The organism is Streptomyces sp. NPDC043680 (assembly GCF_056436685.1).
In genome coordinates this window covers 374455-485309 of the sequence record NZ_JBWKCE010000004.1, presented here as the reverse complement: position 1 = coordinate 485309, position 110855 = coordinate 374455, and the positions used below count along the sequence as shown (strand labels likewise).

Genomic DNA, 110855 nt, shown 5'->3' with positions numbered 1-110855 from the left:
CGCCGAGCTGGCCGACGCTCCGATCGGATCCGCCGCGGCTCCGCTGGACATCGGCGGGATCGTCCTCTCCTTCACCGCCCCCGCCCCCCAGTACGGCGATGCGAAGAAGCCGCCGCCCGTCGACGCCGAGCTGGCGGTGCGCGGCATCGCGGTCGCGGAGGCTCCTGACGGCCGGGCCACTGCACTGCCCGCGCCCGTGCCCGCCTGGCACCTGGCGGGGGCGGAGAACGCCAAGAGCGGCGGGGAAGCCCGGCCGCCGGGCGAACTCCGGCCGCCGGAGGGAGCGTTGCTGCGGCTGCACTACCGGTCCTCCGACTACGGCGACCTCCAGGTCCCGGTGACCACGGGCGTCCTGCCCGCCGCCGAGACCCCGGCGCTCGCCACCCGCGCGTACCTCGCCGGCACCGGCTCGGCCGTCGGCGACGTGGTCTCCGTACCGCTGGGCTCCGACACCGTGCGGGTGCGGATCACCGGAGCCGTGGAATCCCTGCCCGTGGCCGGCGGGACCGCCCTGGCGGTCGACCTGCGGACCCTCGGGCACCGGCTGGCGGCCGACGGCGCGAAGGCGCTGCCCGCGCCCGCCGAGTGGTGGCTCCCGGCTGCCTCCGCCGGCGATCCGGCCCCCTCCCTGGCCGCCGCCGAGCTGCGCTCCGGGGCCGGAGGGACGCAGCAGGTCCGGTTGCGCGAGCAGGTGCTCGCCGGGCTGCTGGACGACCCGCTGAGCGCCGGACCGCAGGCCGCCCTGGCGGCCCTGGCGCTCGCCTGTGCGGTGCTGGCGGGGATCGGCTTCGCGGCTTCCGCCGCGGCCGACACCCGGGAGCGGGCCGGGGAGTTCGCCGTCCTGCTGGCCCTGGGTGCCCCGCGCCGGACCCTGGCCCGGACGGCCGCTGCCGGGAGCGGTGTGCTGGTGGTCCTCGCCACCGCCGTGGGGATCGGGCTGGGTGCGGCCATCGTGCACCTGACCGTGCCGCTGATGGTGCTGACGTCGGCCGGCCAACGCCCCGTACCCGGGGTCGTCGTGGATCTGCCGACCGGGGAAACGATGCTGCTGGCGGCGTACATTGCCGTGCTGCCCCTGCTGTCGGCCCTGTGGGGCGGCCGCCGCAACCGGAACGCCTCAAGCGCAGCCGCCCGGCTGCGGTCCGTGGAGGAGATGTGAGCAGCCCGTCCGCCGCGCCCCGGCGGTCGTCGCCACCGCGGCCACCGCGCACCCGCCCCGCCCCCTGGGTGCGGACGCGGCTGCGCACCGCGCCGCTGACCGCCCTGCTCGGGGCCGCGCTCGCCTTCGTGGCCGTCCTGCTGGGCGCGGGACTGCCCCGCGCCGCGGACCGGGGGGCGGATCAGGCCCTGCGCTCCTTCCTGGAGCACGAGGGGACGAGCGGTACGAGTCTGTTCGCCACCTCCAAGTCCCGCGAGACGGGCGGGAATGCGCAGGACCTGGACCGCATCCTGTCCGTCCTGCGGGCGTCCGCCGGCCACGGGTTCGCCCTGTCGGCGGACGGCGAGGTGCACGGCGCCCGGGCCGTGGGCGGCCGCTCCCTGGCCAACCCGGAACTGGCCCGGCCCGAGGGCGTGGACCCCGTGCTGAACTTGTTCCACCTGCGCGAGAGCGGCGCCCACACGCGGCTCGTCGCCGGACGGTGGCCCGGCGGTGGCCCTCCCGGCGGGCCGGTCCAGGTCGCCCTGTCGCAGAGCGTCGCCGACACCCTCGGGGCGAAGGTCGGCACGGTCCTGGAGGGCCGCTCCCCGGGCAACGACGACCCGGCCGGCGCCGAGGTCGTCGGCCTGTATGCCGTCAACGACCCGGGCGAGGCCTTCTGGACCGATCTGGGCTGCCTCGTCCGCGCCTGCCGGATCAGCACCAGGGGGTCCCTGCCGAAGGTGTTCTGGCAGGCCTACGCGCTCGTCGGCCCGCAGGCCCTCGACCGGCCGGCCTCCTGGGGCGAGCGCTCCGAGGACTTCTGGCGCCTTCCGGTGGACACCGGCACGCTGCGCGCCGACCGGCTGGCCGCCACCGAGAAGGAAATCTCCGCTTTCCTGGCCGGTCCGACCGCGACCGCGCTGGCCGTGCGGTCCGGGCGGCCGGACCTGCGCGTCGCCTCGGGCCTGCCCGAGCTGTTCACCGAGGCCCGGGCCCGCCGGCAGGCCGCGGCCCCGCTCGCGGCGATCGGGCCCGCCGGACTCGCCGGGGTGGCCCTGGTGGTGCTGTGCCTGGCCGCCGGGCTGACCGCTGACCGGCGGGAGGACGAGCTGCGGCTGCTGGCGGCCAGGGGCGGCTCCCGCGCCGGCATCGCAGGACGCCTCCTGGGGGAGGCGGCGGTCACCGTGCTGCCGGCCGCCGCGCTCGCCGCCTGGCTCGCCGCGCTGTTGCTGCCGACTCCCCGGTGGGCCCCCTCCCTGGTCTCGGCCGCATGCGTCGCGCTCGTGCTGCTGTCGGCCTTCCCCGTACGGGCCCTCCTCCTGCTGTCGCCTCCGCGTGCGCCCGCTCCGCGCCGGCGTCTGGTGGGCGAGCTGCTGGTCCTGGCGGCCACGGCCGCCGCCGTGTTCGAGGTGCGCAGCCGCGGCATCTCCCCCGCCGGACAGGATCCGGACCCGCTGCTGGTGGCGGCCCCGCTGCTGCTCGCGCTGTCCGGAGGCCTGCTGCTGGCGCGGCTCCTGCCGGTGCTCGTCGGGGCGCCGGCCCGCGCTGCGGGACGCAGGTCCGGCCTGGTCCTCTTCCTCGGCCTGGCCCGCGCGGCCCGGGGGTCGGCAGGGCGGGCGAGGCCTTCGGTGCTCCCGCTGATCGCGCTGCTGCTCGCCGTCACCACGGGCGGGTTCGGGGCCACCGTGCTGGCGGCCGTGGACACCGTACGGCTGCAGGCGGCGCGGGAGGGCGTGGGCGGCGACGCGCAGATCGCACCGCCCTCGGGGGTCCCCGTGGCGCAGTCGCTGGCCGAGGCGGCGGCGCGGCTGCCGGGGGTGCGGGCCTCGCTCACCGCATGGGTGGACGCCGACGGGTACGTCTTCGACACCGACCGGGGTTCCGTCAAGGCCACCGTCGTCGTCGCCGATCCGGTGGAGTACGCGGAGATCGCCCGCACCCTCGGGCGCGGGCGGTTCGATCCCGCGCTGCTCGACGGCGGTTCGCCCGAGTCCGTACCGGCCCTGTTCAGCAGGGACCTGCTCAAGCGGGCCACCGGCGGCGTGCACCGGGTGCGGTTCGCCGACGGCGAGGAACTGCGGGCGAAGGCCGTTGCCGTGGTCGACGGCACCCCGGCGCTGCCGGAGGGCAGGGCCTTCGTCGTCCTGCCCGCCGCGGCGGCCACCGCCCAGTACCCGAAGGCCTCCCGGCCCACGCACTGGTTCGCGGTCGGTGCGGTCGACGACGACCGGCTGCACGAGGTGGTACGCGCCCACGTCCCGGCGGCGGTCCTCGACACGTACCGCGTCCGCACCAGCGCGGGGGTGAACGCGGAGCTCGCGGGCGACCCCTTGCAGCGCTCGGCAGCCCGGCTGTTCGAGGCGTCCCTGGCGGGCGCCGCGGGCCTCGCGGTGTTGTCCGTGCTCCTCACCCTGGTCCGGGCGGCGCCCGACCGTGCGGCGCTGCTGGCCCGGCTCCGCACGATGGGCCTGCGCCGCCGGCAGGGCGTGGCGCTGATCCTGGCGGAGGCGCTGCCCCAGGGGGTCGCCGCCGCCCTCGGCGGCGGGCTGCTCGCAGCCGCTGCCGTCGCCCTGCTGGCTCCGGCGGTGGACCTGAGCACCCTGGTGGGCGCAGCGGTGCCCACCGGTCTGCGGGTGGCGGTGCGGCCGGTGCTCGGGCAGGCGCTGGGCCTGGCCGCGCTCGTGGCCCTGGCCGTGTGCGCCGAGGCCGTGACGTCCGGCCGCCGTCAGATCACCACCGAGTTGAGAGCGGGAGACCAGCGTTGAACAGCGAAGCGCCCACGTACGAGGAGCTGCGCCGCACGGCGTCGGCCGCAGCCGGGCCGCCGGGCCGCGACGAGGGCCGGGCCATCGTCTGCGACCGCCTGGTCCGGATCTTCACCACGGCCGGGGTCGAGGTGCAGGCTCTGCAGGGGCTCGAACTGACCGTCGCGCAGGGGGACCTGATCGCGCTGGTCGGTGCGTCGGGCAGCGGCAAGTCGACGCTGTTGAACATCCTGGCCGGCCTGGACGTGCCGACCGCCGGAAAGGCCGTGGTGGGCGGCTACGACCTGCTGGAGATGTCGGGGCGGGACCGGCTGCGCTATCGGCGCGAGACCGTGGGCTTCGTCTGGCAGCAGACGGCACGCAATCTGCTGCCGTTCCTGACGACTGCTCAGAACATCGCTCTGCCGCTGCAGTTGCGCGGCGGCGGGCGCAAGGCCGCTGCACGGAGGGCCGTGCGGGTGGCCGAGCTCCTCGATTCCCTGGACATCGGCGGGCTGGCTGACCGCCGCCCCGCCGAGCTGTCCGGCGGCCAGCAGCAGCGCGTGGCCATCGCGGTGGCCATGGCGAACAACCCCGCGGTGCTGCTGGCGGACGAGCCGACCGGCGAACTGGACTCCGAGACCGGAGCCGCCGTCTTCGAGGCCTTCCGGACCGTGAACCGGGAACTCGGCACGACCGTGGTGATCGTCACCCACGACCCGCTCGTGGCGGGCGAGGTCCGGCGTACGGTGGCGATCCGCGACGGCCGCACCAGCAGCGAGGTGCTGCGGCGGACGGTCACGGACGAACACGGGACGGAGTCGGTGAGCGAGCGCGAGTACGTCATGCTCGACCGCACCGGCCGCGTGCAGCTCCCGTACAAGTTCCTGCAGGCCCTGGGCATGGAGGACCGGGTGGCGGTCGATCTGGCCTCCGACCGCATCGAGGTCCGCCGCGACGACATGGAGGCGCCGTGAACGGGTGACCGGGGCGGATCGGAGGGAGAATGGGGCGCGGGGGCGCCGGTCGATTCCCGGGGGAACGGAGGGCATCCACCATGCTGGGAGACAGCAGGGCATTCAGCGGGTACTCGGTCGACAGCGTCGAGGGCGCGAAGCAGTTCTACGGTGACACGTTGGGGCTGCGGGTCACCGAGGAGAACGGCATGCTGTTCCTGCATCTGGCCGGGGACACCTCCGTGCTGCTCTACCCGAAGGACAACCACACGCCCGCGACGTTCACGGTGCTGAACTTTCCGGTGGACGACATCGACCGGGCCGTCGACGACCTGGCCGCACGGGGTGTGACGTTCGAGCGGTACGACGGGTTCGGGCAGGACGCGAAGGGCATCGCCCGGGAGAACCCGCCGGGACCCTCCATCGCGTGGTTCAAGGACCCTGCGGGCAACATCCTCTCGGTCATCCAGCAGGGCGACGCTTCCTAGGCCGCGGACCGGAACCGGGACGGCGGGCATGGGATCGATCGTCGTGCTGTTCGAGCTGGCGGCGGACCGGGCCCTCGGCCCGGACGGCGTCGAGCCCGTGGTGGTCGCGGTGCACGCCGCCGGAGCCGACCCCGACGTACCGCAGGACCCCCTCCCCCGCACGCTCTGCGGCCTGGACACCGACCCCATGGAACACGCCCACTACAGCCCCGGCGCCCCGGGCGAGCCCTGGTACCCGCCGGCCTCCGAGGACCGCCGCTGCCACGCGTGCGAGGCGGCGCTCCACGCGCTGTGAGCCGGTGTTCGCGTACGCCGGGGGCGCGTCCGGCGGCCGCCCCGGCTCACCGCGCGCCCGGCTCCTCGGGCGGATGGTCGCCGTGGCGGTGGACGATGCGCCAGCGGCCGTTCTCGCGGCGGTACACACGGGTGGTCCGCGGCGTGTACGTGGTCGGCTTGCCGTTGACGGGGACGGTGTTGTGCTCGAACCCGACGGTATAGGCGAGATCCCCGCTCGCACCGGCGGCGATCACCTCGAACCGGTACTCCCGCGAGAGCGTCGACTTCGGACGCCATGACGGCCTCCTCCCTCGGTACGGCTGTTGCTCCACAGCCGGCATGCGGCACGGGCGGCATGCGGCGCCGTCGGCCGACTGGGCCGAGCGGACCGACTCGGGCCGGTGCTGTTTTCGCCGGCTCCGGTATGGGCACGCGGAAGGGGACGAACCGGAATGAATTACAGGAATCGGCACGGGATGACCTACGACAGTCCGCGGGTGCAGGTCCTGCTCGACGAGGACGGGGTACGCGCCGTCGTGTTGTCCGGCGAGTTCGACGTCGACAGCGTCGCCCCGCTCCAGGAGGTCCTCGCGGCCGCGGCGCGCGAGGGGGCGCGGCGGGTGGTCGACATCACCCAGGTGGCGTTCGCCGACTCCTCGCTGCTCAACGTGCTGCTGACCGCACACGGGGAGGAGAGCCTGGTGGTGGCCGGCCCGGTACCGAAGCAGTTCGCCGAGCTGCTGCAGATGTCCGGCTCGGAGGACGCACTGGACATCGCGCCCACCCTCACCGAAGCGCGCACCCGGGCCCGGGCCCGGTCCGCCTGAACCGCCCGCGCGAGGCTCCGCACTCATCGGCCCCCATGCATCGCCCCCTGGGGCTTGACAGTGGACACGCGGCGGAATGAACATTCATTCCGTGACCCCGCGCAAGCCCGACCTCGCCCAGTTGCTCCTCGACACGGCCATCACCCTCTTCGCCGAGCGGACCTACGAAGGCACCCAGATGCCCGCCGTCGCCCAGCGCGCCGGGGTCGGGGTCGGCAGCATCTACCGCTACTTCCCGAGCAAGGAGGCGCTGGGGAACGCCGCGTTCCAGTACGCCAAGAGGGCCCTGCTCAACGAGATGGCCCGAGCTCTCGCGGAGGGCGGTCCGGCCGCATCCACCCGCGAGGAGTTCGACCGCTTCTGGGCCGGCCTCACCCGCTACGCCTCCGCCCACCTGGACGCGTTCGTCTTCCTGGAGCACCAGCAGCACGACACCTTCCTCGCCCCGGAGAGCCGGGAACTCGCCGCCGAGATCGACCGGGTCGGCAGCGACTTCATCGAGCGCGGCCAACGGGCCGGCGCCATCCGGGACGGAGACGCACAGCACCTGATCGCACTCGCCGTCGGGGCGTTCACCGGGCTGCTGAGGCAGCAGCGCCCCGACGGGCTGTCCCGGCTCTCCCCCCAGGCACTCACCCGGGCGCAGGACGCCGTCTGGGACCTCCTGAGTCGAAAGGCCCCCGCATGACCTCCCCGAAGTCCGTTCTGATCACCGGCTGCTCCTCGGGCATGGGCAGGAGCAGTGCGCTCGCCCTGCACCGGCTCGGCCACCGCGTGTACGCCACCGCCCGGCGGCCCGAGGCACTGACCGAACTGGCCGCCGAGGGCATCACGACCCTCGCCCTGGACGTGACCGACGAGGCCTCGATGGCCGCTGCCGTACGGCACGTCGAGGAGGCGCACGGCAGCGTGGACGTCCTGGTCAACAACGCCGCGTACGGACTGCACGTACCGGTCGAGGCCGCCACGGCGCAGGAGATCCGCGACCAGTTCGAGACGAACGTCTTCGGGCTGGTCCGGATGACCCAGCTGGTGCTGCCGGGCATGCGGCGGGCGGGGCGCGGCCGGATCGTCAACATCTCCTCGATGGCGGGCCGGTTCTCCCCGCCCGGCGGGGCCTTCTACCACGCGAGCAAGCACGCGGTCGAGGCGATCAGCGACTCGCTGCGCCTGGAGGCGGCCCCGTTCGGCATCGAGGTCACCGTCGTCCAGCCCGGGCCGACGATCACGGAGTTCGGCTCGACGGCGGTCGCCACCATGGGCGCGGAAGCGGACCCCGCCGACCCGTACGGCCGCTTCCGTGCCGAGCTGGCGGACATGTACGCCCGGCGCACCTTCCGCCGCCGCAACGGTGCCGTTCCGGCCGAGACGGCCACGAAGGTGATCGTCCGGGCGGCGACCGCGCGCCGGCCGCGGGCGCGGTACGCGATCGGGGCGCTGGCCCGCACCGTCATGCTGGCCAAGCGGGCCCTGCCGGATTCCGCCTTCGACGCCGTGATGCGGCGGAACTTCCCGCTGCCGGCCCCTCGGTCGACGGCTGCCGCGGCGGCCCGCTGAGGCACTCGGTTCAGGGCCTGCGCACGGTGTGCTTCGGGATGGGAGCCAGGGGGGTCGGGGAGAGGGACGTCGTCTCCTCCCCGGCCTCCAGGAGGGTGTCGGCGGCGCCCACGATCAGGGGGTCCGGCTCCCCCACCGCCGCCGGGTCCTTCCTGGCGTAGTCGAGCCGCCACAGGAGGCTGCGCATGGCCTCCAGCCGGGCCCTGCGCTTGTCGTTGCTCTTGACCACCGTCCACGGGGCGTGGGCGGTGTCGGTGGCGCGGAACATGTCCACCTTGGCAGCCGTGTAGTCGTCCCACCGGTCGAGGGAGGCCAGGTCGGTGCTGGAGAGCTTCCACTGCCGTACGGGGTCCACCTGGCGGATGGCGAAGCGGGTGCGCTGCTCGGAGCGGGAGACGGAGAACCAGAACTTGATCAGGTGGATCCCGTCTTCGACGAGCATGCGTTCGAAGAGGGGGCACTGGCGCAGGAAGAGCTGGTACTGCTCCTCGCTGCAGAAACCCATCACCCGCTCCACCCCGGCCCGGTTGTACCAGGACCGGTCGAAGAAGACGATTTCCCCGGGCGAGGGGAGATGGGCGGTGTAGCGCTGGAAATACCACTGCCCCGCTTCGCGTTCCGTGGGCTTGTCGAGGGCGACGATGCGCGCCCCGCGGGGGTTGAGGCGCTCGGTGAACCGCTGGATGGTGCCGCCCTTTCCGGCCGCGTCCCGGCCCTCGCACAGAACGGCCACCCGGGCTCCGGACTCCTTCACCCACCGCTGGAGCTTGAGCATCTCGATCTGCAGGATGCGCTTGGCCCGCTCGTACTCCGCGCGGCGCACCTTGCGGTCGTACGGATAGTTCTCCCGCCACGTCTGGATCGCCGCGCCCTCGGCGTCCAGCAGCACGGGTTGCTCGGGGCGGCTCGCGTCCACGCTGAGCCCCTGGAGCAGCTGCTGCTGCGCATCGCCGGGCATGCCGTCGTTCACCGAGAGACCTTCCACGCCGTGCGTATACCCCACCGCGGCCCGTCATGCCGCGCACAGGTGAGGTACCGCCATCGCACGTACGCTGGAGCAGAGGCAGGCCCCACCCCGGGCCGGAGCACTCCGGCAGACACCGCGGTGTGCGGAAGGACGGCCCGGAGGGCATCGCCGACTTCGCACAATTCACGAGCCCGTGAACGAGTGACCAGGTGAATCGAGTGACCATGTGAATCGCGCGGATGCGTGCATTCCATGGAGCCCCACCTCGCGAAGTCCACAAGGAAATACTTCTCCGCCCATATCGCGGCTTGACAGCCGGCTTTGGCCGGCGGAAAGCGGGGCCCCCATGGCTGAGCGGCTCAAAAGGTCCGGCCTGATCGGAGAACTTTCGGCCGAATTCGCAGGCACGATGATCCTCATCCTGTTCGGCGTGGGCGTGGTGGCACAGGTGGTCGCCGGCGGGGCGCTCACCACCCCGCCAGGCGGCCTCGGTAACCACGACAGCATCGCCTGGGCCTGGGGCCTCGGCGTCACCCTCGGCGTCTACGTCGCCGCACGGCTCAGTGGCGCCCACCTCAACCCGGCCGTGACCCTGGCACTCGCGGCGTTCAAGGGATTCCCGTGGAGCCGTGTGGCTCCCTACGCCCTCGCCCAGACGGCCGGCGCCTTCGTCGCGGCCCTGCTGGTGCGCTGGAACTACAGTGAGGCGCTGGCCAAGGCGGATCCCGGCCACACCATCAAGACGCAGGGCGTGTTCTCCACCCTGCCGGCCAACGGCAATCCGAATCTTCCGGTCCACGAGTGGGGAGCGTTCCGCGACCAGATCATCGGGACGGCGATCCTGATGCTGCTGATCCTGGCCGTAACGGACCTGTTCAACACACCTCCCGGCGCCAACCTGGCCCCGTTCATCATCGGCCTGATCGTCGTGGCAATCGGCATGGCCTGGGGCACCGACGCGGGCTACGCGATCAACCCGGCCCGTGACTTCGGGCCCCGTCTGGCCAGCTTCATCACGGGGTACGGCAGTGCATGGCGAGATCAGTACGGCAACTTCTACTTCTGGGTGCCGATCATCGGTCCCCTGATCGGAGCCCTGGTCGGCGCGGCCCTGTACAAGTTCTTCATCGGCAGGTACCTCCCGACGGCAGAGGCGGAACCGCCCGGACGCATGCCAGGACCGGACGAATCCGAGACCTGATCGGGCACTGGCCCACAGCATCCCCGGCGCTGCGTGACGCAGCCCGTCCCAGCAGCCCATCCCACAGGAGAGGCGGGAACCGCCATGGCGGACTTCATCGGCGCGGTGGACCAGGGAACCACCAGCACCCGTTTCATGATCTTCGACCACTCCGGCAACGAGGTGGCCAAGCACCAGCTGGAGCACGAGCAGATACTCCCGCGCTCCGGATGGGTGGAGCACGACCCGGTGGAGATCTGGGAACGCACCAACTCGGTGATCCAGAACGCCCTCCGGCACGGGAACCTGGAAGCCGAGGACCTGGCGGCGATCGGCATCACCAACCAGCGCGAGACGACCGTCGTGTGGGACCCGCGCAACGGGCGCCCGTACTACAACGCGATCGTCTGGCAGGACACCCGTACCGACTCCATCGCCGCGGCGCTGGACCGCTCGGGGCAGGGCGACGTCATCCGCCGCAAGGCGGGCCTGCCGCCCGCCACGTACTTCTCCGGCGGCAAGATCCAATGGATCCTGGAGAACGTCGACGGGGTCCGCGAGGCGGCGGAGGCCGGGCACGCCTTGTTCGGCAACACGGACTGCTGGGTGCTGTGGAACCTGACCGGCGGCCCGGACGGCGGAGTCCACGCCACGGACGTCACCAACGCCAGCCGCACGATGCTGATGAACCTGGAGACCCTGGACTGGGACGACGAGCTGCTGGGCTTCTTCGGCGTCCCGCGGGCCATGCTGCCCGCCATCCGCCCGTCCTCGCACCCCGAGGCCTTCGGGGCGACCCGTACGTCCCGGCCGCTGCGCAGCGCGATCCCGGTCACCGGGGTCCTCGGCGACCAGCAGGCGGCGACCGTCGGCCAGGTCTGCTACGCGCCCGGCGAGGCGAAGAACACGTACGGCACCGGCAACTTCCTGGTGCTGAACACCGGGACCGAACTGGTCCGTTCGCAGCACGGCCTGCTGACCACCGTCGCCTACCAGTTCGGTGACAGCCCGGCGATCTACGCGCTGGAGGGCTCCATCGCGGTCACCGGCTCCGCCGTCCAGTGGCTGCGCGACCAGATGAAGGTCATCGGCGATGCGGCGGAGAGCGAGCGGCTGGCCCGTACCGTCGAGGACAACGGCGGGATGTACTTCGTCCCCGCCTTCTCGGGCCTGTTCGCCCCGTACTGGCGCTCCGACGCCCGCGGTGCGATCGTCGGCCTCGCCCGCTACAACACCAACGGGCATCTGGCGCGCGCCACTTTGGAGGCCATCTGCTACCAGAGCCGCGACGTCGTGGAGGCCATGGAACAGGACTCCGGTGTCCACCTCGACGTGCTCAAGGTCGACGGCGGCGTGACGGCGAACGACCTGTGCATGCAGATCCAGGCCGATGTCCTCGGGGTGCCGGTCAGCCGCCCGGTGGTGGCCGAGACCACCGCTCTGGGCGCCGCGTACGCGGCCGGGCTGGCCACCGGCTTCTGGCGGGACAGCGACGAACTGCGCACGCACTGGCAGGAATCCAAGCGCTGGGAGCCCCAGTGGACCGAGGAGCAGCGCGCGGAGGGCTACGCGGGCTGGAAGAAGGCCGTGGAACGGACGCTGAACTGGGCCGAGGTCGCCTGAGCCCACGGGCCCGGACAGGGCCCCGGCACGGCAGAACCCGAACGGAGCGAGCCCGAACGGAGCGAGCCCGAACGCAACGAGCCCGAATTTAACGAGGAAGGGCAGGCATGACGAAGAGGGAAGCACCGAAGGACAAGGCCGAGAAGCTCAAGGAGCGGGCCAAGCAGATAATCCAGGAGCTCAAGGAGGAGACGACGGAGCTCGACACCCGCCCGTACGGCAGCGCCCCCGCGACCCGTACTCCCCGGGCCCGAACTCAGGGCACGGGCGGGGCCGGTCGGCCCGCCGGCGAAGCACGGTGAGCGAGCCGCAAGCGAGCCCGGCGCCGACGGCCTCGTCGGCGCCGGGCGGCGCACACGCACGGGTGAAGGCGGTGCGTCGTCGCGGTCTCGGGATGCGGCGCGGCGGGTCTGGCCCAAGGATGAACTCCGGGAATGTACCCCGTACCCCTGGCCTCACCGAGGAGTTGTCCATGCCCGACGGCACGCCGCCCACCCTCCGTACCGAACTCGTCGCCGCCCTGGCCGACGCCGTGCCCCAGGACGGGAGGCGGACGGAACCGGGCCGCTACGTCGCGGCCGGCGACTACTGGTTCCACCAGACGGGGAGCATGCGCGCCGAGGGCCCGGGCCGCGGGTCGCCCGCAGCCGTGTGCCGCCCCTGACCGACGGGAGTGCGCGGGCAGCAGGCGGCCTACGCGCGGCGTGCGGTCGGGCCCGGGGCTCCGCGCCGGACCGGGCCCGCCCGGCCCGGCGACGGCCTGCCGGACAGCACGCCCGGGCGGCCCGTCCCGGGGTGCGCAGGTTTGGCCGGTCGGCGGCCGGGCAGCCGCCAGCCGACAGGATCAGGGGGCAGGTGGGGGAGATCCGAGAGGAGTCCGCGATGGAGGACCAGGGCGGCGCCGGTGGAGCGCCACTGCACGACGAGGGAGACCGCGAGCGCCGCAGGCCCCATGTGAAGCCGTCCATCATGGACCGGCGCCGCAGGGAGCGCGAGTCTTCGTCGGACACGGCGGCCGACAAGCAGTCCGACGAAGCGCGGCAGCAGGACGGGCCCGGGAAGCGCGGCACGTCGACCGGCGATTGATGCGTCGGCCGGCTCCGTGCCCGGCCGGCCGCCCGGTCCGTACGGCGGACCCGGGCGGCCGCGTCCGGACCGTTCACCGCGTGGCGCTGCGCCGCCTCACCCCGGCAGTGGTGACGGCGGTCGGCGTGTGGTGCACCGCCGCACTGTCCTGTGCGGGGCCGGCCCCGGCCGGGCCGCCGCCCCGCATGCCGCGGCCGGAACTGGCGGCGGAGGTGACGGTCGCCTCGGCGTCCGCACTCGCGGCCACGTACCGGCCCGGCTGCCCGGTCGCACCCGACCGGCTGCGGCTGATCCGGATGAACCACTGGGGCTTCGACGGCGCGCTCCACCGGGGCGAGATCCTCGTGCACGAGGACGCGGTCCGGCCCCTCCTCCACGTGTTCGGCGAGGCCTTCGAGGCCGGGTTCCCGATCCGCCGCATGCGGCCGGCGGCGGCGTACGGCGGCGACGACCGGAGGTCGATGGCCGATGACAACACCTCCGCCTTCAACTGCCGCCAGGTGACCGGCGACCCCGGGCGCCTCTCGCGGCATGCGTACGGCATGGCCGTCGACATCAACCCGGTGGAGAACCCGTACGTGGACCGCCACGGCACCGCGCACCCCTCCGCGGGCCGGTCCCATCTGCGCCGCGACCCTGCCGGGCCCGGCATGATCCGCCCGGGGGACGCCGTCACCCGGGCCTTCGAGGACGTGGGATGGGAGTGGGGAGGCCGCTGGCATCCCCCCGACTACCAGCACTTTTCCACCGACGGCACCTAGTGCTCCCCGGTCGGGCGGGGCGGGGGTGCAGGATGGGCGGATGGAGAGGGCAGAGCTGGAGGGACGGGCCCGCCGCCTGGCGGCGGCGGGTGGCCGGCGGATCCTGGGGATCGCGGGAGCGCCGGGTGCGGGCAAGTCCACGCTGGCCGTGCGGCTGGCGGAAGCGCTGGGCCCGGAGCTGGCCGTGGTGGTGCCCATGGACGGATTCCACCTCGCCCAGGCCGAGTTGGTGCGCCTGGGCCGGGCCGACCGGAAGGGTGCGCCGGACACCTTCGACGCCGCCGGGTACAAGGCGCTGCTGGGCCGGCTGCGCGCATCAGGCGTCGCGGACGCCGCCGAGGCCGTCTACGCACCCGCCTTCGAGCGCTCGCTGGAGGAGCCGGTCGCCGGGAGCATCCGGGTCGATCCGGCCGTCCCCCTGGTGATCACCGAGGGGAACTACCTGCTGCTCGACGCAGGGCCGTGGGCGCAGGTCAGGGCGCTGCTCGACGAGGTGTGGTTCCTGGCCCCGCAGGACGGGCTGCGGGTGCGGCGGCTGGTCGAGCGCCATGTGCGCCACGGCAAGGAGGAGGCGTACGCGCGGCAGTGGGTGGCGCGCTCCGACGAGGCGAACGCCCGCCTGGTCGCGCCGGGGCGCATGCGCGCGGACCTCGTCGTGGAGTGAGTGCGTGCGGGTCACCGCATCGCCGCCGCGATCGAGGGCAGACGCCCGGCATGAACCACACCACCGACTTCGCTCCCTCCCACTGGATGCAGACCGTGGAGGTGCCCGCGCATCCGCCGCTCACCAACCCCGCATCCGCGGACGTCGTCGTGATCGGCGGGGGGATCGCCGGGCTGAGCGCAGCCTGGGAGCTGGCACGGTCGGGCAGGCACGTGACGGTGCTGGAGGCGGGACGGCTCGCCGCGGGGGTCACCGGTCACACCACCGGGAAACTGACCGCGCTGCACACGACCGTCTACGCTGAGCTGCGGCGCACCGCCGGGCCGGAAGCGGCGCGCGACTACGCCCACTCCCAGAGCGCGGCTCTGCGGCGGGTCCGCGAGGTGGCCGACACTCTCGGCGTGGACTGCGAGCTGGAGAGCCGTTCCGCGTACACCTACTGCGAGGAACCCGAGGGGGTCGAGGCGCTGCGCGCCGAGGCGGAGGCCGCCCGGGCCGCCGGGCTGGAGGCCGATTTCGTCACCGACACGGGCCTGCCCTTCCGGGTGGCGGGCGCCGTACGGGTGCTCGGCCAGGCCCAGTTCCACCCCCGCAAGTACCTGCGGGCGCTGGCCGAGGACGTGATCGCGCAGGGCGGCGAGGTCTACGAGCACACCCGCGTCGTCGATCTGGCGGAGGGCGAGCCCTGCCGGGTCACCACCGACGCGGGGGTGACGATGGTGGCCCGGGACGTCATCGTCGCCACGCACTATCCGGTGTTCGACCGGGCCCTGATGTTCACGAGGCTGACCCCGCACCGGGACCTGGTGGTGGCCGGGCCGCTGCCGGCCGACCGCGACCCGGACGGCATGTACATCACCCGGGAGGACGGCAAACGCTCCGTGCGCACCGCCCCGTACGGCGACGGCCGCCGGCTCCTCATCGTGACCGGCGAGGAGTTCACTCCCGGTGACGGCGGGGTCGAGGCCCGCTACCAGCGCCTGTCGGGCTGGGTGCGGGAGCGCTTCCCCGGCGTCACCGTCACGCACCGCTGGGCGGCCCAGGACAACGCCCCCGTGGACACCGTGCCGCTCATCGGCCTCTTCCACCCCGGCAGTACCCACGTGTACGTGGCGACCGGCTTCGGCGGCTGGGGCATGAGCGGCGGCGTCCTGGCCGGCCAACTGCTGCGCGCCCTCGTCGACGGTCAGCCGCCCGCCTGGGCGGAACTGTACGACCCGCGCCGGATGGCGTCCGTGGCGCGGGCGGCGCCCTCCTTCGCGAAGACCCAGTGGCAGGTCGGAAAGCACTTCGTCGGGGACCGTCTCGCGGCGCTGGCCGCGGGCGCCCTGTCGGAGGCGGACGGGCTGCCGCCGGGCGGGGCGGCGGTCGTCGACGTGCGGGGGCGTCCGTGCGCGGTCCACCGCGACGACGAAGGCCGGCTGCACGCCGTGTCCGCCACCTGCACCCACCTGGGGTGCCTCGTCGCCTTCAACGATGCGGAACGCACCTGGGAGTGCCCCTGCCACGGCTCGCGGTTCGGGATCGACGGCGAGGTGCTGCAAGGTCCCGCGCTGCGGCCCCTGGACCGGCCCGACATCAACGGGGCGGAGTGGCAGTGGCCCGACAGGCCCTGACGGCGACCCTCACTCCTCGCGCAGCACCCGCACGCTCTTGACCTCGGTGTCCACCGCATCGGGGACGACCATGCCCGCGTCCACGCCGGTGCGCAGGTACGTCAGCACGTCCATGGTGAGGCGCTCGCCCGGCAGGGCCGCCGGAATGCCCGGCGGATACGGGGTCAGCATCTCGGCGGCGATCCGGCCGTCCGCCTTCTCCCACGGGACCTGTTCGGTACGCCCGAAGAACGCGTCCCGTGGCAGTCGCGCCTGCTCCAGCCGCAGCCGCGACGGTGGCGGGACGCTCACCCGCTGCTGCGTGCGGAGCTCGTCGCGGTGTGCCACGAGGTCGCGGAGGGCGGTGAGCAGGGTCTCTGCGGTGTCCTTGTCGTCGGCGTGGGTCAGCTGCGCGCTGATGCGGCGGTGGTCGGAGACGTGGAGGTTGATCCGGTGCTGCTCGCGCAGCCAGTCGGCGGCGCGGTAGCCGGTGGTGCCGAGGCCGGTGATGTCGACGATCACCTGGAGGCGGTCCATGTCACTGGCGCGGCCGGGTCCGCAGAAGTCATCCCGCCCGTGGACGTGCAGCCCGTCGAGCGCCTCGATGCGTTCGCGGACGGTGAGGGCGAGGGCCAGGGCGTCGTCGTACAGCTTCCGGCCGTGCTGGGCCATCTGCCGCCGCCAGCCGTCGAGGCCGGCGTAGATCAGTACGGAGGGGCTGGTGGTGCCGAGCAGGTCCTCGCGGCTCCTGAGCACCTCGGGCTTCACGAGGTCGCCCTGGAGGTGGAACACCGAGCCCTGTTCGAGCCCGGATCCCATTTTGTGCACCGAAGTGACGCACACGTCGGCGCCCGCGTCCATCGCCCAGGTCGGCAGCCCCGGGTGGAAGGGCAGGTGCGCACCCCAGGCCTCGTCCACGATCAGCGGCGCCCCGCGGCGGTGGCACACCTCGGCGATGGCGGCGAGGTCCGAGCAGGTTCCGTACGGGGTGGGGCTGGTCACCAGCGCCCCACGGGCTTCCGGCTCGGCTTCGAAGGCGGCCTCGAACGCCTCGGGGGACGGCGGGTGGGCGAGGTGGAGCTGCGGGTCCCACTGCGGGTCGACCCAGACGGGCTCGATGCCCGACAGGATGAGCCCGGCGACCACGCTCTTGTGGGCGTCGCGGCCGACGATCAGCTTCTCGTGGGGCCCGGCCACCGAAAGCATCGCCGACTTCACGGACAGGGAGCTGCCGCAGGTGGAGAAGAAGGCGTGCTCCGCGCCGACGGCGTCGGCCATCAGTTCCTCGGCTTCCCGCAGGATGCCGTCGGAGGAGGTCCGGTCGTCCAGGCCGCTGGTGGCGAGGACGTCCGAGTGGTAGACGGCGTCACCGAGGACGGCCCGTACGCGGGGGTCGGCTCCGCGGGCCTGTTTGTGTCCGGGCGGGGTGAACGGGGTCTGGCCCTGCGCGTGGTAGTCGGCCAGGGCTTCGAGTACGGGGGCCTTCGACTGGTCCATGCGCAGCCGCCTGCCCGGTTCCCCGGGGCGGAAACCGCGGGCCGGTCCTCGTCACCTGGCCGGGGGGACGGCGGGTGGGCGGCCGAAGGCGGGGTAGACGAGCCGGTGGTCAACGGCACGACGGCAGAAGCGAGGTGAGGACGTTGGCGGTCAAGGCAGTGGGATGGGCACGTTCGTTCCCGGTTTCCGAGGGCGTGAGAGCGGCACGGCAGTGGACCGCCGAACACCTGGCCTCCCTGCAGTGGAACGGCGAGGCCTCGGATACCGCCCATGCGGTCCTGCTCAGCGTCTCGGAGCTGGTCACCAACGCCCATCTGCACGCGGCCACCACCGCCCATCTGGTGCTGACCTGGGACGGCACCTGCCTGCACGTGAGCGTCGCCGACGCCGACCCCCGCCTGCCGCGGCCGCGCAAGGCCGACGCCGACCCGAGCGCCGGGTCCGGCAGGGGGCTGGGCATCGTCGACGTCCTGGCGGATTCCATGGACGTGCACGCGTGCCACGGCGGCAAGGCGGTGACCGCCTGCTTCCGCCCCGAGGGCCGACCCTGCCCGCACGCCGGCTGACGGCCGTGCTCGTGCGGGGACGGGGACATCAGGCGCGGAGGGCGTCCTGGACGCTCGGGTACAGGGAGAGGACGGTGTCGGCGCCCGTGAGCGCGAACAGCCGGCACAGCTGCTCCCCGGGGGCGGCGATGCGCAGGGCGGTGAGACGGTGCAGCCGTAGGAGCAGGTTGAGGAACGAGGAGTCGCCGAACGTGATGGACGCGGCGTCCAGCACCACGAGCCGGGACCGGTCGGCGGCCGCGGCGAGGGCCTCCTCCAGAGGGGCCAGCGTGTCCTGGTCCAGTTCTCCGCGGGCTGCGACCACCCAGCCGGACCCCGCCGGATAGCTGTCGCCCACCACGCCTTCCCGGTGTGCGTCCTTTGCCCCGGTCATTCTGCCTCCCCTGATCGTCACATGTGCGGCCTCCACTGGGGAGTATGCACGTTCCCCCCGTGGACCACGACGTGTGAGATGTGGACCACGACGTGTGAGAGCCGCAGCTCTGGGCACAAGCGGGTCCGGCAGCCATCAGTCAATGGGAGGGAACGGCCACCATGCTTCGTACGGCCGCAGTTGCAAGCCCCGTTCGCGCGACCGATGTGCAGGTACCGGTATCGGCCCGGCCCGTGGGAGGGGAGCCCGCGCAGGACGTGGAGCTGCCGCAGTTGGCGAACGCGCGGGAGATCGCGCCCGCCGACGCCCGGGAGTTGTCGCGGGTGTTCTTCGGCCGGCTTCGTGTGCTGGAGGAGGGCACGCGTGAGTACCAGTACGCCCGCAACACCCTGATCGAGATGAACCTCTCGCTCGTGCAGTTCGCCGCACGCCGTTTCCGGGCCCGGGCCGCGGGCGGCGGGCTCGACATGGACGACATCATCCAGGTGGGCACCATAGGCCTGATCAAGGCCATCGACCGGTACGACCCCGAGCGCGAGGTGGAGTTCTCCACGCTCGCGCTTCCCTACATCACCGGTGAGATCAAGCGGTTCTTCCGGGACACCACCTGGGCCGTCCACGTCCCGCGCCGCCTCCAGGAGCTGCGCTCGGAACTCGCCAAGGCGCAGGAATCGCTCAGCGACACGCTGGGCCGGGCCCCGACGGTCAAGGAGGTCGCGCGGTACCTCGAACTGTCCGAGGAGGAGGTCATTGACGGCCTCGTCGCCGCCAACGGCTACACCAGCGGCTCCCTGGACACCGCCACGGAGGCCGAGGAGACCGCGGGATCCGGTCGTCCGACGCGCCCGCTCAGCGACAAGCTGGGCGAGCCGGACCCCGCCATGGAGCTCTTCGAGGACTTCCACACCCTCGCTCCCCTGCTGGAGCAATTGGACGCCCGGGACCGGTTGATCCTGAGCATGCGGTTCGGCCAGGAGATGACCCAGGCCGAGATCGGTGCCGAACTCGGCATCTCCCAGATGCAGGTCTCCCGGCTGCTGTCCCGCATCCTGGGCCGGCTGCGGGCCGGAATGCTCACGGCGTAACGGCGAAGCCCGGCACGACAACCGTATGAGACCCCCGGTCGCCTACACTGTCACGGGCGTGCGCAGGTCACTCGAAGACGCAGAGACGCCGGGGGTGAGAGACCACTGTGAAGACCAGCGGGCCGGATACCGGCGATCCACTGCGTGCGGGACCTCCCGTGCCGGGCCAGCGCCGTCGCCTGGCGTTGGCCGGTGTACGGGGCCAGGTGGGCAAAGGCCGTGATTTCACCCGTCAGGCGCTGCGGGACTGGGGCTGGTACGGGACGGAGACCGCCGAGGACACCCTGCTCGTCGTCTCCGAGCTGCTGACCAACGCCGGTCTGCACGCGGACGGCTGCATCGAACTCGTCCTGACCGCCGGTGAATCGCTGCGGATCGACGTGCTCGACGGCACGGCAGACCTGCCGCGCCGTCATCCCGCGCCCCAGCGGGGCCTGCCCGGCGGACACGGTCTCTACATCATCGAGCGGCTCTCCGACCGCTGGGGCACCGACCCCCGGCCGCCGGGCAAGGTGGTCTGGGCGGAGTTCGAGTCCTCCCGTCTGGTCACGGGCAGGCCTGCCCGGCCCTGAGGCGCCGCCGCACGCCGCGCCGCCCCCGCCCGCGGAGCTTCATTTCCGCGGAAGGGGGCAGGCGCGCGGCATGACTTCTCATCTGCTCGCGTCCCTGGCCCTGGCCCCCGCCCCCGGCCCTGCCTGGCTGCACCTGCTGGTGATGGCGTTCGCCCTGCTGGTCCTGCTCCACAGCCTGGCCCGGCACCGGTAGGCGGGGTGGGCCCCGGATCCTAAGCGGCGACCTGGTGGTGGCGGACGAGTTCCGCCTGCCCGAACAGGAGGGCCCAGCCGTCGGGGAGCCGGCCCAGGATGCGGGCCAGGAGCTCCGGGCCCGCCAGACGGGCCACCACGGTGAGCACGGCCCCCGTCTCCCAGCGGGTGGTCGCCGGGGAGGCGCCGGTCCGCGTGGCGAGGTCCTTGACGAAGCCCCAGCCGGTGAGCTGCCGGGTGTCGGGGATCTGGGCGGTGAAGGGGAGGGCGGCCTCCCTCGGGAGCCGGGCCGCGAGGTCGACGCGTTCGTCCCCGGTGATCTGACGCCCGAGGGCCGTCATGACGTTCCTGACGGCTTCCGCGGCACGTTCACGCGTGGGATAGGCGCCCTCGTAGCGCACGGTCTCCAGCATCTGTTCGTACGTCATGTCCGGGGCCTGCTGGAGCGTTGCCGGCGGGGGGAACATGGGTGCTGCATGCCTTTCTCCTCGAAGGGACTGCCGGACTGGGGGGCCGTCGGCCCGGCCGCGCCGCGCGCGGTGTGCTGTCATGCGGGGTCCGGATGCGACCGCCGCTCAGCCGCTGATCTCCTTGCGTCCGCCGCCCGCGCCGATGGCGATCTTCCGGGGCTTGGCGCGCTCGGAGATCGGGATGCGCAGGGTCAGGACACCTGCGTCGTAGTCGGCCTGGATGTTCTCGGTGTCGAGGGTGTCGGCGAGGGTGATCTGCCGGGAGAAGACACCGAGCGGGCGCTCGGAGAACTCCATCTGGACGTCGTCGGCCTTGGTCGCCGGGCGGCGCTCCGCCTTCACGGTCAGCATGTTCCGTTCGACGTTGATGTCGATGGCGTCCGTCGACACCCCCGGCAGGTCGAAGGCGATCACATACGCCTCACCCTCGCGGTAGGCGTCCATCGGCATCGCCGACGGCTTGGACCAGGTGCCGGGTGACCCCAGCAGCTGCTGGGTGAGCCGGTCGAGCTCGCGGAACGGGTCGGTGCGCATCAGCATTCGCGAAACACCTCCGGTTGGTTCAGGCAGTACCTGCCCATGCGCTTCAACGTGCCTCCGTTGTAACATGTCATCCAGTCGATGACAAGAAGGTCGTCATCTGGAGGATGACATCTGCGAACGGAGATCGAGATGCCCCCGGCGCACCGCCCCGCAGCGCAATCCGAACCCGCCCCCGAGCCCGCCGCAGGACCCGGCCCGGCCTCGTTCCTGGCGGCTGCGGCCGCATTGGAGGCCATTGACCAGGCCGTACGTTCCGCCCAGGAAGCCGAGCCGGCGACCGGGCCGGCCGACGGCGGCCCGCACCCGGCGCTCGCCTCCCTGCTCCTGCTCCGCGAGGTGCGCGAGCAGCTCGCCGGCTGGGAGGCGGGTTTGATCGAGACCGCCCGGGACGCGGGGGCCAGCTGGGCCGATCTCGCCGCGCCGCTCGGGGTGGCCAGCCGGCAGGCCGCCGAACGCCGCTACCTGCGGCTGCGCCCCGGCCCGGCCGACTCGACCGGTGAGCAGCGGGTCCAGGCCGTACGCGACCGGCGGGCCGCCGACCGTACGGTCGCCGCCTGGGCCCGGGACAACGCCGCAGCCCTGCGCCGGCTGGCCGGGCAGATCACCGCGCTGACCGACCTGCCCGCGGGCGCCGAGCAGCGGCTCGGCGAGCTCAACGAGGCGCTCGGCCACCACGACCCGGCCCGCCTCGTCGCCCCCCTGACCGCCACCCGGGACGATCTGCACCCAGCCCACACCGAGCTGGCGGAACGCGTCGCGGCGATCAGCCGGCACACCCGCCTGCTCCGCGACCGCAGCAACCAGCGCCGCGGCCCCCTCGCCTGAACAGTCACCGGGTGCGCGTGGTACGGAAGAGGCCGGCGGATCGTCGGACGATCCGCCGGCCTGTGCACACCGCCTTCGGGGACGTGCCCCGTCCTAGTGCTTGAGCGTGTCCTTGGCCTTCTGGGCGGTCTGCTTGGCGTCGCCGGCAGCCTGTTCCGCCCGGCCCTTCATCTCAAGACTCTCGTTCCCGAGGGCCTTGCCCGTGGTCTCCTTGATCTTGCCCTTCGTGGTCTTGCCGACGTTCTTGGCTTTCTTGCCTCCGGCCATCCCCAGCCACCTCCTGAGAAGAAGCTCACTTCCTGCACATTCCCCGCATGAGGGGCAATATGCCCTCCGGCCCTCCGCGGAGCCATGGGGACGTGACGGGAGGCGGCCCCGGACGACCCGCACGACAATGAGGAAGGGGATTCGGCGCTCGGCGGCGAGGTACGCGGATGGATGATGCGGATTTCGGCCGGCTGCTGGCCCGGCTGCTCGGCGACGCCCACCGCTGCGGCCCCGACGACCTGCCCGCCCTGCTGCGGGGGGCCGCGCGTTCCATGGGGTTGCACGACGCGGTGATCTACCTGGCCGACGTGCAGCAGGCACAGCTGATCCCGCTCCGTGCCGCCGTGGGAGCCCCCGGGGACCCGGCCGGCGAGCCGTCCGCGGGTGAACGCCTCGCCGTGGACGGCACCCTCGCCGGCCGGGCGTACCGCACCGAGTGCCTGCGCCTCTCCTCGTCCGGCGACCCGGTGGTGTGGCTGCCCCTCGTCGACGGTGTCGAGCGGATGGGTGTCCTGCGCGTCACCGCGTCTTCGCTCGACACCGCCGCCCTCGAACAGTGCAAGACACTGGCGGCATTGACGGGACAGTTCCTGTTCTCGAAGCTGCCGACGAGCGACACCGTCCTACGGGCCCTGCGGACCCGCCCGATGACACTGCAGGCCGAGCTCGGCTGGGCCTTCATGCCTCCACGGACGATCGGCACCCGTTTCGCCACGTCCAGCGCGGTCCTGGAGCCGGCGTACGCGATCGGCGGTGACGCGTTCGACCACTCGATCACCGCCACCACGCTGCACATGGCCGTGATCGATGCCATGGGGCACGATCTGGCCTCCGGGCTCTGCGCCGCCGTGGCGATGGCCGGCTGCCGTTCCATGCGGCGCGCCGGCGGCGATCTGGTCGACATCACCTCCGCGGTCGACGAGGCGCTCAGCACCTGGCTCCCCGACCGTCTGCTCACTGCCGTGTTCGCCGACGTCGGCCTGAGGACCGGCACCCTGACCTGGGTGAACTGCGGCCACCCGGCGCCGCTGATCATCCGCAACCACCGGGTGGTGCCCGGAGCCCTGCAGCGCCCCGCGCAGCTGCCCCTCGGCCTCGGCCCGCGCACCCGGCGGGCCCCCAGCGTGATCCACCACGCGCAGCTGGAGCCCGGCGACCGGGTCCTGGTGTACACGGACGGTGTCACCGAGGCGCGCTCCAGCACCGGAGAGCAGTTCGGCGAGGAACGGCTCGTGGACACCATCGTCCGCGCGACCGCCGCCGGCGAGGCCGCCCCGGAGGCCCTGCGCCGGCTGGTGCGGACCATCCTCGACCACCACCACGACCGCCTCACCGACGACGCCACGATCCTCCTCGCCGAATGGCACCCCCACGGCGTCACACCGCCGCCGGAGCCTTCGCGGACGCCGCACTCCGCGGAGCGGCCGGATGCCCGGCGCGAGGGGCCCGCTGCCGGGGGCGGGCCGGGGGGTGAGGGGACACCGTCCGGTGTCTGACCGGGAGGTCCTCCGGGACGCTCCGCTCGGGGGTTCGTCGCGTACCGGAAGACCTGGTGGCCCATGATGGGCCACCGACCCTGCGGATCGCCGCCGCACACGAGAGGCGTGGCGCGTCAACACCCGGGCACAGTAGGCCTCCGATCGTGGGACAAACGCCGTGGCGACCCGTAAATGCGCCCCTTCCGCTCGGGCCGGTGGTACACAACTGGCCTACACAGATACCCCCAAGTGGGGCACCGGCCAGAGGAGTGGCGGATGACCAGCACGCCAGCACGACACCGTCCCCCCACCGGCCTCATCGCGGACGACGACACCCCCGCCACCGGTGTCTCGCCCGAGCCGGCCGGGCGCGCGGCGCTGGGACGGGCCACCGGCATCCTGATGGCCCTCGTGCCGTGCAGCACCGCGACCGCCCGCCGCATCCTCGCCGAGACCGCCCGGGTCGCCGGAGTGGGCCTGCCCGAGGCGGTGAGCGCCGCTCTCGCCCTTCGGGACGGCGAGGACGGGCCGCCGTCCCCCGTCGAAACCATCCTGCAGACGGTGATCGAACACACCCTCCACACCCCCGACCCGGCGCCGGCCGCCCTCCAGCCCAACCCGAGCGTGCTCCGCGGACACCTGCGCCATTTCCGCGCCCTGCGGCGCCGGACCTTCGCCACCCCCGAGGACCCCGGCCTGCGCTGCGAACTGGAGGACGCCTCCTACACGCTGTGCGTCCTCACCGGCCGGCGCAGTCCCCACCACGCCGTCCACGCGGCGGAGGAGCTCGTCGCCCTCCACCGCCTCGACACACCCCACGCCCACTAGAGCCGGCCCATGACCACCACACCTCAGCAGCCGGGCCCGCTGCCGACCCTGACGGCAGGGCCCGCCCCGGCCGCCACCGCCCGTGCCACCGGGACCTTCACGGCCCTCCTCCCGGGCAGTGGCGCCGTCCGGCCCGGCCCGGGGGACGGCGCCGCCCGGCCCGGTCCGGGAATCCCGCGGCAGTCGTGGCACTCGGCCTGCAGCCGGACACCGCTGTTCGACACGCTCGCACGGGACTGGGCCGCCCGGGGGGCCACGGTTCCGGGGACGCCCGACCCGGTATGGGAGCGGCTGACCTCGTGGGAGCACCTGCGGTGGGAGACCGAGTGCACCCTGCGGAGCCTGCACCTCCAGGGCAGCGGATTCGCTTCCGACGCCCCGGCATGGGCATCGGGAATCTGGTAAGACGCCCGGGTAGCAGCCCCGGGAGGAAGCATGGGTGAGGGATTCGACGCGCCCGTCGCACAGGAACCCGCGATCCACGCCGCGCCCACCGAGCCGCCGACGCATCCGTTCCCGGCCGGCCCGAACCCGCACCCGGCGCCCCCCACCCACCCCTTCCCGGCCGACCCGCACGCGCCGGAACCGAAGCCGCCCGCGCCTCCGGAACCGGGCCGCGAGCCGGGACCGGAACCCGCGCCGAGGCCCCCACCGCACTGAGGGCCGCGATCCGGCCCGACGGGAGGAAGCCGTGAAACCGAGGCAGCCGTGAAACTGCAGTTCCTGAGCGCCCTGTACGAGCGTCACGGCCCGGTGGCGTCGGTGTACCTCGACACCTCCCGCGACGTCGACGACCCGGACCGCGCCGTCGAGCTGCGCTGGCGGAGCCTGCGCGAGAGCCTGCTCGCCCACGGCGCCGACCCGGCCACCGTCGAGGCCGCGGGACGGGCCCTCGGTACGGACGCCTCGGTCTCCGGCCCGCACGGCCAGGCGGTCTTCGCCGCGGAGGGCGAGCTCCTGCTGGCCGCGTGCCTGCCCGAACCGCCCGTCCACGCGACGGCCCGGTACGGGGTCGTCCCCGACGCCCTCCCCTTCGCCCTCCAGCACGCCCCGGACATCGCGTACACGGCGCTGGTCATCCACCGGACGCACACCATGGACACGGGCAACGCCGAAGACGAGCTGGAGGTCGAGCGCGAGAGCGGGCGATGGCCGATGAGCCGGGTCGCGGCCGGGCGGACCCCCTCGCGGCGCATCCCCGTGGACGGCTGGGCCCAGGAGGCCGAGCAGCTCCTGGCCGACTTCGCGGAGCACGTCGAGGCCCGGGGCACCGAGGTGATCGTGCTGGCCGGAGACCCCTGGGCGGCGAACACCCTCACCCGGGAGGCGCCGCGCCACCTCCACGACCGCTTCGTCCGGCTCCGCGACGGTCACCCCCGCCGACCGCAGCCCGGGCGGGCGCTGCTGGAGGCGGAGCTCCGCTCGCTGCTCGCGGGCAAGGTGCCCGAACACGACCGGCAGCGGCTGGACGCCTTCCACGCGCAGCGAGCCCGCCGCCAGGAGGAGGTCGAAGGCCTCGCGGCGACGGTCACCGCCCTTCAGCGCGGGCAGGCCCGGGCGCTGCTGGTCAACCGGCGGGCCCGGTTGCCGGACCGGCTCTGGGCCGGAGCGGAGCCGACGCACCTCGCGCTCTCCGGTGCGGAGCTGACCGCGTTCGGGGTGGGCTACTACTGGGAGGAGGAACCCGGCGCGGCGCTGATCCGGGCGGCGTACGGCACGCAGGCCGAGCTGCTGGTGGTGGAGCCGGAGGAGCTGTCCCTGGAGGACGGACTCGGGGTGCTGCTGCGCTACGTCGACACGGACGCATGAGCGGGCGGGGCGGGACGGAAGGAGGAGCCATGGCCCGGGTGACGGTCGAAGGCAGGGAAGTGGTCGTCCGGCTCTCCCTGCGGGAGAGGCTGGCCGCGCGGCGGCGCGAGGTCCGCGTCCCCGTGTCCTCGCTGCGCCGGGTCGAGGTCGAGTCCAGCTGGTGGCGGGTGCTGCGCGGGGTGCCCGGCCCCGGCAGTTGGCGCCCCGGGCGGTGCCTGGGCGTCCGGCACGCGCAGGGCGGCGACGACTTCGTCGCCGTGAAGGCACAGGGGCAGGTGCTCTGCATGGAACTGGCCGGGGACGGGGCGCTGCGCCGGGTGGCGGTGTCCGTCCCCGATGCCCGGCGGCTGTGCCGTGAGCTGAGCGCCTTCCTCCCCGAGGAAGCGGGAGAGGAAGAGGAGGGCGGTGAGGGGCAGGCGCCTCCCCCGCCTCCCCCGCCGCACCGGCCGCTGCTCCAGCACGAGGGCGGGACGGTGGACGATCACGGCCGCAGACCCGGCGTGGCCTCGCGCACGGGGACCGGAGCCCAGCCTCCGGCCGATGACGAGCGGGTACGGGAGGCCAACGAGGGCGCGGTCCGAGCGGAGGACCGGGACCGGGCCGAAGACCGGGGCCGGGCCGAGGGCGGCGGGGTGCGGCCCCCGTCGCAGCCCTGATGGCCGAGGCCGCACCCCAGGTCCGGGGTCTACCCGGGGCGCGCGCGGTCATGCCGGAGGCATCTTGACAGTGCCGGTCACAGGTTCTATCCCAGTCATTGAAAGGCGTTGTTTTCGCAGGTGGGAGCCGCGGGGGAGGTGGAGCAAGGCAGCGGGGGCGTCCGGCTCCGCAGTGGGGCGCTCTCCGGCCCGAAGCTCCGGCAGCGGCTCCTGCGGCGGATGCGAGCAGAGAGGAGCGGGCCATGGCGCGCTCGGTGGGTATCGATCTCGGAACCACGAATTCCGTCGTCAGCGTCCTGGAAGGCGGCGAACCCACTGTCATCCCGAACGCCGAGGGTGCCCGGACGACCCCCTCCGTGGTGGCCTTCGCCAAGGGCGGGGAGGTGCTGGTCGGGGAGGTCGCGAAACGGCAGGCCGTCACCAATGTGGACCGTACGGCCCGTTCGGTGAAACGCCACGTCGGGGATCCCCAGTGGCGGTTCCCGGACACCGGGGACGTGGACGGCAAGCGCTACACCGCGCAGGAGATCTCCGCGCGCGTGCTGCAGAAGCTGAAGCGCGACGCGGAGGCCTACCTCGGGGAGGACGTGACCGACGCCGTCGTCACGGTGCCCGCCTACTTCAACGACGCGCAGCGCACCGCCACCAAGGAAGCCGGCGAGATCGCGGGGCTGAGGGTGCTGCGGATCGTGAACGAGCCGACCGCCGCGGCGCTCGCGTACGGGCTGGACAAGGGGCACGACCAGACGATCCTCGTCTTCGACCTGGGCGGCGGCACCTTCGACGTGTCACTGCTGGAGATCGGCGAGGGCATCGTCGAGGTCAAGGCCACCAACGGCGACACCCACCTGGGCGGCGACGACTGGGACCAGCGCATCGTCGACCACCTGGTCCAGCAGTTCAAGAACGGCTACGGCATCGACCTGTCCAAGGACAAGATGGCGGCCCAGCGGCTGCGCGAGGCCGCCGAGAAGGCGAAGATCGAGCTGTCCTCCGCAACCGAGACCAACATCAACCTCCCCTACATCAGCGCCTCGGCCGACGGTCCGCTGCACCTGGAGGAGAAGCTCACGCGGACGCAGTTCCAGGAGCTCACCGCCGATCTGCTGGAGCGCTGCAAGACGCCCTTCCACGAGGCGGTCAAGGACGCCCGCATCAAGGTCTCGGACGTGGACGACGTGATCCTGGTGGGCGGCTCCACCCGGATGCCGGCGGTGACCGAGCTGGTGCGCGAGCTCACCGGAAAGGACCCGCACAAGGGCGTCAACCCGGACGAGGTCGTCGCGATCGGCGCGGCGCTGCAGGCCGGTGTCCTCAAGGGCGAGGTCAAGGACGTCCTGCTCCTCGACGTGACCCCGCTGTCCCTCGGCATCGAGACCAAGGGCGGCATCATGACCAAGCTGATCGAGCGCAACACCACGATCCCGACCAAGCGGTCCGAGATCTTCACGACGGCCGACGACAACCAGCCGTCGGTGCAGATCCAGGTCTACCAGGGCGAGCGTGAGATCGCGGCGTACAACAAGAAGCTCGGCATGTTCGAGCTGACCGGCCTGCCCCCGGCCCCGCGCGGCGTCCCGCAGATCGAGGTCACCTTCGACATCGACGCGAACGGCATCATGCACGTCACGGCCAAGGACCTCGGCACGGGCAAGGAGCAGAAGATGACCGTCACCGGCGGTTCGGCGCTGCCGAAGGACGACATCCAGCGCATGATGCACGACGCCGAACAGCACGCCGAGGAGGACCGCCGCCGCAAGGAGGCCGCCGAGACCCGCAACCAGGCCGAGCAGCTCGTCTACCAGACGGAGAAGTTCCTCAAGGACAACGAGGACAAGGTCCCGGCCGAGGTCAAGACCGAGGTCGACACCGCCGTCACCGAGCTGAAGGAGAAGCTCAAGGGCGAGGACACCACAGGCATCCGAACCGCCACGGAGAAGCTGGCCGCGGTCAGCCAGAAGCTCGGCCAGGCGATGTACGCGCAGTCCGCCGGGCAGGAGGCGCCGGGTACGGCGGCGGGCGGGGCCGGTGACGCGGGCCGGGCCGGAGCGGCGGATGCCGCTGACGACGTGGTCGACGCCGAGATCGTCGACGACGAGACGCCGAAGGGGGGAACGGCATGAACGGGCCGGGCGAGCCCCGGGATCCCGACCGCGAGGACCGCGCCGACCGGCTGGAGTCCGCCCTCGCCGAGCGCACGGCCGATCTGCAGCTGGTCAAGGCGGAGTACGACAACTACCGCAAGCGGATCCGGCGCGACCGCCTCGCCGTGCGGGAGGCGGCCGTCGCCAACGTGCTCACCAGGATGCTGCCGGTGCTCGACGCCATCGACGAGGCGCGGGCCCAAGGAGAGCTCACCGGCGGCTTCCGGTCGGTGACGCGGCTCCTGGAGGCCCAGCTCGCCTCCCTGGGTCTGGAGAGCGTCGGCGAGCCGGGAGAGCCCTTCGATCCGCGCGTCCACGAGGCGACCGCCTGCACCACCGGTCCGGGCGCCACCGCGCCGGTGTGTACCGAGGTGCTGCGTGCGGGCTACCGCGTGGGCACGCACCTGCTGCGGCCCGCACAGGTCACCGTGACCGAGCCGCCGGACCGGCCGGTCGCCCCGCCGTCCGCCTGACCCCCGCGCTCCGCCTGACCCCCGCGCCGGGCGCGCGGGCCACCCGGCAGCCGGAGTGTCGGGGTGTCGGGGCGGTCAGGGGGATTCGTCGGCGAGTTCGAGGGCCAGCTCCTGGAGGATCTCCTGCGCCGATCGGGGCGGGTCCGGTTCGTCGTACGCATCCGCCACCGCTTCGAAGGCCAGCACGAAGCCGGTCACCAGGGAGCTCCAGGGGCCGGAGAGCTGCTCCAGCATCGCGCGCCCGATCTCTGCCGCGTCCGCTCCTGCGGGGACCAGGAACGTCGACGGCGTGACCTCGCCGAGCAGCGCGGACACGTAATCCGAATCGACCCCGCTGCGCAGGCCCGTCAGTACTGCGATGGCCTTGAGCTTGATCTCGTTGTCGCTGGCTAGCACCGGTCCTCCTGCGGGGATGCTCCGTGGCCCCGGGTCCCTGGGCGGGCCCCTCTGCCGGGCTGAGCGCCTGCCCCGGCCGGCGCCCGCCAAACGACGGTCAGGACATGCTCGCCAGCACCTGGGGCGAGAGGTTCTTGAGCAAGGTGTTGCACCAGCGCATCTGGCGCAGCGTCTGGGGATGGCAGTCCGAGGCGAGGGCGGCCAGCCGGTCGTCCCGGGTCGCCTGCGCGACCTGGGCGAGCATCTCCCAGTGCAGGGAGTTCCGGCCGGCGGCCAGGTGGAGGGCGGTCAGGTCGCGCAGCAGGAGCAGCCCCGGATGGGTGGGGGCGGCGTCCTGCCCGTCTGCGGCCTCGGGGGCGGCCGCGGCGGTCTCGTCGAAGACGAGGCCGTGGTGCCGGGAGGCCTCCGCCAGCCGGTCGCCGTGCTCCCGCGACCAGCGGGCCAGGTCGGTGGCCACGTGGTGCACCTCGTGGTCGGCGCGGTGCCGTTCGGCCGCGGCCAGCAGGGCGGCCTCCAGATGGCGTTCGCCGCCGTACAGGTCCTGCAGGACGAGGGTGATGCCGCTCATGCCCCCTCCGGTTCCGTCCGGTCCTCGTGATCAGCGGTGGTCTGCGCCGACCGCGCGGAAGGACCGCCGACGGTGGCCGGCACGGCGCCGGGGTCCGCGGGTGCGGACGCGGTGGTGGTGGGGGCCGGGGCGGGGCTGCCGTCACCGCGTGCCACGCGGGTGATCCGGGCCGCGGCCACCTTGTACAGGGGCTGCTTGGAGGCGGGGTCCCAGTCCGTGACCGTCGTCTCGTTGGCGGCGCGGCCCGGCCGGCCGTCCTCGGGCGGCCGGTGGCCGGCCTCGGTGTCCCAGTAGCCGTAGTGGAAGGGTACGAAGATCAGGCCGTCGCGGATCGCGGTGACCCGCAGCCGGCCGCGCAGCGCTCCGCGCGCCGTGGTGACGTCGACCAGGTCACCCTCCGCGAGCCCCTGCCGGGCGGCCTGCGCCGGGGAGAGCTCCACCCACACCTCGGGGGCGGCGGCGTTCAACTGGGGGACGCGGCCGGTCTTGGTGCGGGTGTGGAAGTGGTAGAGCGTACGGCCGGTGCTCAGCTGGAGCGGGTACTCCGGCGAGGGCTCCTCGTGGGGCGGCAGGTACTCGGCCGCCTTGAGGACCGCCTTGCCGTCCGGGTTCAGGGAGCGGTACTCGACCACGTCCACGGACGCGCCCGTCACCAGGTCCTTCCCGTAGCTCTCGCAGGTCCCGGGTGCCGCCCAGGTGATCCCGTCGGCGTAGAGGCGCTCCGTCCCCTGCGGCGCGCCGTCGGTGCAGGGCCAGGGGATGCCGCTGCCGCCCCGCAGCAGGTCGTACGTGAGCCCGGTGTAGTCACAGGGACACCCCGCGCTGCACCGCTTCCATGCCTCGAACGCCTCCTCGGGGCCGTGCCAGTGGACGAGGGGGCCGCCGTCCTTGTCGCGGAAGTCCATCCGGCGGGCGTAGTCCAGGAAGACGTCGAGGTCGGGCCGGGCCTGCCCGGGCGGGTCGACGGCCTTCTCGGCGAGGTGGACGGTCCGATCGGCGTTGGTGAAGGTGCCGGTCTTCTCGCCCCAGGTGGCCGCGGGCAGGACGACGTCGGCGAGCTGGGCGGTCTCCGTGGGGAAGAGGTCCTGGACGACCGTGAACAGCCCGTCCTGCCCGAGGATCGAGCGGATGCGGGCCAGTTCGGGCAGGGATACGGCGGGGTTGGTGCCGCTGATCCACAGCAGCTTGACCGAGCCCTGTTCCGCGTAGCGGAAGATCTGCAGGGCGGGGGTGGGCGGGGCGTAGTGCGGGATGTCCTTCGGCTCGACGTTCCACACCCGGGCGAGGTCGGCGACGTGCTCGTCGTTCTGCCAGTTGCGGAAGCCGGGCAGGTCTCCGTCGGCTCCGCATTCGCGGGTGTTCTCCGCGGTGGGCTGGCCGTTCATCTGGAGCAGTCCGGCACCGGGCCGGCCGAGCATGCCGCGGATCAGGTGCAGGTTGTTGACCTGGACGGCCGCGGCCGTTGCCTGGTGGGACTGGTAGACACCCTGCAGGACGGTGGACAGCAGCCGCTGCGCCCCGCCGAGGATCTCCGCGGCCTCCCGGACGGCGGCCTCCGGCACGTCGCAGATGTCGGCGGCCCAGGCGGGTGTGCAGGGCGCGACCTGCCGTTCGAGCTCGTCGAAGCCGACGGTGTGGGCCTGGACGTAGGCCTGGTCGACGTGGCCGGTACGGATGATCTCGTGCAGGAGGGCGTTGAGCAGGGCCACGTTGGTGCCGGGCCGCGGGGCGAGGTGGACCGAGGCGCGGCGTGCGGAGGGCGTGGGACGCGGGTCGACGCAGACCAGGCGGGGCGGGGCGGGCCCGTCGAGGCGGTCCAGTACCCGCATCCAGAGCACGGGCTGGGTCTCTGCCATGTTGTGCCCGAAGAGCGCGAGCGTGTCGGCGTGGTCGATGTCGGCGTAGGAACCGGGCTGGCCGTCGCAGCCGAAGGTCTCCTTGAGGGCTTCCGCGGCGGTGGCGGTGCACAGGCGGGTGTTGCCGTCGAGGTGGTTGGTGCCGATGCCCGCCCGGGCCAGTACGGCCAGGGTGTAGTACTCCTCCAGGTACAGCTGCCCGGAGGTGTAGAAGGCGATCGAGCCGGGGCCGTGCTCATCGAGCAGTGCCCTCGTACGGGTCACGATGCGGTCCATCGCCGTGTCCCAGTCGCACGGCGTGAGCCGGCCGCCCTCCCGGATCAGCGGGCTGGTCAACCGGTCCGGGGAGGCATTGGCCTGCCATCCGAACAGGTCCTTGGGGCCGAGGCGGCCGCGGTTGACGCGGTCCGCCGCCCGGCCGCGGACGCCGACGATCCGGCCGTGGCGCACGGCGATGTCCATCGCGTCGCCGTTCGAGTGCAGGAGGGAGGCGGCCTGCACCCACTGCTCCACGTCCTCGGGGCCTACGCCTTCCGCCAGGTGCGTGTCGGTCCGTACCGGCCAGGCCTCGCCGGGGGCGTAGGGCGTCCGCGCACCCCAGGGATCCGCGATCCGGTCCACCATGCGTTCCACGTGTGCCTCCGCGTTGCCGGCTTGGACCTCATCAGGCGGCTACCCGGTCCGGACCCGGTCAAGCCAAGCTCCTCCCCACGGCCTCACCAGGCGTTTTGAGGCCGGCATGTCGGTTGCGGGGCACTGGGCCGACGGCAGGTCAGGCGGGCCGGCGTGCCCGGGTCACACCTCGCGCCACCGGTCGTCGGCCAGGTGGGAGCCGGCCATCGGGCCCATACGCAGCATGCCGCCGTCGACCGCCCACGAGGCGCCGGTGACGTAGGAGGCGTCCTCGCCGGCCAGGAAGGCGATCACTGCCGCGACCTCCCGGGCATCGCCCGGCCTGCGCAGGGGGACTCCGGGCCGGGTCTCCTCCCGTACGTCCCGGTCCTCCTGGCCCGTCATGGGGGTGGCGATCTCCCCGGGGGCGACGGAGTTCACGGTGATGCCGTACTCGGCCAGCTCCAGGGCCATGACCTGGGTGAGCAGTCCGAGGCCGCCCTTCGCGGCGCAGTACGGGGCCGCGCCGACGCGGGGCTGGTGCTCGTGCACCGAGGTGACGTTGACGATCCTGCCCCCGTCGCCCTGGTCGATCATGCGGCGGGCCGCACGCTGCGCGCACAGGAACGGACCGACCAGGTCGACGTCCAGAACCTCGCGGAGAGTTTCGAGGCGGATGTCGAGGAACGGGGTGGCGGTTCCGGTGCCCGCGTTGTTCACCAGCACGTCGATCCGACCGAGGTCCTCGGCGAGCCGGTCGATGACGTCGGCGGCCTCGGGCAGCCCGGTCAGGTCCAGCCGGCGGACGGCCGCCTTGCGGCCGTACCCGTGGACCTCGGCGGCCGTGGCCCGCGCCCCCGCCTCGTCGCTGTGCCAGGTGATCCCGACGTCCAGGCCGGCGGCCGCGAGCCGGACGGCCGTGGCCCGGCCGATGCCGGAATCCGCGCCCGTCACCACGGCTGCCGTGGGCCTGCGCCCTCCGGTTCCGAGCGGATGAGTCATGGAGCTGCCTTTCGGTCGGCTGTCTCCGGCGGCCGTCGCCCGGTCGGGCGGGCCCGGACCCGGGCGCGGACGCTCCGGCCGGGTACGGTGCACCTACCCGCGCGCGGCCCGGGCGAGGCAGGCCCATCCGGGTGCCGCCCGGCCGCCGGTCACCTGCCGCGGCCGGTGACGATGTCGCGCACCCGGTCGGCCAGGCCGGCGCCGGGGGCGGACAGTCCGTCGGCGGGCGGTGTACGGGGGATCTCCGGCAGGGCCCCGGGCGGCACGAGGTCCTTGGCCCGCCGCGCCTCGTCGCCCAGTGCGTCCAGGACGCCTTGCGGACAGGCCCGGCGCAGCCTGGGGAAGAGGTTCTCCTCCTCGTCCCGGACGTGGGCCCTGACCTCCGACTTCAGCGCGGCGAGAAGACGGTCGAATTCGGGCCCCTCGGCGTCCAGCCCTTCGAGGTCCTTCAGCAGCTTCTCCACCAGGGAGTGGTCCGCGATCTCCTTGTCGGCGACGACGTCCCCGTCCGGAAGGTGCTCCCGGATCGCCGGGCAGAGGTGCTCCTCCTCCACGACCGTGTGCCGGACGAGTTCGATCGTCAGCCGCTCGACCGCCGTCTGCCGGTCGGCCGCCGCCGCGGTGCGCTCGATCCGGTCGAACATCTCCGCGGCCTCGCGGTGGTCCGCCACCAGCTCGGCGATGACGTCTCCGCCGTGTCCCATGGCACCGCTCCCTTCGACGAGGGGTGTCGGCCGGCGCGCGTACCGGCCTGCGGTGCGCCTACCCGGCAACGGCCCGCTCTCACGGACCGCAGCCGGCTCCCCCGGCCCGGAGGGGAGCCGGCCCGCATCCCGCCGGGTGGCGGCACCGGGCTTCGCGCCGGACGGTGGGGGCGGGCTCGGGCTGCCCGCGGGGCAGCCGGTCACCGGAGACGGCCGGGGCACCGCGCCGGCCGACGGGGCGGGGCAGGGGCGCGGGCCTCGGGACCGGTTGGCGCGCCAAACTGCCTGCCGACCGGGGAAGTTGGCGGCGGGAGCATTCGGGTCCGCCCCGGGGCAGGGAGGGCTACGTACGGGACTTGGCGGCCTCGGCCGGCCGGTCGGCGTCGAGCAGGACCCACAGGCGGCGTCCGTCCGCGGCGGCGTCGGTGCCGCAGCCGACCACGCTGCGCAGGGAGGCGAGTTCGGTGAGGACGCCGTCGTCGGGGGCGGTTCCGGTGACGTGGCTGAGAGCGACGGCGAGGATGCGGTGATCCTGGTCGGCGAGGTGGACGCTGATCCTCCGCCCGCCGTCGGCGACCGCGGCACGGACCAGGAGCCGTACGGCGGTGTCCAGTTCGTGCTCGTCGAGGTGGGGGTAGCCCCAGGCGCGGACGCGGGCGGTGGCCTGCGCTCCGGCCTTCTGCGCCGCCCACTCGTCCGCGCGGAAGGTCAGCCCCGCGGTCTGCCGGTTGCGGATCTGCATGCGTGGTGCGGAGCGGCCCCGGGACGGGGGGTTCGGCCCGCCCGCCTCGGTCGGCATCATCGTCATGTCACCACGCTACGCGGCTGCGCGCGGTCGCCGAAAGAGCGTCAGCGTACGCTCCCCGCGGGGAGTCGGGTCGGCCACCCAGCGGCGCCGGGGTCCCCGGAACCCCGGACTTCACCGCCCTCGGGTGCGGGGCCGGTCGTCCTCGGTTTCAACCGGGTGCCACCCCCGCAGCGGAACGCCCAACGCGCGCTCCCGTACTGCCCGGCTGCGGTCGGCTCGGTCGAACTCGTCCGGCGGCTTCCCCGGTTGACCTGAAGAGGACACTACGCTTCGTGTTTATGACCCGCCATTCCGGTTACATGACGTAGTGACAGGCAGTCAGTACTCGACGGAAGGCAGGATCATGACCCTCGTCACCGTGCTCATCCTGGTCGCTGTCCTCGCCCTCATCGCCCTGCTCGCACTGGCCCCGTCGGTGCCGGCCCGGCTCAATGCCTTTCCCGGGCGCCGTCGCCGCCCGAGCCACCGGCGCGGCCGTCAGGTCCGGTTGAGCAAGATCCCCGGCCAGCGCAATGTCCACCACCACGCGGGCTGACCCAGGCCGGCGCCGCGGGGGCCGGCTCATCGCGGGCGGCCAGCGCTGCGGGGTGGTTCAGTCGCCGCCCCGCGGCGTGGGCCGCACCTCGAAGCCGCTGAGCTGCTCCGGCGCCTCTTCCCGGGCCTCCACGCCCCGCACCTCGGCGGCCGGCGGCCCCGTGTGCGCCCAGCCCACCATCTGCGCGACGGCTCCTTCCTCCCCCTCGAACACCGCCTCGACCTCGCCGCCCGGCAGATTGCGCACCCACCCGGACACTCCGTGCTCCAGGGCCTGATTGCGACAGGTGTCCCGGAAGAAGACCCCCTGGACCCGTCCGGACACGATCACGTGCTTGCGTACCATGCCCCGACCATAAGGCCCGGCAGACCGCTCACGGAGCGCGACAAGACGATGACGCTCGACGACCCGGGCGCGCCCGGTGCGGCCCCGCAGGGCACCCTGGAGGTATGGCCAGGGCCAACGAGGACGTCGAGGCGCTGCTCCAGGAGTACGCCGACCTCATCGCGATCACGGGCGGGGACGCCTTCAAGGCCCGCGCGTACGAGAAGGCCGCCCGGGCCATCGGCGGCCACCCCGCCGATATCGCCCAGCTCGACGCCAAGGGCCTGCGCGAGATCCCGAACGTGGGCAGGTCGATCGCCGACAAGATCATGGAATACCTGCACACCGGCCATGTGCCCGACATCGAAACGACCAGGGCCGCGATCCCGCCCGGCGTGCGCGAGCTCATCAGGATCCCGGGGCTGGGGCCCCGCAAGGCGATGGTCCTCTACCAGGAGCTCGGCATCTCCTCCGTGGAAGCGCTGCAGACCGCCATCGAGGATGAGCAGCTGCGCGATCTGAAGGGCTTCGGGGAGCGCACCGAGGAGAACATCCTGCACGGCATCTCCCTGCTCCAGAAGGCCGGAAGCCGCATCCTGCTCGGCGCCGCGATGGACATCGCCGAGCAGATCGTCGCCGACATGTCGCGGATCCCGGGCTGCGTTCGGTGCACGTACGCGGGCTCGCTGCGCCGGATGCGGGAGACGATCGGCGACATCGACATCCTGGTGGCCGCCGACCGGTCCGCGCCGTTCATGACGGCCCTGGCCGAGTTCCCTTACACGGGCGAGGTCATCGCGCACGGCGCGAAGAAGACCTCCGTCCGGACCTCCACGGGCCTCCAGGTCGACCTGCGCGTCCTGCCACCGGCCTCGTGGGGCGCGGGGCTCCAGTACTTCACCGGCTCCAAGGGGCACAACATCCGCACCCGGGCGCTCGCGGTACGCCAGGGGCTCAAGCTGTCCGAGTACGGGCTTTTCGACGCCGCGAGCGGCGAGAACCTCGCCTCCGAGACGGAGGAGGAGATCTACGCCCGGCTCGGCCTGCCCTGGATCCCGCCGCCGCTGCGCGAGGACCGCGGGGAGATCGCGGCCGCCCTCCAGGACGGACTTCCCGCGTTGTTGACGGAACGGGACCTCCGGGGCGACCTGCACACGCACACGGACCTCACGGACGGTCTCGCCTCCCTGGAGGACATGATCACCGCCGCTGCGGCGCGGGGCTACGCCTACTACGCGGTCACCGACCACGCTCCCGACCTCGCGATGCAGCGGATGACGCGGGAGAAGATCCTCGCGCAGCGTGAGCAGGTGCGCGCACTGGACCGCACCACGCACGGGATGCGGCTGCTGCACGGCACGGAACTCAACATCGGCCCCGAGGGCGGCCTGGACTGGCCCGACGACTTCCTCGCCGGGTTCGACCTCTGCGTCGCCTCCGTGCACTCCCACTTCAACCAGAGCAGACAGGAGATGACCCGGCGCATCATCCGGGCATGCGAGAACCCGTACGTCGCGGTCCTCGGCCATCCCACCACCCGGCGCATCGGCAAACGCCCGGGCGTGGACGCCGACTTCGACGCGGTGTTCGAAGCCTGCGCGCGCACGGGCACGGCGCTGGAGATCAACGCCCACCCGGAGCGGCTCGACCTGTGCGACGAGGACATCCTGCGGGCGCGACAGTACGGCGTGAAGTTCGCCGTGAACTCGGACGCGCACGCCGCGACGCATCTGCCGTACGTCCGCTACGGGGTGGGCACGGCGCAGCGCGGATGGCTGACGAAGGAGGACGTGGTCAACACCTGGCCGTGGACCCGGCTCCGCCGTTTCCTCGGGGCCCACAGGCCGTAGGCCGGCCTGTCGTCCCTCCCGTGCTGTGCCGTCCCGTCCCTCCCGTGCTGTGCCGTCCCGTCCGTCCGTGCCGTGCCGTGCCGTGTCGTAGCCGCCGTCCGGAGCGGTCGGGGGCCGATAGTGGGTGCCGTGAGCAGCGAGTCGGAGGAAGGCGGTCCGGTGCACGGCACCGACTGGACCGGGCGGGACGGGACGCAGGCCTTCGCGGCGGTGGAGGCGGCCACCGACTGGCTCGTGGACGGCCGGGTGGCCGACCTGCCGGGCGGGTACGCGGACACGGTGATGTGCAATCACGTGCTCGCCTCGCTGCCGGACGAGGAGGCGGTGCTCGCGGCGTCCGGCGAGATCCGCCGGCTGCTGCGGGCCGGGGAGCCGCTCGTGCTGCTGACCACGGACCCCGCATGCACCGGCGTGGAGTACGCCTCCTTGCGGGTGGACACCGTGGACGCCCCGTACGGGCCGGGCGAGGAGATGACCGTACGGCTGCGGCGTACCGACGGATCCTGGCAGGAGGTCCGCAACCACGCCTGGCCCGTCCACGTACTGCCTGCCCTGCTGGAGCGCGCCGGCTTCGGGGAGGTCGTCCAGCACCGGCCGACCGTGGAGGAGGCGCTCGCCCTCACCGGCCCGGCCCTCGTGCAGAGCCGCGCGTGGGCCGGGGAGCGGGCGCGGCCTCCGCTGGTGGTCACCTCGGCCGTTGCGGTGGAGCCCGGGCAGGAGGTGCCGGGGTGAGGGACGTCGAACGCTTCACCCGTACGTGGGAGGTCTCGGCCGGCAGGGGGTACGACACCGCGTGGGGGGAGTTCCACGGGGACCGGCTGCGCGCCCGTGGACGGGCCTTCGCGCTGGAGGGCGGCCCGTACTGGGTCGGCTACACGCTCGACACCGGACCCGGCTGGGTCACGCGCTCGCTCCGCGTCAGCGTCGAAGGGCCGGGCCACGCGGCCCGCGAGCTCGACCTCGTGCGCGGTGACGACGGGCGGTGGACGGTCGACGGGCAGGTGCGGAGTGAGTTCGACGGGGCCCTCGACTGCGATCTCGGGTTGTGCCCGCTGACCAACACCATGCCCGTCCGGCGCCACGGACTGCACCTGCGCGAAGAGGAAGGTGCGGCCCGGGAGTTCCTCATGGCGTGGGTGTCGGTGCCCGAGCTCACCGTGCTCCCCTCCACGCAGACCTACACCGCCCTGGGCGGCCGCCGGGTCCGCTACGCCTCCGGCACGTTCCGCAGCGACATCGCCTTCGACGCCGCCGGACTCGTCCGCGACTACCCCGGCCTCGCCACCGGACTGTCGGGCTCCGACGGCTGACCCCGCCACAGGACGCGGACGCCTTCCAGATCGAGGGATCGCCCACCGCCGACGGCCGGGGGCCCTCCTCGTGGGACGCCTTCACCAGGGAGCCCGGAAGGATCAAGGACGGCTCGCACGCGGGGGGGCCACCGACCACTACCGCCGCTTCCGCGAGGACGTGGCGCTGATGGCCGGGCTGGGCGTCGGCGCCTACCGGTTCTCGGTCTCGTGGTCACGCGTCCTGCCGGAGGGCCACGGCCGGGTCAACCGCGCGGGCCTGGACTTCTACGACCGGCTCGTCGACGAGCTGTGCGCCCGCGGTATCGCCCCGGTGCCCACGCTCTTCCACTGGGACACCCCGCTCGCCCCCGAAGAGCAGGGCGGCTGGCTCCGGCGCGACACGGCCGAGCGGTTCGCGGCGTACGCCTCGGTGGTCGCGGACCGGCTCGCCGACCGGGTGCCGATGTGGATCACCATCAACGAGCCCGCCGAGGTGACCCTCCTCGGCTACGGCCCCGGCGAGCACGCCCCCGGGAAGCAGCTCGTCTTCGACGCCCTGCCCGCGGCCCACCACCAGCTGCTGGCCCACGGCCTGGGCGTACAGGCCCTGCGCGCCGCGGGAGCCCGCGAGATCGGCATCGCGGCCTCGCACAGTTCCGGTCTGGGCCGCCGCCGACACCGAAGCGGACCGCGAAACAGCCGAGTTGTACGACATGCTGGTGTACGTCGTCGCGTCGGGGCTGGTCATCACGGCGGGGACCCTGCTGCTGGCGGTCTGGCAGACCTGGACGGGGGCGGTCACCGCCTCGCTCGTCCTCGGCGCCGGCTTCGGCGTCTACACGTCCGTGGACTTCGCCCTGCTCACCGATGTGCTGCCGACCGCCGAGGACCGGGGCCGGGACCTGGGGGTCGTCAACATCGCCAACGCGCTGCCCCAGGTGCCGGCTCCGGTGATCGCCGCGCCGGTGGTCACCCACCTTGGCGGATACACCGCCCTGTACGCGCTGGCCGGGGCCCTCGCCCTGGCCGGGTCGCTTCTGGTCCGCCGCATCCGCGGCGTGCCCTGACCGGCGGGGCGGCCTGCCGGAGGGGGCGCCGTAGGCCGGACGACGACCGGCCGGGTGCCACCGGAGGGATCAGGTGGCACCCGGCCGGTGCGGATGTGTCAGTCGTTGACGCAGATGGTGCCCCCGGCCGGGTTCAGCGCCCCGATGATGTTGACGCTGTTGCCGCAGATGTTGATCGGGATGTGGATCGGGACCTGGACCACGTTGCCCGAGAGCACGCCCGGCGAACCGACGGCGACACCGTGCGCCTCGCTGTCGGCGACAGCGGCCCCGGCCCCGCCCAGCGTCGCGGCGACGACCAGACACGCTGCAGCGGCGACGGTACGGATCTTCATGAAGGTCTCCCATCGAGTGAGGGTGTTCGGCCTCATTCCACAACAGACCTGGCCAGGCCTGGACGATTCACCCGGTCGTGGGCGGTGTGCGCGTCCACCTGGCGGGACCGGATGCACACAGAACCCGACTTTTCCGGAAAACAGCAATCCCTTGAGCGTCCTGTCCCGTATTGCATGTGGAAGTCTCTCCAGGAGGGAAATCTCATGGCGATCTTCAGTCATCTGACCCCGGCAAAGCACCGCCGCCGCAACAGGAGGAACACGAACGACCGGCACGACAACACTGGCACCAACCACCGTCGCCGCCGTCGTCACACCACCAGCACCGGTCACGGCCGCCACGGCCACGGCTGCTAACTGCATGGGACGGCCGAGCGGCCCCCACTGGGGGTCCGCTCGGCCGGCATGCGGTGAAGGGATGCGTCCATGAGGCGGGTGTCATGGCAGGTCCTGCGACGGCTGCTGTCGGTGGCGGACGACCCCGACGCGGTCGTGGCCGCTGCGCCCCAAGTCTCTCCGCGCGCAGCTTTCCGACGTTTTTGGCCCTATACGCGTGGTGGTCGGCGCTGGCTGGCGCCGATCCTCTTGTTCAGCCTGATCGGCCCCGTCCTGGACGCGGCTGAGATCTGGCTGTTCAAGGTCGTGGTGGACGAGGTCCTCGTTCCGCGCGATCTGGGCCCCTTCCTCTGGATCGCACTCGCCTACCTGGGGTTCGTCCTGTGCTCCGGAATTCTGGGGTTCGCCGACGACGTGTTGTCCACCTGGGTCAGCGAGCGCTTCGTGCTGTCGCTCCGCTCGGACGTGTTCCGCCACGTGCAGAGACTCTCGCTCGGCTTCTTCGAGCGCCGGCGGCTGGGCGACGTACTGTCCCGCATCACGGGCGATGTCGACGCGGTCGAGACCTTTCTGCTCTCGGGCGTGGCCAACGCCCTGTACGACGTGGTGCGGTTGGGCGTCTTCCTGGGCCTGCTGTTCTACCTCCGGTGGGACCTGACCCTCCTCGCGCTCGTCATCGTGCCGCTCTTCTGGTGGGCGGCCCGCCACTTCTCCCGGCTGATCAAGGCCGCCTCCCGGGAACGACGCCGGCGCAGCGGCTCGATCAGCGCCATCGCCGAGGAGTCGCTCGGCAACATCGCGCTGGTGCAGGCGTACAACCGCCAGGAGTGGGAGGGACGCCGCTTCGACCGGGAGAGCACCGGCAAGTTCCGCGCGTCGATGACCTCGGCGCGGATCCGCGCGGTCTACGGCCCGATCGTCGAGGTCGTCGAAGTCACCGGCGCCCTGGCGGTGATGGGGCTGGGCACGTGGAAACTCGCCCAAGGACAGCTGACCCTGGGCGGCCTGCTGGTCTTCCTCGCCCTGCTGAGCAAGCTCTACAGCCCCGTCCGCAGCCTGTCGCAGCTGGCCGCCACCTTCTACGCGGCGTCCGCCTCCGCCGAGCGGATCATCGAACTCCTCGATCAGCAGCCGCAGGTCGCCGAGGCGCCCGATGCCCGGCCCATCGGGCGTGCCCGCGGCGAGGTCGAGTTCCGCGGCGTGAGCTTCCGCTACCCGGGGACATCCCGGTGGGCGCTGAGCGACGTGTCCTTCCATGTCGCAGCCGGCACGACGGTCGCCCTGGTCGGGGCGAGCGGCGCCGGGAAGTCCACGCTCGGAAAGCTGCAACTGCGCTTCTACGACCCGGATCAGGGCGCCGTCCTCCTCGACGGCACGGACCTGAGGGAGCTGCGCCTGGCGGAGCTGCGCGAGAACGTCGCGGTGGTGCTCCAGGAAACCCTCGTCTTCCACGGAACGGTACGGGAGAACATCGCCTACGGCCGTCCCGGTGCGAGCGAGGCGGAGATCGTCGCCGCAGCCCGCGCCGCCGACGCGCACGAGTTCGTCCAGCTGCTGCCCGACGGCTACGACACCGTCGTGGGCCAGCGCGGCCGCACGCTCTCCGGCGGGCAGGCCCAGCGCCTCGCCATCGCCCGCGCGATGATCAGGGACGCGCCCGTCCTGCTCCTGGACGAACCGACGACGGGGCTGGACACCCAGTCGGCCCGCCGGATCATGGAACCGCTGCGCCGGCTGATGGCCGGACGGACCACCCTGGTCATCTCGCACAACCTGCTCACCGTCCGCGACGCCACGTCCACCGTGGTGCTGGAGCACGGGCGGGTCGTCGAGCAGGGCACGCACGAGGAGCTGCTGCGGCTCGACGGGACGTACGCACGGCTCCACCGGGTGAACGGGTCCGCCCCCGCCGGCCCCACGGAGCGCAAGGTCCTCTCATGAACACTGCCACCAAGGCCCCGCCGGCCCCGCCCCTCGCACCCGGAACCCGTCCCGCCCCGGGTTACGAGGTGCTGGCGCACCTGGACCGGACCGGCTGGCTCGACCTCTACGACGTCTGGAGCGAGGAGCGGGCCTGCCGCTGCGTGCTGAAGGTGCTGCGGCCCGACCGCAGGCACGAGGAACCGCTGCGCGACCGGCTGCTGCGCGAGGGCCGTTGGCTCCAGGACTTCACCCATCCGCACGTGGTCCGCGCGTACGAGACCTTCGAGTCGCCCGAGCCGCTCGTGGTGCTGGAGACGCTCACGGGGGAAACGCTGTCCCATCTCGTCGACCGGCTGTCCCGGCGGCCGTCCGCACAGGACGTGGCCCTTCTGGGTCTCCAGCTGTGCTCGGCGGTGCACTACCTGCACGGCCGCGGGCTGCTGCACCTGGACCTGAAGCCGTCCAACGTGGTCGTCGACTGCGGGCACGCGAAGGTCCTCGACCTCAGCGTCGCCCGGGCGCCCGGCACCGCCCCGGCCGGCATCGGCACCTTCTGCTACCTGGCCCCCGAGCAGGCGCGCGGCGGCCCGTTGTCCGCCGCTGCCGACGTGTGGGGCATGGGGGTCACGCTGTACGAGGTCGCCACCGGCGGGCTGCCGTTCGACTGCGACCCCTTCATCGGCAGCGAGACGACGTCGGCGACGGCGAGCGGTGGCAGCGCGGGCACGGACGGCCTGGAGGATCTGGCGGACCTGGAGGACTATCCGCAGCTGGCAGGGGCTCCTGCGCCGGTCGGCTCGCGGCGCCGGGGGCTTCCCGCCGGGCTCGCCGCGGCCATCGACAGCTGTCTGCGCCCCGAGCCGGCCGCCCGGCCGACGACGACGGAGCTGGCCGCCGCCCTCGACGCCGTCCTCCCCCCGGACCGTCGTCGCACCGCCGTGGCCATGGCCGACTGACGTGCTGCGTACCCCGCCAGTCCCAGTACGGCTCCCGGGCCGGGTACGGCACACGGGAGCCGGCTCGCGCAGGTCGGCACAGAACACGCAAGGGGCCCGACGGCGTCAGTCGGGCGACAGCTCCCCCAGCCTGGCCGAAGCGGCCTCGGCTGCCCGGCGGGCCTGTTTCACCGCCCGTTCCAGGTCCCGTACGCGGGCCGCGGACTGCGCCGCCGCCTCGCGCGCGCCGCGTTGGGCGGCCCGGGCCTCGCGCAGTCGGCGTTCCGCTTCGGCGAAATGTTCGTCGGCCCGGGCCGCGGCCTCCTCGTGCCGCTGCTGCTCCTCCACGGCCGCCCGCAGTTCCCCGTCCCGGGCGGCGGCCTCGCTCCGGGTCTCCTCGGCCGCCTGCCGGGCCCGTTCGAGTCGGGCCCGGCGCCGGGTGTCCGCGCGTCCGGGAGCGGATGTCCCGGGCGGCGGTGACGGTGTGGGCGGGGCGGCGGCCTGCTCCGTCCGCGACCCGCCGTCCACCGGCGGGAGGCCGGTGAAACCGACCGGCGGCTCCAGTGCCTTGGCGAGGCGGCCCGAGGCCCACTGCTCGGCTGCCTCGGGATCGGCGAGCACGGCGTGCAGCGTCTGCTCCACCTCCCGCAGGACGCCGTCGCTGACCGTGTGCCCTGCCTCGCCGGCCAGCTGCCGGGCGGTCCGGGCCAGCTCGGAGACCACCACGTGCTGCTGGTGCGACAGCTCGCGCAGCTGCGGGCCGTGCAGCGTCCGGTGGGCCTCGCGCAGGGCCCGGCCGAGCTCCAGCAGCGCAGCCGCCTCCTGGGGCCGCTCCCGGACGAGGAGGTTCGAGGCGTACGCGGCGAGCGTGGGCCGCCGCAGGCCCGCGATCCTCTTCGCGGCCTGCTTGTCACCGGCCTTCCGGGCCCGGGCGGCCTGCTCGTCCCGGGCCTCGGTGAACCGTTCCGGGGGCAGCCCGTACACCTGCGCGCTGACCGCTTCCACATCCACGTCCGCATCCACAGCACCCACCATCGGGCACCGCCCGGCGTCCGGGGCGGAACACGCCGGGCCGCCCGGCCCCCGGAACCGGATGCACTGCGGGAGCGCGGTCCTGCTCCGGCATACGGGATCCTGGGCGAGGTGGATCTGACCTCCGAGTCCCCCGTGTCCATGAGGCTGCGCGAGCTCCGGGTACGCATCGCGGCCCGCGTCGGCACCCCGGAGGGCCATGAGGGCCTGATCCGCAGGACGGGGCCCGGGGTGTCCGCCGCCGATCTGCTGAACCCTGGGGCCCGCAGGCGTCGCCGGCCCGCCGGGCGGGCACTGAGCACGGGTGAGACCTGACGTCCTGCACGCCCCGGCGGGAAACCGCGCCGCCTCCCGCCGGGCGCTGCTCGCCGGCTCGGTCGGCAACCTCGTCGAGTGGTACGAGTTCGGCGTCTACGGCTGCTTCGCCACGGTCATCGCCGCGAACTTCTTCACCCCTGCCGGTTCCGGCGCGGCGCCCGGGGCCGAGGCGCTCGTGGCGACGTACGCCTCGTTCGCGCTCGCGTTCTTCTTCCGGCCGCTGGGCGCCGTGTTGTTCGGGCGGCTCGGCGACCGGCTCGGGCGACGGGCCACCCTCGTCCTGGTGGTCGGCCTGATGACCTTCGCCACGACGATGATCGGGCTCCTGCCCACCCGCGCGGCCATCGGCGCGGCCGCCCCCTGGCTGCTGACCCTCCTGCGGATCCTGCAAGGGCTCTCGGCGGGCGGTGAATTCGGCGGCGCCGTCTCCCTGATGACGGAGTACGCGCCGGTGGGACGGCGGGGCCTCTACGGTGCGTGGCAGTCATTCACCGTCGCTCTCGGGCTGCTCACCGGGGCCGGCACGGCTGCCGGCCTGGCCTCGGTGCTGCCCGCCGGGGCGCTGCACGCTTGGGGGTGGCGGATCCCCTTCCTGCTGGCCCTGCCACTCGGCGCGGTGGCGCTGTGGCTGCGTACGGCGCTGGAGGAGCCGCCCGCGGCTGCTGCCGGTGGTGCCTCCCCGGCCGCCCCCCGGGCCGCTCCCCCACCGCCGGATCCTGCCGAGCCGAACCGGCCCGGCGAGCTCGGATGGGCCGTCGTGCTCGGGATCGGGCGGATCACGGGCTGGTGTGCGGCCGGGTACACCTTCCTCGTGGTCCTGCCGTCGTACCTGCAGGCCACGCTGGGCACCTCCGTGCGGGAGGCCCTGCTGGTCACGGCCGTCGCCCAGCTGGGGTTCGCGGCTTCGATCCTGCCCGCCGGGATGCTGAGCGACCGGATCGGGCGGCGCCCGGTGATGCTGGGCGGGGCTCTCTGCGTGGTCGTGCTTGCCTTCCCGCTGCTCCAGCTGATCCGGTCCCCCGGCGGCTCCCCCTGGCTGCGGGCCGGGGCGCTCCTGCTCGCGGGCGCGGTGGTCGGCCTGATGGCCGGGCCGGGCCCTGCGATGCTGGCGGAGATGTTCCCCCGGCGGGTCCGCTGCACCGGGCTCGGAGTGGCCTACGCCCTGGCCAACGCGGTGTTCTCCGGCTGCGCCGGACTTGTCATCACCGCGTTGACCGCCCGGACGGGAAACACCGGCATTCCGGCGTACTACGCCGCCGGCGCCTGCGCCGTCAGCTGTCTCGCGCTGCTCACCCTGGGCGGCCACGACCACCGGGAGCCGTTGCGATGAGAGTGATCGGTCTGATGTCCGGGACCTCGTACGACGCCGTCGACGCCGCGGCCGCCGATCTCGACCTGTCCGCCGAGGACGGCACGCTCCACCTGACCCCGCTGGGCATGGTCAGCGAGCCCTACCCGCAGGACGTACGGGCGGCTCTCGCCGCGGCCCTGCCGCCCGCGGCCACCACCCTGGCCGACGTGTGCCGCCTCGACACCCGGATCGGACAGGCCTTCGCGGCCGTGGCCGCCCGCGCGGACCGGGAACTGTGCGCGGGGCGGGCCGAGTTGGTGGCCTCGCACGGGCAGACGGTGTACCACTGGGCCGAGGACGGCCGGGTGCACGGCACGCTCCAACTCGGCGAGCCGGCATGGATCGCCGAGCGCACCGGCTGCCCGGTGGTGTCCGGCTTCCGGCCGCGCGACGTCACCGCGGGCGGGCAGGGCGCACCGCTGGTCAGCCTGGTCGACCTGATGCTGCTGCGGGGGCGCCCCGGCGTTCCGGCCGCCCTGAACATCGGGGGGATCGCCAACGTCACCGTGGCGGGCGGCGGTGCTCCGGTCGCCTTCGACACCGGGCCGGGCAACGCGCTGATCGATGCCGCGGTGCGGGAACTGACCGGCGGGCGCCGCGCGTACGACGAGGACGGCGCCCTGGCCGCCGCCGGGCAGGTCCAGGAGGCGCTGCTGGAGCGGCTGCTGGCGGATCCGTACTACCGGATGCCCGTTCCCCGGACGACGGGCAAGGAACTGTTCCACGCGGGCTATCTGCACGAGCGGCTGGCGGGGTTCCGCGAGCTGCGGCCCCAGGACCTGATCGCCACGCTGACCCGGCTGACCGCGCGGACCGTGGCCGCGGCGGTGCTCCCGTACGGGGTGACGGAGGTCTTCGCCTCGGGCGGCGGCGTCCGCAACCCGGCACTGATGGCGATGCTGGGCGAGGAGGTGGCGGGCACCGCGGTGGTGCGGGGGTCGCACGAGCTGGGGCTGCCCGCCGAGGCGAAGGAGGCTTACGCCTTCGCCGTGCTGGGCCACCTCACCCTGCACGGCCTCCCGGGGAACGTCCCGGCGTGCACCGGCGCGGCGGGACCGCGGATCCTCGGCTCCCTCACGCCCGGCAGCCGCCCGCTCCGCCTGCCGGAGCGTCCTGTCCGCGTTCCGCACAGGCTGGCCGTACGGGCGGCCCCGGCCTGACGTGCGGCGGGACCCTCCGGAAGCCCTCCGGACGCCCTGCGCTCAGTGGCCCGGCGTCCAGAGGTCCGCGAGCTGTGCGGCCTCCCAGGCGAGGTCCCGCCAGGCCCCGGTCACCGTCAGCACGGCGACGGAGGAGGTGGGGAAGGACGTGCGCAGGACGCGCACCCGCTCCTTGGGGCCGCCGCCGCACAGGCCGTCCGCCAGCTGGTGGATGGCGGGGTTGTGGCCCACCAGCAGCAGGCCGGTCAGGTCGTCGGTGCTCTCCCGTACGACGTCCAGCAGGCCGTCGGCGTCGGCGTCGTAGAGCCTGTCCTCGTAGCGCGTCGGCGGCGGCGTGGGCCAGTGCGCCAGCATCAACTGCCAGGTCTGGCGGGTGCGGCGGGCCGAGGAGCACAGGGCCAGGTCGACGGCGAAGCCCGCCTGCGCGAGCCATGCGCCGGCCTTGGGCGCGTCGTGGCGGCCCCGGTCCGCGAGACCGCGGTCGAAGTCCTCGGCGACGTCCTTGGGCACGGCCTTCGCGTGCCGGACCAGGACGATCCGGCGCTCGGCTTCGGGCATGATCCACCCCTCTCACGGCTCTTCCCACGGTGGCACGCCTGCCCGCCGTCCGCACGGCCAACCCGGCATTGGACAGAGTACGAGCAAGGTCGGCGCTTCCTTCAGGCCCTGGCTCTGCCGCGAGCGGCGTCAGGCGCCCTTGACGGCGAACGGCCCGCCGTCGTCGAAGACCTGTTCCAGGAAGCGCTCGCCGATCAGGCGGTGGCCGGCCGAGTCCGGGTGCAGGCCGTCCGGCAGCGGCACCTCGGCGAAGTCCCGCTCCCCGTAGAGCGAACGGCCGTCCAGGTAGTACAGGTGGGGGTCCTCGGCCGCCCGTTGCTCCGTGATGCGCGCCAGCTCGTCCCGGATGACGGTGAGAGTGAGCCGGGTGGGGTCCGACGCGTCCCCGAGGGCCCGGAACCGCAGCCCCCCGTCCGAGAAGTCCGGCGCGAGGGGCCCCGGGGTCTCCTCGTGCAGGGGGCACAGGACGGGGGAGACGACCAGCAGCGGTGCGGTCGGATGTCCGTCGCGGAGGGTGTCGAGGAAGCCGTGCACCGCCGGGGCGAAGGCACGCCGTCGCATCAGGTCGGTGTTGACCAGGTTGATGCCGATCTTGACGCTGAGCACGTCCGCGGCGGTGTCCCGCATCGCGCGCGCCGTGAACGGGTCGAGCAGGGCGTTGCCGCCCAGGCCCAGGTTGATCAGCTCCACCCCGGCCCGGATCGCGGCCAGCGCCGGCCAGGTCGCCGTCGGACTCTCGGCCGCGGAGCCATGGCTGATCGAACTGCCGTGGTGCAGCCACACCCGGCGGCCCGCGGTCGGGACGGCCTCGACCGGGGCGTCGGTGCGCAGGGCGATGAGCTCCGTGGTCTCCCCGTGCGGCAGCCAGATCTGGAACTCCTTCAGCTCCCCGGACAGGCCGGTGAAGCGGACGGTTCCGGCCGGGCCGGGCCGTACCTCCGCCGCCCCGGTGGCCAGGTCGAGCGTACGGGTGTTGCCGCCGGACACCCGGGCCTGTCCGGCCGGCAGGCCGTCGACCAGGAGGTCGTAGACCCCGTCCACGGGGGCCGCCATCCCCTGGTAGAGCGTCTTCGTCGGCAGCACGTCCAGCTCGACTGCGGTGGCCCGGCTCCGGAAGGACAGCCGCACACCGGAGGGTTGGGACTCGACCACGGCCAGCTGGGCGTCGGGGAACTGGCGTCGGGCCCGGGCGGGCAGCCGGTGCGGCAGCAGTCCGTGCTCCGTGCGCTCCAGGTCGAGCGCACCGTGCAGGATGCGGGTGTCGATGGGGGTGGTGATCCAGTCAGTCACGTGACGACCTTACGTGCGGCCTCGGTGCGTCATGGACTGGCCGCCGATGTCCGCCGCGTCCGCGAGTTGGTCCTGCCACCACGCCTGTGCCTGCCGCGCGTTCATCGCGGCCCAGGCGGGTGTCCGCTCCACCTGGGCCCGGCCGAGCCGGCGGGCCAGGGCGACGAGCTCCCCTCCCGCGGTGGCCCGTGCCGTCCGGTAGGCGTTCAGCAGCTCGTCCCAGGAGGCCGCTGCCCGCCAGGCGGCCTCGAAGGCACTGGCGTCCTGGAGGGCCTTGGCCGCCCCGCTGGTGGTGTGCGGGCGCGCAACGACGGCCGCGTCACCCGCCAGCAGGAAGCGTCCGGCCGTGGTGTGCGCGCTCTCCAGGTCGTAGATGGGCTGGACGTAGGTGTGATCCGCATCCGTCGACGCGATGACGCGGGCCCAGTACGGCGGGAACCGGCGGTCCAGCAACTCGGCCAGGGCGCCGGCGAGTTCGGCCGTCACCTGGCCGGGCGGGAAGCTGGTGGGATCGTCCAGCCGCAGCCCCCCGGTCTGCGGGGGCATCGCGTACAGGACCCAGTTGACCCGGGGGCCGTCCGGTCCGGGGATCCGGTAGATGACGCAACTGCCGCCCTGGAAGCAGACGGTGGTCACCGCGTCGCCGGGGAAACTTGTCTCGCCGGTCTCCGCCAGCCGCCGGGCGTCGAAGTTCCCGCGCCAGCAGACGTACCCGGCGTACTGGGGGCGCGAGGTGCGGCAGACCGTCTCCCGTACGACCGAGCGGTACCCGTCGGCGCCGACGGCCAGGTCGTACTGCTCGGCGACCCCGTCCGCGAGGCGCAGCTCGGCACGGTCGCCGACGGCGGCCGCCCCGGTCACCGTCACGCCCTGGCGGTAGACGACCGACGCGGGCGTGGCCTCCCGTAACCCGCGCCAGAGCAGCCCCCAGTGGTACGAGTGGAAGGGGAACGGCTGCTCCCAGAACATCCGCCCGTCCGGCCCGGCGGCGTCGTCGCGGACCACCCACCGGCGCCGGGTCAGCCGGTGGGCGGCGATACCCGCGGGCAGGGCGCCGGTCGCGGCGAGTTCGGCGGCCCGCTCGTCGTGGACGCACAGTCCCAGTCCCCGGTCGGCGAGCCGCCCGCGGGTGCGCTCCAGCACCACCACCTCGTCCGCGCCCGCGCGCGCCGCCGCCGAGGCGAACGCACATCCGGCGATGCTCCCGCCGACCACCGCGACCGTACCGCCCTGCATGGCTGCTCCCTCGACTCGCCGGTCCCCCGCCCCGGTCCCCCGCCGCGATCGGCGGGGGCCGCTTACGGGGACTCTCCGGCAGGCAGGGGGGATTCGGCAAGGGAGCAGGGCCCGACCGGCTGCCCGTCAGGCCGTCAACGCGTCGGCCCGTCAGCCCGTCAGCCCGTCAGCGCGGCCGATACGACGCCCTGGGCCTCCTCCTGGACCCGGCTCAGGTGCTCGGGGCCGAGGAAGGACTCGGCGTAGATCTTGTAGACGTCCTCCGTGCCCGAGGGGCGCGCGGCGAACCAGGCGTTCTCGGTGGCCACTTTGATGCCCCCGATGGCGGCCCCGTTCCCGGGGGCCTCCGTCAGCACCGCGGTGACCGCCTCGCCCGCCAGGGTGTCGGCGGTGACCTGCTCGGGCGAGAGGCGGGCGAGGACGGCCTTCTCCTCCCGGGTGGCCGGGGCGTCGACGCGGGCGTACGCCGGTTCGCCGAAGCGGGCCGTGAGGCCGGCGTACCGTTCGCTCGGGGTCTGCCCGGTCACGGCCGTCATCTCCGAGGCCAGGAGGGCGAGGAGGATGCCGTCCTTGTCGGTGGTCCAGACCGAGCCGTCGCGGCGCAGGAACGAGGCCCCGGCGGACTCCTCGCCGCCGAAGCCGAGGGTGCCGGTGGCCAGCCCGTCCACGAACCACTTGAAACCGACCGGAACCTCCACCAGTTCGCGGCCTAGGTCGGCGGCCACCCGGTCGATCATCCCCGAGGACACCAGCGTCTTGCCGACCCCCGCACCGGCCGGCCAGCGGTCGCGGTGCCGGTAGAGGTAGTCGATGGCGGTGGCCAGGTAGTGGTTCGGGTTCATCAGGCCGCCGTCCGGGGTCACGATGCCGTGCCGGTCGGCGTCCGCGTCGTTGCCGGTGGCGATCCGGAAGCGGTCGCGGCCCTCGATCAGCGAGGCCATCGCGTACGGGGAGGAGCAGTCCATCCGGATCTTGCCGTCCCAGTCCAGGGTCATGAACCGCCAGGTGGGGTCGGTGTGCGGGTTGACCACGGTCAGGTCGAGACGGTGCTCCTCGGCGATGCGCCCCCAGTAGGCCACGGAGGCCCCGCCGAGCGGATCGGCCCCGATGCGCACACCTGCGGCGCGTACGGCGTCCAGGTCGAGCACGGACGGCAGGTCGCGCACGTAGCTGCCGAGGAAGTCGTACGTCCCCGTGGTCGGCGCCGCCATCGCCCGCATGTACGGCAGCCGCCGTACGTCCTTCAGCCCGCCCGTGATGATCTCGTTGGCGCGCTCCTGGATCCAGCCGGTCGCCTCGGAGCCCGCGGGGCCGCCGTGGGGCGGGTTGTACTTGAAACCGCCGTCCGCCGGCGGGTTGTGCGAGGGGGTGACCACCACACCGTCCGCGCGTGCCGAGGTGCGGCCGCGGTTGTGCGTGAGGATGGCGTGCGAGACCGCGGGCGTGGGGGTGTAGCCCTGGGCCGAGTCCACCAGCACGGTGACCCCGTTGGCCGCGAAGACCTCCAGGGCGGTCACCCGGGCGGGTTCGGAGAGCGCGTGGGTGTCCACGCCCAGGAACAGCGGGCCGTCGGTCCCCTGCTGGGCCCGGTACTCGCAGATCGCCTGGCTGGTCGCCGCGATGTGGTCCTCGTTGAAGGCGGTGGCCAGGGAGGACCCGCGGTGCCCCGAGGTGCCGAAGGCGACGCGCTGGGCGGGTTCCGCCGGGTCGGGGTGCAAGGCGTAGTACGCGGTCACGAGCCGGGCGACATCGATCAGATCGTCCGGGCGCGCCTGCTGTCCCGCTCGTTCGTTCGGCATCCGCCGGCTCCTCCGTGAGGTCGAAGAGATCAACCAGGTCATTGTGTCGTCCCGCCGTCCGCGCCGCACCGGCACCCCACCCGTCGGTGCGTGAGAAGATCCTTTGCGGCCCGCCGGGACGCCGACGTCCGCGGGCCTCAGCGCAGGAGCCACCCGCGGGTCAGTTCCAGGACCTCGGCGCGGCTGCGGCTTCCGTGGTCCGCGGCCACCAAGTGGTTGCCGATGCGCAGGGAGACGGCGATCAGGCAGCGCACTTCCACGTCGTCCTCGTCCGCGCAGAAGGTGCGGAACAGCGAGCGCAGGTACTCCATGCGCCGGTTGTCCACGCGCCGGAGCCGCTCCGCGACGCCCTCGTCGCGCCGGGCCCAGTCGCGGACGGCCAGGTCGGCGGTGATGCCGGTGATCGGCCCGCCGCCGGACGAGGCGATCCGGATGAGTCGCTCCAATTTGGCCCTGGCGTCTCCCCCGCCGCTCTCGACCCGCTCGATCACGGCCTCGGTGACCTCGTGTTCCCAGGCGTCGAGCATCTCGGTGAGCAGGGCACCCCGGTTGCCGAAGTACCCGTAGAAGCCGCCCTTGCTGACGCCCAGTGCCTGCGCGAGGACCTCGATCCGGACGGCCTCGGGGCCGCCCTCGGCGAGCGCGCGCAGGCCCTCCTCGATCCACTTCGCACGCGGCGTACGGGCCACGGCCATGGTGCGTCTCCCCTCGCAGCTCACATCCGTACGGAATCGTACAGATTCAGCCGCCCCGATCCGTACGGCACCGTACAGACAGGGTGCCTCGTCCTCCGGAGAGGCGCTGCCCGCTCCGCGTGCGGTGGGCCGTCGCGCGCCGTGGCGGCGACGGCCCCGCGCGCAGCCGAGGTCGCGCTACGCCGTCGGGGTCAGGACGCTGCCCCCGGTGACGATGAGCGCGAGCAGGACGGCGGCCGCTTCGCTCTGCAGGATGCGGGCGGCCTGCTTCAGGCGGTGCGGGTCCGGGGCGGGCATCGACAGGGCGACGCACTCCGCGTTCGGGCCCGCCGTGATGGGCACCGCCGCGCACACCGTGCCGATGGCGTACTCCTGGAGGTCGAGGAGCGGAGCGTTGGGCAGACGCACGTCGAGCTGGTGGAACAGGGCCCGTTCGCTGGTGAGGGTGTGGGGGGTGAAGCGCTCCATCCGGTGCCGCGCCAGGTGGTCCCTGCGGTCCTCCTCCTCCAGCTGTGTCAGCAGGGCCTTGCCGACCGCGGAGGCGTGCGCGGCCGCGCGGAAGTCCACCCATTCCTCGACGAGCGGCGCGGTGGGGGAATCCGCGTACTGGGTGATGGCGACCTCGCCGTCCGTGTAGCGGGCGACGTACACGGCGGCGCCGACCGCGTCCCGCACCCAGGCCAGGGTCTGCCGCAGCCGGCCCGGGCCGTCGTCACCGGCGCCCGCGGTCAGCGCCAGGGCCGTGCCCGCGATGTAGGCGCCGGGACCGGCCGGGCTGGCCAGGTTCGCCCGTACCAGCCGCTCCATCACCCGTGCCAGGACGAGTTGGGGCAGCCCGGTGCGGCGGGCGATCTGCGTGAGGCTGACGCCGCCGGAGTACCGGTTGACGAGCTCCAGGACCCGCAGGGCCTGGTGTACGGACTCCAGGGCGCCCGAGGCCGGCCGGGTCCGGGGGGCGCGGCGGTCGGTGGGACGGGGGTGCGGCGGCCCGGGGGCCGGGGAGGTGCGGCCGTTCGCCTCGTCAGCCAGGTGCGCGCCGCTGAGCTGCGCGTGGCGGGCGATGGCGGCAGCTAACTGGGGGCCGGGGGCGAAGACCTCGCCCAGGTCCGGGTCCTCCCGCGGGACGAGCGCAGCGACGGCCCTGCGCAGCCGGGGGGCGAGCCGGTAGCGGGCGCCGCCCAGGCAGCCCGGCGCGGTGAGGGCGGTGAGGTCCTGGGTGGTGATGGGCGGGGAGGTCCAGATGACCGAAGCCGCCAGGGCCCCTTCGAGGTTGTCCGGGATCGCCGGCAGGGCGGCCAGGCCTTCGTCCGCGGGCAGGCTCTGCACCTGGCGCTTCCAGTGGCGGGCCGTGGTGACCTCGGCGCGGGCCAGGTGGTGGAGGTAGAGGCACTGGGCGGCTGCGCGGGACCCGGCGCCGGCCGCGTACTGGAACCAGAACTGCGCGCCGTCCATGCGCCCGGCCAGGTGCAGCAGGCACCCGAACATCAGGGCCGACCGCGGGCTGTGGGGCCAGGCCTGCCGCTCCAGGGCGAGTTCGGCGAAGGCCCTGCTCTCCACCAGGTGGCCGGTCAGGGCGTCCAGCGCGCAGGCGGCCCGTACGTGGCAGGAGGCGTCCATGACGAGGTGGTCGGCCATCTCCTGCGCCCCGCCGCGGCCCGCGGCCCGGGAGCGGTCGGCGGCGACGCGGCGGGCGATCCGGCGCCGGGCAGCGTACTCGTCGTACCCGGCGAACTCCTCCGACAGCACCTGTGCCTCCTTCAGCGCGGTGTCCACATCGAACGGCACGGCGTCGCGATCGCGTGTCATGTCGCTCACTCGTCCTTCTCCTCTCCGGGAGCCCAGGCCACCCCGAGTTTTCGGGAGAGGATTCGGCGCGCGCCGCGGATGTGCGAGCGGACCGTGGCGGGGGAGATGCCCATCATCCGGGCGACGGTGTCGTAGTCGTTGCCCAGCAGGAAGGTCAGCAGCACCACGTCGTAGTGGCGCTCGGACAGTTCCGAGATCGCCGCGTACAGGCCGAGCTTGGACTCCAGCAGTTCCAGCCGTTCCCGCGAGGAGCGGCGCAGTGCCGCGAACCAGGCCGTCTCCACCATGGCCACGGGCCGGCCGAGGGCGGTCAGGCGCCGTTCGACGTGCTCGCGCAGGACCGCCCAGGCGAAGCCGTTCAGGCTGGCCTGGCTGAGGGCGTGCGACCACACCTTCAGGAGGAAGGTGAAGGCGTCGTCGACGACGTCCTCGGCGTCCCTGGCGGCACCGAGCTGGAGGTGGGCGTAGCGCAGGTAGGCGCGGTGGTGCTGGGAGTGGAACGCCGTGAAGTCCACCGGCAGGACTCCCGCCAGTTCGCTGGAGACCGCCCGGTCCCCCGATGGGTCGAAATCGCCCTCGTTCATGCCTTCCCCCGGGGCTGGGCGCCGCCGGCCCGGGGCGCGGCATGGACCGTGGCGTGCGCCCGGACCTGGACCCCGGCCTGGACCTGGGCCTGGACCCGGACCTGGGTCTGGACCCGGACCTGGACCGCGGTGGCGGCTAACAGCACAGGGGCGACTCTCTCGACAGCGTTCACGTGGGTGCGGGGCCTTCCGGTGAGATGTGCAGGTGAGGGCTGGGCCTGCCCCCGGTCCGGCAGCCGCGCATCACCGAGGGTTCCCCTGCTTCTCACCCCATCGGAGAAAGCGCCCGTTTGTGCACGCCGCTCCCGCAAAATTTCCGGGCAGCTGGCGCATGGGCCTCCCCGCGCGCCCTCTCACGCCCGCATACGCCCTCTGCCGTCCCGGCACACCGCGCCCGCGTACGCCCTCTTGCCGGCCCGCTCGGCGCAGGCCCGGCCGCCACCCGGGCATGCGCGTGCCGACCGGGCGGGCCGCCCGGTCGGCACGGCTGCTGCTACAGCGGGCGCCGCTGCGCGGACAGGGTGAGGGAGAGCACCCAGGGCTGGTCGGCGAGGATTTCGACGTCCCGGCGGGAGAGCGTGGCGGTCAGAACGGTACGGCCGCCGTCGTCGCCGTCGACGCCGCATCCCCGGAGCTGCTCCCGCTGCGCCTCCGAGAGCGGTCCGGTCAGGCGTACGGACACCGGGAGTTCGCGCAGCTGCGCATCCCGGCCCTCGGCGTCGACGGCCATCGCGAGTGAGGCGTCGAGTTTCCCGTAGTCCATGGCGGTCCGCCGATCGTCACAGGTGGGTGGCCTTGAGGAGGCCGTGGCCCCACTTGGGGTGGAAGGCTCCGGGCGTGCCGCCGGGAATGGTGGCGTTCGACCGCAGCAGGTCCAGGAACTTCCGGGGATCGCAGCCCGGGTCGCGTTGCAGCAGGAGTGCGGCCACACCCGCGATGAAGGGCGTGGCCATGCTGGTGCCCTGGAGGGCCACATGGCCGGGGCCGGTGATGAAGGCGCGGGGGAGGTCGCGGGCGTCCCTCGACAGGGCCGAGATGATCATCGCGCCGGGGGCGGTGATGTCCGGCTTCGGCGCGCCGCTGCGCAGGGGTCCCTCGCTGCTGAAGCTCGCGATGTCGTCGAGGACCAGCCCCGGGATCTCCACGTCGTCGCCGTCGACGTTGCGCCACTCCTTGCGCGTGGTGAAGGCGGCGACGGTGATCGCCGCGGCGGCGCAGCCGGGCGAACCGATCTTGATGGCGTCGTGCACGGCGGGCCCGCTGAACTGCGGCTGCGTGCGGGCCTCGGGGCGGCCGAGGATCCATGCGTCCACCTCGACCGGCCCGCCGGTACCGGACGCCGTCCGCAGCAGCAGCCGCCAGGGACCCGCTGCGGGGCCCGTCGGCTCGACGACGGCGACGAAGTTGTGGTCGTGGTTGGCCGGGTCGGGACCCGGCGTGACGATCTGGACCCTGCCTTCCGGCAGGTCGAAGGTGTGCACGGGCGAGCCGGAGGTCTTCACGGGCTGGAACCCGGTCGTGGCTCCCGAGGGCGAGGCCATGGCGATGTCGAGCCGGTCGCCGCCCGGGTACCAGCCGTTGATCCAGAACACGTCGGGGGCGCCCGCCAGGCTGCCCGGGTGGCAGGGGATCGAGCGGACCGCGCCTTCCTTGACCTGGAACCGTGCGTGGAGGTCGTCGTCGCCCTCGTTGCCCGCCGCGCAGCACACGATCCGGCCCGGACCCGATTGCTCCTCGATGGCGAGGGACATCGGGTCGGTGCCGTCGTGGGCGTCGAAGTGCCCGCCGAGGCTGAGATTGACCACCGCCGGCAGGCCGAGGTCGCGCGCCACCCGGAAGACGTACTGGATGCCGTCGATGATGTGGGCGTCCTGGAAGTCGGTCTTGACCATGACGATGCGCGCCTTCGGGGCCACCCCCTCGCTGCCCGCGGCGATGCCGGTGACGTGGGTGCCGTGGCCGTCCGTGTCCCGGGACAGCGTGGCCATCGTCATCCCGGCGTTCGTGAACTCCGCGCCGTACCGGCCTTCCGGCACGCCCGTGCCGCCCAGCATCGTCTGGTCCCAGATCCGCTCGATCCGTCCGGTGAAGGCCGGGTGGAGCGGGTCGATACCGCTGTCGACGACACCGATGACCACGTCCTCGCCACTGAGGTGGTGTTCCGTCCGGAACTGGGGTACCTCGACCTTGTCCTGTGCGAGGTTCAGGTACGGGCGCAGCCGGGTGGCGGGGACGATGCGCCGGATGCCCGGATGCATGGAGAGCCGCTGCAGTTCGTCCAGCGGGACGATGGCGGTACGCACCCTGCGTCCGCCCTGGTTGAGCTCGATCCCGTCGCCCAGGCTGCCGTCCAGCACGGCGTCGGGTTCGCACTCAAGCGAAACGATCACCCGAACCGGCTTGGCCTCCTCGTGTACCGAGACCAGGCCGAGGAGGTCGGCGTGTGGCTGCAGGGGCGCTCTCGTGCGGTTCGCCTGCTGATAGCGGTCGTAGGTCGCCGCCAGGGCGGGGGCCAGCTTGGTGTAGTCCATGTGTCTTCCCCTCGGAGCGCATCGGGGGCCTGGTGCGGCCCACAGCTCTCCACCCTCGGCCGGGGGCCGCCGGCCCGCACGGCGGGGTCGGCCAGACGGACCCCGGCTTCCCCGTCCGGGCCCGGGACCGTCAGGACGTGGTGGAGGCCTCGGCGTCCAGGAGGTGGGGGCCGTTGTTGCGGACGCTGTTGACCGCGGTGGAGACCGCCCGTACCTCCAGGCGGCCCTCGGCCGGGGTGTGGAGGAGGGCGCGCAGGGCGTGGACGTCCTCGTGGGCGGGGTCGAGCCAGGCCTCGTAGTCGGCGGGGTCGAGTGCGAGCGGCATCCGGGGGTGGATGCGGCCCGCGGCGTCGGCGGCCTCCGTGGTGATGACGGTGGCCGTGGTCAGCCAGGCGGCCGGATCGTCCTCGTCGGGCACGTTCCGGTCGCGCCAGAACTCGTACAGCCCGGCCATCGCCATCACCGTGCCGTCCTCGGGGCGGATGAAGTACGGCTGCTTGTACGCCTTCGCCGTGGCGGTCGCGGGGACGGGCTGCCATTCGTAGAACCCGTCCGCGGGCAGCAGGCACCGGCGCTTGGTGAGCGCCTTGCGGAAGGCCGGTTTCTCGTGCACCGTCTCGACCCGGGCGTTGATCATGCGGGCGCCGACTCCCGGATCCTTCGCCCAGGACGGGACCAGGCCCCAGCGCACCGTGCGCAGCCGGCGCCGCACCGCGCGGGTGTCGCGGTCCGGACGTTCGAGGACGGCCCAGACGGGGTCGGTCGGGGCCACGTTCCAGCTCGGCGCGAGCGCCTCGCGCGGATCCCAGCGGGCCTCGAACAGGCCGGCCAGGTCCTCGGGGGCTCGGCTGGAGGCGTAACGGCCGCACATACCCCCACCATGCCACCCCGGCGCCTCCCCCGGCAGCGGGGCGCGCGCAGGGCGTCGCCCGCGGCGGCCGTCCGCCGCCCACGGTGACCGCGGCCGGCGGACGGCTTACGCTGTCGTTCATGGTCAGACTGGAGCGGCTCGGGGCGGACCATGCCGATGCGCTGCTGGCGTTCGAAACCGAGAACCGCGAGTACTTCGCGCGGTCCGTGCCGGATCGCGGGGACGCGTACTTCGCGGGGTTCGCGGCCCGTCACCGGGCCCTGCTCGCGGAGCAGGACGCCGGTGCGTGCCGGTTCCACGTGATCGTGGACGACCACGGCGACCTGGTCGGCCGCGTCAACCTCGTGGACATCGCGGACGGGGCTGCCGGGTTGGGCTACCGGGTGGCCCGGCGCGCCGCGGGCCGCGGCACGGCGACAGCGGCGGTGCGGGAGGTGTGCCGGCTGGCTGCCGAGGCGTACGGCCTCGACGTGCTCACCGCGGTCACCACCCGCGACAACGGGGCGTCACGGGCGGTGCTCGCACGCACCGGGTTCAGCGTGGTCGAGGACGTCCTCCTCGACGGGCGGCCCGGTACGCGTTACCGTCGCCGGCTTCCCGCGCCCCTCTGACTTCTCCTTCCTCCTTCCCGTCGAGAGCGAGGGCACTGTGAGTCACCGTCACGAGCACGGCCGGCCGCACGCCCACCCGCCCGCGGACGCGCCTGCGGCACGGGCCCGGCGCCGGATCCCGCACCTGATCCGGCACCGGCTCGCGCACCTGCTCGTTCCGCACCGCCACGAGGTGACGGACAAGGTCGACGCGGCGCTGGAGTCCTCCCGGGAGGGCATGCGGACCCTGTGGCTCTCCCTGGCCGTCCTGGGTCTGACCACCTGTGTCCAGGCCGCCGTCGTCGCCGTGTCCGGGTCGGTGGCGCTCATGGGCGACACCCTCCACAACGCCGCCGACGCGCTGACCGCCGTGCCGCTGGGCATCGCCTTCGTCCTCGGCCGGCGGGCGGCGAACCGCCGGTACACCTACGGTTACGGCCGCGCCGAGGACCTGGCAGGGGTCGCCGTCGTCCTCACCATCGCCGTGTCCTGCGCGCTGACGGCCTGGCAGGCCGTGGACCGGCTCCTGCACCCCCGCGAACCCAGCCACCTGTGGGCCGTCGCGGCGGCCGCGGCGGTCGGCTTCGCCGGCAACGAGTGGGTGGCGCGCCACCGGATCCGCACGGGCCGCAGGATCGGTTCCGCCGCCCTCGTCGCAGACGGCCTCCACGCCCGCACCGACGGATTCACCTCCCTGGCCGTGCTGCTCGGCGCGGGCGGGACCGCGCTCGGCTGGAAGGCGGCCGACCCGGTCGTCGGCCTCCTCATCACCGCGGCCATCGTCCTGGTCCTGCGGGACGCCGCACGGGAGGTCTGCCGGCGTCTGATGGACTCCGTCGACCCCGCCCTGGTCGACACCGCCGAACGGGCGCTGCGCGCGGTGGGCGGAGTGCTCGGCACCGGGCAGGTCCGGATGCGGTGGATCGGCCATACGCTGCGCGCCGAAGCGGACATCTTCGTCGATCCGCAGCTCACCGTCGTCCAGGCGCACGCGCTGGCCGTCGAGGCCGAGCATGCGCTGATCCACGCCGTTCCGCGGCTGACGGGCGCCACCGTCCACATCGACCACCCCGCCGAGGACGGCGACCCGCACGCGACCCTGGCCCACCACGCTTCCTGACCACCGTCCCGGGAGGCGCGATGGCCGGTCGGCGGCCTCCGGGCCACCATGGGAGGGACCCGTTCCGGGGGGACCCACCGGGAGGCGTTCATGGTGCACGGCGAGGGAGCGGCTGCGGACGTACTCGTGGCGGGCGCCGGACCGGTCGGTCTGACGGCCGCCGCCGAGCTGCGGCGGCGTGGTGTCGGCTGCCGGATCATCGACCGGCTTCCGGCCCGGCTGCCGTTCGCCAAGGCCGTGGGGATCCAGCCCCGCACGCTGGAGATCTGGGACCGGATGGGCTTCGTCCGGGCCGCGCTGGACCTGGCGGTCCCGATGCGCGGGCAACTGATGTACGTGAACGGCGCCGAGCAGCCCCCCGTCAGGCTTCAGCTGCCGCCGGAGGTGCCGTACGGCTTCGCCGCGCTGCCCCAGTACGAGACCGAGCGCCTCATCGAGGAGTGCCTGGGGCGGTTCGGCACGGGGATCGAACGGGGCACCGAGCTGCTGTCGTTCGCCCAGGACGCCGACGGGGTGACCTGCCGGCTGCGCACCCCGGCCGGGGAGGAGGAGCTGCGGACCCGGTACCTGGTGGGCTGCGACGGTGCGCACAGCACCGTCCGCAAGGGGCTCGGGCTGGGCTTCGAAGGCGGCGCGTTCCCGGAGGAGTACATGCTCGCCGATGTGGAGGTCGACTGGGACCTGCCGTACGGGTACGGGGTGCGGGCCGTGCACCGGACCGCGGAGGGCGCCGTCGACGACGTGCTGGTGTGCATTCCGCTGCCGGGCACGGGCCGCTACCGGATGTCGATGAGGGTGCCGCCGGAGCTCTCCGCCGCGGCGCCGGCGGCCGGCGACAGGGTGGCCCACGGTCTGGAGAGCGGCGGCCGGGCCCCCGAACTGGTCCACGTCCAGGCCGTCCTGGACCGGCTCTCGCCCCGGCCGACGACCGCGTCCGCGATGCGGTGGTCCTCGGTGTTCCGGATCAGCCACCGGCTGGTGGACCGCTACGGCGACGGGCGGGTCTTCGTCGCCGGGGACGCCGCGCACATCCACCCGCCGACCGGCGCGCAGGGCATGAACACCGGGATCCAGGACGCCTGGAACCTGGCCTGGAAGCTGGCCGCGGCCCTGGAGGGCGCTGCCGGCCCCGGCCTGCTCGCGAGTTACGACGCCGAGCGCCGGCCGGTCGGTGAGGAGGTCGTCGGCCGCACCGTGCGGCACGCCGCCGAGGGCATCCTGGCCGATCCGTCGGACCCGGTGACGCCGGCGCTGCGCGAGGCGCAGCTGCTGGTCGGATACCGGGGCAGCCCGATCGTGCAGCGGCCGTCTCGGGCGGGCGCCGGCCGGGGCCCGCAGGCCGGCGACCGCGCCCCGGACTGCGGCGGGCTCGCCGGGCGGATCACCTCCTACCCGCTGCGCCTGTACGACCTGCTGCGCGGCCGCGAGCACCTGCTGGTGCTGTACGGGACCGGGCCGCTCGCGGACGGCACCCTGACCGAACTCGCCGAGGTCGTACGGACCTTCGCGCCCGGCCTGGTGGAGGCCTGCGCGGTCCTCGCGGAGGCGGACACGGACGGGCCGGCCCCGCTGCCGGTGTACCGGGACGCGCGGGGCGAGTTCGCCCGGATGTACGAGGTCGGGGAGCCGACGGTGTTCGTGGTCCGGCCCGACGGCTACCTGGGGGCCCGGCTGTGTCCCCCGACGGTCCAGGACCTCACCGCCCACCTCGCACAGGTCTTCCGGGCTTCCGGGACGCCGGCGTAGGGACGGCCAGGACTTGTCCGGCCGATCATGTTCGGAGCCAGATGGTGAGGGCTGCGACGGTTGCAGTGCCGAGGTAGACGTAGCGGCGTTTGTCGTAGCGGGTGGCGACTGCCCGGTGCTGTTTGAGGCGGTTGACAGCCCGTTCGATGGTGTTGCGCTTCTTATAGCGCTCTTTGTCGAAGTCCGGTGGCCGTCCGCCGCGTGAACCTTTTGCGCAGGCGGGTAGCCTGGCTGTCGGTCTTCTCCGGGATCGTGTGTCGGATGCCGCGGCGCCGCAGGTACTCGCGGCAGGGTCCGTTGCCATGGGTCTTGTCGGCGGCCACGCTGTCGGGCTTCTTACGCGGCCTGCCCGGTCCGAGTCTGGGGATGCGGATCTTCTCCAGGACCGGCTTGAACTGGGTGCAGTCCGCCCGCTGACCTGGTGTGACGATCAGGGACAGCGGGCGGCAGCGGCCGTCCGCGCTCAGGTGGAGCTTGGTGGTAACCCGCCGCGCGAGCGGCCCAGGCCCTCACCTCCAGCACCACCTCCACCAGCCGGGCGACGAGACTCTGCCACGGCGTTTCGTCCTGGCGTCCTGACATTTCGCCCCCTTTGGTGCTGGAGGCGGGTCGGTGCGGGCGCCGGCCGCGTGCCGATGCGCCCGCACGATGGTGGAGTCGACCGAGATGTCCTATTCGATCTCACCCGCCGCATCGGCGGCGGCCTGGACTTGCTGGAGCAGACGCTCCCAGGTCCCGTCGCCCGACCACAGCCGGTGGCGTTCGTAGACGGTCTTCCATGGGCCGAACCGTTCGGGCAGGTCACGCCACTGCACGCCGGTCCGCACCCGGTGCAGAATCCCGTCGATCACCTGCCGGTGATCCCGCCACCGGCCACAACGCCCATTGCTGACCGGCAGGAACGGCCGCAGCCGTTCCCACTCGGCATCCGTCAGATCACCCCGCCCCATGTCCACATCTACGACCCGCCCGCGGAGTAGTCACATGATCGGCAGATCGACTTCGTCAGCCAGGCTGCGGACGTACCAGTCGCATTGGTTGCCATCCGCTTCCGGAACCCGCTTGTCGTAGGTGAAACCTGACCGTCGCGCGACCGCTGCCGACCGCGAGTTCTCCGGATCCACCCGGATCACTGCTTGGGCCGCCCCTTCAGCTGCGGCGTACTGGCAGATCAGGCGGACAGCGCGGGTCACCAGTCCCTGACCCCGCCAGGCAGGGTAGAGCCCGTAGGAGATGTTGACCTGTCCAGGCACCAAGCCCGCCATCTCGAACCGCAGGTCTATATAACCCGCCAGCGTTGACTCGGCGGCCACACGGATCCCGAACGCACGCAACGGTCCACGGGCGGCCCACTGCTCGATGCAGTGGCGGAAGTACACCTCGGTGCCTTCCCGCGTGCCTGGCCCCCCACTGAGCCACCGCACCAGCAGCTCGTCCTCGCCTGCCAGGTGCTCGTCCGCGTCGTCCAGGCGCGGAGGAGACAGAGTGACAACGCCATCCGAAAGCTTTACGTCGTGCATGCAGCCACCATCGGCCTTGCGGCACCGCACCTTCAAGCAGGTATTTGAGGAGTAGTGCACCGGCGGCGTAGGCCCGGGCGGCAGAAACCACCAACCCATCGCCTCTCAAGGAAGCCGAACACCTCGCAGAGCCAGGGCACCCAAAGATCGTCGGGACAAGTCCTAGTCTCCGAGTTCCAGGATCCGGCCCGTCTCCGGGCCCTCGATGGCGCGTACGTAGGCCTGCGCCACCGCGGCCAGGCCGACCGGCGGGAAGCCGGGGAAGGATGCGCCGTAGACGTCCAACGCCTCGGTGAAGACCGTCGGGCTGACCGCGTTGATGCGCTGCGGGGCGATTTCGACGGAGGCCGCGCGGACGAACGCCTCCACCGCGCCGTTCGCCATCGAGGCGGCCGTGCCCGTGACGATCGGGCTGCGGGCCAGGACGCCGGTGATGAGGGTGAAGGAGCCGCGGGGGGCGATCCGGCCGAGGCCCTGGCGTACCAGCTCCAGCTGGCTGAGGACCTTGCCGTCGAAGGCCGCCGTCCAGTCCTGCGGTGTCATGTCCGCGACTGGCTTGTAGGGCACGGAGCCCGCGGCGTTCGCCACCGCGTCCAGCTGCCCGCCCCGCCCGGCCTCGTCGTACAGGGCGGCGATCTGCGCCGGGTCGGTGATGTCGTGGCGCAGGTCGCCGCTCGACCGTCCGGCGGTGAGGACCGTGTGGTTGCGGGCGGTGAGGGCGTGGTGGACGGCCGTGCCGAGCCTGCCGGCCGCGCCGATGAGAAGGATTCGCATGCCCCCGACGCTAGGGCCACCGGGCCGGGCCGGGGAAATGCCGCCCGTGCAGCATTTATGCTCGGCGGTTATGAACGTGGAGCTACGGCACCTGCGTGCCCTCGCCGCGATCGGCGACGAGGGCACCATCACGGGCGCGGCTGATGTCCTGCGGCTCAGCCAGCCCGCCCTGTCCCGCACCCTGGACCAGCTGGAGCGCCGCCTGGGCACCACGCTGGTCGAGCGTACGACCCGGCGGCTGGCTCTGACCCCGGAGGGCCGGCGCCTGTGGGAGCACGCGCACCGCATCCTCTCCCAGGTCGACCAGGCCCTCGCGGAGGCCGCCACCGGGCCGCGGCCCCTGCGCATCGGCTTCGCCTGGGCGGCCCTCGGCCCGTACACGGTGGGGCTGCTGCGCGAGTGGCGCCGCGAACGCCCCGACGTCCCGGTCGAGGTGCACCGGCTCGACGACCCGGCAGCGGCGCTGCGCCGCGGGAAGGTCGACGCCGCGTTCCTGCGGACGCTGCCCGAGAGCGGTGACCTCCCGCTCTCCGTGCTGCCGTTGTACCGCGAACCGCGGATCGCGGCCCTGTGCGAGGACGATCCGCTGGCCGCCCGCGAGGAGGTCGCGCCGGCCGACCTGGTGGACCGTACGGTCGTCCTGTGCGCGTCGGCCGCCACGACCAGCACGGCCCTGTGGCCGCAGGAGCGCCGCCCGGCCTCCCTGACCGTGGCGAACGTCGACGAGTGGCTCACGGTCATCGCGACGGGTGAGGCCGTGGGCGTCACCGCGGAGGCCACCCGGTACAGCCACCCGTACCCGGGCGTCCGCTACCTCCCGCTCACCGGCGTCCCCCCGGTGACGGTCCACTTCCTGTCCCCCAGGGCCCCGACCCATCCGCAGACCGAGGCCTTCCGCGCCCATGCCCGGCGCGTCCTCCCGGCCACCGGCATCTAGTGCTGTGACCGGAAAGGTCCACCGGGTCGCGCCGCCCGGCACGGCACCTTGCTGCGTTGGCGGACCGCGCAAGTACGTCCAGTACGAGCCGCGGGCCTCCGCCTTGCGATGCACCGCACCGGACAACGCGACCCGGCAAACCTTCCCGGCCACAGCACTAGGGAGTCTCGTCCGCCACGCCGCGCGGCCGCACGGCGTGCAGGCGCTCAACTCGCCAGGTGGCGGGTGAAGAACGACCGGACGAGGTCGCGGACAGCCGGCACCGTGACCCGGGGGTCGGCCGGGCCCACCATGGCGGCGCGGCCCGCAGCGGTCATCAGGCCGGCCTCTTCGAGCTGGGGGACGAGGGCCGCGTAGTCGGTGAAGGCCCAGTGGTGGGTGTGGTCGAGCTGCCGCCGGACGACCGGGCCCCCGTGGGCGAGGACGGCCGCCCAGGACCGGTCCAGCCGGGCGTCGCGGAAGCCGTCGGTGCCGGCCAGGAGCAGCGGCCGGTCCGTTCCCCGCCGGGCCACGGGCAGGAGTTCGCCGTCCAGTTGGTCGAGGTACCCCTCCAGGTTGGCGGCGGCTGCGATCCGCCGGTCCTCATGGAGCGCCTGTGCGGCCGCGGTGCCGCCCGCGGAGTGCCCGTAGACCCCGACCCGGTCCAGGCCGAGGACGTCGAGGACGAAGCGGAGATCGGCCACCCTGGTGTCGATCATGGTGCGGAAGGTCGCCGCGTCGAGGTCCGGACGCAGGACGGTCGTCCGGATCCGGTCGCGTTCCGGCCGCGCGTCGGGGAACTCCACCTCGCTCGCGTCCCCGGGGTGGTCGACGGTGATGACGGTCCAGCCGTGCGAGGCGAGGTCGATCGCGAGTGAGCTGCCCATCGTGCGGGCGTCGCCGCCGCCCGGGCTGTAGAGCAGTGCGGGGCGCCGGCCGGTCAGGGGCGGGGCGCCGGCCCGGGCGTGGGTGAGGGTGGCCGCCCAGTCGACCCCGGTCGCCGGCAGGTGCGGACGGACCAGGTGGGCGAGGGAGGCGAACACCGCAGCGGCGCCGGGCGTGAGCTGCGGGACGCGCGGGAAGCCCCGGGCGGGCACGGCCGGCCGCAGGACGGTGGCCATGAGCTCCCGTACGCCGATCCCGGTGTCCCACGGGTCGTTGCGGGAGCGGTCGACGAGGTGGAGGACGCGGGCGCCGACGGGGTACGGGCCGGTGGGCGCGGGCAGCCGCAGGAGGGACGCACCCCCGTGCCCGGAGGCCGTGGCGGAGCCGGTGGCGGCGGTCGTGAGGAACAGGGCGGCGGCGCCGGCGAGAGCGCCCTTGGCGAAGGAACGGCGGCCCGGTGCGGAGGAATATGTCATGGACGGCATCCTGGAGGCGGCCGCGGTACCAGGGCGAAGCTTGCGGCCAGGCCCGAAAGCCTGGCGCGGAGCAGGGAGATGTGCGTGATCCGGATCCATTTCACGTCGGACGACTTCGCCCGGGTGCGGTTCGCACCGCGGCCCTCCCCCGTACCCGAGCTGCACGCGGCCCTGATGATGCTGGGCGCCCCGCAGGAGGAGCTGCTGTTCGGGCGCTGGCGCAGCAGGCTGCTGCGGACCCTGCCGCACGCGGTCCGGCCGCTCGCCGACCTGGTGCCGGACGGGAGGCCCCCCGCCTTCCTCGACGTCCTCGGTGACACACCGGACGAGGGGTTCGCGCTGATCAGGGCGGCCCGCCCGGAGTTCGTGCGAGCCGGCATCGAGCAGGTCTACGCACAGCGGCCGGCGCCGCCGTGGATCCGCTCCCTGCACGGCGGGGACGCGGGCGCCTGGCGGATACTCGTCCGGGCGCAGCGGGCGGCGTACGAGTCGGTGCTCGCGCCGGTGTGGCCGCTGGTCCAGGACCTGCACCGGTCGGAGTTCACCCACCATGCCCTGACCGCCGCAGAACAGGGCATCGGCGCCGCCCTGACCGCCCTGGCACCGGGGTCGCGGCTGCGCGGCGGGGTCTGGGAATGGCCCCGGCCGGACGTCCCGGGGGTGCGTGAAGTCCGGCTCGGCGGGCGCGGGCTGGTCCTGCGACCGACCTTCCACTGGCGGCAGGGCCCCCTCGTCCAGGACCTGCCGGACCGTCCGGTGGCGCTCGCCTACCCCGCGGGCCGGGGCCTGCCGCCGGTCCCGGTCCCGGACCGGGGCGGCCCACCGGACGAGCCCCTCGCCGGGGTCCTCGGGCGCACCCGGCTCGCCCTGCTGCGCTGCCTGGACCAACCCCGTACGACGACGGGACTGGCGCGCCGCCTCGGCGTCAGCAACGCCACCGCCTCCGCCCATGCCTCCGCGCTCCGCGCCGCCGGCCTCCTCACCACCACCCGCACGGGCCGCTCGGTCCACCACGCACGTACGCCCCTGGCCGAGCTGTGGCTCGCCGACGGTTAGGGGCTGTCGGGCCGATCATGTGCGAATCCGCCAGATGACCAGGGCGGCGGCGGTAACTGTGCCGCACGGACCAGTCCCAGTTCAGGGGCCGACGTACTCGTACACACCCCCGTGGGGGTGTCGCAGCACCGCTCGGTGACCGTTGGGGGTGGGCTGCGCAGGCATGACCACCGTGGCGCCGGCGGCGACCGCTTCGTCGACCGCTGCGGCCAGATCTTCGACCGTCAGGGTGGCGCTCACCCCGGCGACCCTCTGCACCGCCTCGTCCGGACCGCAGAACAGCAGGAAGGGCCCGACAGTCGCCAGCTGCACACCGGCGAAGGCGAAGCGGTCGGCCGTGCGGCCCGTCAGTCGCTCGTAGAAGGGGACGGCCGCGTCCAGGTCGTCAACGCGCTGTCGTGCGATCACCGAGTCGATCTTCATCGGCATGCTGGAACTCCTCGTCTTCATTGGGGCTTCGTTCCATACGGTCAGGCTTGTCGCCATCATCGTTTCGACCCGGTGTGGCAGGCCCGGCCCGGGGCCGCGCCTGCCACACCGGGTCTACGAACGGTCAGCCGTCGTCACGGCCTGCGCGGCTGCGCTCGCGCAGCGAGATGCGGTTGCCGTCCGGGTCCACCGTCTCGATGCGGACGCCGAAGCCGTAGTCCACCGGCTCCGGCTCGTCGAAGGTCACACCCCGGTCGCGGAACACCTTGAAGTCCGCGCGCAGGTCGTCCGACTCAAGGATGACCGGGCCGGGCGTTGCGCCCGGCTCGGCCGGCTGGCCCGCGGCCGGGGCGTGCGCCCACAGGAGGATCTCTACGGGGCTGCCGGGGACGCCCACGGTGAGGAAGCGCCCGCCAGGGTTCGGGAAGTCGATGCGCTTCTCCAGGCCCAGCTGCTCGGTGTAGAACCGCAGTGCGCGGTCCTGGTCGGTGACGTACAGCGTCACGTACATGACGTTGGTCAGCATGGGGTGGTCCTTCCATCCGTCGGTCTCTTTCATCTCCCTGACGGACCCGGGCAGGAGAATGTGACGGATGGACGGAGGAAATCTGCCGACCGACGGCTTCGAGGCTTGCTGCCGGGGTCGCATGCCGAGGCCGGTGACGCCGTCCCTTCGCACGTGATCGGCCGGACAGCTCGTAGGGACCCTCAGGATCCCGGCGGCTCCGGTCCGGTCCTGTCCTGTCCGGTCCTGTCCGGTCACACGATCGGATGCCGTTAAGGCCCCATCAGGTGAAACACGTCCCCGCTCCCCCTGCGCCGGGACCGGATGCGTGCAAGGTGGGTCCAGCTTTCGGCGCTCCGGCACCCTCCGCCCGGCCGCGCCCGTCGAGCAACGGAAGGGCCGGTACCCGATGGTGATGGCGAGGGCCCTGCTGCCCGCTCTGCTCTCCTTGGCGCTGACGGGGGTTCCCGCCGTGCTCCCGAACGCCGCGGCAGCCGAGGCCGCCGCGGCCTACGACGGGCAGCCCCGCCGCGAGACCGCCCTGTTCAGCGTGAAGTCCGCCAACAACGCGGCGGCCCAGGCCTTCACGGTGGCCGGCACCCGGCTCTCCCGGGTCAGTGTCTACCTGGGCAGCGGCGCCGCGACCGGGACCGTGACCGCCCAGGTCCGCCGGGTCCGCGCCGACGCCGGGTCGGTGGTCGCCTCGAAGACCGTGAACCTCGCCGCGCTGGGCGGGGCCGGCGCGGGCTGGGTCGAGTTCCCGGTCAGCGCCTCCGTCACCGCGGGCGCCACGTACTACCTGTTCGTGCAGGCGACCACGGCGGAGAGCAAACCCGTCGCCTGGTACGGCACCAAGCAGCCCGTCGCCGGCTCGCTGACCAGCTGGAACTACGACCGGGCGTACTGGGGCGGCTGGCACGCCGAAACCACCGCCCGGCCGGCCTTCCACGTCAATCCCACCGGGAGCGAGCGCTGCGGTGAGACCGAGCCCTGCTACGTGCCCGCCTCGGCGCTCGCGGCCCGTACGGCGGGGCTGCTGACCAACGGGGCGGCCACCGAGGCCGTACTGCCCTCCTTCGCCGTCGGCGCCTCCTACGTCGACGGCAGCAACGTGCTGCGTCTGCCGTCCGGCCGGTGGCGGTACCTGCCCGAGGGCGCCTCCGCGTCCGCCGTGGTCGAGGCGGACGACGCGGGGGCCGTCGCGCAGATCGAGGAGAGCCGCGGCTGGCTGGACGCGGGCCGAGTGCCGGGGACCACCGCCGCGCAGCGGGACGCGACGCAGCGCGCCCTGCTGTCGATGCGGGCGCTGCTGAAGCCGAACGGCGCGTTCGCCGCGGGGTGGTCGCCGCCGTGGGAGTACTCCTGGCCCCGGGACGGCGCTTTCGCCGCGGCCGCCTTCGCCGCCACCGGGCACGACGACGAGGCGTACCGGATCCTGGGCTACGACGCGCGCACCCAGCGGGCCGACGGGACCTGGGAGGCGCGGACCAAGCTGGACGGCAGCGGACCCCCCGATGCCCGCCCGTGGCAGCTCGACGGCAACGGCTGGGTGCCCTGGGCCACCTGGCAGTGGTACCAGGCGGCGCCGCCGGACGAGCGGGACGAACGCCTGCGCACGCTCTACCCGATGGTGCGGAAGGCAGCCGACTACGCCGCCCGGTCGCTGGGACCGAACGGGCTGCCTCCGGCGTCCCCGGACTACTGGGAGCTGGGCACCGCGACCACCAACATCGGGACCGCCGCCCCGCTGCTGGCCGGGTTCAACGCCTCGGCCGACCTGGCCGCCCGGCTGGGCATGAGCGACGACGCCGAGCGCTGGGCGGAGGCGGCCCGGCGGCTGTCCGCGGGCATCGCCGACGTCTTCGCCCCGCTCGGCTACCAGCGGACCGCAGACGGCAGGCACGGCCGGGACAGCGCGGTGGCGTTCATGGCGCCGCCGTTCAACAGCGCCCCGCCCGACCTCGGCGAGGCCCTGGACTCCGCCTATCGGGCGCTGCTGCTGCCCAACGGCGGCGTCTCACCCGGCAACGACCCCGATTTCAGCTGGGGATCGTCCGCCTGGACGGCCAGCACCTCCTTCTTCGCCCTCGCCTGGTCGGGTACGGGCGAGCAGGCGAGGGCGGGCAGGGTGCTGGACTGGGTGCTGTCGAAGCGGAACGGGCTGGGCGAGCTCCCCGAGACCGTGAACGGGGCCGGGCTGCCGTCCTCGGTCGCTCCCCTGGGCTGGACGGACTCACTGGTCGTGCTCACCGCGCTGGCCCTGGAGGGCTCCCCGCAGCCGACCCCGCCGATGCCCGCGGGCACGGCGCGGGCGGGTACGGCGGCCGGTGGTGCGGTCGTGCGGACCGGCTGATCGCGTACGCTCGGCGGATGGCCAAGTACTTCGACGTGCACCCTGAGAACCCTCAGCCGCGCACCATCAGCAGCGTTGCCGACAGCATCCGCTCCGGCGCGCTCGTCGCGTACCCGACGGACTCCTGCTACGCCCTGGGCTGCCAGCTCGGCAACCGGGAAGGGCTCAGCCGGATCCGGTCGATCCGCGGTCTCGACGACCGGCACCACTTCACGCTGGTGTGCCAGAACTTCGCACAGCTGGGGCAGTTCGTGCACGTCGACAACGACGTGTTCCGCGCGATCAAGGCGAGTACGCCCGGCAGTTACACCTTCATCCTGCCGGCGACGAAGGAGGTGCCGCGCCAACTGCTGCACCCCAAGAAGAAGACGGTCGGCGTCCGCATCCCCGAGCACGTCGTCACCCAGGCCCTGCTCGCCGACCTCGGGGAGCCGCTGCTGTCCAGCACCCTGCTCCTCCCGGACGAGAGCGAGCCGATGACGCAGGGCTGGGAGATCAAGGAACGGCTCGAACACGTGGTGGACGTCGTGGTCGACTCGGGCGACTGCGGGACCGAGCCGACCACGGTCATCGACTTCTCGGGCGGCGAGGCCGAGATCGTACGGCGCGGGGCCGGGGACACCAGCCGCTTCGAGTGACGGTGCCGGGGCGGTGTAGCGTCCCCCTCGAACAAGGCGTCAGAGAAAGGGTGTTCGAGGCATGGCCGTCATCCACCGCACCACGATGAGCCCCACGAAGCTGGAGCTGCTCGCCTCGTGGCTGCCCGGCCGGTCCTGGTACCGGGCCACCGGGAGCGAGCCGCGGCTGAGCAAGGCCGGCGGCTTCCGGCTGGACGACCCGAAGGGGGAGGTCGGGATCGAGTTCATGGCGGTCACCGACGAGTCGGGGCCGGAGCCGGTGACGTACCACGTGCCCCTCACCTACCGCGGAGCACCCCTGGAGGGTGCGGAGGAGGCCCTCGTCGGCACATCCGAGCACGGGGTGCTGGGACGCCGGTGGATCTACGACGGGGCCCACGACCCGGTCCTGCTCGCCCAGTTGGCAGCCTTCCTCCGGGGCGAGGCGGAGCCGCAGGCCCAGAGCGTGAGCGACACGCCCGACCCGACCGTCGCCGCCCATCTGGCCGGGAGCGTGCAGGTGCCCGCGCAGGCGCCGGAGGGGCTGGCGGTGGTGGCGGACGGGCCGTCGGCCACGGAGCTCCTCGTAGGGGGCGCGGGCGGGCAACTGACCCTCGGGATCCGGCGGGTGCTCCGGCCCGAACCGGAGGCCCCCGCCGACGCACCGCCCCTCGGGCACGTCACCGCAGAGTGGACACTCCCGGACGGGCGAACGGCTCGGGGCCGGTACGCCGTCGTGCACGCGTAGGCCGCCGGCCGGGCGCAGCCGCGGGCAGGCACCGCGCCGGCCGTGCGTCTCGGCGGACACGGCCAGGGCGGTGGCGAAATGCGGTGTAGGTGTGTTTCGTGTGCCCAGTGGGCAAGCGGGGGCATATGCCGACTCCTGTGATCCCCGATTCCGTCCGCGATCTCGTACACCTGGTACGCCACCGCCGGGAACCCGTGGTGGTGCAGGCGGTCCGCTCGACGGCCGCCGCCGTGGTCAGCTACGTCGTCGCCCTGGCCCTCAGCAGTGAGCCCGCCCCGCTGACCGCACCGCTCACCGCCCTGCTGGTGGTCCAGGTGACCCTGTACGCCACGCTCACCACCAGCATCAGGCGGGTGAACTCGGTGGTCGCGGGTGTCCTGGTCGCCGTCCTGTTCAGCACCCTCGTCGGGCTCACCTGGTGGAGCCTCGGGCTGGTCATCCTCGCTTCCCTGGCCGTCGGGCACCTCGTACGCGTCGACGAGTTCGTGCCCGAGGTCGCCATCAGCGCGATGCTGGTGCTCGGCGTGGCCCGGGTGGGCGAGACGGCCTGGGACCGGGTGCTGGAGACCCTGATCGGTGCCGTCGTCGGCTTCCTGTTCAACCTGCTCCTGACCCCGCCCGTGTGGACGGCGCCCGCCGGGGCCGCCATCACCGGCCTCGCCGCCCGGATGGGCGAGCTGCTGGGGCACATGCGCGACGGTCTCACCGGGCGCACCGGGAGCGCGGCCTTCCCCCAGGCGGCCGAGCGGCTGCACGAGGCGCGCCGCCTCGACCACGACATCGTGCAGGTGGACGCGGCCCTGCGGCAGGCCGAGGACAGCCTGCGGCTGAACCCGCGGGTGAAGGAGAGCCTGCTCCAGCGGGTGGTCCTGCGCACCGGGCTGGACACGTTGGAGATCTGCGCGGTGGTCCTGCGGGTGGCCTGCCGCACCCTGACCGACCTGGCGAAGGCGCGCCCGCACGGCTCCCTGTACCCCGAGCACGTCGCGGCGGCACTGCACGCCCTGTTCACCCACCAGGCCACGGCCGTGGCCAGCTTCGCCACGCTGGTCACCGCACAGATCAGCGCGAACGCGGAACAGGCCGAGGAGGACCTCGCCAGCGCCCTTGAGGCCGCCCGCACCGCCCGCGACCGGGTGGCCCACCTGCTCCTCGACGAGGTACGGGGCGATCCCGCGCAGTGGCAGCTGCACGGGGCGCTGCTGGCCGAGGTGGACCGGGTCCTGGACGAGCTCGGCGTGGAGAAGCGGACGGAACGCCTGGTGGAGGAGCTCGACCGGGCCCGGCCCCGGCCCGCGGGCGTGCTCGCCCGGCTGACCCGGCGCTGACCCGGAGGCGACCGGCACTGGCCGGGCGACCCTCACTACCTGCGCGCATGATGGAAGGGGAGATCTCCGTGCGCCCGGCCGAGGGAGGACACACATGAGTTCCCAGCGTTACGAGCTGATGTTTTCCGAGGGCCCCGAGGGGGGCGAGGACGTCGTCGTCGTGGAGCCCAACGGCCAGACGGGGCCGGGCGGCCATCCGGTCTACGAGGATGCCACCGGAATCGTCCGGGCGGAGATCAGCGACCAGGGGGAAGTACGCATTTTGGCCTCCGGGGGCGCGCAGAGCCCGGCCAGGGTGGTGGGGGTCAAGGCCCTGCCCTGACCGCACGGCGCGTTGCTCCGTTCGAGTTCTCTTGGCCCCCCGTTCGGCCGCACGACCCGAGTGCATGATCATTATTTCGGTCCGCAGTCGCTTTGATGCTGGTATTCCAGCCGTGGGCGAACCGGGAGGGCTGCGTGGCCACGTCACCGACACCGACACCTACTTCGACCTCGACCTCGACGCGACGGAACAGGCTGTGGAGCGCGGTCGCCGCGGTGGCCGGGGCCGCGCTCGTCGTCGCCGCGGCCCCCGGCAGCCTGCCTGCGCCCGATGTGCCCCGCTACTGGCCCACCGGCCAGGACGCGGCGGTGACGCTGCTGGTCGGCCGGGCCCTGGACGAGGGCCGCGGTGGCGCCGCCGAGCGGTGCGCGGGGGAGGCGTTCCGCGCCGGACGGTGCACCGGCTGGCGCGAGGAGCGGGTGCGGGCCACCGCGCGGGGAGCGGGCTCCGTCCAGCGCGGCCCCGCCTCCCGCAAGGCGGCGCAGGCAGGGCGCACGGTGGTGTTCCCCACCGATGCGGGCGGCCCGCTGGAGATCTCCCTCGCCGACCCGGGCCGGCTCACCGACGTCACCGTCCGCGACGGGCACGGGCGCTACGTGGGCGGCACGCTCGCCCCGAAGAGCCGGCAGTGGACCAACACCGAGCCGCTGCGGGCCGGCGAGACCTACACCGTCCGCGTCGGCGCGCAGGACGCCTCCGGGACCCCGGTCGGGGTGACCATGGCGTTCCGCACCGCCCCGCCGCGGGAGCGGGGCCGGCTCACGGTGGACTTCGGGCCGCGGCCGGGGACGTACGGGGCGGGGCAGATCGTGACGGCGGCCCTGAGCCACCCGGTTCCGGCCGCCGACCGCGCGGCGCGGGCCCGGCTGGAGCGGTCCTTGGAGGTGACCTCGGTGCCCGCGGTGGAGGGCGCCTGGCACTGGGTCGACGACTCGACCCTGCACTACCGGCCCCGTACGTACTGGCCCGCCAACGCCGTGGTGCGCGTGCGCAGCGGTCTGGACGGGGTGGAGGTCGGCGACCACCGGTACGGAGGCCCGTCGGAGGCCGTGCAGTTCACCGTCGGGGACCGGATCGAGGCGGTCACCGACGCGGCGGCGCACGAGATGACCGTCCGCCGCAACGGGCGCGTCCTGCGCACGATCCCGGTCACGACCGGCAAGGCGGGCTTCCGGACCCGCAGCGGCATCAAGGTCGTCCTGAGCAAGGAGTACCAGGTCCGGATGCGGGGGGACAGCGTCGGCATCCAGCGCGGGACGAGCGAGTTCTACGACATGCCGGTCTTCTACGCGACGCGCGTGACGTGGAGCGGCGAGTACGTGCACGCCGCGCCCTGGTCGGTCGAATCGCAGGGCGAGGAGAACGTCAGCCACGGCTGCACCGGCATGAGCACCGCGGACGCCGCCTGGTTCTTCCGGACCGTACGGGAAGGCGACATCGTGGAGGTGGTGAACAGCGAGGGCGAGCGCATGGCGCCGTTCGACAACGGCTTCGGCGACTGGAACCTCGACTGGCGGGCCTGGCAGGCGGGCAGCGCCCTCAGCGCCGCGGCCGCCCCCGCCTCCGGCTCCCCGGCGTCCTCCCCCGGCAGCGCCGCCCGCCTGCGCCCCCTGACCTGACCGCCCCGTCCGCCGGCCGGCGCGGCGGGGCGGTCAGGTGCCGGACGGGGACGGCCGGCCGGTGGGCGTCAGGGGGGCGGTCGGCATCCCGGCGCCCTCCCGCAGGCCCGCCAGGAACTCCTCGAAGGCCTCGACCGAGCTGCGCCGGGGCTGCCAGCCCAGCTCCTCCTGGGCGCGCGAGGCGTCCAGCAGGGGCAGTCGCAGCACCGCGTCGAACAGGTCGGGGGACGCCGGGACCAGCCGCATGCGCCACGCCGCGGCGAGCCCTGCCCGCACGGCTGCGGTGGGCAGCCGGACGGGCTTGGCGGCGAAGATGCGGGCCAGGGTCGCGCCGTCCAGCGGCGGGCCCGCGGCGAGGTTGAACGCGCCGCGCACGGGGCGCAGCACCGCCTCGCGGTAGGCCGCCGCCGCGTCGTCGGTGTGGAGGGCCTGGAAGCGCAGGCCCTCCAGCTCGGGCACGAGGGGGATCAGCCCGGGGCGTACGAGGCTGCCGGGCAGCAGGCGGCCCGCGAAGATCCGGCGCTGCTCGGAGGCGGACTCCCGCTTGAAGAGGAAGGCGGGGCGCATCCGGACCACGCGGATGCCGGGGAAGACGGCCTCGTAGGCGTCGAGTACGCGTTCCAGGTAGGCCTTCTCGCGGCAGTACGCGGCTTGCGGCCAGCCGTGGGTGGGCCAGGACTCGTCCACCGGACGGTGGCGGGGGCCGGGCGAGTACGCGCCGACGGACGAGGCGTGGACGAGGGCGGGCACCCCGGCGGCGGCCACGGCATCGAACACGCGGAGGGAGCCGAGGACGTTGGTCTCCCAGGTCTCGGCGGGGCGGTGGGTGGGCTGGAACTTCCAGGCCAGGTGGACCACGGCGTCCGCTCCGTCGAACAGCGGGACCAGGTCCTGACCGCCGGGTTCGATGCTGACGGACCGCCAGTGCGTCTTCGGGGGCTGCCAGTTCGGTACCCGGCGCGCCAGACCGGTGACGGAGGCCACCGCGGGGTGGTCGGCCAGGGCCTGGACCACGCTGGTGCCGACGTTGCCGGTGGCGCCGACGACCACCACGCGCAGGCCGTCTCCGGACGGCTCTTCGGCGGCGGATCCGGGGACGGGCACCGGGCCGGGTGCGGGGGCGGCGGTCATGGCGGCGGCTCCGTTCAGGAGGGTGCCCCGAAGGGGCTGCGGTCGAGTTGGTCGAGCAGGTCGCGGGGGTGCCGGTACACGGCGCGGGCCCCCGCCTCCTCCAGGTCGCCGCGCGGGATGCCGCCGCAGAGCAGGCCGACGCACGTGACCCCGGCCCGGGCTCCGGCCTTCATGTCCCACACCGTGTCGCCGACGAGCACGGAGTCCGGGGCGTCCGCCCCGGCGAGCTTGAGGGCGTGGTGGACGGGATCGGGGGCGGGCTTGCCGCGGTCGACGTCGTCGGAGCTGCCGCTGTCGGTGATCGCGTCGTCCGCCCCGATGGCCCGCTTCAGCGCCCCGAGTTCGGCGCCGCTCGCGGAGGTCACGAGGACGACCCGCCAGCCCCGCCCGTGGAGTGCGCGCAGCAGTTCGTCGGCGGCGTCGATGCGGGGCAGCCGGTCGAAGTACGTGCCGTACAGCGTTTCGTGCGCGGCCTTGAGCGCCTCGTCCTCGTCCTGGTCGCGCCCGTCGCCGAGCAGGTGGGCCAGCAGGTCCTCGCCCGGGAGGCCGATCGCGCGGTGGATGGCGTGCATGGGGACCTGGTGGCCGGCCTGCCGCAGCGCCTCCCACCAGCACGTGACGTGCAGGTGGTTGGTGTCGGTGAGCGTCCCGTCGACGTCGAACAGGGCAGCGCGGGTCATGCCCGGTGTTCCGGTCCGCTGCCGTAGTACACCCCGATCACGCGGTGGTAGTCCGCGTCGCCGAGGTGCCTGTCCCTGACGAATTCGGGCGCGTGCTTGATCTGGTCGCGCGTGCGGTCGACCTGGATCTTCCGTTCCTCGGGGTCGATGCGGGAGACGGTGCCCGCCGGCAGGAGCACTTCCTTGCCGAAGATCCACGGGCCCGTGTCGACCACCAGGTAGGCGGCGCCGACCTCGTCGGAGTGCTTGTCCACCTTGCCGATGGCGCCGTCGACGGCCTCGACCTTGTACCCGGTCAGGTCGACCCCCTCCAGCCTGCCCGAGGTCTCACGGTATCCCCACAGATTGACGATCATGCGAGCGGCTCCTCTGTCCGGAATGACCGATGACGTTCACCGACGCACCTGCCCTGTCCAGCCTGCACTATGCCGCCCGCCAGGCCGGGAGGCCCGGCCGTGTCGGCGGCCGCGGCGGGGGTAGCCGCCCCCTGGAAGGTCCCCCGAGCCAGGAAGGCCACCATGGGCACTCCCCCGCGCGACCCCGTACCCCCGAGTCCCACGCCCGCACCCGGCCCCGGCCCCGGGCCTCAGCCGGGCCCCCTGCCCGGACCGGTGCCCGCTCCCGGCGGCCCGGATCCGGTGCCGCCGGCGCCGCCGCAGCCCGAGCCGGACCCGCAGCCCGATCCTGCGCCGCGGCCGGAGCCGCACCCCGAGCCGGGGCCGCTGCCCGGGCCGGTACCGGCGCCCGAACCGGTCACCTGACCGGCCCGGTCACCTGACCGGCGGCGCCTGACCGGGGACCGGGCCCCGGTCCCCGGTCAGGCGCATGAAGGCCCGGGCGTCGTGGACGGCCGCACCGCCCGTGTCGTTGTTGAAGTACGCGTAGACCTCGGCGTCCGCGGGCCAGGTCTCGGCGATGCGGGCTGCCCACGAGCGCAGGGCGGTCCTGCCGTACCGGGGGGCGGGGCGGGCCCGGCCCGCATGGAAGCGCACGTACCCCCAGTCGGCGGTGCGCCACAGCGGGGTGACCGGGCGCGAGTCCCGGTCCGCCCAGCACAGGGCCGCGGCCCGTTCGGTGAGGACCGCCTGCACATCCGCGTTCCACCACGAGGCGTGCCGCGGCTCCACGGCCACCCGGGTGCCCGCGGGGAAGCAGCGCAGACACCTGTCCAGCGCCTGCGGGTCCGCGTGCAGCGTGGGGGGAAGCTGGAGCAGGACGGGGCCCAGCCGCTCGGCGAGGGCACTGCTGTGCTCCATGAGCCGGTGCACCGGCTCCTCCGGGTCACGGAGGCGTTTGATGTGGGTCAGGAAGCGGCTGGCCTTCACGGCCATGACGAAGCCGTCGGGGGTGCGCTCGCGCCAGGCCGCGAAGGTCCGCGGGTCGGGCAGCCGGTAAAAGGCGTTGTTGCTCTCCACCGTGCGGAAGTGGCGGGCGTACTCCTCCAGCCACAGCCGCTGCGGCCGGTCCTCGGGGTAGAGGAGCCCGGACCAGTCCCGGTACTGCCATCCGGAGGTTCCCACGTGCACGGGCATGGCTGCTACCCCGGGTCCGAGGCCGACGGCTCGTCGCGCCTCGGATCCTGTTCGCTTTCCGCCCGCAGCGCCCGCTCGCGGGGCGAGAGCTCGTCGCCGTCCATTCCGGCACCCGTTCTCCGATCGGAATCCGCCTGACCGGCGCGTACCCGGCCCGCTGCCGGGCAAGCGCGGCCCTGCTGCCCCGGCGGGTGCAGCGTGCCCCCCGCCCTGCTCCAACGGGTGCGTCCCGGGTTTCATGCGCGTACATTGCGGCAAGACGTCGCGCATGGTGCGAATCGGATACACGATGATGACCGAGCAGGCCGGACCGCGTGAGCTCGTTGAGCACGTCGTCGGCGCGGAGCAGGCGGGGTTCGACTTCTGTGTGACCTCCGACCACTACTTCCCGTGGCTGGAGGCGCAGGGGCACGCCCCGTACGCCTGGACCGTGCTCGGGGCGGCCGCGCAGGCCACCTCGACGATCCCGCTGATGACCTACGTGACCTGCCCCACCATGCGGTACCACCCTGCCGTGGTGGCCCAGAAGGCCGCGACGCTGCAGGAGCTGTCCGGGGGCCGCTTCCGGCTCGGCCTGGGTTCCGGGGAGCGTCTCAACGAGCACGTCGTCGGGCGCGGGTGGCCCGCTGCTCACGTCCGCCTGGAGATGCTGGAGGAGGCGGTGGGGATCATCCGGGCGCTGTTCGAGGGCGGGACGGTCAGCCACCACGGGCGCCACTTCGACGTGGAGAACGCCCGGCTGTGGGATCTTCCGGGGGAGCCCCCGCCGATCGGGGTGGCGGTGTCCGGGGAGCACTCGTGCGAGCTGGCGGGCCGGCTGGCCGATCTGGTGATCGCGATCGACCCCGAACGCGAGCTCCTGGAGGCCTTCGCCCGGGCCGGCGGGGCCGGAAAGCCCGCCGTGGGCCAGTTGGCGGTGTGCTACGACCCGGACCGTGACGCCGCCGTCAAACGGGCCCACGAGCAGTTCCGCTGGTCGGCGCTGGGCTGGAAGGTCAATGCGGAGCTGCCCGGTCCGGCCTCCTTCGAGCAGGCGTCCGAGCACGTCCGCCCGGAGGACGTCGCGCAGAGCATTCCGTGCGGCGACAACGTGGAGGATTTCGTCGAGGCGGTGCGTCCGTACGTCGACGCGGGCTTCTCCGAGGTCGCCCTCGTCCAGGTGGGCGGCGGCCACCAGGAGCCGTTCCTTGAGTGGGCCCGATCCACGCTGCTCCCGGCCCTGCGCGAGCTGCGGCCGGCGTAGTCCGAGGTCCGGGGCCGGGATGCGCCGTCCGGCGCGGACGGCGCATCCCCGTCCGGAGCGCGTTAGGCTCGGACGGGGCGCAGGAGAGGGATGATGCTGATGTGTCGCTGGCTCGCCTACTCCGGTACGCCGATGCTTCTCGACGCGGTGCTGTACAAGCCGGAGCACTCACTGATCAATCAGAGTCTGCGTGCGCGGATGGGCGTCGAGTCGACGAACGGCGACGGTTTCGGCATCGGCTGGTACAGCGCCGACCCCGAGAGTGACGGTACGCCTGCGGTGTACCGTGACATCGGGCCGGCCTGGAACAACCGCAATCTGCGCGAACTGGCCTCGCACGTGCGCTCGCCGCTGTTCTTCGCGCACGTGCGCGCCTCCACCGGTTCGGCCATCCAGCAGACCAACTGCCACCCCTTCCGGCACGGCCGCTGGATGTGGATGCACAACGGAGCGATCACCGATTTCCACCGCCTGCAGCGCGACCTCTGCATGGCCGTCGACCCGGCGCTGTTCCCGTGCATCGAGGGTTCGACAGACTCCGAGGTGATGTTCTACCTGGCCGTCACCTTCGGCCTGGACCAGGACCCGCCCGGGGCGGTCGCCCGGATGGTGGGCCTGGTGGAGCGGCTCGGCAAGGAGCACGGTGTCCCGGATCCCATGCAGATGACCGTGGCGGTCAGTGACGGCGCGCAGGTGTGGGCCTTCCGCTACTCCAGCGAGGGCAGGTCCCGCTCCCTCTTCTACAGCAGCCGGGCGGAGACCGTACGCCAGCTTTATCCCGAACTGCCGTACCTGCGCAAGGTGTCCGACGACACCCGGCTGGTCGTCTCCGAACCGCTGGGTGACCTCCCCGGCGTGTGGAACGAGCTGCCCGAGGCGAGCTACGCCGTCGTGCCCTCCGACGGCACGGTCGACTATCTGCCGTTCATTCCCGAACTGCCCTGAACCGTCCTGCACCTCCTGCGAAACTCCCGGGCCGGACCCCTGGCCAAATGGAGCGGGCGTACGCGAAGATCGCGGCCGCATACGCCACCACTCCATCACGGGAGACGTCTATGGCCCGCCGCACATCCCGCGGCCTGATAGCCGCGGCCACCAGCACCGCGGCCCTGTTCGCCCTGGCCGGTCCGGTCTCGGCCCTGCCCTCGGGGGCGCGCTCCGAGGCGTCGCTGCCTCAGGCCCGCCTCTTCATGGTCAATCCGGTCCAGTCCTCCGGGGACCAGACGCTGACCGACGCGAAGGACGCCGCCGACGCCGTACCCGCGTCGGCGTACGCCACCGCGGCCCTGCGCAACCTCGATGCCAGCGGGTCGCTGTCGGGGAGGTGGGCGTACGTCCGTTCCGACACCGGCAGCTCCGCCAAGACCGCGGACGCGGGCGCCTACACCCGTGCCGACGACCAGTTCGAGCAGGTCATGGCCTACTTCTGGGTGAACGAGGCCCAGGAGTACCTCCAGGGCCTCGGCTTCGGCAGCGAGCTGCCGGGGGCCAACGACCGCGCGCAGCCGGTCCGGATCAACCAGTACGGGGCCGACAACTCCTTCTTCACGGACAAGAAGGCCGAGATCCGCTTCGGCAAGGGCGGTGTGGACGACGCCGAGGACGCCGAGGTGATCGTCCACGAGTACGGCCACGCCGTGCACAACGCGCAGGTCCCCGGCTTCGGCACCTCTCCGGAGGCCGGTGCCATCGGCGAGGCCTTCGGGGACTACCTCGCGGTCGAGGTCGGCGCGCACGCGGACGAGGTCCACGGGTGGCAGCGCAGGACGGACCTCGCGTGTGTCGCCGACTGGGACTCGACCGGATACAGCGCGGCTCCGCACTGCCTGCGCCGCATCGACGGCGACAAGGTGTACGCGGACCGGGTGGGCGAGGTGCACGCGGACGGTGAGATCTGGTCGCGGGCGCTGTTCGACATCCGCGGGACCCTGGGCGCCCGGACCGCCGACCGGATCATCGTGAACGCGCAGTTCGGCTTCCGCCCCGACACGAGCTTCCAGGACGCGGCGCTGACGACCATCGCGACGGCCCGGCGCATGTACGGCACGAGCGCAGCGGACGCGGTCCGCGCCGCGTTCCGGGCCCGCCAGATTCCCGGAGTCGGGTAACCACTGCATACGGTGTCGGTTCCGCGCCCGGTCGGGGGCCGGAACCGACACCGTGTCAAATCCGGCCAATTCCATGCCGATTCACCGCTGAGCGGACACGGACGTGCAGCCTTCGGACAACAGAAGGTCAAATTCTTGTTGCGCACCTGTCAATGATCGGCCACTTCCTGGCACTCTCTCCTGCACTGCCCCCCACGGCCAGCCAAGGAGATCGAGTGACTCACCCCACGTCCTCAACCCCCACCTCCCACAGCCGCATCCACGTGCTGCGCGCCGCCGCCCTCGTCGCTTCCGCCGCGATGGTCGCCCTCGCGGTGCAGAGCGGTCCCGCCCAGGCCTCCGCCGACCGTGAGGCCGGAGCCACGGCCGTCGCCCTGACGGGCCCGGCGCGCGCCTCCGCCATCGCGCAGGCCCAGACCGAGGCCGCGGACACCGCGAAGGCCATCGGCCTCGCCGGCGAGGAAGCGCTCGTGGTCCGGGACGTCGTCAAGGACGCGGACGGTACCGTCCACACCCGCTACGAGCGCACGTACGCCGGCCTGCCGGTCCTCGGCGGCGACCTGGTCGTGCACACCGGGAAGAACGGCGCCCGCTCCACCACCAAGGCGACCGCGGCGCGGATATCGGTCGACACCAAGACCGCCTCGCTCGCCGCTCCCAAGGGCGCCCGCAAGGTCGTCTGGGCCGCCGGCGGGACGCCGGTGCTCGCCTGGGAGACCGTCACCGAAGGCGTCGGCCACGACGGTACGCCGAGCGAGCTGCACACCGTCACCGATGCCCGCAGCGGCAAGGTGCTCTACTCGTACGACGGGATCGAGACGGGCATCGGCAAGAGCGAGTACAGCGGCTCCGTCACCCTCGGCACGAAGGCCAACGGGTCCCAGTTCGAGCTGACCGACGACGCCCGCGGCGGCCACAAGACCTACGACCTGGCCGGCGGCACCAACGGCACCGGGTCGCTGTTCCTGGACGCCGACGACACCTGGGGGGACGGCACCCCCGCCAACCGGCAGACGGCCGCGGTCGACGCGCACTACGGTGCGGCCGTCACCTGGGACTTCTACAAGAACGAGCTGGGCCGCCTCGGCATCCGCGGCGACGGCGTCGCGGCGTACTCCCGCGTCCACTACGGGAACGCCTACGTCAACGCCTTCTGGTCCGACTCGTGCTTCTGCATGACCTACGGCGACGGAGCGAACAACACCAAGCCGCTGACCTCGCTCGACGTGGCCGGCCACGAGATGTCGCACGGTCTGACCGCCTCCACGGCGGGCCTGCGCTACAGCCGGGAGTCCGGCGGCCTCAACGAGGCGACCTCGGACATCCTCGGCACCGCGGTCGAGTTCTACGCGGCCAACGCCTCCGACCCCGGCGACTACCTCATCGGCGAGAAGATCGACATCCGCGGGAACGGCACGCCCCTGCGGTACATGGACAAGCCGAGCCGCGACGGTGCCTCCGCTGACTACTGGGACCGCAACGTCGGCCGCCTCGACGTCCACAACTCCTCCGGCCCGGCGAACCACTTCTTCTACCTGCTGTCCGAGGGCAGCGGCGCGAAGACCGTCAACGGCGTGAGCTACAACTCGCCCACCGCCAACGGCTCCACCGTCACCGGGATCGGCCGGACCAAGGCGTACAAGATCTGGTACAAGGCGCTGTCCGTGTACATGACCTCCTCGACGGACTACGCGGGCGCCCGGACGGCGACCCTGCAGGCCGCCGCGGACCTGTACGGCTCCGGCAGCACCGAGTACCAGACGGTCGCCGCCGCCTGGACCGCGGTCAACGTGAAGTGACCCCGAACCGCCGTGTCGGTGCCGCCCTGCGGGCGGCCCGGCACGGCGGGCCCGGTGCCTCAGCAGATGCGCGGCAGTTGTTCCCCGATCGGCAGGTCCACCACGCGGGTCCCGCCGAGGCCGGTGCGGGCCACGACCAGCCCGGGATGGGCCTCGACCGCCTCTCCGACCACCGCCGCGTGCCGGCCGAGCGGGTGGGCGCGCATCGCGTCGAGGACCGCGTCGGCGTGCTCGCGCGGAACGAAGGCGACGAGCTTGCCCTCGTTGGCCACGTAGAAGGGGTCGAGTCCGAGGACCGCGCACGCGCCGCGCACCGCCTCGGGGACCGGCACCCGGCTCTCCTGGACGACGACCCCGGTGCCGGAGGCGGCCGCGATCTCGCCCAGCGCCGCGGCCAGTCCGCCGCGCGTGGGGTCGCGCAGGACGTGCAGATCGGGTGTGACGGCGAGCATGGCCTGCACGAGCCCGCCCAGCGGCGCGCAGTCGCTCTCGACGTCCACCCCGAATTCGAGGCCTTCGCGGACGCTCATGATGGCCACCCCGTGGAGGCCGATGTCCCCGCTGACGATGACGACGTCGCCCGGCACGACGCGCTGCGGCCGCAGGTCCACCCCGTCGGGGATCAGGCCGATGCCGGCAGTGTTCAGGTAGATGCCGTCACCGTGGCCGGCTTCCACGACCTTGGTGTCGCCGGTCGCCACCTCCACGCCTGCCGTACGCGCCGCCGCGCCGAGGGCCTCGGCCACCCGGGCCACCACGGACATCTCGACGCCCTCTTCGAGGATGAACCCGCAGGACAGGTAGGCGGCCCGGGCTCCGCTCATGGCGAGGTCGTTGACCGTGCCGTTGACGGCGAGGTCGCCGATGCAGCCGCCGGGGAAGAACAGCGGCCGCACCACGTACGAGTCCGTGGAGAAGGCCAGCCGCGCGCCGCCCAGGGTCACGGCGGCCGAGTCGCCGAGCTGGGCGAGGACCTCGCCGCCGAAGGCGGGGGCGAAGACGTGCTGGACGAGCTCGGCGGACAGTGAGCCCCCGCCGCCGTGGCCCATGACCACCCGCGGGCGGTCGCGCAGGGGGGCCGGACAGGTCCAGCCGGTGACGTCCAGTGCGGGGTCGGACACGGTGTCGGACGCGGTGTCAGGCAACGGGGCTCGCCTCCAGCGGCTCGGACCCGGCCGGGGCGGGGGCCCCGCCCTTCCGGGCGGTCGTGATCTCCAGACGCCGGTAGAGGTAGTACGCGGCGCACGCGCCCTCGCTGGAGACCATCGTGGCTCCGAGCGGGGTGCGCGGGGTGCAGGTGGTGCCGAAGGCCTCGCACTCGTGCGGTTTGATCAGGCCCTGGAGGACCTCGCCGCTACGGCACTCGGCGGGCTCCTGCGTGGTGATGTCCGTGACCGAGAAGCGGTGTTCGGCGTCGTAGTCCCGGTAGCGGGGGGACAGCCGCCAGCCGCTGCGCGGGATCACGCCGATCCCGCGCCAGGCGCGGTCGGTCACCTCGAAGACGTCCTCCAGCATGGCGAGGGCCGCCGGGTTCCCCTCCGGGCGCACGGCGCGCGCGTACGCGTTGTCGACGGTGTGCTCGCCGCGTTCCAGCTGCCGTACCGCCCGGCGGACGCCTTCGAGGATGTCCAGCGGTTCGAAGCCGGTCACCACGATCGGGACGCGGTGGCGGGTGGCCAGTTCGGGGTACTCCCCCATGCCCATCACGCTGCAGACGTGCCCGGCGGCGAGGAAGCCCTGCACCCGGCAGCTCGGCGAGGTCATGACCGCCTCGATGGCGGGGGGCACCCGCACGTGGGAGACGAGCAGGCTGAAGTTCGGGATGCCGAGCTTCTTCGCCTGGTACACCGTCATGGCGTTGGGGGGTGCGGTGGTCTCGAAGCCGATGCCGAAGAAGACCACCTGGCGGCCGGGGTTCTGCTGCGCGATCCGCAGGGCGTCGAGCGGGGAGTAGACGACCCGTACGTCTCCGCCCTCGCTGCGGACCTGGAAGAGGTCGCGGCCGGTGCCGGGGACGCGGAGCATGTCACCGAAGGAGCAGAAGACGACATCCGGCCGGGAGGCGATCTCCAGGGCCTTGTCGATGACCTCCAGCGGGGTCACACACACCGGACAGCCCGGCCCGTGGATCAACTCCAGCTGTTCGGGGAGCAGTTGGTCGATCCCGTGTCTGATGATGGTGTGGGTCTGGCCGCCGCAGACCTCCATCAGCGCCCAGGGCCGGGTCACCGTGGCGTGGATGTCGTCGAGCAGCCTGCGGGCCAGCTCGGGGTCCTGGAACTCGTCGATGTACTTCACTGCTGCCGTGCCTCCTGTGGTGCGTCCCCGGCCGGAAGCCCTTCGGCGAAGGGCCAGTCCTGGGCGCCCGCCTCGGCGGCAGCCCGCTCCCAGGGGTCGCCGAACTCCTCCTGGAGCATGCCGAGCTGGGCGAAGAGTTCGAGGGTCTGTCGGGCCGACTCCTCGTCCAGGCGCTGGAGTGCGAAGCCGACGTGGACGATGGCGTACTCGCCCACCTGGAGGTCGGGCAGGTACTCCAGGCACACCTCCTTGACCACTCCGCCGAAGTCGACGGTCGCCATGCGGGTGCCGTCCTTCTCCCCGATGTCAAGCACTCTGCCGGGTACCGCCAGACACATGGCCCTCTCCTTGCTGTGGGTGGTGCGGTGCGCAGGCCGCCACCATGAGCTGGCCGAGGGCCAGCCCCCCGTCGTTCGGGGGGATGCGGTGGTGGCGCAGAACGGTGAAGCCGCGCTCGCGCAGCACGCTCGCGCATGCGGACGAGAGCAGGGTGTTGGCGAAGACCCCGCCGGTGAGGGCGACGGTGTCGAGGCCGTGCCGCTCGCGGGCCAGGGCGGCCCACGTACCCACCAGGGCGCCGACCGCGTGGTGGAAGCGGGCCGCGATGACGGGAGCCGGTGTGCCGGCGCGCAGATCGGCCACCACCGAGGCGAGGACGGGGGCCGGATCCGCCGTGACCGGGTCCCGGCCGGGGAGGCCGCCGGGCTGTGCGGGGCGCAGGGCGAAGGCGTAGCGCTCCCCGCCCGGCTCGGCGCGGGCCGCCGACAGCGCGGCGGACTCCAGCTCGACCGCGGCCTGGGCCTCGTACCCGGCGAGGTGGCACACCCCGGCCAGGGAGGAGACCGCGTCGAAGAGCCGCCCCATGCTGGAGGTGGGCGCGCAGTGCAGATCCCGCTCCAACTGGCGTCGCAGCACGTCCAGTTCCCGCGGCGGACAGGCCGCCACACAGGGGAGGTCCGGTGACCAGTCGATGCCCGCCGCCCACAGGTGTGCCAGGGCCATCCGGTAGGGCCGCCGTACGGAGGCGTCCCCGCCCGGCAGCGGCACGTATCCGAGGTGACCGAACCGGCGGTACCCGGCGTAGTCGGCGACGAGGGCCTCCCCGCCCCACACCGCGCCGTCGTCTCCGTACCCGGTGCCGTCGAAGGCGATGCCGATCACCCGGGCCGTGTCGTCGAGGCCGTGCTCGGCCATCGCGGAGGCGATGTGCGCATGGTGGTGCTGTACGCGGATCAGGGGTCGGGCCCCGGCGGTGCGCCGGGCCCAGCCGGTGGAGCGGTAGCCCGGGTGCCGGTCCGCCGCGAGGAGCGCGGGGGTGACGCCGGTGATGGACTCCATTTGCTGCTCGGCGCGTTCGAAGGCGTACTGGGTGGCCAGGTCGTCCATGTCGCCGATGTGCGCGGACAGCCATGCCTGGCGGCCCTCGCCGAGGCAGAAGGTGTTCTTGAGGTCTCCGCCGACGGCGAGGGAGGGCGGGACGGGCAGCGGCAGGGCCAGGGGCAGCGGGGCGTGGCCGCGGGAGCGGCGGACGGTCAGCGGTTCCCCGTCGCACACGCGGACGACCGAATCGTCGCAGGGCACGTGGATGGGGCGGTCGTGCGTGAGCCAGGCGTCGGCGAGGTGGCCGAGCCGCTCCAGCGCCTCGGCGTCGTCGGTGACGATGGGCTCGCCCGACAGGTTGCCGCTGGTCATCACGAGCAGGCGCGGGCCGGCCGGGTCCCCGGGAAGCCCGAACAGCAGATGGTGCACGGGGGTGTACGGGAGCAGCACGCCGAGGTCGGGACAGCGCGGGGCGACCGCGTCGGCCACCGTGCGGTCGGCCGCCGGGCGGCGGCGCAGCAGCACGATGGGCCGCACCGGGCCGGTGAGCAAGGCGCGTTCGGCCGGGCCGAGCTCGACGAGGCCCTCGATGTCGGCGAGGGCGGCAGCCATCACGGCGAACGGCTTGTCCCCGCGCGCCTTGCGGCGGCGCAGCTCGGCGACGGCCCCGGCCTGGCCGGCGTCGCAGGCGAGGTGGTAGCCGCCCAGGCCCTTGACGGCGAGGATCGCTCCCTCGGCGAGGAGCCTCCGGGCCCCTGCCACCGGGTCGGCCTCCGCCGCCTCGCGCGGGGGCGTGCCGGTCAGGAGCCGCAGCCGGGGTCCGCAGGCGGGGCAGGCCACGGGCTGGGCGTGGAAGCGCCGGTCGGCCGGGTCGGCGTACTCGCGGGCGCAGTCGGGACACAGGGGGAAGCCGGCCATCGTGGTGTGCCCCCGGTCGTACGGCAGGCCGGTGACGATGGTGAAGCGGGGGCCGCAGTGCGTACAGGTGATGAAGGGGTGCCGGTGGCGCCGGTCGGCCGGGTCCGCGAGCTCGGCCAGGCAGTCGGCGCAGGTGGCCACGTCCGGGGAGACGAGGGTGCGGGCGGGACCGCCGGAGCGGGAGGCGACGATGGTGAAGCCCGCGCCACCGGCGGGCGGGACCTCGCAGTGGTCGACGGCGTCGACGACGGCCAGGGGCGGTGCGTCGGCCGCGAGCCGCTCGCAGAAGGCCGAGACGGCGGCGGCAGTGCCCTCGACCTCGGCGACGACGCCCTCCGGGGTGTTGGTGACGTGCCCGGCGAGGCCGAGTCCGGTCGCACGGGTGTAGACGTACGGCCGGAAGCCCACGCCCTGGACCACGCCCCGGACCACGACCCGCCGGCGCTGCACGGCCTCCATCAGCGGGTGGGGGCCGCGGCCGGGCGCGGGGGGAGCGGCTGGGCGGGGTCTCCGTGATCGGGGCCGTGGTCGTGGTCCTCGCCACCGTGGTCGTGGCCGGGGTCGGCGCCGCCGTGAGCGTGGTCGTGGCCGCCGTGATCGTGGTCGCTGCCGCCGTGTGCGTGCGGCGCGGTGGTCCGCTGCCGGGCCATGACCGGCGTGTGCACGGCTCCTCCCTCGCCGGCCGCCAGCGCCCGGTCCACGAGCAGCCCGGCTCCCTCACCGGTGCGCGCTGAGGTCAGGACCACCTCCACTCCGGGGTTGACCTGCTGGACGTGGGCGCGGAAGGCGGCCTCGTCGAACTCCACGGCCTGCGCGATGTCGGTCTTGGTGACCACCACCAGCTGGGCCAGGCCGAACGCCGTGGGGTATTTCAGCGGCTTGTCCTCGCCCTCCGTCACGGAGGCCAGGACCACGCGCAGTGACTCGCCGAGGTCGTAGGAGGCCGGGCAGACGAGGTTCCCGACGTTCTCCACGAACAGCAGCCGGGTCTCCTGCGGCAGCCAGCCGTCCAGGTGCCGGCCCAGCATCCCGGCCTCCAGGTGGCAGAGCCCGTCGGTGAGCACCTGCTTGACGGGTGCGCCCGAACGCGCCAGCCGCACCGCGTCGTTCTCGGTGGCGAGGTCGGCGGTCAGGGCGGCGACGGCGATGCCCCGCTCCCTCGACAGGCCGAGTTCACGCTCCAGCAGGGCCGTCTTCCCGCTGCCGGGGCTGGACAGCAGATTCACCACCGTGGTACCGCGGGCTGCCAGTTCGGCCCGCAGGCGCTGCGCGAGCGAGTCGTTCTTGGCGAGGACCGCCTGCTTCAGGTCGACCACACGGCACATGGTTCAGCGCTCCTCGGGGATCGGTTCGCGGGTGCGGGCGGCGAGGGCAGGAGCCGGGGCGGGCGCCGGGCCGGCGGCTTCGGCCGGCCCCTCCTGCCAGCACACGTCGAGGATCTGCAGTTCGCGCCCGCTGATCAGTTCGACGCCGGTCGCCCGGTCGCACTGGGGACAGGTCAGCCGCGGCGGCATGCCGACCGCCCAGTCCTGCGCACAGGAACCGCAGCGGGCGCGGGCGGCCACGGGTTCCGTGACGAGTTCCGCTCCTTCGAGGAGCGTTCCGGCACAGACGAGTTCGAAGCAGAAGGCGAGGGCGTCCGGAACGACCCCGGCCAGCTCCCCGACCTGGAGCCGGACCGAGGTGACCGTGCTCGCGCCACCTGCCTCGGCCGCTTCCTGCACCTGGCTCACCACGGCCGTCGCGATCGACATCTCGTGCATGGGTCTCCGTCCTGCCGGGCCTCATTAGACCGGGCGGCGACGGACCGGGCGGTCGGGCGCGCCGACGCGCCGCCGCCCCGTACGCCGTTCGGGCGCCGGGGCGGTTCGGGGGCGGTTCCGGGCGGCAGGCCGCGGTCACATCCGCCGGATGCGCAGGTACCGCTTGAGGTCGGGGAGCGTCACCGCCAGGACGGCGGCGAGGGCGACGGCGACGGCCGTGGCGCCGATGAGGGACTTGTTCACGGGATCCTCCTCAGGTGGCTGTGGCGTTGTGTTCCTCGTCGAGCGGTTCCGCGTCCGGCTGCCGGACCAGGTCGTGGACCATCCGTACGGCCTCCGGCACGGCGGCGGCCACCGGGGCGCTGAGACCCATTCCCTCGTCCAGGCAGCCGGGTTCGCAGCCGACGACCCAGATGCGCCGGGGCGGGGTGCCGCCGGCGCCCTCGCACAGGGTGGCGAGCAGGGCAAGGACGGCGTCGGGCGACATGTGGTGCCCGTCGAGCACGGCGCTCTGCGGGGATACGGATCCGGGTTCGGGCGCCTCGATCAGGTACAGGGTGCCGGGGGCGCCGCCCCGGGCGGTGGCGTCGACCATGACGAGCGTGTCGTACCCGTCGAGGAGCTGGTAGGCGAGGTGGACCCCGCGGACGCCGATGTCCGCCACCTCCACGTGCGCGGGCAGCGGCCGGCCGGGCTCGCGGAGCTTTCGGACGGTCTCGACGCCGAATCCGTCGTCGCCGAGGAAGACGTTCCCGATGCCGGCGACCAGGGTCGAGCCTCTCACGCGTCCTCCAGCAGGGTGACCTCGTCGGGCTGGAAGTACAGGAAGCGGCCCTGTTCCCGGCGGATGTCGGCGCCCGGATCCCCTTCGACGGTGACCGCGAGGTGCACGCCGCCGTCGACGTCGTGGAGGACGGCCTCGACCCGGGCGCTGCACCCTTGGAGGAACAGGTCCTGGGCGTCGCTGCGGCGCAGGCCCGGCCGCAGCAGGACGCGGCTGCCCGGGCCGACCGGGGTGCCGTCGACGAGGATCCGGTCCCGCGAGGGGTCTGCGGTGTCGTCGCGGGCCGGGTCCCACCAGGGGGTGTCCTGCCGGAACACGGTGTCGTCCTGCGGGAGTTCCCCGGGGGGAGGGGCCGTCGGCGACGCCGGTCCGGTGATCTCGCGCAGGGCCCGGACCGCGCCGTGCAGGCGTTCCAGCACCTCGGGAGGCATGGAGTCGGCGAGGTCGATCACGGCGGCGGCCCGGGGGTCGGTGCCGCGGGCCTCGCGCTTCTCCTGGTCGGTGAGGGCCGCCGTGCGCAGCGCGAGGATCTCGTCGATCTCGGTGGCGTCGTACATGGCCCCGGCGCTCTCGGGGGCGATCGCCGGGTGGTCCTCCAGGATGATCGGAGAGGACAGGACCACGTCGGCGCGGCCGTTCTCCCCGGCGAGGACCGGCCAGGTGTGCTGGTTGGAGCAGGCGGCGACCACGCCCTTGGCCCACTCGGGCGGGTCGGTCATCGAAAGGAAGGATCCGGCGTCCAGGCAGAGCAGGAGGTGGGCGGCGACGAGCGAGCGCGGGATCGCCTCCTCGCGGTCGGCTCGGCCGACGGTTTCGGCCTTCGGATCCCAGGCACTGGTGTTCTCCACCACGGCGGTGAGCTTCAACGCCCGGTACGGCACGGCCAGTTCCTCGGCCCGCAGCCGCACCACCCCGTCGATCCGCTCGGTGCGCCGCACCAGCCGGCCGACGCTGCGCCCGGCCGCGTCCAGGACGGGCTCGGTCTCCTCGCGGGCCGGCCGGGCGAAGGGCAGGCAGACCTCGCCCGCCTCCAGTTCGGCGACGCGCACACTCATCTCGACCCGCTCCTCGGTTCCCTCGTCCCAGGGGACCAGCACCCGGTCGGGCAGGTGGAGTTCGGCCACGGCCGCGAACGTGCCGTCCCCGCGGGCCTCTTCGACGGTGCGCCGCTGTGCGTGCAGGAAGCGCGCCTCGACGTGGACGGTGGCGTCGCCCCTCGGCTCCATCACCAGTTCGGTCCGCTGGAAGCAGTGCTCGCCGTGGGCGGAGCCCCAGGCGGGCGGTACCAGCACTCCGAACTGCCAGCGCAGCCGGTTCTTCGCCGCAGAGGCCCGGTACGGGTACAGCACGTACCCCTCGAACAGGACGGCGTCGGCCACCTGCCGGGCGGCGGCGAAGCGGGAGGCGGGCAGGGTCGTCGTGGTCACGGCGCCGTCCTTCCGGTGGCGGAGGCCCGCGGCAGTACGGCGCCCGCCCAGGCGGGGTCCGGGGAGGAGCCCGGGGGTCGTGGCGCGGCGGACTGCGCCGCGTCGAGCAGGGCCCGTACGGTCGCCTCCCAGGAGGCCAGCGCGTGCCGGGAGCGGTAGGCGAGGAGGTCCGCCATGGTGTCGCGGGGCAGCCGCAGCCAGCCGCAGCCGGGGAAGTGCTGCTCGATCATCTCCCGCCACACCGCCACGGGCATCCGGTACGAGGCTTCCCGGTCCCAGGGCACGGGCTCCACGTGGAAGCCCCCGGCTCCGGTGAAGGCGGTACCGGAGAACAGCATCAGCAGCGGCGCCTCGCCCTCGTCCAGGGCGCTGAGGTAGCGGCCGGCGGCGATGTCCATGTCGTAGGTGCACGGCACGACGACGTCGGTCTCGGTCTCCCCGGTGAAACTGGGCACCATCACGGCGACCTGGGCGAACTGGACGGGCTTCAGGGAGGTCCCCCAGCGGGAGCGGTCCCCGAACAGGTCCTGGAGCGCCTCGGCCTCGTCGGGTCCGTAGCTGCGCCGGGCCGGTTCGATCCGCAGTTGGCAGCGCAGCGCGAGGGCGTGGACGCGGGTGCCCTCGGAGGCGGTGATGCGCAGCCGGAAGACGAGGGTGGGGCCCGCGGCGTAGGGGTCGGCGCGCACCCCGGTGCAGGTGAAGGTGAGGTCCGTCATGGTTTCAGCTCCCCTGCCGCGCGGTGCCCGCCGGTGCGGCCGCCACCTTGGCGCGCCGCTCGACCTGCTCGAAGAAGGTCCGCAGGGCGGCGCGGGCCTCGGCTCCCCCGTCGAAGCCCTGCCACAGCAGCCGCATCCGCCCGACCAGCTCGTAGCAGATGTCGATGGGGACCAGGTAGCAGGCGGTGCGGCCCTCGGAGCGGCGCAGCAGCAGCGCCTCCACGTCGGGTTCGAGGAGCTCGGCCAGCCGGCCGGCGCCGAGTACGGTCTGCCAGGTCTGCGGGTCGAGTTCGCTCTCGGTGGCGCCGGCGGGGCTCGGGTAGAGCGCGACGAGTCGGTCGAGTGCGGCGTTGCGGAAGAAGAACGCGACGCCGACGGGAATCTGGAGGAGGTCCCACGCCGTGTCGTCGAGCCGGTGTCCGGGGTCGTAGAGGTAGCGGTCCGGTACGGTGCGGAACCGTCCCGCCCCCGCGCCCGGCCGGTCGAACAGCAGGGCGCAGGGGGTGCAGGCGCAGACCAGGGCCCGCTTCTCGGTCTCCACGAGGTGGCGGTGGCCGTCCTCCGGCACCACCACCCCGCACAGTTCGCAGGTCTCCGGGCGGGGCGTGCGGGGGCCGGTGAAGCGCCGCAGGCCGCGGCGCGGGACGTCCGGGCGCACGGCCGCAGGGGCCCGTCCGTGGGAGGCGCTCACGGCACGCGCACCGGGCTCTGCGGGCGGCTGCCGATCTGGAGCAGCGGCGCGGGCGGCCGGCCCTCCTCCAGTTCGACGGCGCTCACCTCGGGGGCGAAGCAGGCGAGGGCGTCCTCGACGGCCTGCCGCGCCGCAACGGCGTCGCCGCTGCCGCAGCCGCAGCCGCCGCTCGGGGCGGCCCGCAGCCGCAGGGTGCCGGAAGCCGGGTCGAAGCCGACGAGTTCGAGGGGGTCCCGTACGGACTTCAGGGCGCGGCCGATCCGGGTGTGCACGTCCTCGGGGTTCAGGTCGTGCAGGGCGAGGAGCCCCGCCACCAGGTCGTCGTCGAGCATCGCGGTGAGGGCGCCCTGGCCGGCCGGGCCCTCGCCGAGCCGTTCCACGATGCGGGCGAGGCCCGCGCCGTAGAAGTCCATGAGGACGCGGACCAGTTCCTCGGCGCCCGCGCACGCCTCTCGGTCGCCGGTGGCGGCCAGCCGTTCGAGGACCTCGTCGACCCGCCGGCCCGCCTGCCGAGCGTCGGTGACCGCCGCGCTCATCCGCCCAGTCCGCTCAGGCCGGTGGGCACGTGCATCTGCTTGACCGTCTGGCCGCCCCCCACGTACATGTGGACGCCGCAGGGCAGACAGGGGTCGAAGCTGCGCACGGCGCGCATGATGTCGATGCCCTTGAAGTTCTCCGGGGGGTTCTCCTCGAAGATCGGGGTGTTCTGCACGGCGTCCTCGTACGGTCCGGGGGTTCCGTAGGTGTCGCGGGTGCTCGCGTTCCACGGGGTCGGCGGGTAGGGGTGGTAGTTGGCGATCTTCCCGTCGCGGATGACCATGTGGTGCGAGAGGACGCCGCGCACGGCCTCGGTGAAGCCGACGCCGATGGACTCGTCCGGCACCTCGAACTTCTCCCAGGTCTGGGTGCGGCCGGCGCGGACCTCTTGGAGGCCCATCTCGGCGCAGTGCAGCGCGATGGCCGCCGCGTACGCCTGGAAGTAGGTGCGGGCGCGGTTGCGTTCAAGCGCGTTGCTCCAGCGCGGGATCTTCCACTCGAAGGTGGTCTCCGGCTTGGTCATCGTGCGGGGCAGGTTGATCACTACGCTGTGGCCCGTGGCCTTGACGTAGCCGACGTCGACGAGTCCGGACAGGGCGGTGGACCAGAGGCGGGCGATGGGGCCGCCGCCGGTGTCGAGCGCGAGGTGCTCAGTGCCGTCGAACCAGCGGGGCGACATCACCCAGCTGTACTTGTCGTCGAAGTTGCGCTTCTGCGGGACGGGGATGGTGTGCTGGTTCCAGGGGTGGCGGGGGTCGACCGGGTTGCCGAGCGGATCGTTGCGGACGAACTGCTCCTGGCCGGCCCAGTCGTCGTAGTAGGAGCTGCCCAGCAGGATGCGGATGCCCAGGTTGATCTTGGTCAGGTCGTTGGTGACGAGTTTGCCGTCGACGATGATGCCGGGGGTGACGAACATCCGCCGTCCCCAGTCGCTCATGTTGGCGTAGGTGAAGTCGCAGTACTCGGGGTCGTTGAGCGCGCCCCAGCAGCCCAGGAGGACCCGGCGGCGGCCGACCTCCTCGTATCCGGGCAGGGCCTCGTAGAAGAAGTCGAAGAGGTCGTCGTGCAGGGGGACGACGCGCTTCATGAACTCGACGTACTTCATGAGGCGGCTGAGGTAGTCGGTGAAGAGCTGGACGGAGGCGATGGTGCCGACGCCGCCCGGGTAGAGGGTGGAGGGGTGCACGTGGCGGCCCTCCATCAGGCAGAACATCTCGCGCGTGTAGCGGCTGACCTGGAGGGCCTCGCGGTAGAACTCGCCCTCGATGGGGTTGAGGGAGCGCATGATGTCCGCGATGGTGCGGTAGCCGTGGTCGCCGGCGTGCGGTGCCTCGGTGCGCTCGGCGAGCTCCAGGACTCCCGGGTTGGTCTCGCGGACCATCTTCTCGCAGTAGTCGACCCCGACCAGGTTCTCCTGGAAGATGTTGTGGTCGAACATGTACTCCGCCGACTCGCCCAGGTTGATGATCCACTCGGCGAGGTGGGGCGGCTTGACCCCGTAGGCCATGTTCTGCGTGTAGACGGAGCAGGTGGCGTGGTTGTCGCCGCAGATGCCGCAGATGCGGCTGGTGATGAAGTGCGCGTCGCGCGGGTCCTTGCCGCGCATGAAGACGCTGTAGCCGCGGAAGACCGACGAAGTGCTGTAGCACTCGGCGACCCGTTTCTGCTTGAAGTCGATCTTCGTGTGGATGCCGAGACTGCCCACGATCCTCGTGATCGGGTCCCAGGCCATCTCCACCAGGCCGCTGCCGTCACCGGCTGCCTTCGTCTTCGGTGCCATCTTGTCTGCCGTGACCCTTCTTGGAGGCGCGAGCTGGACTTTCTTGGAAGCGGGACGGCGGCCCGGCGGGGTGCCGGGCCGGATCACGTCACCAGGGCGGGCGGTAGCCGGTGGTCAGCCGCTCGCCGGTGTGGCGCCACTTGGGCTCCTGGTCCACGGTGTGCGCGGTGATCGACCGGAGCTTGCGGACGACCTTCCCGTAGACCCCGCTGGCGGCGCTGGAGACCGTGGCGCCGGGAGGCTCGTCCATGAACGGCATGAACTTGTCGGGGAAGCCGGGCATCGTGCAGGCGATGCAGATGCCGCCCACGTTCGGGCAGCCGCCGATGCCGTTCATCCAGCCGCGCTTGGGGACGTTGCACTTGACGACGGGCCCCCAGCAGCCGACCTTGACCAGGCACTTGGGCGAGTCGTACGTGTCGGCGAACTGGCCCTGCTCGTAGTAGCCGGCCCGGTCGCAGCCCTCGTGGACGGTGGCGCCGAACAGCCAGGTGGGGCGCAGTTTGTCGTCGAGGGGGATCATCGGGGCGGAGCCGGCGGCCTGGTAGAGCAGGTAGGTCAGGGTCTCCGAGAAGTTGTCCGGCTGGATCGGGCAGCCCGGCACGCACACGATCGGAATGCCGGCATGCGACTTCCAGTCCCAGCCCAGGTAGTCGGGGACTCCCATGGCGCCGGTCGGGTTGCCCTCCATCGCGTGGATGCCGCCGTACGTGGCGCAGGTGCCGATCGCGACGACGGCGAGGGCCTTGGGCGCCAGGCGGTCGATCCACTCGCTGGTGGTGATGGGCTGGCCGGTCTCCGGGTTGTCGCCGAAGCCGCACCAGTAGCCCTCGGGCTTGATGTTCTCGTTGGGGATCGAGCCTTCGACGACGAGCACGAAGGGGTCGATCTCGCCGCGTTCCCCCTTGAAGAACCATTCGATGAACGTGTCCGCGCCGCCGACCGGACCGCACTCGTAGTCGATGAGCGGCCAGTGCACGGCGATTTTGGGCAGGCCGGGGAGGACGCCCATGACGATTTCCTCGATGCTGGGCTGCATCGCCGCCGTCAGGGACACGGAGTCGCCGTCGCAGCTCAGTCCGGCATTGATCCAGAGGATGTGGATCGGGGGGTCCTCTACCGTGCTCGGCATGGGTGCACCCATGAGGATCGCTCCTTCGGGAGGGATGCGGGGGGGGATGAACGGGAGGTGCGGGGTGGCGGACGGGGTTCCGCGCGGTGGCCCCACCCTTCTTGCTAGCAGTCGGCCGGGCCCGGTGCCCTGTCATGTGCGGCCGGTCCAGTGATCCTGGCGCGGCGGTGGGGTGGCGGTACGGTCCGCCGGCCGGGCACGGCTTGCGCCAGGTGCGGCGGGGTGCACCCGGGCGTTTCCTTGCGGACGAAGGCGCGACGCAGCGCGTGGTAGGGGGCCCCGGGGTCGAAGAAGGTCTCGCGCATCCGGGCCAGCTCGGCCTCCCGGTAGGCGGCGAGCGGCCTGACGGACTCGTCCACGTCCCGCTGCGTCTTCTTGCCGGCGATGCGGTACCGCGTGGCGGAGGCGTTCGCCAGGCGGGCGGCGAGGCGGGCGGTCTCCCCGGCGAAGTCCTGCGGGGCGCAGGTGATCGTACGGTCGGCCAGCCCGAGCCGCCGGGCGGCGGCGGCGCAGACCGGCATGGCCTCGGACATGAGGCGGTGGGCGAAGGCGGTCCCGGTGCGGCGGGGCAGGGTGTACGTCCAGTACTCCGAGCCGTACAGGCCCATCAGCCGGTAGTGCGGGTTGAGCACCGCTCCGGAACGGCACCAGACCTCGTCCGCGGCGAGCGCGAGCATGGCACCGCCTGCGGCCGCGTTGCCGCCGAGGGCGGCGACGACCAGCCGGTCGGTGGTCGTCAGCACGGCCTCGACGAGGTCGTCCATGGCGTTGATGTTGGCCCAGGATTCCGCGGCGGGGTCGGCGGCGGCCTCGATGACGCCGAGGTGGATGCCGTTGGAGAAGAAGTCCCGGCCGCCGCCGAGGACCAGGACGGAGGTCGGGCGGGAGCAGGCCTCGCGGTAGGCCGCGAGCAGGCGTCGGCAGTGCGTGGTGCTCATGGCGCCGCCGGGGAAGGAGAACGACAGGAAGCCGACGCCGCCCTGTTCGCGGTAGCCGATGTCCGACCAGGTGCGCCGGGGCAGGCCGTCGGCGTCGGCGTCCAGCGGGGCGGGCAGTTCCGGCAGCGGCGGCAGGGACCGCAGCCGGTCGCCGAGGGCGAGGACCGCGGGGAGTTTCACGGGGGCGGCTTCCCCGGGGGCGCGCCGGGCCCGCAGCTCGGGGATCCACACGGCCCCGTCGACGGTGGCGCGGCAGACGGCGCCCGCGCGGGTGGCCAGGAGCTCCCCGGGCCGCCCGCGCAGCGAGTCCTCGGGATGCCCGCCGTGCAGGTACCACTCGGCCCCGAGCAGCTCGTCCAGGACGCCGGGGCGGGAGTCGGCGGCGCGCAGGGTGCGCACGACGCGTTCGGTGGGGTCCTGGTTCCAGTCGATCCGGCGCAGCTCCTGGCGCAGGTAGGGCCGGGCCCGGCCGGGGCCCTGGGGCCGGGGGACGTGGGTGCCGGAGGCGAAGCGTTCGACGGCTGCGAGTACGGCGGTGAGGGCCGCGTCGGCGATCTCGCCGCGGTAGGCCTCGCTCTTGCCGACCGGGGGCAACGGGCAGTCGGCGAAGGCCCAGACGGCGCCCGCGTCCATCTCCGCCTCCGCCTGGAGGACGGTGACGCCCCACCGGGTGGTGCCTTCGCTGATGGCCCAGTCGAGTGAGGAGGGGCCGCGGTCGCCTACGGGGCCGGGGTGCACGATCAGGCAGGTGTGGGTGGACCAGACCTCCGGAGGGATGGCCGTGGTGAGCATCGGGGCGAGGACGAGGTCGGGCTGGTGGCGCTCGACGGCCTCGGCGAAGGAGGTTCCGGGCAGGACGAGTTCCACGGCCACGCTGTGGCCGTGCTCCCTCAGCTCAGCGTGGACACGCTGGGTGAGGCTGTTGAACGCGCTGGCGGCGAGCAGGATGTGCACGTGGTCTCCCATGCGTCCGGACCCTCGGCCTTCGGCAGCCGGAGCAGGCCGGGCCGGTGGCGATCGTCGGCCACGGCGGTCCGCGCGGCGGCGAGGCCTACGGGGGTGTCACCCGGACGTGGCGCCTTCGGCGGCCACCTGGTGGAGGGAGTGGGGGCCGTACGGATGCAGCCGGTCGCGGCAGCGGAACGTGCCCCCTGGCGGCCCCGCCATCGCCGCCGGACCCGGCGGTGCCGGCCGACGAGCTGGAGCGGGTGGCGCGCCTCGGCGGCTGAGCCACCCGTGCTCAGCCGCCCTCCGCGGCTGCGGCGACCGGCCGGAGCCGCAGGTGCCGCGCGGGTGCGGCCAGATGGGCCGAGAGGTCCGGAAGCGGCGGTGGGGTCTCGCCCCGGGTGAACCAGAGCAGGACGTCCTCGCCGGTGCGGACGGGCAGCGCGGGGAAGTCGTTCTCCGCGTGCTCGGTGCGGTGGACCCCCGCGGGCGGAGCCCCGGCGGCCGCGAGCGCCGGCCGGAGGCGGTGCGCGAAGTGCCCGGCGAAGGCGGTGGCGTCCCGCGGGTGGCAGAGGGTCACCGTCACCGGCGCGGCTCCTGCCGGGGCGGTGAAGCCGGGACCCCGCAGCAGGAGCACGTCGTCCGAGTCGAGCATGGTGGCGTTGGCCCGGTCGCGGTGCTCCTGCCAGACGGGCCCGGAGTAGAAGGCGTGCAGCGAGCGGTACCGCTGCTCCATGTCGGGGAAGCCCCGCAGCCAGACGAAGCGGTCCGGGTCGTCCATGTCCCGGAAACGGCCGCCCAGCGTGATCCCCGCGGCCTGCTGCCCGTTCACGAACTCCCGCTCGAAGAGCTCGACGAGCGTGTCCCGGGCGCCGGGGCGAAGGGTGTACTGCCGCAGTTCGACGATCATGCGCGGCAGGCTAGCCCTCCTCCCCTGACACCTCCTGTCAGTGGATCGGTCTTGCGGGTGGACCGGTCTCGCCGGTGGACCGGCTCAACAGCCGGGCGCGCCCGTGCCGCCGCGCTGCGGCAGGCTCAGGTTCGGGGCGGAGCTGGGCCAGGTCAGGGTGACCGTCTTCGTCGTTCCGTCCGGATTGAGCTGGACGATGGGGGCGGGCTTGCCGACCGGATTGCCGTCGGCACCGAAGGAGAGCCAGCCGCTGGCGCCGGGGAGCATCTGCGCGCAGTAGAACTGGTGCAGGATGCCCGTCTCCAGGCCCGGGTTCTTCAGGCCGGCCTCATCGTGCCGGGCGGCACTGATCGCGGCCACGGCGGCGTCGTGCGTCAGCATCGCCTGCCCGCTCGCCAGATCGGCGGGGTCGAAGGACAGCGCCTCCACGTTCCCCTGGGCGGCCAGGGGCTGCTTCGTGCACGGATCGGGCCGCCCGGTGAACGCCGACCAGAACTGGTCGTAATTGCGCTTGGCGTCCGACCCGGGGCATTCTGTGCCCCATTCGTCGGGGCTGGCCAGTGCGGTGTACGCGACCGTGACCCGGCCGGAGGCCACACCTGCCAGCACCGCGTCGTCGCGGATGGCCTCCGAGGCGTCGTCCCCGACGAGGATGCGCAGTTGGGGGATGCCGCAGGGGGCGCCCTGCACCCAGTTCTGGATGAACGCCCCGAGGTCGCGGCCGCGTCCGGCGAAGTAGACCACGGACGGCGCCGCCTGGCAGAGGTTGGCGTGCATCAGGTTGAACTGCTGGATCAGGTAGTCCTGGCGGCCCGCGCCGCTGGGCAGGCTGCGCGGCGACGTGTACGGCAGCACCGTCACGGTCCGGCCCGGTGCCTGGAAGCGGGTCTTGGCCTCCGCCGCCAGCGTGGCCGTGTAGTCGTCGCCGGCGACGCTGTCGGCCACCACGGCGACCGAGGAGACGGCGGGGCGCAGCCCCGACACGTACTGGTTGGCCGCGATCACGGAGTCCGAGTTGGTGGGCGAGACCCGGAACATGTCGGGGATCGGGCGCTTGCCCGCGGGATCCGCGGGGTCCAGGTTCATCGAGTTGCCGGTGACCGTCGATCCGATCACGGGGATGTGCAGTTCGGCGGAGATCGCGGCGGCGGCCTGCCGGGTCTGCTCGGTGCTCTGGCCGAGGCCGACGACCGCCGAGATGTGTTCGGAGGCCGCGTGTTTCTTCACGCGGTTCACCGCCTCCCGCCAGGAGCCGTACTGGCTGCCCATGTTGGCCAGGTACAGCTTGACCCCGGGGGTGCTGCCGTACGCCGCCGTGTTGTTGGCGCGCCACGCGGCGGCGACGGCTCCCTCGATGTTGGGGTAGAGCGAGTCGTAGGTCAGGGAGTCCACGTCGGCGACCGGCGAGAAGTTGAGCATCATCACCACGCTGGTGGAGGGCCCCCGCACCGCCTCGTTGGACTTCCGGACCGTCTCCTCCAGCCGGCGCATGCGGGCGGGCTCGCCCTTGGTGAAGGCCGTGCTGTCGAGGTTGACCCCGACGCACGCGGAGGGGGAGCCGGCGGCGGTCATCCCGGCCCCGCAGGAGAGGTCGGGCGGGAACAGCACCGGGTAGGCCCGTATCCCTCCCAGCACGGCACCGGTCAGGACGGCGAGGACGGCGATCAGCGACAGCACCGGATGGCGGCGCAGCCGGCCGAACCGGGGGTTGCGGACACCTGCGGACATGAACACTCCTAGCGGTACAGCGGTACGCCCGGCACGCCGGCGGCGTGGCCCGGCACGGTCACCGACAAGGTCAGGCGAAGAGCGCGCCCGCCTGCTGGAGGGCGCTGACATCCAGCAGTCGGGAATTGTGGGAGAGGCGTTCGAAGCCCTCCTCGATCTGCGCGTCCCAGCGCCGGTTGTGCTCGGTGAGCGGATCGTTGTAGAGCCACAGCAGGGCCAGGAGTTTGGCCGTGGCCACGGACACGACGTCCCGGCCGCTCTCCTCGATCCCGGTCAGGAGCAGGGCGTACGCCTCCTGCGCGGACCGCTCCTGGACCAGGCGGCACGGAGCGGACGCCAGGTAGTCCAGGAGGCGGACCCAGGCGCGGTGGTCCCGGTCGAAGCGGCCCGCCAGCGCTTCGGCCACGGCGGCGAACCGGCCGAGGGCCAGGTCGTAGAAGAGCTGCTGCTCCTCCCTGGCCGCCGCCCCGGAGCCGTTGAGGGAGCCGGTGAGCGAGGCGAGGGCCCGCGCCTGCCCGCTGAACACCCGGTCCCAGGGCTCGGGGGCGGGCGGCGCGTCGCGGGTGGCGGCGGGCGCCTCGGCGGGTGCGGCCGAGGAGAGGGCGGTGAGCAGGCAGCGGCTCAGCCAGGGGTGCAGGACGGGCGGTCTGTCGGCCTCGCCCCAGCCGACCTCCCGGATCCGCGAGGGCCGGTGGAAGAAGGTGCTGACCCACAGGTTGCGGCGTAACAGTTCCAGGCTGCGGGGCAGGTCGGCCAGTTCCACCGGCACCCGCGGATCGTCGGCGGTGCGCATGTCGGCCAGGTAGGCCGCCGCGAGGACGACGGGCGGCGGGGCACCCCGGCGCACGCCGGGCGCGGCCAACCCCTCGGGGAGGCAGGTCTCCAGGGCGTGCGACCACAGCGGTCTGCCGTCCGTGCCGAAGGCGGCGGACAGGGGTCTTTCGCGGACGGCGGCGTCCGCGTCCGGCGGGGTGCTCTCCCGCTGGTCCTGGAGGGCGATGGCGGCGCCCCAGTGGCCGCCGGTGAGGGCGTGGGTCACGGACGCCGGCAGGGCCGGAACGAGGGCCGCGGCGGCGTCGGTGACATACGAGACGTGCTCCTCGGACATCGGGTCGAGCCACACCGGATACCAGTAGTGCGCCGCCGAGGCCGGATCGGGCCCGCCGGCCCGCTCCTCCTCCCGGGTCCACCGCATCCGGGTGGCGCGCGAGAAGAGGGGCACGCGGCGCTGCGGGGTGCCCGCGAGCGGGGTGGTGCGCCACGGCTCGCACCAGCGGGTGGTCCACTCCGGCTGCCACTGGTCGCACGCGGCCAGCACGACGAGCGGATCGGCGGCGGCGCCCGGCTCGTTCTGGCCGTTGCGGATGCGCGCGGCGACGAGGGCGGTGAGGAAGCGCCGCCCGGCGGGGGTCTGGGCGCCGTCCACGAGGAGGACCCAGGCGTGGTCGTGGCGGCCGCGGTCGCCGCGCCCGGCCGGCACCTCGCACGAGCAGGAGGACCGCAGTGCGGGATGGCGTTCCGCCTGGTCCTTCGCGTCGGCGAGGAAAGCCGCCAGCAGCGGTCCCACGGCCGCCGACCGCGAGGCGGAGCTCAGCCGGATCAGGGCGTCCACGGATCCGGCGGCCTCCGCCTCCGGTATGCCGACGTGCCAGCGCAGCGCATCGCGCAGCCCCCACCGGGCGGTGCTCTGCAGCAGCGAGCCGATCACCGGGCGGGCCCCGTCGCGTACGGCCGCGACCACTTCCCGGGCCTGCCCCGACACCAGCGGACTGAGCGCGCCGGTCGCCACGATGTCCATCGTGGCGTCCACGGCCTCTTCCAGCCGGCTGGCGAACCTGCCCCGGCGGGTGCCGCGCGTGTACTCCTGGATGAGTCCCCTGATCTGGTCCGTGGCGCGGGCGCGGTCCGGCTCCAGGTTCTCGTTCAGGGCCAGCAGCCCGAGCCCGAAGCGGTGGAAGACCGGGCTGCGGCGCAGCGTGTCCCAGCCCCGCATCATCTGGAAGGCCACGAGGGCGGCCGCGGACACCGGGTCCAGCGGGTTCTCGTGGAAATCGAGGTGGGCGTGCACCACCGTGGACCCGCACCCCTGCGACAGGGCACGCAGCATGCTCGTCTTTCCCGACTGCCGCGGACCGAGCAGCGCCACCACGGGCTGGAGCTGGTCCGGGTACCGCCAGATCATGTGCCGAAGAAAAGCGTCGGTCCCCTGCGCCCGACTCGTCTCCCCCGTTGCGCTCACCATTCCCCGCCCCCCAACCCGGCTGCGACGCACGCGCCGACGACACGGAAGGTAACACCGGGAGGACCGGGAGCGACGGGGATCCCCGGATCTTCTGCCCCTCACTTCCGACGCCGCGTCAGATGTGCCGGAGCCGTCCGCCGGGGCGGCGGGTGCGCACCCGCCTCGGAGCCCGCTCACCGATCTTGAGCGGCTATTCTGCATCCGCCCCGGCGCGCTGCCGGACGGCCCGCAACGGACGAGATGGAGCCCCCCGATGGACGTGCAGCACTTCGAGCGGATCACCGCCTTCATCGAGGCGCGGCTCACCCCGCTGTTCGACGAGGGCACCGGCAGCGAACGCGGCTTCGCGATGGACGACACCTCCCGTGCGCTGCGCGCACTGCGCAACGCGGTGCTGGAGGCATCGGCGGTCAAGGGGCTCATCGAGCAGCGGGCCACCGCGGAGCCTTCGCTGCGCCGGGTCATCGACCAGTCGGTCGAGCACCACTGGGACGTGCTGCGGGGCATCGCCCGGCAGTGGGAGGACCACGGGGACTTCGTGCGCGAGTTCAAGCGCCACGCGTGGGAGCTCGACGGGGCGGTGAGCACCCCGGCCCCGTCCGAGGGCTGACCGGCGCGGGCTCCCGGGGCGACACTGGGGGTGGTACCGGCTGCCGGGGGCGGAGGTGACGTCGATGAACGGGTCGATCCGCATCGGACGTGTGGTCGGGGTGCCGCTGCGGATGCACTGGAGCGTGCCGCTCCTGGTGGTCTTCTTCGCGTACGGTCTCGGCCGCCGGACGCTGCCCGTGTGGACCCCCGGGCAGTCGGACACGGTCTACACCCTCGCCAGTGCCGTGGGCGCCGTCCTGCTCATGGGGAGCCTGCTGCTGCATGAGGCCGCCCACGCCGCGACCGCCCTCAGGAAGAAGATCTCCGTCCAGGACGTGACCCTGTGGGCGCTGGGCGGCATGACGCGGATGGGACGGCCGCAGAACGCCTCGGCGGCCTTCGCGGTGGCGGTCAGCGGGCCCCTCACCAGCCTGGTGACCGGCGGGGCCGCGCTCGGCGCGGGGATCGCGCTGCACCCCCTGTCCGGCTGGGCGGTGCCGGCCGCGGTGCTGGTGTGGCTCGGCTGGACGAACCTGTTCCTCGGCGTCTTCAACCTGCTGCCCGCCGCCCCGCTCGACGGGGGCAGGGTGCTGCAGGCGCTGCTGTGGTGGCGTACGGGCGACCGTGAGCGGGCGGACCGGGCGGCCTCCCGCAGCGGGCAGGTCGTGGGCGTACTGCTGGCCGGCTTCGGCTGGGTCACCTTCCTGCGCGGCTCCTCGGGCGGGCTGTGGCTCGTCTTCGTCGGCCTCTTCATCACGGTCGTCGCCGGTGCGGAACGGCAGAACGCCGTCCTGCGCACGGCGCTGGAGGGGGTGCGGGTCGCCGACGCGATGACCGCTCCCGTGGTCTCGGGCGCCGATTGGCTGAGCGTGCGGCGCTTCATCGACGAGGTGGCCGTGGAGTCACGGCACTCCCTGGTGCCGCTGCTCGATTTCGAGGGGCGGCCCAGCGGGATCGTGCACCTGCGCAGGCTGGCGGCCGTCCCGGACGGGCAGCGCGAGACGCTGCGCGTACGGGACCTGGCGACCCCGCTGGCGCGGTGCGCCGTGGCCGGCCCGCAGGAACTGCTCGCCGAGGCCCTGGACCGGCTGCGCCCGGGAGCCGGACTGCCGTTCCTGGTGGTGGACGGGGGCCTGCTGGTGGGGATCGTCACCGGGAAGGACATCTCCCGGATGATGCGGCGGCACACCCTCGGCGGCGGCCGCGACCCCGGCTGAGCCAGCGGCCGGGCGCCGGTGGCGGGACAATGGCTGTGGGCTGTGGGACGCCTGCCGGTTCCTGCAGAGAGGCGGGTCTGTGCGATGCCGTACGTGGCCGTGAGCGCCTTGAGCCATCCCGGGCTCCTGCGCGAGCAGAACGAGGACAGCCTCGTGATCGGACCGTGGACGCTGTGCGCCACGGTGACCCAGAACCCGCAGACGTTCGTCTTCCCGCTCGGTGTACCGCTCGTGGTCGCGGTCGCCGACGGCATCGGCGGACAGCCGGCCGGGGAGGTGGCCAGCGCCCTGGTCGTACGGCAACTGGCGGCGCTCGGGCCGTCCTTGGACAGCGAGGGGGCCGTCCAGGAGGCGCTCACCGTATGCAACCACGCAGTGTTCGCGGCCGCGGACAGCGATCCGGAGCTGGCGACCATGGGGACCACGGTCGCGGGCACCGTCGTACTCCCCGAGTCGCTGATCGCCTTCAACGTGGGCGACAGCAGGGTGCTCGACGCGAGCCGCGAGGGGCTCCGCCGGGTCAGCGTGGACGACAACCCGCCCCTGGAGCCGGGGCAGCACACCACCTCGCTGCTCACCCAGGCGCTCGGCGGAGCCCGGCAGCCCGCCGGGATCACCCCGCACGTCACGACCCGGCCCCTGGCGGCGGGAGACCGCTACGTGGTGTGCACGGACGGGCTGACCGACACGGTGCCGGACGAGGAGCTGGGCGAGCTGCTGCGGGTCCACGACGACGGGAAGGCCGCCTTCGAGCTGTGGCGGGCCGCCATCGAGGCCGGCGGGCCGGACAACATCACGCTCGCCCTCGTACGGATCAGCGCGGACTGACGCGCGCGCCTGCACCGCTCGGCTACGGTCGGCGGCGCGGTTTGCCCGCCTTGCCACTCCTGCCGCCCTGGCCGCCCTTGGCGCCGCCCTTGCCCGCCTTGGCGCCGCCCTTGGCCCCCTGGCCGCCCTTCGCTCCCCCGGCGCCGCCTCGCGGGTTCTTGCCGGCCGGCTTGCCGGCGGGCTCCGGGCGCTTGCGCTGCTTCGGCTGCGGCGGGGTCGGCCCGCGGCCGCGGGTGCTGTTGACCGTCCGGCCGCGGACGATCCCGATGAACTCCTCCACCAGGTCGGTGGTTTCGTCCTCGCGCCAGGACAGCGCGACGCGGGATGCGGGGGCGTCGGTGACCGGCCGGTACGTGAGGTCCCTGCGGTGGTGCAGGCGGGCGAGGGACTGCGGGACGACGAGCACGCCCACTCCGGCCGCCACCAGTTCGACGGCGTCCGCCGTGGTCGCGGGGCGCTCGATCGCGGGCAGGCCGGGCAGCTGCTCCCAGGCGAGTGTGTCGTCGAGGGGGTGCAGCACGATCTCGTCGGCCAGGTCCTCCGTGGTGATCTCCTCGACCGCCGCGACCAGGTGGTCCTTCGGGACCACGACGACCGTGGTCTCGGTGTAGAGGGGGATGGCGCTCAGGCCGGTGCGGTCCATCGGCAGCCGCACGAGACCCGCATCGGCGCCGTTGTCCCGCAGGACACCGGGAGCCTCCCCGGCTGTGACCTGGAGGAGGGCCAGCGGGGTGTCCGGCAGGCGCTCGTTCCAGACCCGCACCCACTTGCCCGGCGTCACGCCCGGGACGTACGCGAGCCGGAACGAAGGAGCCGGAGGGGTGGGAGGAGATGCGGGGGATGCTTCCGAGCCTGTCACCGGGCCAGGTTACCGGCCGTGGTCAGGAGTAGCGCACATGCTCGATACCCTTGACCCATGACGTCGCACAAGACCACCCAGACCATGAAGCCCGCCACTGCGGCGAAGAAGCTGGGTGTGTACCTAGAGGCCACCCCCGCGGAGTTCCAGGAGGGCACCGTCTCCCGCACCGAGCTGAACGCGCTCCAGGCCGACCCGCCCGCATGGCTCCAGGAACTGCGACGCAACGGCCCGCACCCCCGTCCGGTGGTCGCGGCCAAGCTCGGCGTCTCCATCGCCGGTCTCGCCCGGGGCGGGGTCACCGAGGCGCTCACCACCGAGCAGATCGATGCGCTCAAGCAGGAGAACCCGGAGTGGCTGCAGAAGGAGCGCGCCACCCAGGCCGAGGTGCGCAAGGAAGCCGTGCGCATCAAGGAGAAGCAGGCCGAGCGCGCGGAGCGGCAGAGCCAGTAGGACCGGCGCACCGCCGGTGCCACCGGACGGCGCAGAGGCGACAGGACGGGGCGACACGCCGGTAAAGCGGCAAAGCCGGAGAAGAAGGCGAAGATCGTCGGAATACGAGCTCTGCCGGACGGGCAGAGCTGCGGCGTGATCTCGCAATTCCTCGCCCTGTTCACGCGCCGCGCGGCCCGCGGCGCACTCGTCTTCTCAGCCGACTTCGACTCCACGACCCGATGGGTCGCAGGCCGCTCCTGGGCCTATCCCGACGGCGGCCCGGTCAATCCGGGCGACAACAAACTCGATCACCTCGTCGACGACCCCTCGTACAGCCGCACCGGCACGTTCCGGGCCACCCGGCGGCCGGACGGCAACTGGGACGCCGGGCTGCTGACCACGGAGGGCAGCGAAGAGGGCTTCATGCTCCGTGCCGAGGACGTCCTGGAAGCCCGGGTCCGGCTTCCCGAGGGGATGGGCGCCTGGCCCGCGATCTGGACCTGGCGGGACGGCGGCCAGGAGGTCGACGTCTTCGAGTACCACCCGGACAACCCGGACCTGCTGGAACTCTCCAACCACGTGCGGGGAGGCTCGCACTACTTCCGGGACGCCTCCGCCGTACAGCCGGGCGCCTGGGTCGACCTCAAGGTCAGGTTCGGTGCGAACTCGGTGGTCTGGTGGGTGAACGGCACCCGCGTCTTCGCCGACCGCAAAGGGGTCGGCCGGCGCTGGCGGGCGTACCTCATCGTCAACCTGTCCGTGTGCGCGGGCCGCTACCACCCGGCTCCCGACCCGGACGTCTCCGAGCTCTCGTACCAGGTGTCGGACCTGAGCGTGTACCGCTGACCGGCGCCCCGCCGCGTACCGGCGGGGCGTAGCGGGTCACCGGAGCGTACGCACGCGCTGGTCCCGGAGCTCGTAGCGGGCGGCGACGACGGCCAGCCGGCCGGCGGCTATCCGGTCGGCCAGGTCGGGTTCGGCCGCGAGCAGGCCCCGGGTGCGGCGGGCGTGCGCGTCGATGGTGGCGTCGACGCGCGCCGCGCCCTCCAGGCCGTGGTCGATGGAGGGCCGGATCCGTTCGGCCAGGTACTGGATGTGGGCGGGCAGCTGCTCGCCGGTCTCGTCCGCGTGGACGGCGGCGCCGACGGCCCCGCAGGACTGGTGGCCGAGGACCAGTACCAGGGGGATGTCCAGTTCGAGGACCCCGTACGCGATGCTGCCGAGGACGGCTTCGTCCAGTACCTCGCCCGCCGAGCGGACGGTGAGCAGATCGCCGAGGCCCTGGTCGAAGACGAGCTCCGGGGGGACCCGGGAGTCGACGCAGCCCAGCACGACCGCGAAGGGGTGCTGGGACGTGGTGAGCTGGAGCCGTACCGACCGTGACTCGTGCGGGTGCTGCTGCCGGTAGGTGCGCCAGCGCCGGTTGCCCTCGGCGAGCCGGCCCACGGCCTGGTCCGGGGTGAGGGGGCGGTCGGCCGGGTACCCCGGCTCGGACCCGGCGTCCGGCGGCGCCGCGGAGGCGGGGAAGGCGGAGCCGAGGGCGAGTACGGACCCGGCGGCCGCCGAGCCGGCCACGGCTGCGCGCAGCAGGCCGCGTCTGCTGGGCGAAACGGTGTGCGATGTCTGTGTGTTCGAATGCATCGCGGGACGGTATCCCGGCTGCGGGACTGCGGGCCCCCGGCGCGGGGGGAAATGGCCGGGAGCCCCTGGGATCCGGCCGGATCAAGACGCATGTCCCACGATGTGGACAGCGGCGCGGCCCGGGGGCCGCCGGGGAGCCCGGCAACGGGCCGCCCCCGGGGGATGCCCACACCGCCCGGCGCGCAAGAACCCGCGGCCCCCCCAGCACAACCCGACACAAGGGGCCAAATACAACTCCCGG

General features: G+C 73.3%; 113 protein-coding genes and 2 pseudogenes (1 of these 115 running past the window's edge). 59 read left to right on the top strand and 56 right to left on the bottom strand.

Annotated elements, in window-relative coordinates:
* From AC0666_RS11915 to AC0666_RS11895, 5 genes are all read left to right on the top strand, one after another.
* On the top strand, positions 1 to 1159 hold the 3' portion of the coding sequence (locus AC0666_RS11915) for an FtsX-like permease family protein (protein WP_478707524.1). Its footprint begins 2186 nt before the window's first position; only the last 1159 of its 3345 coding nucleotides appear in the window; its start codon lies off the left edge, out of view; it ends in the stop codon at positions 1157 to 1159.
* Entirely contained in the window at positions 1156 to 3906 is a 2751-nt protein-coding gene (locus AC0666_RS11910; protein WP_478707523.1) for a hypothetical protein, read from the top strand. Before AC0666_RS11915 ends, AC0666_RS11910 begins: the two co-directional genes overlap by 4 nt.
* Positions 3903 to 4862 (top strand): ABC transporter ATP-binding protein, encoded by a 960-nt coding sequence (locus AC0666_RS11905; protein WP_468963829.1) that lies wholly within the window; start codon positions 3903 to 3905, stop codon positions 4860 to 4862. The genes AC0666_RS11910 and AC0666_RS11905 overlap by 4 nt, the downstream gene beginning before the upstream one ends.
* A gap of 80 nt (positions 4863 to 4942) precedes the next feature.
* Positions 4943 to 5329 carry a VOC family protein gene (locus AC0666_RS11900; RefSeq protein WP_468963828.1) on the top strand — a complete coding sequence of 129 codons (387 nt, stop codon included), beginning with the start codon at positions 4943 to 4945 and terminating at the stop codon, positions 5327 to 5329.
* A gap of 28 nt (positions 5330 to 5357) precedes the next feature.
* Positions 5358 to 5624, top strand: a complete 267-nt coding sequence (locus tag AC0666_RS11895; protein ID WP_468579020.1) for a hypothetical protein — start codon at positions 5358 to 5360, stop codon at positions 5622 to 5624.
* A gap of 46 nt (positions 5625 to 5670) precedes the next feature.
* On the opposite strand, the gene AC0666_RS11890 is transcribed toward AC0666_RS11895, so the two are convergent.
* Complete coding sequence (locus AC0666_RS11890; protein ID WP_468963827.1) at positions 5671 to 5946, bottom strand: nuclear transport factor 2 family protein; 276 nt, start codon at positions 5944 to 5946, stop codon at positions 5671 to 5673.
* Positions 5947 to 6081: 135 nt separating this feature from the next.
* Between AC0666_RS11890 and AC0666_RS11885 the strand changes: the two genes are divergently transcribed.
* The 3 genes from AC0666_RS11885 (at position 6082) to AC0666_RS11875 (ending at position 7989) form a co-directional block, all read left to right on the top strand.
* On the top strand, positions 6082 to 6432 hold the full coding sequence (locus AC0666_RS11885; RefSeq protein WP_468963826.1) for an STAS domain-containing protein: 351 nt from the start codon (positions 6082 to 6084) through the stop codon (positions 6430 to 6432).
* A 91-nt stretch (positions 6433 to 6523) separates the two neighbouring features.
* Entirely contained in the window at positions 6524 to 7120 is a 597-nt protein-coding gene (locus tag AC0666_RS11880; RefSeq protein WP_478707522.1) for a TetR/AcrR family transcriptional regulator, read from the top strand.
* Complete coding sequence (locus AC0666_RS11875; protein WP_478707521.1) at positions 7117 to 7989, top strand: SDR family NAD(P)-dependent oxidoreductase; 873 nt, start codon at positions 7117 to 7119, stop codon at positions 7987 to 7989. The genes AC0666_RS11880 and AC0666_RS11875 overlap by 4 nt, the downstream gene beginning before the upstream one ends.
* Before the next feature lie 10 nt (positions 7990 to 7999).
* Here the strand turns inward: AC0666_RS11875 and ppk2 are convergent, their stop codons facing one another.
* The gene (gene ppk2 / locus AC0666_RS11870) at positions 8000 to 8947 is read right to left on the bottom strand and encodes a polyphosphate kinase 2 (protein ID WP_468964310.1); all 948 of its coding nucleotides are present in this window, start codon (positions 8945 to 8947) and stop codon (positions 8000 to 8002) included.
* Positions 8948 to 9302: 355 nt separating this feature from the next.
* On the opposite strand from ppk2, the gene AC0666_RS11865 reads away from it, so the two are divergent.
* From AC0666_RS11865 to AC0666_RS11830, 8 genes are all read left to right on the top strand, one after another.
* Positions 9303 to 10157 carry an MIP/aquaporin family protein gene (locus AC0666_RS11865; RefSeq protein WP_361718115.1) on the top strand — a complete coding sequence of 285 codons (855 nt, stop codon included), beginning with the start codon at positions 9303 to 9305 and terminating at the stop codon, positions 10155 to 10157.
* A gap of 84 nt (positions 10158 to 10241) precedes the next feature.
* Entirely contained in the window at positions 10242 to 11759 is a 1518-nt protein-coding gene (gene glpK, locus AC0666_RS11860; protein WP_468963824.1) for a glycerol kinase GlpK, read from the top strand.
* A 107-nt stretch (positions 11760 to 11866) separates the two neighbouring features.
* Entirely contained in the window at positions 11867 to 12061 is a 195-nt protein-coding gene (locus AC0666_RS11855) for a hypothetical protein (protein WP_468579030.1), read from the top strand.
* 170 nt (positions 12062 to 12231) lie between these two features.
* Positions 12232 to 12423, top strand: coding sequence for a hypothetical protein (locus AC0666_RS11850; protein ID WP_468963823.1), 192 nt, complete (start codon positions 12232 to 12234; stop codon positions 12421 to 12423).
* 191 nt (positions 12424 to 12614) lie between these two features.
* Positions 12615 to 12845, top strand: coding sequence for a hypothetical protein (locus AC0666_RS11845; protein ID WP_468963822.1), 231 nt, complete (start codon positions 12615 to 12617; stop codon positions 12843 to 12845).
* Positions 12846 to 12925: 80 nt separating this feature from the next.
* On the top strand, positions 12926 to 13606 hold the full coding sequence (locus tag AC0666_RS11840) for a M15 family metallopeptidase (protein ID WP_468963821.1): 681 nt from the start codon (positions 12926 to 12928) through the stop codon (positions 13604 to 13606).
* Between the two features lie 40 nt (positions 13607 to 13646).
* Entirely contained in the window at positions 13647 to 14270 is a 624-nt protein-coding gene (locus AC0666_RS11835) for a nucleoside/nucleotide kinase family protein (RefSeq protein WP_468963820.1), read from the top strand.
* Positions 14271 to 14320: 50 nt separating this feature from the next.
* Positions 14321 to 15886, top strand: a complete 1566-nt coding sequence (locus tag AC0666_RS11830; protein WP_478707520.1) for an FAD-dependent oxidoreductase — start codon at positions 14321 to 14323, stop codon at positions 15884 to 15886.
* Between the two features lie 9 nt (positions 15887 to 15895).
* Here the strand turns inward: AC0666_RS11830 and AC0666_RS11825 are convergent, their stop codons facing one another.
* Positions 15896 to 17362: an aminotransferase class I/II-fold pyridoxal phosphate-dependent enzyme gene (locus AC0666_RS11825; RefSeq protein WP_468963818.1), complete on the bottom strand. Its 1467-nt coding sequence runs from the start codon at positions 17360 to 17362 to the stop codon at positions 15896 to 15898.
* Between the two features lie 194 nt (positions 17363 to 17556).
* On the opposite strand from AC0666_RS11825, the gene AC0666_RS11820 reads away from it, so the two are divergent.
* Positions 17557 to 17928, top strand: coding sequence for an ATP-binding protein (locus tag AC0666_RS11820; protein ID WP_468579041.1), 372 nt, complete (start codon positions 17557 to 17559; stop codon positions 17926 to 17928).
* 28 nt (positions 17929 to 17956) lie between these two features.
* Here the strand turns inward: AC0666_RS11820 and AC0666_RS11815 are convergent, their stop codons facing one another.
* Complete coding sequence (locus AC0666_RS11815) at positions 17957 to 18301, bottom strand: STAS domain-containing protein (protein WP_468579042.1); 345 nt, start codon at positions 18299 to 18301, stop codon at positions 17957 to 17959.
* Positions 18302 to 18462: 161 nt separating this feature from the next.
* On the opposite strand from AC0666_RS11815, the gene AC0666_RS11810 reads away from it, so the two are divergent.
* From AC0666_RS11810 to AC0666_RS11800, 3 genes are all read left to right on the top strand, one after another.
* Positions 18463 to 19386, top strand: a complete 924-nt coding sequence (locus AC0666_RS11810; protein WP_468963817.1) for a SigB/SigF/SigG family RNA polymerase sigma factor — start codon at positions 18463 to 18465, stop codon at positions 19384 to 19386.
* A 206-nt stretch (positions 19387 to 19592) separates the two neighbouring features.
* The gene (locus tag AC0666_RS11805) at positions 19593 to 19958 is read left to right on the top strand and encodes an ATP-binding protein (protein WP_468579045.1); all 366 of its coding nucleotides are present in this window, start codon (positions 19593 to 19595) and stop codon (positions 19956 to 19958) included.
* Between the two features lie 70 nt (positions 19959 to 20028).
* Positions 20029 to 20151: a hypothetical protein gene (locus AC0666_RS11800; protein WP_468963816.1), complete on the top strand. Its 123-nt coding sequence runs from the start codon at positions 20029 to 20031 to the stop codon at positions 20149 to 20151.
* Between the two features lie 19 nt (positions 20152 to 20170).
* On the opposite strand, the gene AC0666_RS11795 is transcribed toward AC0666_RS11800, so the two are convergent.
* Together AC0666_RS11795 and AC0666_RS11790 are read right to left on the bottom strand one after the other, a co-directional pair.
* A complete protein-coding gene (locus AC0666_RS11795) occupies positions 20171 to 20617 on the bottom strand; it encodes a DUF2267 domain-containing protein (protein WP_478707519.1) in 447 nt (148 codons plus the stop codon).
* A gap of 108 nt (positions 20618 to 20725) precedes the next feature.
* A complete protein-coding gene (locus tag AC0666_RS11790) occupies positions 20726 to 21160 on the bottom strand; it encodes an Hsp20/alpha crystallin family protein (protein ID WP_468963814.1) in 435 nt (144 codons plus the stop codon).
* A gap of 132 nt (positions 21161 to 21292) precedes the next feature.
* Here AC0666_RS11790 and AC0666_RS11785 point away from each other — a divergent pair, with 132 nt between their 5' ends.
* On the top strand, positions 21293 to 21988 hold the full coding sequence (locus AC0666_RS11785; RefSeq protein ID WP_468963813.1) for a type III effector protein: 696 nt from the start codon (positions 21293 to 21295) through the stop codon (positions 21986 to 21988).
* A gap of 93 nt (positions 21989 to 22081) precedes the next feature.
* Here the strand turns inward: AC0666_RS11785 and AC0666_RS11780 are convergent, their stop codons facing one another.
* On the bottom strand, positions 22082 to 22255 hold the full coding sequence (locus AC0666_RS11780) for a CsbD family protein (RefSeq protein WP_361718073.1): 174 nt from the start codon (positions 22253 to 22255) through the stop codon (positions 22082 to 22084).
* Positions 22256 to 22422: 167 nt separating this feature from the next.
* Between AC0666_RS11780 and AC0666_RS11775 the strand changes: the two genes are divergently transcribed.
* From AC0666_RS11775 to grpE, 7 genes are all read left to right on the top strand, one after another.
* Entirely contained in the window at positions 22423 to 23751 is a 1329-nt protein-coding gene (locus tag AC0666_RS11775; protein WP_478707518.1) for a PP2C family protein-serine/threonine phosphatase, read from the top strand.
* Positions 23752 to 24009: 258 nt separating this feature from the next.
* The gene (locus AC0666_RS11770) at positions 24010 to 24561 is read left to right on the top strand and encodes a DUF5133 domain-containing protein (RefSeq protein WP_468963811.1); all 552 of its coding nucleotides are present in this window, start codon (positions 24010 to 24012) and stop codon (positions 24559 to 24561) included.
* Between the two features lie 9 nt (positions 24562 to 24570).
* On the top strand, positions 24571 to 24966 hold the full coding sequence (locus tag AC0666_RS11765) for a hypothetical protein (protein WP_468963810.1): 396 nt from the start codon (positions 24571 to 24573) through the stop codon (positions 24964 to 24966).
* A 303-nt stretch (positions 24967 to 25269) separates the two neighbouring features.
* The gene (locus AC0666_RS11760; RefSeq protein WP_468963809.1) at positions 25270 to 26370 is read left to right on the top strand and encodes a baeRF2 domain-containing protein; all 1101 of its coding nucleotides are present in this window, start codon (positions 25270 to 25272) and stop codon (positions 26368 to 26370) included.
* Between the two features lie 29 nt (positions 26371 to 26399).
* Positions 26400 to 27026, top strand: a complete 627-nt coding sequence (locus AC0666_RS11755; RefSeq protein WP_468963808.1) for a hypothetical protein — start codon at positions 26400 to 26402, stop codon at positions 27024 to 27026.
* A gap of 242 nt (positions 27027 to 27268) precedes the next feature.
* Positions 27269 to 29149 carry a molecular chaperone DnaK gene (gene dnaK, locus AC0666_RS11750; protein WP_468963807.1) on the top strand — a complete coding sequence of 627 codons (1881 nt, stop codon included), beginning with the start codon at positions 27269 to 27271 and terminating at the stop codon, positions 29147 to 29149.
* Positions 29146 to 29643, top strand: a complete 498-nt coding sequence (gene grpE / locus AC0666_RS11745) for a nucleotide exchange factor GrpE (protein ID WP_468963806.1) — start codon at positions 29146 to 29148, stop codon at positions 29641 to 29643. The genes dnaK and grpE overlap by 4 nt, the downstream gene beginning before the upstream one ends.
* 75 nt (positions 29644 to 29718) lie before the next feature.
* On the opposite strand, the gene AC0666_RS11740 is transcribed toward grpE, so the two are convergent.
* The 6 genes from AC0666_RS11740 to AC0666_RS11715 all read right to left on the bottom strand — a co-directional run bounded on the left by AC0666_RS11740 (position 29719) and on the right by AC0666_RS11715 (position 35589).
* Positions 29719 to 30039 (bottom strand): hypothetical protein, encoded by a 321-nt coding sequence (locus AC0666_RS11740; protein WP_478707517.1) that lies wholly within the window; start codon positions 30037 to 30039, stop codon positions 29719 to 29721.
* 97 nt (positions 30040 to 30136) lie between these two features.
* Complete coding sequence (locus AC0666_RS11735) at positions 30137 to 30607, bottom strand: hypothetical protein (protein WP_468963805.1); 471 nt, start codon at positions 30605 to 30607, stop codon at positions 30137 to 30139.
* Positions 30604 to 33096, bottom strand: coding sequence for a molybdopterin oxidoreductase family protein (locus AC0666_RS11730; RefSeq protein WP_478707516.1), 2493 nt, complete (start codon positions 33094 to 33096; stop codon positions 30604 to 30606). The genes AC0666_RS11735 and AC0666_RS11730 overlap by 4 nt, the downstream gene beginning before the upstream one ends.
* Before the next feature lie 162 nt (positions 33097 to 33258).
* A complete protein-coding gene (locus AC0666_RS11725) occupies positions 33259 to 34077 on the bottom strand; it encodes an SDR family oxidoreductase (protein ID WP_468963803.1) in 819 nt (272 codons plus the stop codon).
* Positions 34078 to 34226: 149 nt separating this feature from the next.
* The gene (locus AC0666_RS11720; RefSeq protein ID WP_468963802.1) at positions 34227 to 34781 is read right to left on the bottom strand and encodes a hemerythrin domain-containing protein; all 555 of its coding nucleotides are present in this window, start codon (positions 34779 to 34781) and stop codon (positions 34227 to 34229) included.
* Positions 34782 to 35124: 343 nt separating this feature from the next.
* Positions 35125 to 35589 (bottom strand): hypothetical protein, encoded by a 465-nt coding sequence (locus AC0666_RS11715; protein WP_468963801.1) that lies wholly within the window; start codon positions 35587 to 35589, stop codon positions 35125 to 35127.
* Between the two features lie 343 nt (positions 35590 to 35932).
* On the opposite strand from AC0666_RS11715, the gene AC0666_RS11710 reads away from it, so the two are divergent.
* Positions 35933 to 36124, top strand: a complete 192-nt coding sequence (locus AC0666_RS11710; protein WP_468579066.1) for a hypothetical protein — start codon at positions 35933 to 35935, stop codon at positions 36122 to 36124.
* 57 nt (positions 36125 to 36181) lie between these two features.
* Here the strand turns inward: AC0666_RS11710 and AC0666_RS11705 are convergent, their stop codons facing one another.
* Positions 36182 to 36469: an acylphosphatase gene (locus AC0666_RS11705; protein ID WP_468579067.1), complete on the bottom strand. Its 288-nt coding sequence runs from the start codon at positions 36467 to 36469 to the stop codon at positions 36182 to 36184.
* A gap of 104 nt (positions 36470 to 36573) precedes the next feature.
* Here AC0666_RS11705 and polX point away from each other — a divergent pair, with 104 nt between their 5' ends.
* The 5 genes and pseudogenes from polX to AC0666_RS11680 form a co-directional block, all read left to right on the top strand.
* The gene (polX, locus tag AC0666_RS11700; protein ID WP_478707515.1) at positions 36574 to 38298 is read left to right on the top strand and encodes a DNA polymerase/3'-5' exonuclease PolX; all 1725 of its coding nucleotides are present in this window, start codon (positions 36574 to 36576) and stop codon (positions 38296 to 38298) included.
* 129 nt (positions 38299 to 38427) lie between these two features.
* Positions 38428 to 39030: a methyltransferase domain-containing protein gene (locus AC0666_RS11695; RefSeq protein WP_468963799.1), complete on the top strand. Its 603-nt coding sequence runs from the start codon at positions 38428 to 38430 to the stop codon at positions 39028 to 39030.
* The gene (locus AC0666_RS11690; protein ID WP_468963798.1) at positions 39027 to 39608 is read left to right on the top strand and encodes a putative glycolipid-binding domain-containing protein; all 582 of its coding nucleotides are present in this window, start codon (positions 39027 to 39029) and stop codon (positions 39606 to 39608) included. Before AC0666_RS11695 ends, AC0666_RS11690 begins: the two co-directional genes overlap by 4 nt.
* Positions 39605 to 39778 (top strand): family 1 glycosylhydrolase, encoded by a 174-nt coding sequence (locus AC0666_RS11685; RefSeq protein ID WP_478707560.1) that lies wholly within the window; start codon positions 39605 to 39607, stop codon positions 39776 to 39778. The genes AC0666_RS11690 and AC0666_RS11685 overlap by 4 nt, the downstream gene beginning before the upstream one ends.
* Positions 39778 to 40654: pseudogene (locus AC0666_RS11680) on the top strand (family 1 glycosylhydrolase); the annotation flags it as partial. The gene AC0666_RS11685 and the pseudogene AC0666_RS11680, both read left to right, overlap by 1 nt.
* Positions 40655 to 40755: 101 nt before the next feature.
* On the opposite strand, the gene AC0666_RS11675 reads toward AC0666_RS11680, so the two are convergent.
* Entirely contained in the window at positions 40756 to 40992 is a 237-nt protein-coding gene (locus tag AC0666_RS11675) for a chaplin (protein ID WP_468963797.1), read from the bottom strand.
* 585 nt (positions 40993 to 41577) lie between these two features.
* Here AC0666_RS11675 and AC0666_RS11670 point away from each other — a divergent pair.
* Together AC0666_RS11670 and AC0666_RS11665 are read left to right on the top strand one after the other, a co-directional pair.
* Positions 41578 to 43269 (top strand): ABC transporter ATP-binding protein, encoded by a 1692-nt coding sequence (locus tag AC0666_RS11670; protein ID WP_478707514.1) that lies wholly within the window; start codon positions 41578 to 41580, stop codon positions 43267 to 43269.
* Positions 43266 to 44207: a serine/threonine-protein kinase gene (locus AC0666_RS11665; RefSeq protein WP_468963795.1), complete on the top strand. Its 942-nt coding sequence runs from the start codon at positions 43266 to 43268 to the stop codon at positions 44205 to 44207. Before AC0666_RS11670 ends, AC0666_RS11665 begins: the two co-directional genes overlap by 4 nt.
* Before the next feature lie 105 nt (positions 44208 to 44312).
* Here AC0666_RS11665 and AC0666_RS11660 read toward each other — a convergent pair whose 3' ends face one another.
* A complete protein-coding gene (locus tag AC0666_RS11660) occupies positions 44313 to 45197 on the bottom strand; it encodes a hypothetical protein (RefSeq protein WP_468963794.1) in 885 nt (294 codons plus the stop codon).
* A gap of 132 nt (positions 45198 to 45329) precedes the next feature.
* Between AC0666_RS11660 and AC0666_RS11655 the strand changes: the two genes are divergently transcribed.
* Genes AC0666_RS11655 through AC0666_RS11645 form a run of 3 tightly spaced genes read left to right on the top strand, consistent with a single transcriptional unit; the run spans position 45330 to position 48047 of the window.
* The gene (locus tag AC0666_RS11655; protein WP_468963793.1) at positions 45330 to 45533 is read left to right on the top strand and encodes a hypothetical protein; all 204 of its coding nucleotides are present in this window, start codon (positions 45330 to 45332) and stop codon (positions 45531 to 45533) included.
* Entirely contained in the window at positions 45523 to 46866 is a 1344-nt protein-coding gene (locus AC0666_RS11650; RefSeq protein ID WP_468963792.1) for an MFS transporter, read from the top strand. Before AC0666_RS11655 ends, AC0666_RS11650 begins: the two co-directional genes overlap by 11 nt.
* Complete coding sequence (locus tag AC0666_RS11645; RefSeq protein WP_468963791.1) at positions 46863 to 48047, top strand: anhydro-N-acetylmuramic acid kinase; 1185 nt, start codon at positions 46863 to 46865, stop codon at positions 48045 to 48047. The genes AC0666_RS11650 and AC0666_RS11645 overlap by 4 nt, the downstream gene beginning before the upstream one ends.
* Positions 48048 to 48089: 42 nt before the next feature.
* On the opposite strand, the gene AC0666_RS11640 is transcribed toward AC0666_RS11645, so the two are convergent.
* The 10 genes from AC0666_RS11640 to AC0666_RS11595 form a co-directional block, all read right to left on the bottom strand.
* Positions 48090 to 48605, bottom strand: a complete 516-nt coding sequence (locus AC0666_RS11640) for a SixA phosphatase family protein (protein WP_468963790.1) — start codon at positions 48603 to 48605, stop codon at positions 48090 to 48092.
* Positions 48606 to 48734: 129 nt separating this feature from the next.
* Positions 48735 to 49895 (bottom strand): GDSL-type esterase/lipase family protein, encoded by a 1161-nt coding sequence (locus tag AC0666_RS11635; RefSeq protein WP_468963789.1) that lies wholly within the window; start codon positions 49893 to 49895, stop codon positions 48735 to 48737.
* A gap of 9 nt (positions 49896 to 49904) precedes the next feature.
* Positions 49905 to 51131: an FAD binding domain-containing protein gene (locus AC0666_RS11630; protein ID WP_468963788.1), complete on the bottom strand. Its 1227-nt coding sequence runs from the start codon at positions 51129 to 51131 to the stop codon at positions 49905 to 49907.
* Between the two features lie 158 nt (positions 51132 to 51289).
* On the bottom strand, positions 51290 to 52930 hold the full coding sequence (gene pgm / locus AC0666_RS11625; protein ID WP_468963787.1) for a phosphoglucomutase (alpha-D-glucose-1,6-bisphosphate-dependent): 1641 nt from the start codon (positions 52928 to 52930) through the stop codon (positions 51290 to 51292).
* Positions 52931 to 53067: 137 nt separating this feature from the next.
* Positions 53068 to 53625 carry a TetR family transcriptional regulator gene (locus AC0666_RS11620; RefSeq protein ID WP_468963786.1) on the bottom strand — a complete coding sequence of 186 codons (558 nt, stop codon included), beginning with the start codon at positions 53623 to 53625 and terminating at the stop codon, positions 53068 to 53070.
* A gap of 177 nt (positions 53626 to 53802) precedes the next feature.
* Positions 53803 to 54552, bottom strand: coding sequence for an IclR family transcriptional regulator (locus AC0666_RS11615; RefSeq protein WP_468964308.1), 750 nt, complete (start codon positions 54550 to 54552; stop codon positions 53803 to 53805).
* A gap of 884 nt (positions 54553 to 55436) precedes the next feature.
* Positions 55437 to 56015 carry an RNA polymerase sigma factor gene (locus tag AC0666_RS11610; protein ID WP_468579089.1) on the bottom strand — a complete coding sequence of 193 codons (579 nt, stop codon included), beginning with the start codon at positions 56013 to 56015 and terminating at the stop codon, positions 55437 to 55439.
* A gap of 493 nt (positions 56016 to 56508) precedes the next feature.
* Positions 56509 to 56778 carry a hypothetical protein gene (locus AC0666_RS11605; RefSeq protein ID WP_468963785.1) on the bottom strand — a complete coding sequence of 90 codons (270 nt, stop codon included), beginning with the start codon at positions 56776 to 56778 and terminating at the stop codon, positions 56509 to 56511.
* A gap of 16 nt (positions 56779 to 56794) precedes the next feature.
* Positions 56795 to 58546: a S8 family serine peptidase gene (locus AC0666_RS11600; RefSeq protein WP_478707513.1), complete on the bottom strand. Its 1752-nt coding sequence runs from the start codon at positions 58544 to 58546 to the stop codon at positions 56795 to 56797.
* A 130-nt stretch (positions 58547 to 58676) separates the two neighbouring features.
* Positions 58677 to 59417: an SOS response-associated peptidase gene (locus tag AC0666_RS11595; RefSeq protein WP_468963783.1), complete on the bottom strand. Its 741-nt coding sequence runs from the start codon at positions 59415 to 59417 to the stop codon at positions 58677 to 58679.
* A gap of 119 nt (positions 59418 to 59536) precedes the next feature.
* Here AC0666_RS11595 and AC0666_RS11590 point away from each other — a divergent pair, with 119 nt between their 5' ends.
* From AC0666_RS11590 to AC0666_RS11580, 3 genes are all read left to right on the top strand, one after another.
* Positions 59537 to 60028: a GNAT family N-acetyltransferase gene (locus tag AC0666_RS11590; protein ID WP_478707512.1), complete on the top strand. Its 492-nt coding sequence runs from the start codon at positions 59537 to 59539 to the stop codon at positions 60026 to 60028.
* 37 nt (positions 60029 to 60065) lie between these two features.
* Positions 60066 to 61127: a cation diffusion facilitator family transporter gene (locus tag AC0666_RS11585; RefSeq protein ID WP_468963781.1), complete on the top strand. Its 1062-nt coding sequence runs from the start codon at positions 60066 to 60068 to the stop codon at positions 61125 to 61127.
* A gap of 90 nt (positions 61128 to 61217) precedes the next feature.
* Positions 61218 to 62873: an FAD-dependent monooxygenase gene (locus tag AC0666_RS11580; protein WP_468963780.1), complete on the top strand. Its 1656-nt coding sequence runs from the start codon at positions 61218 to 61220 to the stop codon at positions 62871 to 62873.
* Between the two features lie 25 nt (positions 62874 to 62898).
* Here AC0666_RS11580 and AC0666_RS11575 read toward each other — a convergent pair.
* The 3 genes and pseudogenes from AC0666_RS11575 to AC0666_RS11565 all read right to left on the bottom strand — a co-directional run bounded on the left by AC0666_RS11575 (position 62899) and on the right by AC0666_RS11565 (position 65167).
* Positions 62899 to 63823: pseudogene (locus AC0666_RS11575) on the bottom strand (IS5 family transposase).
* Positions 63824 to 63853: 30 nt separating this feature from the next.
* Positions 63854 to 64393, bottom strand: a complete 540-nt coding sequence (locus AC0666_RS11570) for a GNAT family N-acetyltransferase (RefSeq protein ID WP_478707511.1) — start codon at positions 64391 to 64393, stop codon at positions 63854 to 63856.
* Between the two features lie 162 nt (positions 64394 to 64555).
* Positions 64556 to 65167, bottom strand: coding sequence for a short chain dehydrogenase (locus AC0666_RS11565; RefSeq protein WP_468579096.1), 612 nt, complete (start codon positions 65165 to 65167; stop codon positions 64556 to 64558).
* A gap of 70 nt (positions 65168 to 65237) precedes the next feature.
* Between AC0666_RS11565 and AC0666_RS11560 the strand changes: the two genes are divergently transcribed.
* A complete protein-coding gene (locus AC0666_RS11560) occupies positions 65238 to 66104 on the top strand; it encodes a LysR family transcriptional regulator (protein WP_468963778.1) in 867 nt (288 codons plus the stop codon).
* Positions 66105 to 66310: 206 nt separating this feature from the next.
* Here AC0666_RS11560 and AC0666_RS11555 read toward each other — a convergent pair whose 3' ends face one another.
* Entirely contained in the window at positions 66311 to 67444 is a 1134-nt protein-coding gene (locus AC0666_RS11555; protein ID WP_478707510.1) for an alpha/beta fold hydrolase, read from the bottom strand.
* Between the two features lie 84 nt (positions 67445 to 67528).
* Here AC0666_RS11555 and AC0666_RS11550 point away from each other — a divergent pair, with 84 nt between their 5' ends.
* Positions 67529 to 68500 carry an ArsR/SmtB family transcription factor gene (locus AC0666_RS11550; RefSeq protein WP_468579099.1) on the top strand — a complete coding sequence of 324 codons (972 nt, stop codon included), beginning with the start codon at positions 67529 to 67531 and terminating at the stop codon, positions 68498 to 68500.
* Between the two features lie 81 nt (positions 68501 to 68581).
* On the opposite strand, the gene AC0666_RS11545 is transcribed toward AC0666_RS11550, so the two are convergent.
* On the bottom strand, positions 68582 to 68929 hold the full coding sequence (locus AC0666_RS11545; protein ID WP_468579101.1) for a VOC family protein: 348 nt from the start codon (positions 68927 to 68929) through the stop codon (positions 68582 to 68584).
* A gap of 124 nt (positions 68930 to 69053) precedes the next feature.
* Positions 69054 to 69455 carry a VOC family protein gene (locus AC0666_RS11540; protein ID WP_059417535.1) on the bottom strand — a complete coding sequence of 134 codons (402 nt, stop codon included), beginning with the start codon at positions 69453 to 69455 and terminating at the stop codon, positions 69054 to 69056.
* 388 nt (positions 69456 to 69843) lie between these two features.
* Here AC0666_RS11540 and AC0666_RS11535 point away from each other — a divergent pair, with 388 nt between their 5' ends.
* The 6 genes from AC0666_RS11535 (at position 69844) to AC0666_RS11510 (ending at position 76421) form a co-directional block, all read left to right on the top strand.
* Positions 69844 to 71787 carry a glycoside hydrolase family 15 protein gene (locus AC0666_RS11535; RefSeq protein WP_478707509.1) on the top strand — a complete coding sequence of 648 codons (1944 nt, stop codon included), beginning with the start codon at positions 69844 to 69846 and terminating at the stop codon, positions 71785 to 71787.
* Positions 71788 to 71804: 17 nt separating this feature from the next.
* Positions 71805 to 72425: an L-threonylcarbamoyladenylate synthase gene (locus AC0666_RS11530; protein ID WP_361717939.1), complete on the top strand. Its 621-nt coding sequence runs from the start codon at positions 71805 to 71807 to the stop codon at positions 72423 to 72425.
* Positions 72426 to 72486: 61 nt separating this feature from the next.
* The gene (locus tag AC0666_RS11525; protein ID WP_468963773.1) at positions 72487 to 73152 is read left to right on the top strand and encodes a maltokinase N-terminal cap-like domain-containing protein; all 666 of its coding nucleotides are present in this window, start codon (positions 72487 to 72489) and stop codon (positions 73150 to 73152) included.
* 125 nt (positions 73153 to 73277) lie between these two features.
* A complete protein-coding gene (locus AC0666_RS11520; RefSeq protein WP_468963772.1) occupies positions 73278 to 74480 on the top strand; it encodes an FUSC family protein in 1203 nt (400 codons plus the stop codon).
* A 94-nt stretch (positions 74481 to 74574) separates the two neighbouring features.
* Positions 74575 to 74802 carry a DUF6296 family protein gene (locus tag AC0666_RS11515; protein ID WP_468963771.1) on the top strand — a complete coding sequence of 76 codons (228 nt, stop codon included), beginning with the start codon at positions 74575 to 74577 and terminating at the stop codon, positions 74800 to 74802.
* A 215-nt stretch (positions 74803 to 75017) separates the two neighbouring features.
* The gene (locus tag AC0666_RS11510) at positions 75018 to 76421 is read left to right on the top strand and encodes a L,D-transpeptidase (RefSeq protein WP_478707508.1); all 1404 of its coding nucleotides are present in this window, start codon (positions 75018 to 75020) and stop codon (positions 76419 to 76421) included.
* 33 nt (positions 76422 to 76454) lie between these two features.
* Here the strand turns inward: AC0666_RS11510 and AC0666_RS11505 are convergent, their stop codons facing one another.
* From AC0666_RS11505 to AC0666_RS11490, 4 genes are all read right to left on the bottom strand, one after another.
* Positions 76455 to 77552 (bottom strand): NAD-dependent epimerase/dehydratase family protein, encoded by a 1098-nt coding sequence (locus tag AC0666_RS11505; protein WP_468963769.1) that lies wholly within the window; start codon positions 77550 to 77552, stop codon positions 76455 to 76457.
* 14 nt (positions 77553 to 77566) lie between these two features.
* Positions 77567 to 78232, bottom strand: a complete 666-nt coding sequence (locus AC0666_RS11500; protein WP_468963768.1) for an HAD family hydrolase — start codon at positions 78230 to 78232, stop codon at positions 77567 to 77569.
* Complete coding sequence (locus tag AC0666_RS11495) at positions 78229 to 78588, bottom strand: PRC-barrel domain-containing protein (protein WP_361717919.1); 360 nt, start codon at positions 78586 to 78588, stop codon at positions 78229 to 78231. The genes AC0666_RS11500 and AC0666_RS11495 overlap by 4 nt, the downstream gene beginning before the upstream one ends.
* Positions 78589 to 79002: 414 nt before the next feature.
* Entirely contained in the window at positions 79003 to 79764 is a 762-nt protein-coding gene (locus AC0666_RS11490; protein WP_468963767.1) for a DUF72 domain-containing protein, read from the bottom strand.
* 268 nt (positions 79765 to 80032) lie between these two features.
* Between AC0666_RS11490 and AC0666_RS11485 the strand changes: the two genes are divergently transcribed.
* From AC0666_RS11485 to AC0666_RS11470, 4 genes are all read left to right on the top strand, one after another.
* Positions 80033 to 81007, top strand: a complete 975-nt coding sequence (locus tag AC0666_RS11485; protein ID WP_468963766.1) for an LLM class F420-dependent oxidoreductase — start codon at positions 80033 to 80035, stop codon at positions 81005 to 81007.
* Between the two features lie 99 nt (positions 81008 to 81106).
* Positions 81107 to 81952 carry a class II glutamine amidotransferase gene (locus AC0666_RS11480; RefSeq protein ID WP_468579590.1) on the top strand — a complete coding sequence of 282 codons (846 nt, stop codon included), beginning with the start codon at positions 81107 to 81109 and terminating at the stop codon, positions 81950 to 81952.
* A gap of 110 nt (positions 81953 to 82062) precedes the next feature.
* On the top strand, positions 82063 to 83115 hold the full coding sequence (locus AC0666_RS11475) for a M4 family metallopeptidase (protein WP_478707507.1): 1053 nt from the start codon (positions 82063 to 82065) through the stop codon (positions 83113 to 83115).
* A gap of 299 nt (positions 83116 to 83414) precedes the next feature.
* A complete protein-coding gene (locus AC0666_RS11470) occupies positions 83415 to 84914 on the top strand; it encodes a M4 family metallopeptidase (RefSeq protein ID WP_468579592.1) in 1500 nt (499 codons plus the stop codon).
* 59 nt (positions 84915 to 84973) lie between these two features.
* Here AC0666_RS11470 and hypE read toward each other — a convergent pair whose 3' ends face one another.
* The 18 genes from hypE to AC0666_RS11380 form a co-directional block, all read right to left on the bottom strand.
* Positions 84974 to 86035, bottom strand: a complete 1062-nt coding sequence (gene hypE / locus AC0666_RS11465; protein WP_468579594.1) for a hydrogenase expression/formation protein HypE — start codon at positions 86033 to 86035, stop codon at positions 84974 to 84976.
* Positions 86036 to 86051: 16 nt separating this feature from the next.
* Positions 86052 to 87212, bottom strand: a complete 1161-nt coding sequence (gene hypD / locus AC0666_RS11460; RefSeq protein ID WP_478707506.1) for a hydrogenase formation protein HypD — start codon at positions 87210 to 87212, stop codon at positions 86052 to 86054.
* Positions 87209 to 87550: a HypC/HybG/HupF family hydrogenase formation chaperone gene (locus AC0666_RS11455; RefSeq protein WP_468963763.1), complete on the bottom strand. Its 342-nt coding sequence runs from the start codon at positions 87548 to 87550 to the stop codon at positions 87209 to 87211. Before AC0666_RS11455 ends, hypD begins: the two co-directional genes overlap by 4 nt.
* Positions 87519 to 89909, bottom strand: coding sequence for a carbamoyltransferase HypF (gene hypF, locus AC0666_RS11450; RefSeq protein ID WP_478707505.1), 2391 nt, complete (start codon positions 89907 to 89909; stop codon positions 87519 to 87521). Before hypF ends, AC0666_RS11455 begins: the two co-directional genes overlap by 32 nt.
* Complete coding sequence (gene hypB, locus AC0666_RS11445; protein WP_468963761.1) at positions 89909 to 90775, bottom strand: hydrogenase nickel incorporation protein HypB; 867 nt, start codon at positions 90773 to 90775, stop codon at positions 89909 to 89911. The genes hypF and hypB overlap by 1 nt, the downstream gene beginning before the upstream one ends.
* Before the next feature lie 3 nt (positions 90776 to 90778).
* The gene (hypA, locus tag AC0666_RS11440) at positions 90779 to 91213 is read right to left on the bottom strand and encodes a hydrogenase maturation nickel metallochaperone HypA (protein WP_468963760.1); all 435 of its coding nucleotides are present in this window, start codon (positions 91211 to 91213) and stop codon (positions 90779 to 90781) included.
* 135 nt (positions 91214 to 91348) lie between these two features.
* A complete protein-coding gene (locus AC0666_RS11435) occupies positions 91349 to 91456 on the bottom strand; it encodes a DUF6893 family small protein (RefSeq protein WP_468579122.1) in 108 nt (35 codons plus the stop codon).
* Positions 91457 to 91466: 10 nt separating this feature from the next.
* A complete protein-coding gene (locus AC0666_RS11430) occupies positions 91467 to 91997 on the bottom strand; it encodes a hydrogenase maturation protease (RefSeq protein WP_468963759.1) in 531 nt (176 codons plus the stop codon).
* A complete protein-coding gene (locus AC0666_RS11425) occupies positions 91994 to 93424 on the bottom strand; it encodes a hypothetical protein (RefSeq protein WP_468963758.1) in 1431 nt (476 codons plus the stop codon). The genes AC0666_RS11430 and AC0666_RS11425 overlap by 4 nt, the downstream gene beginning before the upstream one ends.
* On the bottom strand, positions 93421 to 94140 hold the full coding sequence (locus AC0666_RS11420; protein ID WP_468963757.1) for a DUF6084 family protein: 720 nt from the start codon (positions 94138 to 94140) through the stop codon (positions 93421 to 93423). Before AC0666_RS11420 ends, AC0666_RS11425 begins: the two co-directional genes overlap by 4 nt.
* Positions 94141 to 94144: 4 nt before the next feature.
* Positions 94145 to 94831 carry a DUF5947 family protein gene (locus AC0666_RS11415; protein WP_478707504.1) on the bottom strand — a complete coding sequence of 229 codons (687 nt, stop codon included), beginning with the start codon at positions 94829 to 94831 and terminating at the stop codon, positions 94145 to 94147.
* Complete coding sequence (locus AC0666_RS11410; RefSeq protein WP_468963755.1) at positions 94828 to 95367, bottom strand: hypothetical protein; 540 nt, start codon at positions 95365 to 95367, stop codon at positions 94828 to 94830. Before AC0666_RS11410 ends, AC0666_RS11415 begins: the two co-directional genes overlap by 4 nt.
* The gene (locus AC0666_RS11405) at positions 95364 to 97148 is read right to left on the bottom strand and encodes a nickel-dependent hydrogenase large subunit (RefSeq protein ID WP_468579128.1); all 1785 of its coding nucleotides are present in this window, start codon (positions 97146 to 97148) and stop codon (positions 95364 to 95366) included. The genes AC0666_RS11410 and AC0666_RS11405 overlap by 4 nt, the downstream gene beginning before the upstream one ends.
* 88 nt (positions 97149 to 97236) lie before the next feature.
* Positions 97237 to 98292: an NADH-quinone oxidoreductase subunit B family protein gene (locus AC0666_RS11400; RefSeq protein ID WP_468963754.1), complete on the bottom strand. Its 1056-nt coding sequence runs from the start codon at positions 98290 to 98292 to the stop codon at positions 97237 to 97239.
* Between the two features lie 92 nt (positions 98293 to 98384).
* Positions 98385 to 100172 (bottom strand): enoyl-CoA hydratase-related protein, encoded by a 1788-nt coding sequence (locus AC0666_RS11395; protein ID WP_478707559.1) that lies wholly within the window; start codon positions 100170 to 100172, stop codon positions 98385 to 98387.
* Positions 100173 to 100458: 286 nt separating this feature from the next.
* Positions 100459 to 101073: an NIPSNAP family protein gene (locus tag AC0666_RS11390; RefSeq protein ID WP_468963753.1), complete on the bottom strand. Its 615-nt coding sequence runs from the start codon at positions 101071 to 101073 to the stop codon at positions 100459 to 100461.
* A gap of 84 nt (positions 101074 to 101157) precedes the next feature.
* On the bottom strand, positions 101158 to 102801 hold the full coding sequence (locus tag AC0666_RS11385; RefSeq protein WP_478707503.1) for an ABC transporter substrate-binding protein: 1644 nt from the start codon (positions 102799 to 102801) through the stop codon (positions 101158 to 101160).
* Positions 102802 to 102871: 70 nt separating this feature from the next.
* Positions 102872 to 104983, bottom strand: coding sequence for a hypothetical protein (locus AC0666_RS11380; protein ID WP_478707502.1), 2112 nt, complete (start codon positions 104981 to 104983; stop codon positions 102872 to 102874).
* A gap of 313 nt (positions 104984 to 105296) precedes the next feature.
* Between AC0666_RS11380 and AC0666_RS11375 the strand changes: the two genes are divergently transcribed.
* From AC0666_RS11375 to AC0666_RS11365, 3 genes are all read left to right on the top strand, one after another.
* A complete protein-coding gene (locus AC0666_RS11375) occupies positions 105297 to 105653 on the top strand; it encodes a hypothetical protein (protein ID WP_468963750.1) in 357 nt (118 codons plus the stop codon).
* A 64-nt stretch (positions 105654 to 105717) separates the two neighbouring features.
* Entirely contained in the window at positions 105718 to 106851 is a 1134-nt protein-coding gene (locus AC0666_RS11370; protein WP_468963749.1) for a site-2 protease family protein, read from the top strand.
* Between the two features lie 84 nt (positions 106852 to 106935).
* A complete protein-coding gene (locus AC0666_RS11365; protein ID WP_468963748.1) occupies positions 106936 to 107679 on the top strand; it encodes a PP2C family protein-serine/threonine phosphatase in 744 nt (247 codons plus the stop codon).
* Between the two features lie 22 nt (positions 107680 to 107701).
* Here AC0666_RS11365 and AC0666_RS11360 read toward each other — a convergent pair whose 3' ends face one another.
* On the bottom strand, positions 107702 to 108538 hold the full coding sequence (locus AC0666_RS11360) for a LysR substrate-binding domain-containing protein (RefSeq protein WP_478707501.1): 837 nt from the start codon (positions 108536 to 108538) through the stop codon (positions 107702 to 107704).
* Between the two features lie 57 nt (positions 108539 to 108595).
* Here AC0666_RS11360 and AC0666_RS11355 point away from each other — a divergent pair, with 57 nt between their 5' ends.
* On the top strand, positions 108596 to 108991 hold the full coding sequence (locus AC0666_RS11355) for a DUF5997 family protein (protein WP_468579140.1): 396 nt from the start codon (positions 108596 to 108598) through the stop codon (positions 108989 to 108991).
* Positions 108992 to 109126: 135 nt separating this feature from the next.
* Positions 109127 to 109819 (top strand): glycoside hydrolase family 16 protein, encoded by a 693-nt coding sequence (locus AC0666_RS11350; RefSeq protein ID WP_468963746.1) that lies wholly within the window; start codon positions 109127 to 109129, stop codon positions 109817 to 109819.
* 36 nt (positions 109820 to 109855) lie between these two features.
* On the opposite strand, the gene AC0666_RS11345 is transcribed toward AC0666_RS11350, so the two are convergent.
* Positions 109856 to 110614: a carbonic anhydrase gene (locus tag AC0666_RS11345; RefSeq protein WP_478707500.1), complete on the bottom strand. Its 759-nt coding sequence runs from the start codon at positions 110612 to 110614 to the stop codon at positions 109856 to 109858.
* Positions 110615 to 110855 lie beyond the last annotated feature (241 nt).

What these genes read in the sequence shown, in the direction of transcription:
- AC0666_RS11720 (WP_468963802.1), bottom strand. Translation starts at nt 34,781, where the DNA reads ATGGGACACGGCGGAGACGTCATCGCCGAGCTGGTGGCGGACCACCGC.
- AC0666_RS11410 (WP_468963755.1), bottom strand. Translation starts at nt 95,367, where the DNA reads ATGAGCGCGGCGGTCACCGACGCTCGGCAGGCGGGCCGGCGGGTCGAC.
- AC0666_RS11470 (WP_468579592.1), top strand. Translation starts at nt 83,415, where the DNA reads ATGGTCGCCCTCGCGGTGCAGAGCGGTCCCGCCCAGGCCTCCGCCGAC.
- AC0666_RS11380 (WP_478707502.1), bottom strand. Translation starts at nt 104,983, where the DNA reads ATGATCTGGCGGTACCCGGACCAGCTCCAGCCCGTGGTGGCGCTGCTC.
- AC0666_RS11665 (WP_468963795.1), top strand. Translation starts at nt 43,266, where the DNA reads ATGAACACTGCCACCAAGGCCCCGCCGGCCCCGCCCCTCGCACCCGGA.
- AC0666_RS11825 (WP_468963818.1), bottom strand. Translation starts at nt 17,362, where the DNA reads ATGGACCAGTCGAAGGCCCCCGTACTCGAAGCCCTGGCCGACTACCAC.
- AC0666_RS11500 (WP_468963768.1), bottom strand. Translation starts at nt 78,232, where the DNA reads ATGACCCGCGCTGCCCTGTTCGACGTCGACGGGACGCTCACCGACACC.
- AC0666_RS11400 (WP_468963754.1), bottom strand. Translation starts at nt 98,292, where the DNA reads ATGGGTGCACCCATGCCGAGCACGGTAGAGGACCCCCCGATCCACATC.
- AC0666_RS11865 (WP_361718115.1), top strand. Translation starts at nt 9,303, where the DNA reads ATGGCTGAGCGGCTCAAAAGGTCCGGCCTGATCGGAGAACTTTCGGCC.
- AC0666_RS11785 (WP_468963813.1), top strand. Translation starts at nt 21,293, where the DNA reads ATGCCCCCGGCGCACCGCCCCGCAGCGCAATCCGAACCCGCCCCCGAG.
- AC0666_RS11485 (WP_468963766.1), top strand. Translation starts at nt 80,033, where the DNA reads ATGGTGCGAATCGGATACACGATGATGACCGAGCAGGCCGGACCGCGT.
- AC0666_RS11560 (WP_468963778.1), top strand. Translation starts at nt 65,238, where the DNA reads ATGAACGTGGAGCTACGGCACCTGCGTGCCCTCGCCGCGATCGGCGAC.
- AC0666_RS11855 (WP_468579030.1), top strand. Translation starts at nt 11,867, where the DNA reads ATGACGAAGAGGGAAGCACCGAAGGACAAGGCCGAGAAGCTCAAGGAG.
- AC0666_RS11675 (WP_468963797.1), bottom strand. Translation starts at nt 40,992, where the DNA reads ATGAAGATCCGTACCGTCGCCGCTGCAGCGTGTCTGGTCGTCGCCGCG.
- AC0666_RS11640 (WP_468963790.1), bottom strand. Translation starts at nt 48,605, where the DNA reads ATGCCCGAAGCCGAGCGCCGGATCGTCCTGGTCCGGCACGCGAAGGCC.
- AC0666_RS11420 (WP_468963757.1), bottom strand. Translation starts at nt 94,140, where the DNA reads ATGACGGACCTCACCTTCACCTGCACCGGGGTGCGCGCCGACCCCTAC.
- AC0666_RS11535 (WP_478707509.1), top strand. Translation starts at nt 69,844, where the DNA reads ATGGTGATGGCGAGGGCCCTGCTGCCCGCTCTGCTCTCCTTGGCGCTG.
- AC0666_RS11830 (WP_478707520.1), top strand. Translation starts at nt 14,321, where the DNA reads ATGAACCACACCACCGACTTCGCTCCCTCCCACTGGATGCAGACCGTG.
- AC0666_RS11815 (WP_468579042.1), bottom strand. Translation starts at nt 18,301, where the DNA reads ATGACCGGGGCAAAGGACGCACACCGGGAAGGCGTGGTGGGCGACAGC.
- AC0666_RS11620 (WP_468963786.1), bottom strand. Translation starts at nt 53,625, where the DNA reads ATGGCCGTGGCCCGTACGCCGCGTGCGAAGTGGATCGAGGAGGGCCTG.
- AC0666_RS11710 (WP_468579066.1), top strand. Translation starts at nt 35,933, where the DNA reads ATGACCCTCGTCACCGTGCTCATCCTGGTCGCTGTCCTCGCCCTCATC.
- AC0666_RS11715 (WP_468963801.1), bottom strand. Translation starts at nt 35,589, where the DNA reads ATGACGATGATGCCGACCGAGGCGGGCGGGCCGAACCCCCCGTCCCGG.
- AC0666_RS11800 (WP_468963816.1), top strand. Translation starts at nt 20,029, where the DNA reads ATGACTTCTCATCTGCTCGCGTCCCTGGCCCTGGCCCCCGCCCCCGGC.
- AC0666_RS11545 (WP_468579101.1), bottom strand. Translation starts at nt 68,929, where the DNA reads ATGCCGATGAAGATCGACTCGGTGATCGCACGACAGCGCGTTGACGAC.
- AC0666_RS11900 (WP_468963828.1), top strand. Translation starts at nt 4,943, where the DNA reads ATGCTGGGAGACAGCAGGGCATTCAGCGGGTACTCGGTCGACAGCGTC.
- AC0666_RS11600 (WP_478707513.1), bottom strand. Translation starts at nt 58,546, where the DNA reads ATGGACTACACCAAGCTGGCCCCCGCCCTGGCGGCGACCTACGACCGC.
- AC0666_RS11365 (WP_468963748.1), top strand. Translation starts at nt 106,936, where the DNA reads ATGCCGTACGTGGCCGTGAGCGCCTTGAGCCATCCCGGGCTCCTGCGC.
- AC0666_RS11370 (WP_468963749.1), top strand. Translation starts at nt 105,718, where the DNA reads ATGAACGGGTCGATCCGCATCGGACGTGTGGTCGGGGTGCCGCTGCGG.
- AC0666_RS11475 (WP_478707507.1), top strand. Translation starts at nt 82,063, where the DNA reads ATGGCCCGCCGCACATCCCGCGGCCTGATAGCCGCGGCCACCAGCACC.
- AC0666_RS11885 (WP_468963826.1), top strand. Translation starts at nt 6,082, where the DNA reads ATGACCTACGACAGTCCGCGGGTGCAGGTCCTGCTCGACGAGGACGGG.
- AC0666_RS11530 (WP_361717939.1), top strand. Translation starts at nt 71,805, where the DNA reads ATGGCCAAGTACTTCGACGTGCACCCTGAGAACCCTCAGCCGCGCACC.
- AC0666_RS11810 (WP_468963817.1), top strand. Translation starts at nt 18,463, where the DNA reads ATGCTTCGTACGGCCGCAGTTGCAAGCCCCGTTCGCGCGACCGATGTG.
- AC0666_RS11850 (WP_468963823.1), top strand. Translation starts at nt 12,232, where the DNA reads ATGCCCGACGGCACGCCGCCCACCCTCCGTACCGAACTCGTCGCCGCC.
- AC0666_RS11775 (WP_478707518.1), top strand. Translation starts at nt 22,423, where the DNA reads ATGGATGATGCGGATTTCGGCCGGCTGCTGGCCCGGCTGCTCGGCGAC.
- AC0666_RS11555 (WP_478707510.1), bottom strand. Translation starts at nt 67,444, where the DNA reads ATGACATATTCCTCCGCACCGGGCCGCCGTTCCTTCGCCAAGGGCGCT.
- AC0666_RS11795 (WP_478707519.1), bottom strand. Translation starts at nt 20,617, where the DNA reads ATGTTCCCCCCGCCGGCAACGCTCCAGCAGGCCCCGGACATGACGTAC.
- AC0666_RS11890 (WP_468963827.1), bottom strand. Translation starts at nt 5,946, where the DNA reads ATGCCGGCTGTGGAGCAACAGCCGTACCGAGGGAGGAGGCCGTCATGG.
- AC0666_RS11480 (WP_468579590.1), top strand. Translation starts at nt 81,107, where the DNA reads ATGTGTCGCTGGCTCGCCTACTCCGGTACGCCGATGCTTCTCGACGCG.
- hypB (WP_468963761.1), bottom strand. Translation starts at nt 90,775, where the DNA reads ATGTGCCGTGTGGTCGACCTGAAGCAGGCGGTCCTCGCCAAGAACGAC.
- AC0666_RS11605 (WP_468963785.1), bottom strand. Translation starts at nt 56,778, where the DNA reads ATGGACTACGGGAAACTCGACGCCTCACTCGCGATGGCCGTCGACGCC.
- AC0666_RS11525 (WP_468963773.1), top strand. Translation starts at nt 72,487, where the DNA reads ATGGCCGTCATCCACCGCACCACGATGAGCCCCACGAAGCTGGAGCTG.
- AC0666_RS11630 (WP_468963788.1), bottom strand. Translation starts at nt 51,131, where the DNA reads ATGCAGGGCGGTACGGTCGCGGTGGTCGGCGGGAGCATCGCCGGATGT.
- AC0666_RS11490 (WP_468963767.1), bottom strand. Translation starts at nt 79,764, where the DNA reads ATGCCCGTGCACGTGGGAACCTCCGGATGGCAGTACCGGGACTGGTCC.
- AC0666_RS11765 (WP_468963810.1), top strand. Translation starts at nt 24,571, where the DNA reads ATGACCACCACACCTCAGCAGCCGGGCCCGCTGCCGACCCTGACGGCA.
- AC0666_RS11570 (WP_478707511.1), bottom strand. Translation starts at nt 64,393, where the DNA reads ATGCACGACGTAAAGCTTTCGGATGGCGTTGTCACTCTGTCTCCTCCG.
- AC0666_RS11705 (WP_468579067.1), bottom strand. Translation starts at nt 36,469, where the DNA reads ATGGTACGCAAGCACGTGATCGTGTCCGGACGGGTCCAGGGGGTCTTC.
- AC0666_RS11790 (WP_468963814.1), bottom strand. Translation starts at nt 21,160, where the DNA reads ATGCTGATGCGCACCGACCCGTTCCGCGAGCTCGACCGGCTCACCCAG.
- AC0666_RS11645 (WP_468963791.1), top strand. Translation starts at nt 46,863, where the DNA reads ATGAGAGTGATCGGTCTGATGTCCGGGACCTCGTACGACGCCGTCGAC.
- grpE (WP_468963806.1), top strand. Translation starts at nt 29,146, where the DNA reads ATGAACGGGCCGGGCGAGCCCCGGGATCCCGACCGCGAGGACCGCGCC.
- AC0666_RS11515 (WP_468963771.1), top strand. Translation starts at nt 74,575, where the DNA reads ATGAGTTCCCAGCGTTACGAGCTGATGTTTTCCGAGGGCCCCGAGGGG.
- AC0666_RS11835 (WP_468963820.1), top strand. Translation starts at nt 13,647, where the DNA reads ATGGAGAGGGCAGAGCTGGAGGGACGGGCCCGCCGCCTGGCGGCGGCG.
- AC0666_RS11610 (WP_468579089.1), bottom strand. Translation starts at nt 56,015, where the DNA reads ATGAACGAGGGCGATTTCGACCCATCGGGGGACCGGGCGGTCTCCAGC.
- ppk2 (WP_468964310.1), bottom strand. Translation starts at nt 8,947, where the DNA reads ATGCCCGGCGATGCGCAGCAGCAGCTGCTCCAGGGGCTCAGCGTGGAC.
- AC0666_RS11355 (WP_468579140.1), top strand. Translation starts at nt 108,596, where the DNA reads ATGACGTCGCACAAGACCACCCAGACCATGAAGCCCGCCACTGCGGCG.
- AC0666_RS11495 (WP_361717919.1), bottom strand. Translation starts at nt 78,588, where the DNA reads ATGATCGTCAATCTGTGGGGATACCGTGAGACCTCGGGCAGGCTGGAG.
- AC0666_RS11385 (WP_478707503.1), bottom strand. Translation starts at nt 102,801, where the DNA reads ATGTCCGCAGGTGTCCGCAACCCCCGGTTCGGCCGGCTGCGCCGCCAT.
- AC0666_RS11725 (WP_468963803.1), bottom strand. Translation starts at nt 34,077, where the DNA reads ATGACTCATCCGCTCGGAACCGGAGGGCGCAGGCCCACGGCAGCCGTG.
- AC0666_RS11895 (WP_468579020.1), top strand. Translation starts at nt 5,358, where the DNA reads ATGGGATCGATCGTCGTGCTGTTCGAGCTGGCGGCGGACCGGGCCCTC.
- AC0666_RS11770 (WP_468963811.1), top strand. Translation starts at nt 24,010, where the DNA reads ATGACCAGCACGCCAGCACGACACCGTCCCCCCACCGGCCTCATCGCG.
- AC0666_RS11520 (WP_468963772.1), top strand. Translation starts at nt 73,278, where the DNA reads ATGCCGACTCCTGTGATCCCCGATTCCGTCCGCGATCTCGTACACCTG.
- AC0666_RS11375 (WP_468963750.1), top strand. Translation starts at nt 105,297, where the DNA reads ATGGACGTGCAGCACTTCGAGCGGATCACCGCCTTCATCGAGGCGCGG.
- AC0666_RS11580 (WP_468963780.1), top strand. Translation starts at nt 61,218, where the DNA reads ATGGTGCACGGCGAGGGAGCGGCTGCGGACGTACTCGTGGCGGGCGCC.
- AC0666_RS11405 (WP_468579128.1), bottom strand. Translation starts at nt 97,148, where the DNA reads ATGGCACCGAAGACGAAGGCAGCCGGTGACGGCAGCGGCCTGGTGGAG.
- AC0666_RS11455 (WP_468963763.1), bottom strand. Translation starts at nt 87,550, where the DNA reads ATGTGTCTGGCGGTACCCGGCAGAGTGCTTGACATCGGGGAGAAGGAC.
- dnaK (WP_468963807.1), top strand. Translation starts at nt 27,269, where the DNA reads ATGGCGCGCTCGGTGGGTATCGATCTCGGAACCACGAATTCCGTCGTC.
- hypF (WP_478707505.1), bottom strand. Translation starts at nt 89,909, where the DNA reads ATGGAGGCCGTGCAGCGCCGGCGGGTCGTGGTCCGGGGCGTGGTCCAG.
- AC0666_RS11735 (WP_468963805.1), bottom strand. Translation starts at nt 30,607, where the DNA reads ATGAGCGGCATCACCCTCGTCCTGCAGGACCTGTACGGCGGCGAACGC.
- glpK (WP_468963824.1), top strand. Translation starts at nt 10,242, where the DNA reads ATGGCGGACTTCATCGGCGCGGTGGACCAGGGAACCACCAGCACCCGT.
- AC0666_RS11540 (WP_059417535.1), bottom strand. Translation starts at nt 69,455, where the DNA reads ATGCTGACCAACGTCATGTACGTGACGCTGTACGTCACCGACCAGGAC.
- AC0666_RS11875 (WP_478707521.1), top strand. Translation starts at nt 7,117, where the DNA reads ATGACCTCCCCGAAGTCCGTTCTGATCACCGGCTGCTCCTCGGGCATG.
- AC0666_RS11565 (WP_468579096.1), bottom strand. Translation starts at nt 65,167, where the DNA reads ATGCGAATCCTTCTCATCGGCGCGGCCGGCAGGCTCGGCACGGCCGTC.
- AC0666_RS11595 (WP_468963783.1), bottom strand. Translation starts at nt 59,417, where the DNA reads ATGTGCGGCCGTTACGCCTCCAGCCGAGCCCCCGAGGACCTGGCCGGC.
- AC0666_RS11390 (WP_468963753.1), bottom strand. Translation starts at nt 101,073, where the DNA reads ATGATCGTCGAACTGCGGCAGTACACCCTTCGCCCCGGCGCCCGGGAC.
- AC0666_RS11780 (WP_361718073.1), bottom strand. Translation starts at nt 22,255, where the DNA reads ATGGCCGGAGGCAAGAAAGCCAAGAACGTCGGCAAGACCACGAAGGGC.
- AC0666_RS11755 (WP_468963808.1), top strand. Translation starts at nt 26,400, where the DNA reads ATGGCCCGGGTGACGGTCGAAGGCAGGGAAGTGGTCGTCCGGCTCTCC.
- pgm (WP_468963787.1), bottom strand. Translation starts at nt 52,930, where the DNA reads ATGCCGAACGAACGAGCGGGACAGCAGGCGCGCCCGGACGATCTGATC.
- hypA (WP_468963760.1), bottom strand. Translation starts at nt 91,213, where the DNA reads ATGCACGAGATGTCGATCGCGACGGCCGTGGTGAGCCAGGTGCAGGAA.
- AC0666_RS11505 (WP_468963769.1), bottom strand. Translation starts at nt 77,552, where the DNA reads ATGACCGCCGCCCCCGCACCCGGCCCGGTGCCCGTCCCCGGATCCGCC.
- polX (WP_478707515.1), top strand. Translation starts at nt 36,574, where the DNA reads ATGGCCAGGGCCAACGAGGACGTCGAGGCGCTGCTCCAGGAGTACGCC.
- AC0666_RS11590 (WP_478707512.1), top strand. Translation starts at nt 59,537, where the DNA reads ATGGTCAGACTGGAGCGGCTCGGGGCGGACCATGCCGATGCGCTGCTG.
- AC0666_RS11345 (WP_478707500.1), bottom strand. Translation starts at nt 110,614, where the DNA reads ATGCATTCGAACACACAGACATCGCACACCGTTTCGCCCAGCAGACGC.